This is a genomic window from Nocardiopsis sp. L17-MgMaSL7 (assembly GCF_003182025.1).
Classification (GTDB): Bacteria; Actinomycetota; Actinomycetes; order Streptosporangiales; family Streptosporangiaceae; genus Nocardiopsis; species Nocardiopsis prasina.
In genome coordinates this window covers 1-115343 of record NZ_QGTF01000006.1, presented here as the reverse complement: position 1 = coordinate 115343, position 115343 = coordinate 1, and the positions used below count along the sequence as shown (strand labels likewise).

Annotated in this window: 99 protein-coding genes and 2 tRNA genes (1 of these 101 running past the window's edge); 57 read left to right on the top strand and 44 right to left on the bottom strand. The window is 71.4% G+C overall.

The genetic code is table 11. From position 1 onward, the window contains the following. The 4 genes from BDW27_RS12250 to BDW27_RS12235 form a co-directional block, all read left to right on the top strand. Window positions 1–383: the 3' portion of an alpha/beta hydrolase gene (locus tag BDW27_RS12250; protein WP_110049383.1), read on the top strand. The gene continues 631 nt to the left of window position 1, outside the view; the window shows 383 of its 1014 coding nt (coding positions 632–1014); the start codon falls outside the window, past its left edge; its stop codon occupies window positions 381–383. A gap of 114 nt (window positions 384–497) precedes the next feature. Beyond that, entirely contained in the window at window positions 498–1097 is a 600-nt protein-coding gene (locus BDW27_RS12245; RefSeq protein ID WP_110049382.1) for a sulfite oxidase-like oxidoreductase, read from the top strand. Between the two features lie 3 nt (window positions 1098–1100). Further along, window positions 1101–1826 carry a ferredoxin reductase gene (locus BDW27_RS12240; protein ID WP_110049381.1) on the top strand — a complete coding sequence of 242 codons (726 nt, stop codon included), beginning with the start codon at window positions 1101–1103 and terminating at the stop codon, window positions 1824–1826. After that, the gene (locus BDW27_RS12235) at window positions 1823–2098 is read left to right on the top strand and encodes a DUF6510 family protein (RefSeq protein WP_017543943.1); all 276 of its coding nucleotides are present in this window, start codon (window positions 1823–1825) and stop codon (window positions 2096–2098) included. Before BDW27_RS12240 ends, BDW27_RS12235 begins: the two co-directional genes overlap by 4 nt. Here the strand turns inward: BDW27_RS12235 and BDW27_RS12230 are convergent. From BDW27_RS12230 to BDW27_RS12205, 6 genes are all read right to left on the bottom strand, one after another. Further along, window positions 2070–3083 carry an STM4011 family radical SAM protein gene (locus tag BDW27_RS12230; RefSeq protein WP_110049380.1) on the bottom strand — a complete coding sequence of 338 codons (1014 nt, stop codon included), beginning with the start codon at window positions 3081–3083 and terminating at the stop codon, window positions 2070–2072. The genes BDW27_RS12235 and BDW27_RS12230 overlap by 29 nt on opposite strands. Continuing rightward, window positions 3080–4414 carry an STM4012 family radical SAM protein gene (locus BDW27_RS12225; RefSeq protein WP_110049528.1) on the bottom strand — a complete coding sequence of 445 codons (1335 nt, stop codon included), beginning with the start codon at window positions 4412–4414 and terminating at the stop codon, window positions 3080–3082. The genes BDW27_RS12230 and BDW27_RS12225 overlap by 4 nt, the downstream gene beginning before the upstream one ends. A gap of 11 nt (window positions 4415–4425) precedes the next feature. After that, window positions 4426–5253 (bottom strand): STM4013/SEN3800 family hydrolase, encoded by an 828-nt coding sequence (locus BDW27_RS12220; protein WP_110049527.1) that lies wholly within the window; start codon window positions 5251–5253, stop codon window positions 4426–4428. Window positions 5254–5288: 35 nt separating this feature from the next. Then, window positions 5289–6455: an STM4014 family protein gene (locus tag BDW27_RS12215; RefSeq protein ID WP_110049379.1), complete on the bottom strand. Its 1167-nt coding sequence runs from the start codon at window positions 6453–6455 to the stop codon at window positions 5289–5291. Then, a complete protein-coding gene (locus BDW27_RS12210) occupies window positions 6452–7507 on the bottom strand; it encodes an STM4015 family protein (protein WP_110049378.1) in 1056 nt (351 codons plus the stop codon). Before BDW27_RS12210 ends, BDW27_RS12215 begins: the two co-directional genes overlap by 4 nt. A 112-nt stretch (window positions 7508–7619) precedes the next feature. Continuing rightward, on the bottom strand, window positions 7620–8690 hold the full coding sequence (locus tag BDW27_RS12205) for an STM4015 family protein (protein ID WP_199560635.1): 1071 nt from the start codon (window positions 8688–8690) through the stop codon (window positions 7620–7622). Window positions 8691–8980: 290 nt separating this feature from the next. Between BDW27_RS12205 and BDW27_RS12200 the strand changes: the two genes are divergently transcribed. Together BDW27_RS12200 and BDW27_RS12195 are read left to right on the top strand one after the other, a co-directional pair. Then, window positions 8981–9772 (top strand): bifunctional 2-polyprenyl-6-hydroxyphenol methylase/3-demethylubiquinol 3-O-methyltransferase UbiG, encoded by a 792-nt coding sequence (locus BDW27_RS12200; RefSeq protein WP_110049377.1) that lies wholly within the window; start codon window positions 8981–8983, stop codon window positions 9770–9772. 314 nt (window positions 9773–10086) lie between these two features. Continuing rightward, window positions 10087–11325 carry a phosphatidylserine/phosphatidylglycerophosphate/cardiolipin synthase family protein gene (locus tag BDW27_RS12195; RefSeq protein WP_110049376.1) on the top strand — a complete coding sequence of 413 codons (1239 nt, stop codon included), beginning with the start codon at window positions 10087–10089 and terminating at the stop codon, window positions 11323–11325. 41 nt (window positions 11326–11366) lie between these two features. Here the strand turns inward: BDW27_RS12195 and BDW27_RS12190 are convergent, their stop codons facing one another. Together BDW27_RS12190 and BDW27_RS12185 are read right to left on the bottom strand one after the other, a co-directional pair. Next, the gene (locus tag BDW27_RS12190) at window positions 11367–11576 is read right to left on the bottom strand and encodes a hypothetical protein (RefSeq protein WP_017543933.1); all 210 of its coding nucleotides are present in this window, start codon (window positions 11574–11576) and stop codon (window positions 11367–11369) included. Between the two features lie 237 nt (window positions 11577–11813). Further along, window positions 11814–11886 (bottom strand) — tRNA-Arg (locus BDW27_RS12185). 423 nt (window positions 11887–12309) lie between these two features. Between BDW27_RS12185 and BDW27_RS12180 the strand changes: the two genes are divergently transcribed. Then, entirely contained in the window at window positions 12310–13413 is a 1104-nt protein-coding gene (locus BDW27_RS12180) for a D-alanyl-D-alanine carboxypeptidase family protein (protein ID WP_110049375.1), read from the top strand. 110 nt (window positions 13414–13523) lie between these two features. Here the strand turns inward: BDW27_RS12180 and BDW27_RS12175 are convergent, their stop codons facing one another. From BDW27_RS12175 to BDW27_RS12160, 4 genes are all read right to left on the bottom strand, one after another. After that, the gene (locus BDW27_RS12175) at window positions 13524–13931 is read right to left on the bottom strand and encodes an MscL family protein (RefSeq protein WP_017543931.1); all 408 of its coding nucleotides are present in this window, start codon (window positions 13929–13931) and stop codon (window positions 13524–13526) included. Between the two features lie 81 nt (window positions 13932–14012). Further along, window positions 14013–14669 carry an SAF domain-containing protein gene (locus BDW27_RS12170; protein ID WP_110049374.1) on the bottom strand — a complete coding sequence of 219 codons (657 nt, stop codon included), beginning with the start codon at window positions 14667–14669 and terminating at the stop codon, window positions 14013–14015. Window positions 14670–14820: 151 nt separating this feature from the next. Further along, window positions 14821–15207 (bottom strand): FmdB family zinc ribbon protein, encoded by a 387-nt coding sequence (locus tag BDW27_RS12165; RefSeq protein WP_026129140.1) that lies wholly within the window; start codon window positions 15205–15207, stop codon window positions 14821–14823. Window positions 15208–15457: 250 nt separating this feature from the next. After that, window positions 15458–16102, bottom strand: coding sequence for a 5-formyltetrahydrofolate cyclo-ligase (locus tag BDW27_RS12160; RefSeq protein ID WP_110049373.1), 645 nt, complete (start codon window positions 16100–16102; stop codon window positions 15458–15460). Window positions 16103–16253: 151 nt separating this feature from the next. Here BDW27_RS12160 and galU point away from each other — a divergent pair, with 151 nt between their 5' ends. The 10 genes from galU (at window position 16254) to BDW27_RS12110 (ending at window position 24864) form a co-directional block, all read left to right on the top strand. Beyond that, entirely contained in the window at window positions 16254–17192 is a 939-nt protein-coding gene (gene galU / locus BDW27_RS12155; protein ID WP_017543927.1) for a UTP--glucose-1-phosphate uridylyltransferase GalU, read from the top strand. Window positions 17193–17304: 112 nt separating this feature from the next. Beyond that, window positions 17305–18531: a gephyrin-like molybdotransferase Glp gene (glp, locus tag BDW27_RS12150; RefSeq protein WP_017543926.1), complete on the top strand. Its 1227-nt coding sequence runs from the start codon at window positions 17305–17307 to the stop codon at window positions 18529–18531. 120 nt (window positions 18532–18651) lie between these two features. Continuing rightward, window positions 18652–19155 (top strand): cyclic pyranopterin monophosphate synthase MoaC, encoded by a 504-nt coding sequence (gene moaC / locus BDW27_RS12145; protein ID WP_017543925.1) that lies wholly within the window; start codon window positions 18652–18654, stop codon window positions 19153–19155. After that, window positions 19148–19657: a molybdenum cofactor biosynthesis protein B gene (locus tag BDW27_RS12140; protein ID WP_017543924.1), complete on the top strand. Its 510-nt coding sequence runs from the start codon at window positions 19148–19150 to the stop codon at window positions 19655–19657. The genes moaC and BDW27_RS12140 overlap by 8 nt, the downstream gene beginning before the upstream one ends. 252 nt (window positions 19658–19909) lie before the next feature. Then, on the top strand, window positions 19910–20629 hold the full coding sequence (locus BDW27_RS12135; RefSeq protein ID WP_110049372.1) for a GNAT family N-acetyltransferase: 720 nt from the start codon (window positions 19910–19912) through the stop codon (window positions 20627–20629). A 404-nt stretch (window positions 20630–21033) separates the two neighbouring features. Next, the gene (locus BDW27_RS12130) at window positions 21034–21702 is read left to right on the top strand and encodes a hypothetical protein (RefSeq protein ID WP_110049371.1); all 669 of its coding nucleotides are present in this window, start codon (window positions 21034–21036) and stop codon (window positions 21700–21702) included. Between the two features lie 58 nt (window positions 21703–21760). Further along, a tRNA-Ala gene (locus BDW27_RS12125) sits at window positions 21761–21834 on the top strand. Between the two features lie 568 nt (window positions 21835–22402). Then, window positions 22403–23020: a TetR/AcrR family transcriptional regulator gene (locus BDW27_RS12120; protein ID WP_110049370.1), complete on the top strand. Its 618-nt coding sequence runs from the start codon at window positions 22403–22405 to the stop codon at window positions 23018–23020. Between the two features lie 3 nt (window positions 23021–23023). After that, window positions 23024–23437 carry a hypothetical protein gene (locus BDW27_RS12115; RefSeq protein WP_110049369.1) on the top strand — a complete coding sequence of 138 codons (414 nt, stop codon included), beginning with the start codon at window positions 23024–23026 and terminating at the stop codon, window positions 23435–23437. A gap of 890 nt (window positions 23438–24327) precedes the next feature. Continuing rightward, entirely contained in the window at window positions 24328–24864 is a 537-nt protein-coding gene (locus BDW27_RS12110; protein ID WP_110049368.1) for a hypothetical protein, read from the top strand. 19 nt (window positions 24865–24883) lie between these two features. On the opposite strand, the gene BDW27_RS12105 is transcribed toward BDW27_RS12110, so the two are convergent. The 3 genes from BDW27_RS12105 to BDW27_RS12095 form a co-directional block, all read right to left on the bottom strand. Continuing rightward, window positions 24884–25195 carry a sec-independent translocase gene (locus BDW27_RS12105; protein WP_110049367.1) on the bottom strand — a complete coding sequence of 104 codons (312 nt, stop codon included), beginning with the start codon at window positions 25193–25195 and terminating at the stop codon, window positions 24884–24886. Window positions 25196–25397: 202 nt separating this feature from the next. After that, window positions 25398–25601, bottom strand: a complete 204-nt coding sequence (locus BDW27_RS12100) for a cold-shock protein (protein WP_017543917.1) — start codon at window positions 25599–25601, stop codon at window positions 25398–25400. A 318-nt stretch (window positions 25602–25919) separates the two neighbouring features. Then, window positions 25920–27557, bottom strand: coding sequence for a dolichyl-phosphate-mannose--protein mannosyltransferase (locus BDW27_RS12095; protein ID WP_017543916.1), 1638 nt, complete (start codon window positions 27555–27557; stop codon window positions 25920–25922). Window positions 27558–27668: 111 nt separating this feature from the next. Here BDW27_RS12095 and rsmI point away from each other — a divergent pair, with 111 nt between their 5' ends. Beyond that, entirely contained in the window at window positions 27669–28544 is an 876-nt protein-coding gene (gene rsmI / locus BDW27_RS12090; protein WP_110049366.1) for a 16S rRNA (cytidine(1402)-2'-O)-methyltransferase, read from the top strand. 81 nt (window positions 28545–28625) lie between these two features. After that, entirely contained in the window at window positions 28626–29285 is a 660-nt protein-coding gene (locus BDW27_RS12085) for an AIM24 family protein (RefSeq protein WP_017543914.1), read from the top strand. A gap of 82 nt (window positions 29286–29367) precedes the next feature. Here BDW27_RS12085 and secD read toward each other — a convergent pair whose 3' ends face one another. Both secD and BDW27_RS12075 read right to left on the bottom strand, forming a co-directional pair. Further along, entirely contained in the window at window positions 29368–32019 is a 2652-nt protein-coding gene (gene secD / locus BDW27_RS12080; RefSeq protein ID WP_110049365.1) for a protein translocase subunit SecD, read from the bottom strand. A 122-nt stretch (window positions 32020–32141) separates the two neighbouring features. Further along, window positions 32142–32606, bottom strand: a complete 465-nt coding sequence (locus BDW27_RS12075) for a hypothetical protein (RefSeq protein ID WP_233515738.1) — start codon at window positions 32604–32606, stop codon at window positions 32142–32144. Between the two features lie 196 nt (window positions 32607–32802). Here BDW27_RS12075 and metG point away from each other — a divergent pair, with 196 nt between their 5' ends. Further along, entirely contained in the window at window positions 32803–34617 is a 1815-nt protein-coding gene (gene metG / locus BDW27_RS12070) for a methionine--tRNA ligase (RefSeq protein WP_017543911.1), read from the top strand. Window positions 34618–34781: 164 nt separating this feature from the next. Beyond that, complete coding sequence (locus BDW27_RS12065; protein ID WP_110049363.1) at window positions 34782–35705, top strand: TatD family hydrolase; 924 nt, start codon at window positions 34782–34784, stop codon at window positions 35703–35705. A 49-nt stretch (window positions 35706–35754) separates the two neighbouring features. Here BDW27_RS12065 and rsgA read toward each other — a convergent pair whose 3' ends face one another. From rsgA to BDW27_RS12050, 3 genes are all read right to left on the bottom strand, one after another. Then, window positions 35755–36876, bottom strand: a complete 1122-nt coding sequence (gene rsgA / locus BDW27_RS12060) for a ribosome small subunit-dependent GTPase A (RefSeq protein WP_110049362.1) — start codon at window positions 36874–36876, stop codon at window positions 35755–35757. 196 nt (window positions 36877–37072) lie between these two features. After that, window positions 37073–37930, bottom strand: coding sequence for an MHYT domain-containing protein (locus BDW27_RS12055; protein ID WP_110049361.1), 858 nt, complete (start codon window positions 37928–37930; stop codon window positions 37073–37075). A gap of 145 nt (window positions 37931–38075) precedes the next feature. Further along, complete coding sequence (locus tag BDW27_RS12050; protein ID WP_026129138.1) at window positions 38076–38618, bottom strand: TetR/AcrR family transcriptional regulator; 543 nt, start codon at window positions 38616–38618, stop codon at window positions 38076–38078. 246 nt (window positions 38619–38864) lie between these two features. Here BDW27_RS12050 and paaN point away from each other — a divergent pair, with 246 nt between their 5' ends. From paaN to BDW27_RS12035, 3 genes are all read left to right on the top strand, one after another. Next, window positions 38865–40538, top strand: a complete 1674-nt coding sequence (paaN, locus tag BDW27_RS12045) for a phenylacetic acid degradation protein PaaN (RefSeq protein ID WP_110049360.1) — start codon at window positions 38865–38867, stop codon at window positions 40536–40538. Window positions 40539–40675: 137 nt separating this feature from the next. Continuing rightward, window positions 40676–41380 carry a carbonic anhydrase gene (locus BDW27_RS12040; RefSeq protein WP_110049359.1) on the top strand — a complete coding sequence of 235 codons (705 nt, stop codon included), beginning with the start codon at window positions 40676–40678 and terminating at the stop codon, window positions 41378–41380. A gap of 74 nt (window positions 41381–41454) precedes the next feature. Next, window positions 41455–41700, top strand: a complete 246-nt coding sequence (locus BDW27_RS12035) for a hypothetical protein (RefSeq protein ID WP_017543904.1) — start codon at window positions 41455–41457, stop codon at window positions 41698–41700. Between the two features lie 54 nt (window positions 41701–41754). Here the strand turns inward: BDW27_RS12035 and BDW27_RS12030 are convergent, their stop codons facing one another. From BDW27_RS12030 to BDW27_RS11980, 11 genes are all read right to left on the bottom strand, one after another. After that, entirely contained in the window at window positions 41755–42759 is a 1005-nt protein-coding gene (locus BDW27_RS12030; RefSeq protein ID WP_017543903.1) for a sugar phosphate isomerase/epimerase, read from the bottom strand. A 67-nt stretch (window positions 42760–42826) separates the two neighbouring features. Next, entirely contained in the window at window positions 42827–44218 is a 1392-nt protein-coding gene (locus BDW27_RS12025) for an alkaline phosphatase family protein (RefSeq protein WP_017543902.1), read from the bottom strand. Between the two features lie 38 nt (window positions 44219–44256). Further along, entirely contained in the window at window positions 44257–45420 is a 1164-nt protein-coding gene (gene eboE, locus BDW27_RS12020; RefSeq protein WP_017543901.1) for a metabolite traffic protein EboE, read from the bottom strand. Continuing rightward, window positions 45417–46328: a TatD family hydrolase gene (locus tag BDW27_RS12015; protein ID WP_017543900.1), complete on the bottom strand. Its 912-nt coding sequence runs from the start codon at window positions 46326–46328 to the stop codon at window positions 45417–45419. Before BDW27_RS12015 ends, eboE begins: the two co-directional genes overlap by 4 nt. A gap of 8 nt (window positions 46329–46336) precedes the next feature. After that, window positions 46337–47008 (bottom strand): EboA domain-containing protein, encoded by a 672-nt coding sequence (locus tag BDW27_RS12010; protein WP_233515737.1) that lies wholly within the window; start codon window positions 47006–47008, stop codon window positions 46337–46339. Window positions 47009–47046: 38 nt separating this feature from the next. Continuing rightward, window positions 47047–47916, bottom strand: coding sequence for a sugar phosphate isomerase/epimerase (locus BDW27_RS12005; RefSeq protein WP_199560633.1), 870 nt, complete (start codon window positions 47914–47916; stop codon window positions 47047–47049). Beyond that, window positions 47913–48794, bottom strand: a complete 882-nt coding sequence (locus BDW27_RS12000; protein WP_110049522.1) for an SCO3242 family prenyltransferase — start codon at window positions 48792–48794, stop codon at window positions 47913–47915. Before BDW27_RS12000 ends, BDW27_RS12005 begins: the two co-directional genes overlap by 4 nt. Continuing rightward, window positions 48791–49954: an inositol-3-phosphate synthase gene (locus BDW27_RS11995; protein WP_110049358.1), complete on the bottom strand. Its 1164-nt coding sequence runs from the start codon at window positions 49952–49954 to the stop codon at window positions 48791–48793. The genes BDW27_RS12000 and BDW27_RS11995 overlap by 4 nt, the downstream gene beginning before the upstream one ends. A gap of 46 nt (window positions 49955–50000) precedes the next feature. Further along, a complete protein-coding gene (locus tag BDW27_RS11990) occupies window positions 50001–50783 on the bottom strand; it encodes a hypothetical protein (RefSeq protein WP_199560632.1) in 783 nt (260 codons plus the stop codon). A gap of 129 nt (window positions 50784–50912) precedes the next feature. Beyond that, window positions 50913–55256 carry a ThuA domain-containing protein gene (locus tag BDW27_RS11985; protein WP_110049357.1) on the bottom strand — a complete coding sequence of 1448 codons (4344 nt, stop codon included), beginning with the start codon at window positions 55254–55256 and terminating at the stop codon, window positions 50913–50915. Between the two features lie 446 nt (window positions 55257–55702). After that, window positions 55703–56863, bottom strand: coding sequence for a Gfo/Idh/MocA family protein (locus BDW27_RS11980; protein WP_110049356.1), 1161 nt, complete (start codon window positions 56861–56863; stop codon window positions 55703–55705). A gap of 115 nt (window positions 56864–56978) precedes the next feature. Between BDW27_RS11980 and BDW27_RS11975 the strand changes: the two genes are divergently transcribed. After that, window positions 56979–58208 (top strand): ROK family transcriptional regulator, encoded by a 1230-nt coding sequence (locus tag BDW27_RS11975; protein ID WP_017543894.1) that lies wholly within the window; start codon window positions 56979–56981, stop codon window positions 58206–58208. Between the two features lie 10 nt (window positions 58209–58218). Here the strand turns inward: BDW27_RS11975 and BDW27_RS11970 are convergent, their stop codons facing one another. Together BDW27_RS11970 and BDW27_RS11965 are read right to left on the bottom strand one after the other, a co-directional pair. Further along, on the bottom strand, window positions 58219–59646 hold the full coding sequence (locus BDW27_RS11970; protein WP_110049355.1) for a DUF6177 family protein: 1428 nt from the start codon (window positions 59644–59646) through the stop codon (window positions 58219–58221). A 307-nt stretch (window positions 59647–59953) separates the two neighbouring features. After that, window positions 59954–60586, bottom strand: coding sequence for a DUF6069 family protein (locus BDW27_RS11965; protein WP_110049354.1), 633 nt, complete (start codon window positions 60584–60586; stop codon window positions 59954–59956). A gap of 90 nt (window positions 60587–60676) precedes the next feature. On the opposite strand from BDW27_RS11965, the gene alr reads away from it, so the two are divergent. The 8 genes from alr to BDW27_RS11925 all read left to right on the top strand — a co-directional run bounded on the left by alr (window position 60677) and on the right by BDW27_RS11925 (window position 68660). Further along, the gene (gene alr / locus BDW27_RS11960) at window positions 60677–61804 is read left to right on the top strand and encodes an alanine racemase (RefSeq protein WP_110049353.1); all 1128 of its coding nucleotides are present in this window, start codon (window positions 60677–60679) and stop codon (window positions 61802–61804) included. Between the two features lie 111 nt (window positions 61805–61915). Then, complete coding sequence (gene tsaE / locus BDW27_RS11955) at window positions 61916–62422, top strand: tRNA (adenosine(37)-N6)-threonylcarbamoyltransferase complex ATPase subunit type 1 TsaE (protein WP_110049352.1); 507 nt, start codon at window positions 61916–61918, stop codon at window positions 62420–62422. Window positions 62423–62434: 12 nt separating this feature from the next. After that, the gene (tsaB, locus tag BDW27_RS11950; RefSeq protein ID WP_110049351.1) at window positions 62435–63121 is read left to right on the top strand and encodes a tRNA (adenosine(37)-N6)-threonylcarbamoyltransferase complex dimerization subunit type 1 TsaB; all 687 of its coding nucleotides are present in this window, start codon (window positions 62435–62437) and stop codon (window positions 63119–63121) included. A 23-nt stretch (window positions 63122–63144) separates the two neighbouring features. Then, window positions 63145–63582, top strand: a complete 438-nt coding sequence (rimI, locus tag BDW27_RS11945; RefSeq protein ID WP_051061280.1) for a ribosomal protein S18-alanine N-acetyltransferase — start codon at window positions 63145–63147, stop codon at window positions 63580–63582. Next, a complete protein-coding gene (tsaD, locus tag BDW27_RS11940; RefSeq protein ID WP_026129131.1) occupies window positions 63575–64606 on the top strand; it encodes a tRNA (adenosine(37)-N6)-threonylcarbamoyltransferase complex transferase subunit TsaD in 1032 nt (343 codons plus the stop codon). Before rimI ends, tsaD begins: the two co-directional genes overlap by 8 nt. Before the next feature lie 129 nt (window positions 64607–64735). Beyond that, complete coding sequence (locus BDW27_RS11935; protein WP_017543885.1) at window positions 64736–65692, top strand: zinc-binding dehydrogenase; 957 nt, start codon at window positions 64736–64738, stop codon at window positions 65690–65692. A 119-nt stretch (window positions 65693–65811) separates the two neighbouring features. Further along, window positions 65812–66171 carry a hypothetical protein gene (locus BDW27_RS11930; protein ID WP_026129130.1) on the top strand — a complete coding sequence of 120 codons (360 nt, stop codon included), beginning with the start codon at window positions 65812–65814 and terminating at the stop codon, window positions 66169–66171. A 35-nt stretch (window positions 66172–66206) separates the two neighbouring features. Then, window positions 66207–68660: a hypothetical protein gene (locus BDW27_RS11925; protein WP_110049350.1), complete on the top strand. Its 2454-nt coding sequence runs from the start codon at window positions 66207–66209 to the stop codon at window positions 68658–68660. Window positions 68661–68744: 84 nt separating this feature from the next. Here BDW27_RS11925 and BDW27_RS11920 read toward each other — a convergent pair whose 3' ends face one another. Both BDW27_RS11920 and BDW27_RS11915 read right to left on the bottom strand, forming a co-directional pair. Then, window positions 68745–70871 carry a hypothetical protein gene (locus BDW27_RS11920; protein WP_110049349.1) on the bottom strand — a complete coding sequence of 709 codons (2127 nt, stop codon included), beginning with the start codon at window positions 70869–70871 and terminating at the stop codon, window positions 68745–68747. Between the two features lie 383 nt (window positions 70872–71254). Then, a complete protein-coding gene (locus BDW27_RS11915; RefSeq protein ID WP_110049348.1) occupies window positions 71255–72526 on the bottom strand; it encodes an SAM-dependent methyltransferase in 1272 nt (423 codons plus the stop codon). A 226-nt stretch (window positions 72527–72752) separates the two neighbouring features. Here BDW27_RS11915 and groES point away from each other — a divergent pair, with 226 nt between their 5' ends. The 9 genes from groES (at window position 72753) to BDW27_RS11870 (ending at window position 84279) form a co-directional block, all read left to right on the top strand. Continuing rightward, on the top strand, window positions 72753–73061 hold the full coding sequence (groES, locus tag BDW27_RS11910) for a co-chaperone GroES (protein WP_017543880.1): 309 nt from the start codon (window positions 72753–72755) through the stop codon (window positions 73059–73061). Between the two features lie 103 nt (window positions 73062–73164). Beyond that, window positions 73165–74769 (top strand): chaperonin GroEL, encoded by a 1605-nt coding sequence (gene groL / locus BDW27_RS11905; protein ID WP_110049347.1) that lies wholly within the window; start codon window positions 73165–73167, stop codon window positions 74767–74769. Between the two features lie 290 nt (window positions 74770–75059). Continuing rightward, complete coding sequence (locus tag BDW27_RS11900; RefSeq protein ID WP_017543878.1) at window positions 75060–75614, top strand: sigma-70 family RNA polymerase sigma factor; 555 nt, start codon at window positions 75060–75062, stop codon at window positions 75612–75614. A 414-nt stretch (window positions 75615–76028) separates the two neighbouring features. After that, the gene (guaB, locus tag BDW27_RS11895; RefSeq protein WP_017543877.1) at window positions 76029–77519 is read left to right on the top strand and encodes an IMP dehydrogenase; all 1491 of its coding nucleotides are present in this window, start codon (window positions 76029–76031) and stop codon (window positions 77517–77519) included. 120 nt (window positions 77520–77639) lie between these two features. After that, entirely contained in the window at window positions 77640–78746 is a 1107-nt protein-coding gene (locus BDW27_RS11890) for a GuaB3 family IMP dehydrogenase-related protein (protein WP_049569790.1), read from the top strand. Window positions 78747–78932: 186 nt separating this feature from the next. Beyond that, window positions 78933–79877, top strand: coding sequence for a lytic transglycosylase domain-containing protein (locus BDW27_RS11885; protein ID WP_233515736.1), 945 nt, complete (start codon window positions 78933–78935; stop codon window positions 79875–79877). Between the two features lie 285 nt (window positions 79878–80162). Beyond that, window positions 80163–81896 carry a glycerol-3-phosphate dehydrogenase/oxidase gene (locus tag BDW27_RS11880; protein WP_017542282.1) on the top strand — a complete coding sequence of 578 codons (1734 nt, stop codon included), beginning with the start codon at window positions 80163–80165 and terminating at the stop codon, window positions 81894–81896. Window positions 81897–82040: 144 nt separating this feature from the next. After that, window positions 82041–82745, top strand: coding sequence for a response regulator transcription factor (locus tag BDW27_RS11875; protein WP_110049346.1), 705 nt, complete (start codon window positions 82041–82043; stop codon window positions 82743–82745). A gap of 67 nt (window positions 82746–82812) precedes the next feature. Beyond that, window positions 82813–84279, top strand: coding sequence for a HAMP domain-containing sensor histidine kinase (locus BDW27_RS11870; RefSeq protein WP_017542280.1), 1467 nt, complete (start codon window positions 82813–82815; stop codon window positions 84277–84279). Window positions 84280–84472: 193 nt separating this feature from the next. Here the strand turns inward: BDW27_RS11870 and BDW27_RS11865 are convergent, their stop codons facing one another. Further along, the gene (locus BDW27_RS11865) at window positions 84473–85042 is read right to left on the bottom strand and encodes a TetR/AcrR family transcriptional regulator (RefSeq protein WP_110049345.1); all 570 of its coding nucleotides are present in this window, start codon (window positions 85040–85042) and stop codon (window positions 84473–84475) included. Between the two features lie 103 nt (window positions 85043–85145). Here BDW27_RS11865 and BDW27_RS11860 point away from each other — a divergent pair, with 103 nt between their 5' ends. Continuing rightward, entirely contained in the window at window positions 85146–86057 is a 912-nt protein-coding gene (locus tag BDW27_RS11860; protein ID WP_110049344.1) for an alpha/beta fold hydrolase, read from the top strand. A 188-nt stretch (window positions 86058–86245) separates the two neighbouring features. On the opposite strand, the gene BDW27_RS11855 is transcribed toward BDW27_RS11860, so the two are convergent. Continuing rightward, entirely contained in the window at window positions 86246–87328 is a 1083-nt protein-coding gene (locus BDW27_RS11855; protein ID WP_049578144.1) for a TAXI family TRAP transporter solute-binding subunit, read from the bottom strand. 237 nt (window positions 87329–87565) lie between these two features. Here BDW27_RS11855 and BDW27_RS11850 point away from each other — a divergent pair, with 237 nt between their 5' ends. The 8 genes from BDW27_RS11850 to BDW27_RS11815 all read left to right on the top strand — a co-directional run bounded on the left by BDW27_RS11850 (window position 87566) and on the right by BDW27_RS11815 (window position 100337). Next, the gene (locus BDW27_RS11850; RefSeq protein WP_026128854.1) at window positions 87566–88639 is read left to right on the top strand and encodes a TAXI family TRAP transporter solute-binding subunit; all 1074 of its coding nucleotides are present in this window, start codon (window positions 87566–87568) and stop codon (window positions 88637–88639) included. Between the two features lie 13 nt (window positions 88640–88652). After that, window positions 88653–89228: a DUF1850 domain-containing protein gene (locus tag BDW27_RS11845; RefSeq protein WP_110049343.1), complete on the top strand. Its 576-nt coding sequence runs from the start codon at window positions 88653–88655 to the stop codon at window positions 89226–89228. 105 nt (window positions 89229–89333) lie between these two features. Beyond that, window positions 89334–91622 carry a TRAP transporter fused permease subunit gene (locus BDW27_RS11840; protein ID WP_110049342.1) on the top strand — a complete coding sequence of 763 codons (2289 nt, stop codon included), beginning with the start codon at window positions 89334–89336 and terminating at the stop codon, window positions 91620–91622. Window positions 91623–91770: 148 nt separating this feature from the next. Further along, complete coding sequence (locus BDW27_RS11835) at window positions 91771–92823, top strand: hypothetical protein (RefSeq protein ID WP_110049341.1); 1053 nt, start codon at window positions 91771–91773, stop codon at window positions 92821–92823. Between the two features lie 43 nt (window positions 92824–92866). Continuing rightward, window positions 92867–93349 carry a hypothetical protein gene (locus tag BDW27_RS11830; protein ID WP_110049340.1) on the top strand — a complete coding sequence of 161 codons (483 nt, stop codon included), beginning with the start codon at window positions 92867–92869 and terminating at the stop codon, window positions 93347–93349. 204 nt (window positions 93350–93553) lie between these two features. Continuing rightward, window positions 93554–95092, top strand: a complete 1539-nt coding sequence (locus BDW27_RS11825) for a 3' terminal RNA ribose 2'-O-methyltransferase Hen1 (RefSeq protein ID WP_110049339.1) — start codon at window positions 93554–93556, stop codon at window positions 95090–95092. Window positions 95093–95145: 53 nt separating this feature from the next. Then, window positions 95146–97683 (top strand): polynucleotide kinase-phosphatase, encoded by a 2538-nt coding sequence (locus tag BDW27_RS11820; RefSeq protein ID WP_370446490.1) that lies wholly within the window; start codon window positions 95146–95148, stop codon window positions 97681–97683. A 197-nt stretch (window positions 97684–97880) separates the two neighbouring features. Beyond that, window positions 97881–100337, top strand: coding sequence for an endonuclease/exonuclease/phosphatase family protein (locus BDW27_RS11815; RefSeq protein ID WP_110049337.1), 2457 nt, complete (start codon window positions 97881–97883; stop codon window positions 100335–100337). Between the two features lie 92 nt (window positions 100338–100429). Here the strand turns inward: BDW27_RS11815 and BDW27_RS11810 are convergent, their stop codons facing one another. From BDW27_RS11810 to BDW27_RS11790, 5 genes are all read right to left on the bottom strand, one after another. After that, the gene (locus tag BDW27_RS11810) at window positions 100430–101176 is read right to left on the bottom strand and encodes an ABC transporter permease (RefSeq protein ID WP_110049336.1); all 747 of its coding nucleotides are present in this window, start codon (window positions 101174–101176) and stop codon (window positions 100430–100432) included. Further along, window positions 101173–101937, bottom strand: a complete 765-nt coding sequence (locus BDW27_RS11805) for an ABC transporter permease (protein WP_110049335.1) — start codon at window positions 101935–101937, stop codon at window positions 101173–101175. The genes BDW27_RS11810 and BDW27_RS11805 overlap by 4 nt, the downstream gene beginning before the upstream one ends. Continuing rightward, a complete protein-coding gene (locus BDW27_RS11800) occupies window positions 101934–102833 on the bottom strand; it encodes an ABC transporter ATP-binding protein (RefSeq protein WP_110049334.1) in 900 nt (299 codons plus the stop codon). Before BDW27_RS11800 ends, BDW27_RS11805 begins: the two co-directional genes overlap by 4 nt. Before the next feature lie 124 nt (window positions 102834–102957). Further along, the gene (locus BDW27_RS11795) at window positions 102958–103653 is read right to left on the bottom strand and encodes a response regulator transcription factor (RefSeq protein ID WP_110049333.1); all 696 of its coding nucleotides are present in this window, start codon (window positions 103651–103653) and stop codon (window positions 102958–102960) included. Next, window positions 103650–104873 (bottom strand): sensor histidine kinase, encoded by a 1224-nt coding sequence (locus BDW27_RS11790; protein ID WP_110049332.1) that lies wholly within the window; start codon window positions 104871–104873, stop codon window positions 103650–103652. The genes BDW27_RS11795 and BDW27_RS11790 overlap by 4 nt, the downstream gene beginning before the upstream one ends. A 147-nt stretch (window positions 104874–105020) precedes the next feature. On the opposite strand from BDW27_RS11790, the gene galE reads away from it, so the two are divergent. Together galE and guaA are read left to right on the top strand one after the other, a co-directional pair. Continuing rightward, a complete protein-coding gene (galE, locus tag BDW27_RS11785; protein WP_017542267.1) occupies window positions 105021–106034 on the top strand; it encodes a UDP-glucose 4-epimerase GalE in 1014 nt (337 codons plus the stop codon). A gap of 128 nt (window positions 106035–106162) precedes the next feature. Further along, the gene (gene guaA, locus BDW27_RS11780) at window positions 106163–107743 is read left to right on the top strand and encodes a glutamine-hydrolyzing GMP synthase (protein ID WP_017542266.1); all 1581 of its coding nucleotides are present in this window, start codon (window positions 106163–106165) and stop codon (window positions 107741–107743) included. Window positions 107744–107827: 84 nt separating this feature from the next. Here guaA and BDW27_RS11775 read toward each other — a convergent pair whose 3' ends face one another. After that, entirely contained in the window at window positions 107828–109699 is a 1872-nt protein-coding gene (locus tag BDW27_RS11775; protein WP_110049331.1) for a serine/threonine-protein kinase, read from the bottom strand. Window positions 109700–109958: 259 nt separating this feature from the next. Here BDW27_RS11775 and BDW27_RS11770 point away from each other — a divergent pair, with 259 nt between their 5' ends. The 3 genes from BDW27_RS11770 (at window position 109959) to BDW27_RS11760 (ending at window position 112616) form a co-directional block, all read left to right on the top strand. Further along, window positions 109959–110909 (top strand): 4-(cytidine 5'-diphospho)-2-C-methyl-D-erythritol kinase, encoded by a 951-nt coding sequence (locus tag BDW27_RS11770; RefSeq protein ID WP_083927416.1) that lies wholly within the window; start codon window positions 109959–109961, stop codon window positions 110907–110909. An 82-nt stretch (window positions 110910–110991) separates the two neighbouring features. Beyond that, the gene (locus BDW27_RS11765; protein ID WP_110049330.1) at window positions 110992–111702 is read left to right on the top strand and encodes a thiamine pyrophosphate-dependent enzyme; all 711 of its coding nucleotides are present in this window, start codon (window positions 110992–110994) and stop codon (window positions 111700–111702) included. A gap of 14 nt (window positions 111703–111716) precedes the next feature. Continuing rightward, window positions 111717–112616 (top strand): transketolase family protein, encoded by a 900-nt coding sequence (locus BDW27_RS11760; RefSeq protein WP_110049329.1) that lies wholly within the window; start codon window positions 111717–111719, stop codon window positions 112614–112616. A gap of 57 nt (window positions 112617–112673) precedes the next feature. Here the strand turns inward: BDW27_RS11760 and BDW27_RS11755 are convergent, their stop codons facing one another. Further along, a complete protein-coding gene (locus tag BDW27_RS11755; RefSeq protein WP_017542261.1) occupies window positions 112674–113183 on the bottom strand; it encodes a hypothetical protein in 510 nt (169 codons plus the stop codon). Between the two features lie 198 nt (window positions 113184–113381). Here BDW27_RS11755 and BDW27_RS11750 point away from each other — a divergent pair, with 198 nt between their 5' ends. Beyond that, on the top strand, window positions 113382–115160 hold the full coding sequence (locus BDW27_RS11750) for an ABC-F family ATP-binding cassette domain-containing protein (RefSeq protein ID WP_110049328.1): 1779 nt from the start codon (window positions 113382–113384) through the stop codon (window positions 115158–115160). The last annotated feature ends 183 nt before the right edge of the window (window positions 115161–115343 follow it).

Genomic DNA, 115343 nt, shown 5'->3' with positions numbered 1-115343 from the left:
ACAGGGACGGCATGATCTGGTTCTGGGACCAGTACGCCCCCGACCCCGCACAGCGCAGGGAGGTCTACGCCTCCCCGCTGCGGGCGTCGCTGGAGGAGCTGCGCGGCCTGCCGCCCGCGATCGTGCTCAACGGCGAGGCCGACGTTCTGCGTGACGAGGGCGAGGCCTACGCCCGCAGACTCCGCGAGGCCGGGGTGCCGGTGACCGCGGTCCGCTTCCAGGGCATGATCCACGACTTCATGATGGTGGACAGCATGCGCGACACCCACGCGAACCAGGCGGCCCTGCTGCTGGCCAGCGACTTCCTCAGCGACGTCCTCGGCATCCGCTCGTCGGTGCCCCGCCAGCAAGCCGCGCGGTCCACCGGCGCCGGGGCTCGCTAGGGCGTGCGTCGCGCGTCGGAGTTGTCCGACGAGGGTGGGCGCCCGCCGCCCACCCTCGTTCCCGGCGCGGCACGGTGCGCTCCGTTGGAACGTCTCACACGACAGGGGTCGAGCATGAACATGTTCACGCGCGGTTTCCAGGGTCGGCGCGGCGCCGAATCCGACCGCGTTCCGCCAGGGCAGTACCAGACCGACGACTTCCCGGTGCTGAGCGCGGGCCCCACGCCGCGCGTCGACACCGACGACTGGGCCTTCACCATCACCGCGGAGACCGGAGCCGCCCACAGCTGGACCTGGGACGAGTTCATGGGGCTGGCCCAGGAACGGCCGCACGTGGACATCCACTGCGTCACCCGCTGGTCCAAGCTCGACACCGACTGGGTGGGCGTCTCCCTGGACACGCTGCTGGCGGACGTGGAGAGCGCCGCCGATCACGCACTGGCCCACTCCTACGGCGGCTACACCACGAACCTGCCGCTGGAGGACCTCACCGACGGGCAGGCGTGGGTCGTGCACACCTTCGACGGGGAGCCGTTGGCCGCCGAGCACGGCGGTCCCGCCCGGCTGCTCGTTCCCCACCTGTACTTCTGGAAGTCCGCCAAGTGGGTGAGGGGCCTGACCCTGACCCACGAGGACGAGCCCGGGTTCTGGGAGCAGAGCGGCTACCACGACTACGGCGACCCCTGGCGTGAACAGCGCTACCGGGGAGACTGACCGGTGCCCTCATGGACGCCCGCGCTCCTGGAGTCCGACCGGTGGGAGACCCCCACCGCACGCACGCTGGTGCTCGCGGTGCCCGGCTGGTCCGGGCACCGTCCCGGACAGCACGTGGACGTACAGCTGCGAGCGGAGGACGGGTACACCGCCGAGCGCTCCTACTCCGTCGCGTCGGCCTCCGGGCCGGACCGCCTGGAACTCACCGTCCAGCTGGCACCCGACGGGGAGGTCTCCCCGTACCTGGTCCAGGACTTCCGGCCCGGGGACCGGGTGTGGGTGCGCGGTCCCCTGGGGGGCTGGTTCGTCTGGCGGACGGACGACACCGACCCCGTCGTGCTCATCGGCGGCGGCTCCGGCGTCGTCCCGCTCGCGTCGATGGTGCGCGAACGCCGACGCACCGGGAGCCGGGCCCTGTTCCGCGTCCTGTACTCGCTGCGATCGCCCGAGGACCGCTACTACGCCAAGGAGCTCGGGGCCGCCGCGGACCCGGGCGTCGACGTCTTCCTCGCCTACACGCGGGACGCCCCGCCGGGTTCGGTGCGCGGAGCCAAACGGTTGAGCGTGGCGGATCTGAACACCCACGGGTTCCCGGCCGAGTTCGCACCCCTGTGCTACGTGTGCGGGCCCACCGGGTTCGTCGAGACGGTCGCCGACGGGCTCGTCGCGCTGGGCCACGACCCGCGCAGGATTCGAACCGAGCGCTACGGCAGCGGAGGCGGGCGATGAACGGACCGACCCACCTGGACGGAAACGTGCTCGCCGGTCCGCTGTCGGAGGTCTTCAGTGTGGATCTGACGACCGCCGTGCGCCAATGCGCTGTCTGCGGCGACGAGGGCGTGTGTGCCCAGCTGCTGGTCTACGCGGACGGCCCCGGACTGGTCGCCCGCTGCCCGAACTGCGCGGTGCTGGTGCTCCGTCTGGTGCGCACCCCGCAGGGAGTGGTCCTGGACCTGGGCGGGACCGGCTGCGTCACCATCCCGCTCCCGGAAGCGCCCTGAGTTCGGATCGGCGGCCGGGCTCCGGGGAAATCGGTCGGTCCGGGGCGTCCGGAGGACTCCCGGAAGTGCGCGGGGGCGTGACCGCCGGAACGCGCTCGATCACCCCGCCACGGAACACGTCGTACAGGTCCAGGGTCTCCAGGTGCACGTATCCGATGTGGCAGTCGCAGCTGGTGAGCGGGCACGGGCTCGGTCCGAGGCCGTCGGCGAAGGACCCGTCGTAGAGGTTGCCGAGCGGGGTGTCCACGAAGTGGCAGCGGCGCACGTCGCCGTCCCCGTTGACGGACAGCACGGTGTCACCCGTACGACAGGGCGCCCCACGGCTCGGGTGCGGGTCGCGGCTGTAGTGGAAGAGGGGGTCGATCCCCTGCCAGACCTCGGCCTCGGCGTCCGTGTAGGTCAGTCCCTCAGCGGCGTTCACCCAGAGGTAGACGTCCTCGGGGAGGTCGTCGCGCATGCGGCGCGCGGCCGCCAGGTGCTCGGGCTGGCCCACCACCCCCACGCTGAACCGGACCCCGAGTTCGGTCAGCTCACTGGTCTTCTGGAGGAAGCGCTCGTGGTCGACCTCGCCCGGGTGGTAGGTGGCCCACAGGGCGACGGAGTCGCGATCGCAGTCGGCGAGCCAGGCCGTGCGGCCGCTGAGGTTGGTCTGGATCGCCGCCCGCTCCACGTGCGGCAGGTGACTCAGCCGGGTGATGGCGCGGCGGTACCAGGAACGGGTCAGCCCCTCGCCCCACGGCGTGAACAGCACCGAGAAGCGCGTGCCGGTCCGCTCGGCCACCCAGTCGGTGAACCGTTCCAGGGCGGCCCGGTCGGCGCGCAGCGTCTCGGGGCTGTCCCGGCGCTTGGCGAAGGGACAGTACGGGCAGTCGTAGTCGCAGCTGGCCAGCGGCCCCCGGTACAGGAGGGTGAGGTGGGCGGGCAGCGGCCGGTTCGTGGCGGGGCGGAGCAGTGTGGGTTCGGGGAGGTCCACGGGGGAGCTCATGACGCCTCGTACTCGGCGGTCAGGCGGTTGACCCGTGCGGAGAAGAAGTCCGGGCCGACGGAGTCGGAGTGCGCCAGCCCGTCCTCGGTGAGCCGGACCGTCGCGGCGTCCGCTGCTCCGTCCTCCAGCCAGCCTCGTGCGGTCAGGGCCGCGAACTCCTCGGGGAAGTCGCCCACCGGGTGCGCGCCGAACCTGGCCGTGTAGTCGGCCACCTCCAGCCCCTCCACACGCAGCAGCGACTGGAGCACGTGTCTGCGGCGCCGCTCGTCCGCGTCCAGGACGAACCCGACCTCGGCACGGGCGAAGTCGGCCCCGTCGCGCCCCACGTAGTCCGCGATGATCGACCGCACGCGGCCCACGCCCACCGCGTAGTCGAACGAGTAGTGCGTGGTGCCGGTGTAGGAACGGGCACCGCAGCCCAGGCCCACCATGCCGTCGGTCTGGCAGCTGTGGTCCGGGGCGGAGGCCAGGGGCTCGGGGGCGTCGGCCCGCCGGAACATGCGCATGGACACCTGCTCGTAGCCGCGCTCGCGCAGGTGGTCGCGGCCCTGCCGGTACAGCGCCAGCCGGTGGTCGTCCCATTCGCGGGCACGTCGGCCCAACCCGGTGAGGGGCCGGACGTACAGCGGGTAGAGGTAGACCTCCTCCGGTTCCCACGACAACGCCGTGTCCAGCGAGTACTCCCAGGTCCTCGCGGTCTGCCGGTCGATGCCGTAGATGAGGTCCACGTTGAGGTCTGCGCGGGCGTGCTTGCGGATGGCGGCCAGCGCCCGGTCCACCTCCGCGCGCTTCTGCGGGCGCCCGGCGGCGTGCGCCTCGGAGTCGATGAAGCTCTGCACGCCCATGCTGATCCGGGTCATCCCGCGCGCGTCCAGCACCTGGAGGCGGTCCGGGGTGGCGGTGGCCGGGGAGGTCTCCACGGAGACCGGGACCCCGCCCATGTCCAGCGGGAAGTGGCGTTCAAGAGTGTCGTAGACCCGGGCCAGCTCGTCGGCGGTCAGGTAGGTGGGAGTGCCTCCGCCCAGGGCGGCGCGGGCGAACAAGCTGTTCTCGGGCAGGCAGGCCGCGACCGTCTCGGCCTGGCGCTCGAAGGCGTCCAGGTAGGCGGTGACCTGTTCGGCCGGGGGCGTTGACCGGGTGAAGAGGTTGCAGAACCCGCAGCGCATCTCACAGAACGGGATGTGCGCGTACAGCGAGAGCGCGCTGGTGTTCTCGCGCAGCCACAGGTCGTACAGGTGGGGCCGTTCGGCGAAGGGGCGGTAGGCGCTCTTGTGCGGGTAGGCGTACACGTACGAGCGGTAGGGGGAGTCCGCGCGGACGGGTTCGGCCATCGGTGTGACGCTCACGCGGCGCTCTCCTCGGTGCCGTGGCCGTGGGGCAGGACGGCGTGGGTGTAGGGGACGGTCCAGACGGTCTCGTGGCCGATCCGGTGGCCGGTGTGGCCGTCCTCGCCGTAGGCGGTGCCGTGGTCCGAGCACACGATCGCGAAGCAGGGGCGGCGGGCGGACATCGCGGCCAGCAGCGGTGGCAGGTGCCGGTCCACGTACTCCAGGGCGGCCGCGTGGCTGGTCCGGGTGTCCCCGTCCTCCCGTGTCGCTCCGGGCAGGTGGAACCAGTTGGGCTGGTGCAGGGCGGCGACGTTGAGCAGCAGGAACAGGGGCTGTCCGGCGGGCACGGCGGCGCTCACCTCGACCGCGCGGGCCACCTGGTTCTCGAAGGAGTGCGGGTCGGCCACGCCGAACGACTCCTCCCAGTGGCTCTCGGCGAACAGGTTCGGCAGCACCGACCCCAGCTCGGACCTGCGGTTGAAGAAGCCGGTGCCGCCCACACAGGCCGTGTGATACCCCTCCTGGGCCAGGCCCGAGGCGAGGTCGGGCGTGTCGAAGGTCCAGGTCCCCGGCGCCGTGGAGACGCTGCCGGGGAACGCGGCGGCGAACAGGCGCGGATGCGGCCCCGGCGCTGCGGGGGTGGGCAGGAATCCGGCGAGCATGGCCAGGTGCGAGGCGTACGTGAAGCTCGCGGGCGAGTGCCGTTCCTCCCAGCCGCCCGGCGGCAGGAGCCGGGCCAGGTTCGGGGTGCGCCCGGTCTCGGCGAGCTCGACGGCCACGTCGTGGCGCAGGGTGTCGAGGGTGAGCAGCAGGATGTCGTGCGTGCCCACCACGGAGTTCATGTCCGGTGCCGGGAGGCCGGCGGAGGTGGTGGTGTTCATGGGCGTTCCCCGGAGAGTGCGTGTGCGGGTGTCGGGTGCGGGGCCGTGAGGGGGAACCGGCCGGTGGCGAGGGCGTGCAGCTGTTCGGCCTGGGTGCTGCGGCCCTCGTGGAGGACCCCGGGCAGGAGGTCGCCGAAGGCGTTGACCTCGCAGACCGTGAACCCGCGCCAGCCGGGCCGGACCAGCAGGTCCACGCCGGTGTGCAGGGTTCGGGGGAAGACCCCCGCCGCGGCCTCGGCCGTGGCCGTGGCCGCCCGCCAGGTGCGCGGTCCCATGCTCTCGCGCAGCGCCGCGAGGTCGCCCCGGGCGTTGCCCAGGTGCAGGTTGGTCATGGGGGAGTGCGACGAGCGCACCACCGCGTGCGTGGCCCGTCCGGCGACCACCAGGACGCGCAGGTCGATCACGCGCCCCTGGAAGCCCGCCTTGGGCACCCAGCGCTCCACGTGCAGGCCGTCGGGGGCGAGCGCGTCCACGATCGCGGCCACGTCGGCCTCGTTGGTGTAGGTGAACGGCCGCAGCGAGTTGTACAGCTCCACCGACCCGCCGTCGCGGACCAGGTGGGCGGAGGTGACCGCCCTGATCCGCCCGCCCGGGGCGGTGGCGAGAGCGACCACCCCGGAGGCCGAGGAGCCGTGCGCGGGCTTGACGAACACCCTCCGCCAGCCGAGCCCGGCCATCGTCGCGCGCAGGGAGTCGTAGCCGGTCACCGGCCCGGGCAGGGCCGGTGCGACGGGAACCCCGGCGGAGTCCAGTCGCGCGTGGCAACGGCGCTTGTCGCACAGGTCGGCCAGGTCGTCCACGTCCTGGAGGAGGTGCGCCCCGGGGGTGGCCGCCACCGCCCGGGACAGGCGTCCCAGGGCGCGGACGAACCCCCGGTGCTGGTCGGCGCCGCCCTCCACCCGGTGGAGGTCGGGGTCGTGCCGCCACCCGCGCAGCAGGCGGGCGGTGGGGGCGTCCTCGCCCGCGGAGTCCACGCGGACCAGCGCGCCCTCGGGCAGGGTGACCGGACCGGCCGCCGGGTCCGCGAGGTCGCGCCAGGGGAGCGGGACGGGGTCGGGCAGCCCGGCAGCCCGAGCCGCCTCGGTGAACAGCGCCAGGCGGCGGTTGCCCGGAACGCACACCACCACCAGGGGGCGGCCGAGGGCGGGCCGGTCCCGGCTCACTCGGATACCGCCGTGTAGTAGGAGAGGCCGCCCTCCGCGTAGGGGTTCTCCTCGGGCTCCTCCCGGTCGGAGAGGTCGTGCTCCACCCCCGAAGCGGTCAGGGCGGCGCGCAGCCGTCCCTCCATCTCCTCGGAGAGGTAGTGGTGGTGCAGGTCCAGGCGGCGCAGGCCGTGGAAGACGGGGGTGTCCAGGATGATCCGGGCGCCCCGGTCCGTCAGGATCCCGAGGGACAGGTCCAGCTCCGCCAGCGTCCCGGTGACCGGGGCCTCGGCCAGGGCCGCCACCCAGTCGTCGGCGCGGTCGGCGTTGCGCAGGCCCAGGGAGCGCAGCTTCGGGAAGGCGGTCCCGGACAGGACCGGGGCGAGGTCCTCACGGGTGGTGCGCCCACCGGCGTACTCCTCCACGCCCAGCCACAGCTCCAGGTGCTCCAGCTCGGGCAGGGACGCGGCGCACACGTCCCGGACGACCTCGGGGTGGAGTCCGCCGGACTGCACGGTCAGGCTCCGCAGCCCGTGGGGTTCGGTGACCCTCAGGCCGAGGTCGGCGCTGCCGCCGCGCACCGTGAAGGCCGTCAGTCGGGGGAGAGCGGCGAGCAGCGGGGTCAGGTCGCCGTGCTTGATCCAGGAGATCTCGTTCTCCTCCTGGAGGATGTCGCCGAAGAACAGCGAGCGCAGGCTCGTGTACCGGGACGCGCGCTCCAGCAGAGGTGCGAGGAAGTCGCCGTTCCCCTCCTGAAGCTCGGAGTGGCCCACCACCAGGGCGCGGACCGAGTCGTGCGGGACGAGCTGGTCGAACTCGCGCAGGTACTCGTCGATGGTCTGCCCGTCCCTGCCGTTGACCGACTCCTCCGTGCGCCACCGCCACGCCACTGAGCCGGGGTCGGCGAGCGCCGCGAAGAGCGGCTCGTAGGACGACGGCAGGTTGGGGTGGCGTTGCCTCCGGTTGCTCGCCCACGCCATGGCGAAGTGGAACTCGCGGCGGATGGTCTCCCACCCCGTGAACTCCACCACGGGCAGCCCCGCGTACTCGGTGAGATGGCTGCTGTTGGGCATGGGGCTCCTGCCAGGGGAGGGACCGGGGTGGCTTGGGGTGTCGGGCTGTCGGGCCGTTGGGCCCGTGGGGGACGGGCCGGGACCCGGGAGGTGCCGCGCGATGCGGCCGGACTCACTCGCCCACGGCCGGGTAGTAGTGGAGGTCGTCCGCGTCGTCGGACCCGCTCGGGGACTTCCTGGGGCCGTCGGAGAGGTCGACGCGCACCCCGGCCTCCGTGAACGCCGCCCGCACGCGTTCGGCGTCGTCCTCACCCAGGTAGTGATGGTGCAGGTCCAGGCTCTCCAGGTGGGCGAAGACCGGTACCGAGGCCAGCAGGTGCTCCACGTCGCTGTCGCGCAGGGTGCCCAGCGACAGGTCCGCCGAGGTCAGGCGAGCGGTGACCGGTGCCTCCGCCAGGGCCCTCAGCCAGCTGCCCGTGCGCTGGGAGTTGCGCAGGCCCAGGTGACGGAGCGCGGGCAGGGCGGTCCCGTGCAGCAGGGGTGCCAGGTCCTCGACCACGGTGTCGCCGCCGTAGTCCCCCACACCCAGCCACAGCTCCAGCCGCTCCAGCGCGGGCAGTTCGGCGGAGACGATCTCGCGCACCACCCGGCCGGGCAGGCCGCCGCTCTGGACGGTGAGCGAGCGCAGGGCGGCGTGCCCGCCGACCGCCAGGGAGAGCGTGTCCCCGCCGCCGTAGGTGTCGCCGACTCCCCGGACGGCCAGGTCCTCCAGCAGGGGATAGGCGTCCAGAAGGGGAGCGAGGTCGCACTGCTGGATCCAGGAGATCTCGTTCTCCTCGAAGGTGACGTCACCGACGAACAGGGAGCGCAGGGCGGGGAAGGCGTCGGCGTGCCCGATGAGGGCGTCCCGGAGTTCGCGGGACGAGATGTCGCCGCCGTCCTCGAACCCCCAGTCGCCGATCACCAGCGCCCTCACCCGGGAGGTGTCCACCTCCTCGACGAACCGGCTCAGGTAGGGCACGAACTCCTCGGAGTAGCTGGCGAGCCGCAGCCGCCACGACACGGAGCCGGGGTCCTTCTTGGCCTCCTCCATGAGCACGTGCTGCTTGGAGGGGGCCTGTGGCGCCTCCTCGGCCCGGCGCCGCCCGTGGCCGGAGTCGTGGAGGTAGTACTCGTTCGCCCCCTGGTCGAGGAACTCGACCACGGGGAGTCCGGCGTGGTCGGTGAGGTGTTCGCGGATCATGGAGGGGAGCCTTCCGTCCTGGCCAAGGGGTGTGCCACATGTTCTAGCAGCGGAGGGTGACAGACCGGGGTCGGACACCCGCCCGGAGCGGCACGCCGGGTGTCCGGGCGAAGGCCGCGAACGTTCCGAAGCGGGTGGTTTCCTCTTTCATAGCAGCTCACAGGGGCGCTTCCGGACTTGTGCACAGGTGTGGACGCGAACACGGCCGATCGGCGCGTCCGGCCCGCGGGATACCGGCCGGTACGGCGGTGCGGCAGGACAACGCGGGGCGGCGGTGTGAAAGTGGTCGCATGGCTACGCACAGTGAACTCCGTGACTTCTGGGAACACCGGCTCGAAGGCGACTGGACCGAGAGCGGCGTCGGCTACCGGGCCCTCGGGCGCCCCTTCAACACCTGGATGTACCGGGTCCGCGAGGAGGTCTTCCTCCGCGAGGTCGGCCAGCTGGGGCTCAAGGGCGCCAGCGTGCTCGACGCGGGCAGCGGCACGGGGTTCTACGTGAGCCAGTGGGAGCGCTTGGGCGCCGGTGACGTCACCGGCTGCGACATGACCGACGCCGCTGTGGAACGCCTGAACGGCCGCTTCCCGGACCACCGCTTCGTCCGCCAGGACGTGTCCGAGCTGGACGCCTTCGAGGACGCCAGCTTCGACGCGGCCTCCTGCATGGACGTGCTCTTCCACATCACCGACGACGACCGGTACGCGGCGGCCTTCCGGTCCCTTGGCCGGGTCGTGCGTCCCGGCGGCACCCTCGTGATCTCCGAGAACTGCCTCCAGCGCCCCGAACAGCGCGGAGAGCACCAGGTCAACCGGACCCTGGAGACGATCGCGTCGCTGGCGGACAAGTCCGGGTTCGACATCGTGCGCCGGGTGCCCATGCTGATGCTGATGAACGCGCAGGTCGACGCCGCACTGCCGTGGCGCAAGGTCTGGGGCGGGGTCCTGCGCGCCGCCACCGTCACCGCCCCGACGGGCTGGCTCGCCGGGGCCCTCCTGTACCGCGTGGACCGCAGGCTCGTGCGCGGTCGCAGGGAGAGCCCCACGACCGAACTCCTCGTGCTCCGGCGGCGCGAGGACACCTGACCCCGAGGCGGCTCGGGGGTCACGCGCGCCGGAGCCGGTTCGTTCCGGAAGGTCCGACCGGGTAGCCGGTCAGCACCGGGGACGCGCGGCCCCCGTACTCGACGAGGTGAGGGCGGCGGGCCGCCGCGCGTCCGGACCCCGTCCCGTCCGGGGGCCTGTTCGTCGCGGCCCCGGGCCCGGCGCCGAGTTCGCCCTGGTACGCGGTTCGTGTCCGGAACCGGAGTGGGCACCGGGTTACGGTGGTGCTCCACCTTGGTGCCGGGGTGGCCGCCGTTCCGGGGGCACGGCGGACGGCCTGTTCGGGAGGCGACCGCATGCTGAGACGCTCGACCATCACGACCTGGGTCAAACGGGGGCTGCTGGGGCTGCTGGCCACCCAGGTCGCCGTGGTCGCGACCCTCGTCGGGATCGACCACTGGCGCAAGAGGGTGCGGCCGCACCGGGCCAACTTCCCCCGCACCGACCCTGCCTCGCTGCCGGTGGGGGAGACCACCGCCACGGTCTACACCTACGGCGAGGACCTGTTCGAGGACATGCTCTCCGCGATCCGGGGCGCCCGCCACCGCGTCCTGTTCGAGTCCTTCATCTTCAAGTCCGACGCGGTCGGGCAGGAGTTCAAGGCGGCGCTGATCGAGGCGGCCGAGCGCGGTGTCGAGGTCTACGTCATCTACGACGGCTTCGCCAACCTCGTGGTGCCGCGGTCCTTCTTCCGCTTCCCGTCCTCGGTGCGGGTCATGCGCTACCCGGCGTTCCGCCCCGGAGTGCTCCTGCTCAACGTGCGCAAGTCCGGCCGCGACCACCGCAAGATCCTCACGGTGGACGGGGAGACGGGCTTCGTCGGCGGGTTCAACGTGGGTTCCACCTACGCCATCGAGTGGCGCGACACCCACCTCCGGGTCGTCGGACCGGTCGTGTGGGAGCTGGAGAACGCCTTCGCGGACTTCTGGAACACCAACCGGCGCGCGGACCAGCCCGAGTTGCGGGGGCTGGGCGACGCGGAGTGGGACTCGCGCATCCGCGTCCACCGGAACGTGCCCGAACTCCTCATCTACCCGATCCGGGCGATGTTCCTGGAGGCGGTGGACCGTGCCAAGGAGCGGGTGATCTTCACGCAGGCCTACTTCATCCCGGACCGGGAACTGGCCAACGTCCTGATCGAGGCGGCCGGACGGGGTGTGGACGTCAACGTGCTCGTGCCGGAGAACTCCAACCACGTCGTCGCCGACTGGATGGCCCGCGGCCGGTACTCGGAGCTGCTCCGGGGCGGGGTGCGGCTCTGGCTGTACGAGGACGCCATGGTGCACGCCAAGACCGCGACGGTGGACGGCAGGTGGAGCACGGTCGGCACGGCCAACGTGGACCGGCTCAGTCTCACCGGCAACTACGAGATCAACGTGGAGATCTTCGACGAGAGCGTGGCCCGGCACCTGGAGAAGGTCTTCGAGACGGATCTCACCAACGCACGCGAGCTGACCGAGGAGGAGTGGCGCGGGCGCCCGATCGCCGCCAAGTTCAGCGAGATCGTCCTGGCGCCGTGGCGCGGTTTCCTGTGAGTCCGCACCCCTGAGTGTGGGGCCCGGTCGAGGGGAGCGGTTCAGAGGTCCTTCGGAGACAGCCGGGGGAACTTCCTGGGGAAGAACCGGTCCGGATCCGCCCTGCGGGGCCTCGGGCCGCCCCAGTGCTGCGGGCCGGGCTGGGGGTCCTTCTTGAGCGCCCCGGAGATCGCCGAGGGCGATCCTCCCCGCTGGCGCCCCTTGGCGTCGTCCCCGAGTTCGGTCATGTCGTCCCGGTCCCCGTCCGCCATCCGGCCACCCCCGTCCGTGCGCGTGCACGCCTCCGACCTGGTCGTTCCTGCCCATGATGACTCGGAAGGGTGCGAGGGCCATCGCCCGACACGGACGGCGCCGCCAACTTTTCGCCGCACGGAGGGAAAGGTGCGCGAGAACTTGTGACGTCTTGACGGGGTTGGGACGGATTCCTGGTGAGGGAAAAGGACGAAGGGGCTCCCCTCTCGACCGAGAGGGGAGCCCCTTCGTTGATGCGGCCCCAGCAGGATTCGAACCTGCGACACCCGCTTTAGGAGAGCGGTGCTCTATCCCCTGAGCTATGGAGCCATGGGTGATGCCAGGGCCGGACGTTACCCGGCCACGGGGCCAAGCCTAACCCAGGATGGGTGTGCGTGGGGTGCCGATTGGTGTCGGGGCGGTGGGGCCGAGGCACTCTGCGTGCGCGGCACAGTACGCTGACCTACGATTGGTTGTCCTGGTTGCGGTGTGATGTTGTTCATTTCGCGTGTCGTGATGAGAGCCGCCAGCGCCCTTCGGTCACTCTGGGCGGGCGGGTGCGCTAGGTCACGGCACCCCGACGACCAGGCCTTCTTCCAGAGGCCGCGCGAGACGGCCGGAAGGACGGCGGGGAACCGTCCACGGGTTCGGCCGCCGGGCCGTTCGGTCCAGTGTGTCCGCATGTGGACATGTAGTACGTTGCCTTGCGGCCACGAGTAGGTGTTCGAGGAAAATGCAGCCGGAGGATCATTCGTGCCGTTCACTTCCGAGTCGGCGCGGCGTAGGTCCCGCGTACCGGGTAACGGGGTGCTGACCACCCTGGGGGCACACCACCGGGTCCGGATCGCGCAGGCGCTGACACTCATGCTGGTCACGTCCCTGTTCGTCGTTCCCGGGTCCGTGACAGTCGCCCCGCCAGCCCAAGCGAGCCTGGAGGACCTCCGCGAGCGCGCGGAGGCGGCCGCCGACGCCCTTGAGGAGGCGACCGACGAGTACGTCGAGCGCCAGGACGCCCTGGAGGAGGCCCAGGAGGACCTGATCTCCACCCTCCACGAGCTCCAGCAGATCGAGGGCGACCTCAACGAGATGCGCGAACCGCTCGCGCGGCTGGCCAGCACCATGTACCAGCAGCCCGACGCGGGTGTCCTCGGCATCCTCGCGGCGGGCGACCTCGACGACGACCTCCAGACGCAGTCCTACGCGGCCAAGCTGTCCGAGGACAACCAGGCGCTCATCCAGGACGCCACCGACCTCCGCGAGGAGCAGGTGGGGCTGGCAGGGGAGGCCCAGGAGCTCCAGACCTTCACCCAGCTCGAACAGGCCGAGCTGTCCGCGGAGGTCGACTCACTGCGCGAACAGTCCGAGACGAGCATGACCGAGCTCACCGACGAACTGGAGTCCCGGGGCCTGGACCCGGAGGCCTACATGGCGGCTGCCGACTGCGACCCGAGCGCGGCCTCGAACGCGGGCGGCTACCCCAACGGGCTGCTCCCGCAGGAGGCCCTCTGCTCGCTCTACGACGACAAGTTCCTGAGGGCCGACGCCGCCGTGGAGTTCCTCCAGCTGAACGTGGAGTACGTCGAGGAGTTCGGCGAGAACATGTGCATCACCAGCGCCTACCGCGACCTGCCCAACCAGCACCGCGTCTACGCCCAGGAGCCGCCCGGGTTCGCCGCGGTGCCCGGCACCAGTAACCACGGTCTGGGACAGGCGATCGACCTCGGCTGCGGTATCCAGAACTTCCGTTCGGAGCGGTGGAACTGGATGGAGGAGCACGGGGCCAAGTACAACTGGATCCACCCGGCCTGGGCGAAGTCCAGTCCCTTCGAGCCCTGGCACTGGGAGTACGAGGGCTAGGGCGGCCCGATCCGCGACCGGTTCCGACCGGCCGCCAAGCGCCCGGAGGGCGGCCCCGCGGGGCCGCCCTCCCGTGTGCCGGGACGGGTGCCGAAACGCCCCTGTGTGCCCTAGGAGGCGGTCTCGGGCGTGACCTCACTGGTGCAGTGGGCGCACTTGCTGGCCTTCTTGTTGATCTCCGAGAAGCAGTGGGGGCACTCGCGGGTGGTGGCCTCCTCGGCCTTGATGAACTTCTCCATCAGCTTGCCCATGGGCAGGACCACGAGGAAGTACAGGACCGCGGCGGTCATCAGGAACGAGATCATGGCGTCGACGAAGGCGCCGTACATGAACCGGCTGCCGTTGATCTCGAAGTAGAGGTCCGCGAAGGTCGGGACCCCGCCGAAGATGCCCAGGAGCGGGGTGATGAACCCTTCGGTGAACGCCGAGATGAGTCCGGCGAAGACGGAGCCGATGACGACCGCGACCGCCAGCTGCACCAGGTTTCCCTGGAGCAGGAACTTCTTGAAGCCTTCCATGGAACTGCCCTACGTGTTCGTAATTGATGGAGACGCGCCCGAAGTGGCGCCCGGACAGCTTTCACCACCCCTGGTCATCGGTCAACCGCGAATCGTCACAGACAGCCGCGAAGAGGTCGCGTGCCCCGCCAGGGCCCGGGCTTCCTCGCTGGTCGCGGCGATCAGGACCAGCGCACCGCCCTCCCCGCTCGGACCCTCCTCCGGAGGTACCGCGAGCACGGGCCGGTCACCGACCACCTCGACGGCGGGCCCGGGTCTGGTGGGCGGCCCGCCGAAGTCGTCCGCGCCCGTCGCGGCCAGCACGTCCACGCGGCTGCCGGGGGAGAGCAGACCGACCGCACCAGGGTCGGCCACCCGCACCGGCACGGCGACCATGTCCGCCCCGTAGGGGAGCGCGGGCGGGTCGCTCAGGCGGGCGTCGGTCAGCACCTCACCCCGGCGCACCGGTGCGTTCAGTGAGAGCCCGGCCGCCCGGTCCGCGGGTGAGAGCGCCCCGTCCGGAACGGAGCTCTCCGCCAGGAACAGGGGGGTGAGGTCGTCCTCGGACAGCGGCGCGGAGGCGTCGAGGTCCCGCGCGGCGACGAGCACCTCCGCCCGGGGCTGGGGCGGGGGCCGCATGACGAGGATCGCGCACACCACGGCCAGCGCGGTCAGGACGGCGGCGACGGTACGGCGGTGGCGGTCGAGCAGGCGGAGCGGGCCGCGCCGGAGCCGGAACGCGGGAGGGGAGGTGCTCATACCTTCAACGCTAGGCCGGGAGGGGCGTCTCCGGAGGGTTGTCCACAGGGCGGATTCCCAGCCGGTCCCCGTCACACGGGGAGCCCCCGGAGACAACAGAAGCGCCGCCGAGGGGTCTCGGCGGCGCGGCCACGGTCAACGGTGCGGTGGCTCAGCTGCTGGTGGTGGCGGCGGTGCTGCCGCTGGTGCTCTTACTGGTCGACTTGTCGCCGCCGCCCGTGCTGGGGGTGGAGGCGGCGGGGGTGGCGGTGGAGCCGGAGTCGGAGGAGGGCTTGGCGGAGTCGCCGGACTTGCCGCCGTTGCCCTCGGTGCCGCCGTCGGCGGTGTTGGAACCGGTCAGGGCGGAGCTGTTCGTGGTGGACTTGCCGCTGTCGGTGCGGTAGAAGCCCGAACCCTTGAAGACGATGCCGACCGCGGAGTACACCTTGCGCAGGCGCCCCTCGCACTCGGGGCAGACCGTCAGCGAGTCGTCGCTGAAGCTCTGCACGACCTCCATCTGGGCGTCACACTCGGTGCACGCGTACTGGTACGTAGGCACTGTTCCGGGTCCTCCTTGCTGGCACTCACACCCGTTGACTGCTAAATAGTACGCGTTCGCCGACCACAGCCGCGACAACCCCTCCCGCTGCGGCGCCGGGCGTGCCCGGGTCGGGCCGTACCCGGCCGGGGCCGCACGGGGTGCTCGAGTTCGGGGCGGGGTGCGGGACACGACCGCCAGCCATAACGCCGCGACCCGGTGCCTTAATCCCCGGGCCTTCCGGGGAGCGGCGCCCCGACCTCCGCACGACTCACACCGCCCGGCCGTGCGGGTTCCCTCCGGGCCAGACCGCCGAGTCCGGGTCGAACACGTGGAGCCCGCTGCCCGGGGTCACGACCCCGTCCACCGGCCGGTCGTGCTCCTCAACGGGCAGCGCGTCCACGAACTCCTCGTCATGGACCACGGCGATCGCGGGGGTGTGCGGGCCCCTGTGCGGCAGCGCGCGGTCGTAGCAGCCGGCGCCGCGCCCCATCCTCGTCCCGCGCCGGTCCACCGCCACAGCCGGGCAGACCACCGCGTCCGCGCGGCCGAGGACCTCGGGGCCGTACCGGTGTCCGGTCGGCTCCACCAGGCCGTGCCCGGCCGGTTCGAGGCCGTCCGGGCCCTCGTAGGCCGCCCAGTCGAGTGTCCCGTCGGGCAGGAAGATCGGCAGCAGCACGTACGTGCCCCGCTTCCACAGCGCGTTGACCAGCCTGTGTGTGCCGGGTTCTCCGCCCACGGAGTAGTAGCAGGCCACGGTCCCGCCCATCGCCAGCCAGGGCAGCTCCATGAACGTGTCGCGGACCGCCGAACCCACACGGTCGCGCTCCGGCGCGCTCCGCTCCCGCCGCGCGGCGAGCATGCGTGCGCGCAGTGCGTGCTTGGCGGTCCGGTCGTGGTCGTTCGAGGCACCCATGGGCCCCAGTGTGGCACCGGGCCCCGACTTCCTCCGGGGGGTGAACACGCGGTTGCGGTTTCCACGACTTCGCCCGAAACGACGGGGACTTCTCGGCCACGGGAAGTCATCGGTCCACGTAACGCGGGTTGTCTGTCCTAAAGTGCCGTTCATGAGCGCCGACACCGACCAGAAGCGACCCCGCACCGACGCCGCCGTGACCAAGGCGGTCGTTCCGGCCGCGGGCCTGGGCACCCGCTTCCTGCCCGCCACCAAGGCCACTCCCAAGGAGATGCTGCCGATCGTGGACAAACCCGCGATCCAGTACGTCGTGGAGGAGGCCGTCGAAGCCGGGCTCGGCGACGTCCTCATGATCACCGGGCGCAGCAAACGCTCCATCGAGGACCACTTCGACCGCGCCTACGAACTGGAGGAGGCGCTCGCGGCCAAGGGGGAGGACGACAAGCTCCGTTCCGTCCGCGAGTCCAGCGACCTCGCCCAGGTCCACTACGTCCGCCAGGGTGAGCCCCGGGGCCTGGGACACGCGGTGCTCTGCGCGGAGGCTCACGTGGGCGACAGCCCCTTCGCGGTCCTCCTCGGCGACGACCTCATCGAGTCGGCCGACCTGCTCCGCCGCATGATCGAGGTCCGCCAGAGCCATGGCGGCAGCGTCGTCGCGCTCATGGAGGTGGAGCCCGAACAGGTCTCCCTCTATGGCTGTGCGGCGGTGGAGACCACCGACGAGGACGACGTCGTCACCGTCACCGACCTGGTCGAGAAGCCCTCGCCCGAGCACGCGCCGAGTCGCTGGGCGATCATCGGCCGCTACGTGTGCGACCCCGCGGTCTTCCCCGTCCTGCACGACACCCCGCCCGGGCGCGGCGGCGAGATCCAGCTGACCGACGCCCTGAAGGAACTGGCCAGGACCAGCCCCGAGAAGGGCGGCGGCGTGCGTGGCGTCCTGCTGCGCGGCAACCGCTACGACACCGGGAACAAGGCCGAGTACATCCGTACCGTGGTCGAGTTCGCCTGCGGCCGCCCGGACCTGGCGGACGAGCTCCTGCCCTGGCTGAGGGAGTTCCTGGACCGCCAGGAGAAGCTCCGGGGCTGACCCGGGGGACCGGGTCCGGGACGTCGGCTTCGGAGATGGTCACAATGGGACCGGGGCCTCCCCCTGTGACGGGGGAGGTCCTCCCAGCGCGTTCACGACCCGGAAGGACCTCATGAAGAGCGTCGAACAGCACATCTCCGACCTTCTGGGGCTGGTCGCCGTACCCGGACCGACCGAGCTGGACCTGCTCCAGGCGCACGGGACGGTGCTCGCCGAGCCGGTCGTCTCCCCGGTGTCCCTCCCGGGCTTCGACAACTCCTCGATGGACGGCTACGCCGTGCACGCCGCCGACCTGGCCGAGGCCTCCGCCGAGCACCCGGTCCGGCTGCCGGTCGTGGCCGACATCCCCGCGGGTGACGCGGACCCCGCCGCGATCCGGCCCGGGCTGTGCGCCCGCATCATGACCGGCGCCCCCATGCCCGAGGGTGCCGACTCCGTGGTCCCGGTGGAGTGGACCGACGGCGGCACGGTGGAGGTGGCGATCGACCGCCCCGCGCGGGCGGGCGGCTTCGTCCGGCGCCGGGGCGAGGACGTGCTGGAGGGCGCCACGGTGCTGAGCGCAGGAGTGCGCGTCGGTGCGGGGGAGATGGGTGTCCTCGCGGCGGTCGGGTGTCGCTCGGTGTCAGTCCGCCCGCGGCCTCGCGTGGTGGTGCTCTCCACCGGTGAGGAGCTGGTCGAGCCCGGCCGCACCCTCGGCCCGGGGCAGATCTACGAGTCCAACAGCTACATGCTGGCCGCCGCCGCCCGGGACGAGGGCTGCGAGGTGTACCGCCACGGCTTCGTCGGCGACGACCCGGTCACCGTCTGGGACACGCTGGAGGACCTCCTGGTCCGCGCCGACGTGGTGGTCACCACCGGCGGTGTGAGCATGGGCGCCTACGACGTGGTGAAGGAGGTGCTCTCCACCAAGGGCACCGTGGAGTTCACCCAGGTGGCGATGCAGCCCGGCAAGCCCCAGGGGTTCGGCACGATCGGCCCGGACGACACCCCGATCATCACCCTCCCGGGCAACCCGGTGAGCGCCTTCGTCTCGTTCCACCTGTTCGTGCGGCCGGTCCTGCGCAGGCTGCGCGGTCTGCCTCCGAACCCCCTGCCGAGCGTGCGGGCGCGGCTGGCCACCTCGGTCGGATCGCCCCGGGACCGCCGCTCCTACCTGCGCGCTGTGCTGTCCGACCCCATCGCGCCGGACCCGGTACCCGCAGTCGCCCCTGCCGTGCGCCAGGGCTCCCACCAGCTGTCCGCGCTGGCCGGCGCCAACGGACTCCTGGTCGTCCCGGAGGAGGTCACCGAGCTGGCAGCCGGTGAGGTGGTCGAGGTCCTGGTCCTGCCGGAGCCCTGACCAACGGTCCGGCTGTCCCAGCGGAGGAGTACCGTCGTCCTGGGACGCGCGCCGCGTCCCCGTGGCTGACCGTTCCGGGCTGCCGCGTGTCCGTACGAGACGATGAGTGGCTCCACAGCGATGACCGACACCCCACGCCCGGAGGCGCACCCCTCCGGCCTCACGCACCTCGACGAGTCCGGCTCCGCGCGCATGGTGGACGTCTCCGCCAAGTCCGTCAGCGCCCGCACGGCCACGGCCACCGGCAGGGTCCTGCTCAACCCGGAGACGGTCGCGGCCCTGCGTGGCGGAGGGGTCCCCAAGGGCGACGCCCTCGCCGTCGCCCGGATCGCCGGTATCCAGGGGGCCAAGCGCACCCCGGACCTCGTCCCGCTGTGCCACCCGATCGCCGTGCACGGCGTGGACGTGGACCTGAAGGTGACGGACGACGGGGTGGACGTCAGCGCCACGGTGCGCACCGCTGACCGCACCGGAGTCGAGATGGAGGCGCTCACCTGCGTGATGACCGCCGCCCTCGGGCTGGTCGACATGGTCAAGGCGATCGACCCGGAGGCCGAGGTGACCCGGGTGCGGGTCGAGGAGAAGACCGGCGGGAAGAAGGGCCACTGGAGGCGCGGTGAGTGACGCCGTGCACCGGGTCGCGGTGGTGACCGCCTCCAACCGCGCGGCGTCCGGGGTCTACCCGGACCGCTCCGGGCCGGTGATCGCGGAACGGCTCCGGGACATGGGCTGCGCGGTGGTCGGGCCCTGGGTGGTTCCGGACGGCGCGCCGGTCGCCGAGGCGATCGAGCGTGCCCTGGACGAGGGCGTGGACGCCGTCCTGACCACCGGGGGCACCGGGCTCACGCCGCAGGACCTCACCCCGGAGGCGACGCGCCCGCTCCTGACGCGGGAGATCCCCGGGATCGCGGAGGCCCTCAGAGCGGCCGGCCGGGAGAAGGGTGTGCCCACCGCCATCCTCTCGCGCGGCCTGGCAGGGATCGCGGAACGTTCCGGACACCGGGCTGTCGTGGTGAACCTGCCCGGTTCCAGAGGCGGCGTGCGCGACGGGATGGACGTCCTGGAGCCGGTTCTGGGCCACGCGATCGACCAGCTCCGGGGTGGAGACCACCCTCGGCCCGAATGACACCCGAGAATGACCGGAATCACATCCGGGGCATTCCGGGAGCGGAGAATTGCTTGACCCGGTCCCGGTTTTCGGTGCTGGAGTGAATGGAGTTTGGAAACATCCGATTCTCGTGCAGTGAGGGTGACGCCCGCCACCTCACGCCCGCGGAGTGGAATACTGGAAGGCGTCACCGACACCGGGAGCTCCGCGAGCGCCGAGGGTCGGTGGCACGACCGCGCAGGGCGGTCCGGAGGGCTCGGAAGGACGGACGTGAACCGCAGACAGGGGTGGCCCGTCACCCTTCACGAAGGGCCGATCGCGCTTCGCCCTCTGCGCCTTCGCGACGCGCCCCTTCTCCGGGACACCCGGGCGCGCAACGCCGAGTGGTTGCGTCCCTGGGAGCCCACCTACCCCGAGATGCCGCTCCGCACCACCGGGCTGGCGCCCTACGTGGCCATGCTCCAGGCCATCCGCCGCGAAGCCAGGCAGGGCCTGTCGATGCCGTGGTCCATCACCTACGAGGGTCGCTTCGTGGGCCAGATCACGGTGGGCGCCATCGTGTGGGGCTCGGCCAGATCGGCGCAGGTCGGCTACTGGGTCGACAGCGCCTACGCGGGGCGCGGGATCACCCCGACCGCCGTCGCCCTGGCCGTCGACCACTCCTTCTTCACTGTCGGACTCCATCGGATCGAGGCCAACATCCGTCCCGAGAACCGCGCCAGCCGACGAGTGGTCACCAAGCTGGGATTCCGCGACGAGGGGGTGCGCAGACGCCAGCTCCACATCGACGGCGCCTGGCGGGACCACATCTGCTACGCCCTCACGGCGGAGGAGGTGCCCCGGGGCGTGCTGCGCCGCTGGTACGACGGGGCTCCTTCCGGTCCACCCGAGGAGGGGGGTTCCGGCCCCGGTTCCGCATTGGGGCCACAGGGCCCGAACGGTGCCGGCGATCCGTGGGATCCGGCGAGTCCGTACCCGGGATCGAACTGAACATGGCACGATCACGGATGCGTCCGGATCTTAAACCCCTCTTTAAGCACAATGATTCATTACTTTGCGTTGAATTGGCACTGCGCTCCGCAGTCATCGCCTGACCTGCTCTTTCGTTCGGGAGGGTGTGACGACCGAAACTGAGGGTCCACAATCTTGCGACACTCCGGTCGGAATGTGGCGCATTTATGGACACGGGGTCGTACCGTGCGGAACATAGACGCATTGACGATGCGGGCAACGCGTGGATATGGCACATGGGAATCGACCCCGGTCCGACGAGGGCCAGGAACGAAGTCCAGCCGGAGGACGTCTCTACTTCCGGGAGTACGTCCAGCCACACGCGGGGCGGTGTCGACGAAGTGTCGACCAACGTTCAGTGGCCGTCATCGTGAGGAGGGGTGATGAGCAGCTCTCCTCTGTACCTGGCCATCGTGGTGGTCTGGCTCATCGTCCTCGTCCCGATGCTGCTGCGGAAGGACTCGGTGGACACCGTCCACGAGGACACCCGCCGCGAGGACGAGGACGCCGAGGCGACCGAGGCCGACGAGGACTCCGAGCAGCGCGCTGAGGACGCCTCAGACGACGAGGCGGACCCGGACCTGACCGAGACCCAGGTGATCCACCGTCCTGTCTTCAGCGGCGACCAGGGCGCCGTGGGGGGTGCACCGGAGCGGAGCCGTCCAGTCGCCGAGGCGCGCACGCGTGTCGGGCACGAGCCCCGGTCCCGCGTCATCGCCCGTCGGCGCCGACGCACCACCGTGCTCACCCTGCTGAACCTCGGCACGATCATCGCGGTCGCCTTCGGTCTGGGTCCCTGGTGGGTGATCGCCCCCCCGGTCCTGCTGCTCTTCGGGCACATGGCCCTGCTGCGCGAGGCCGCCAAGGCCGACGCGGAGCGCCGCGAGGCGGCGGTCAGGGCGCGCCGCCAGGCGGTCCTGAGGGCTCGCCGAGCCGAGGTGGAGCAGGCCCGAGAGGCCGAGCGCGAGGCCGAGATCATCGCCTTCATCGAGCGCCGCAGCCAGGTCTACGACCAGTACGCGGACGCCCGACTGCGGGCCGCCGGAGACTGAGCCCGAAGATCCGGTTCGGACCACCCGCAATCTCCTGATAGTCTTTCAAACGTCTTCAGGGGCTATGGCGCAGTCCGGTAGCGCACCTCGTTCGCATCGAGGGGGTCTGGGGTTCAAATCCCCATAGCTCCACTTCACTCTGAAACGACCCTGTTCGGGGGCCTCTGGCCTCCTCACGGGGTCGTTTCGTCTTTTCCCCAAGGGGGGCGACCCCCTTGGACCCCCGGGGCTCTGAAGTGACCCTGTTCGGGGGCCTCTGGCCTCCTCGCGGGGTCGTTTCGTCTTTTCCCCAAGGGGGGCGACCCCCTTGGACCCCCGGGGCTCTGAAGTGACCCTGTTCGACTCTGAAACGACCCTGTTCGGGGGCCTCTGGCCTCCTCGCGGGGTCGTTTCGTCTTTCCCCGAGGGGAACCCAGGTTTTCCCAAGGGGAACCCAGACACGTCGAAGGGCCCGGTTCAGCGAACCGGGCTCTTCGACGTGTCCCTGGTCGTTCCGGACGGATGCTGCTGTTCCCTGTGGCGGGCGGTCGTCCGGACCGGAGCCCCGAGTGTCACCGGCGAAGCGTCTATTCCCTGAAGCGGGCGGACCGGTGTGCGTTCCACGATACCTCGGTGGTCCCGGATGTCCTATGGGTCAGGGCGTGCGGATCTTCGCAACCGAATCTATACGATGGAAACTTTCCGGTGTATAGTCGCCCGCATGACAGACGGATACCACCATGGGAACCTGCGGGCCGCCGTGCTCGCGCGGGCGGCGGAGGTCATCGAACGGGAGGGCCCCTACGCCTTCAGCCTGCGATCGCTCGCGGCCGACCTCGGAGTGAGCCACACGGCCCCGAGGTACCACTTCGGCAGCCGGGAGGGCGTCCTCAACGCCCTGGCCACCGAGGGCTTCACCGAGCTGGCCGACCGGTTGGGTGCCAACAGGGAAGCGGGCGGCGGATTCCTGGAGTCCGGGGTCGAGTACGTGCGCTTCGCCACGGAGCGCCCGGCCCACTTCCAGGTGATGTTCGCGCCGACCCTGCTCGACGAGGCCGACCCCGCGCTCTCCGCCGCTCGGGGCGCCGCCTTCGACGAACTCCGTTCGGGTGCGGCCTCGGTGTCCGACGAGGGGGACCGGGGCGACGACCCCGCCGCCGGGGTGGTGGCGGGATGGGCGATCGTGCACGGCATCGCCACGCTGGCGCTCACCGGGAACCTCGACAGCTCCGGGGTGCGGGCCCTGCTCGGGGACGCCGATCTGCTGACCATCACCCGCCGCAGCGCCGGGCTCCTCTTCGGCCCCTCCGGGCAACCCCCCTCACCAGCACAGGAGTGACCCATGTCAGCCGCGACACTCATCACGTCCGGTGCCGTTCTGCTCACCGTGGTCGGCATCGCCTACGGGGGCACGTTCCTGCTCCGGGTGGTCAACGGCGTCTTCCCCGCCAACGAACTCCAGCGCTCCTACTTCCGCGCGGGGCACGCGCACGCCGGGGTCCTGGTGATCCTCGGCCTGGTCGTCCGGCTCCTGTTGGACCAGCCGACCGTCCCGGACTGGGGGCGGCTGCTCGGGGACCTGGTTCTCCTGGCCGCCATCCTGATGCCCGCCGGGTTCTTCCTGTCGGTGGTCGGCCGCGATCCCCAGGCCCCCAACCGGCTGAGGGTGCTCATCCCGTTGGGGGCGGCGAGTCTGGTGACCGGCCTGGTCGCCGCAGGTGGCGCGCTCATCGTGGGTGGCCTGGCGATCGGCTGAGGCCCCACCTTTTCCGGTCGTGAACGGCCTCCGGCCCCGGTGCGGACGGGGGAGCCGTTCACGGCGTAAATCGGCGGAGAATACTGCCGTTAGTGAATGGCCGAAACCCGGTCCCGGCGCGTGGGGCGGGACCGTCTTCCATGGGGAGGCGCGTTCCGCTTCCAACACGAAGCGTGATCGTCCGTCTTCTGGTGATACGCCCTGGAAGCCATGTTCTGTGCTGTTTTCTTCCGGCTTGTCCCCCTACTGGTACGCGTTGCCGCGACGGGACCCGCCCCGACGTGGCCGATTGTGCGGTTTCCCAGCGTCGAAACCACAATAGCGATACCATCACACTCTGTTATGTTCACCCTCGGGGATTTTGCCCCGCGCCGGTCTTGTCTTTGCAGGTCATCGGGGAGGGTCCGTTTGGCATGGGGCAAAGGGAACTCGCCTGAACTGCGACGACAGTGACTTCGTCGGGCTTTCCTGTGCCGCTGCTGCAATCTTCGGTCGAGGGCTGACCACGGAATGACGATTATTCGAGCATGGGTCTTGTGAAGCCCGTCCGGATGGGACATCTTGGTTGCGGGATGGGCCGGAGACATCGATGGAAAGGTGGATGCCATGACCATGCACGCGAAGGCCTCTCGCAAGAGCAACGGCTGGAGCTGGTGGTAACCAGCAGACGCTGAAAGTTCTCTCGGGAACTCACGTGTACGGGGGCCTGTCCGACCGCGTCGGCTGGCCCCTTTCGCGTGCCCGGAACGGGTGCGTTCGCGGTGCGGGGCGGCCGCCCCGCGGGCGACCGACTCCGGAAGGGGGATTCGACCCCCGACCGCAACGGGTAGGAGCCCGGTACGACAACAGGACAGTCAGGTCCGGACCGACCGTGAAGGGGCGGAACCTCCGTGTCCGACTCCCCCCAGTACCCAGGCGGATACCAGCAGCCAGAGGAACCAGAACCGCAGGGCGGGTACGTCCGCCCCACCGAATCCGAACAGGCGCCGCGCCGAGCCGCGCCCCGGCCGGAACCGAGACCGGGGGAGCACGAACCACCGGTCGCCGCCGAACGGTTCCGGCGCACCACCCCGGCCAGGAGCAAGGTCATCCCGGTGGAACGGAGCCGGGGATTCTGGCGCCTGGCCACCGGCACCGTCTTCTACGTCATGATCGTCGGCGGCATGGCCGACTACGTCGATCCGGGGGTGCGCATCGCCGCCCACCTGGGCTTCTGGCTCCTGATCGGGCTGGCGTTCCTGGTCGCGACGGCCCGCGAGCGGCGTCACGACTGGGCGCCCCGACCCCGGTGGCCGTGGATCGCCGCAGCGCTGGGCGGTGCCGTGACGGCGGAGGTGCTGATCGTGGTCCTGGGCTCGCCCGCGATCATCATCGGGGGGGTGGTGCTGCTCGCCCTGGGATCGTTCTTCCTGATGCTCGTCGGCTGAGGGGCCGACGGCAGGAGCGCTACGTGGCCTCGTCGTCGAAGGGCGGGCGCTTGCCGTTGAGCTGGGAGGCGGGCCTGCGCTCCGCCTCCTCCTCTTCCTCCCAGAAGTGCTTCTGGATGAAGCGCTTGGGGTTGAGGTCCTGGACGTCGAAGTCCTTGTACTCCGGGCCGAGCCCCTCCTTGATGTCGTTGGAGGCGGAGTTGGCCATGGTACGGAGCTGGCGCAGGACCCGGCCGACCTGCTGGGCGGCCTTGGGGAGCTGGTCGGGGCCGAAGATCAGGAGAGCGAGCAGAAGGAGTAGGACGAACTCTCCCCCACTGATGCCGAACATGTTCAGTCCTCGCTCCTGGTGTACCTACCGGCTTCAAGCAGGTTAACCGGTATCGCCGGGCTTGGGTAACCGCGTACCCCCTTGTTGGGGATCGGCGCGGCGCGGACCTTCCGACCACCCGGCAGGCCCCCGGTCCGCCGCCCGAAAGCGGTCCAGCCCCCCGCTCACCGAGCGGAGGGCTGGGAAGACGCACGTGTGACGGTCAGACCGCGCGAACGTCCGCCGCCTGCGGGCCCTTCGGGCCCTGGATGATGTCGAACTCGACCTTCTGGTCCTCTTCCAGGTTCCGGAAGCCGGTACCCGCGATCGCCGAGTAGTGCACGAACACGTCGGGCTGACCACCCTCGACGGCGATGAACCCGAAACCCTTCTCAGAGTTGAACCACTTCACGGTGCCCTGAGCCATGTGCTCTCCCTTGGGGACTACGGCGGGACCGCACCCTGCTGGTCCCGGGTCGCCGGGCGCCAACCGACGAACGGTAATCCCGAATCGACGAGCGCCCACGTGCAGTTCCGCGAGGCGCCTCGGGCATCCATGGAAACAACAACAGCAACCAGTTGCAGACAGTACCAGGGGGAGTGGGGCTTTGCCGAGGCTTTTCCGGCGCGAATCCGCGATTCCGGAGTGTCCTCTTTCGGCAACTCGAAACTGTTGCTTTCCTGCCCTTCTGCCACTAATGGAGATGTGTTCCGGGGAACGGTTTTCACCGTTCCCCGGAGAGCGTCAGGAAGCGTCCCTGCCGTAGACCCACACGTCGAACCAGAGTCGGTCGCGCCAGGTCTCCTCAGGTATCGGATAGGCGGACAACACCGGATACAGATAGGCGAAGTGGGCGATGATCAGCAGGACCACCACACCGAAGACCACCCCGCCCAGCGCCCGCAGGTACGGGGCGAACCGGGGACTGTCCTCGCCAGCGCCCATCACGAGTCCCAGCGCCAGCACGATCGCCAGGATCAGGAAGGGCAGGATCGGCAGCGCGTAGAAGAGGAACATGGGGCGTTCGGGGTAGGCGAACCACGGCAGCCAGCCGGCGGCGACCGCGAGGAGCACCGCGCCCGCGCGCCAGTCCCGGAAGGTGATCCACCAGCCGAACATCACGGTCACGGCGATGATGCTGAGCCACCAGACGACCGGGGTGCCGATGGAGACCACCGAGGTCACGCAGTTCCCGGTGTCGCACCCCACGGCCTGGCCGTTGTAGTGGAACAGCACCGGGGTGCGCATGACCAGCCACTCCCACGGCGCCGAGATGTAGGAGTGGTCGCTGCTCAGGTTGGAGTGGAAGTTCATCATGCGGCCGTGGTAGTCCCACAGGCTCCACAGGGCCTCCAGCGGCGTGCGCAGGAACCCCGGAACCCAGCCGGGGACCAGGCCCTCCGCGAAGTCCCGGTTGTAGCCGCCCCGGGTGAGGAGCCAGCCCGACCACGAGACGAGGTAGACGACACCCGCCACCACCACGGTCTGCACGAACGCCGGGACGGCGTCGAAGCCGAACCACCGGCCCAGCGGACGCCGCTGACCGGCACTGCGCCGAGCCCCGTAGTCCCAGGCGACGGTGAGCAGGCCGAAGGCGGCCACGAAGAACAGAGCGGACCACTTGGTGCCGATCGCCAGGCCGAAGCACAGTCCCGCTGCCAGGCGCCACCAGCGCATCCCCAGCCAGCCCACCGCGGTGACGTCGGCACCGGCCTCCGCGATCCGGGCCAGCCGCTCCCGTGTCCGGTCCCGGTCGATCACCAGGCAGGCGAACCCGGCCAGGATCCACAGGGTGAGGAAGATGTCCACCATGGCGATGCGGCTGAGCGTGAAGTGCAGGCCGTCCAGCGCCATGATGAGCCCGGCCGTGCAGCCGAGCAGCACCGAGCGGGTCATCCGGGTGGCGAGCCGTACCAGGATGAGCACCGAGAGGACCCCGGCCACGGCCGAGGCCACCCGCCAGCCCTCGGGGGTCACGGCCGAGCCGAACGGCATGATCGAGTACAGCCAGTCACCGAGCGCGATCATCCACTTGCCGACCGGCGGATGGACGATGAAGTCGCCCCCGCCGGTCCAGATGTTCGCGTCCCCCTGGCTCAGCAGGTCGTCGGAGTGGTCCAGCGCGTCGTGCTCGTACCCGAACTCCCAGAGGGCGTGGGCGTCCGTGGCGTAGTAGGTCTCGTCGAAGTAGATGCGGTCGGGCTGGCCGAGGTTGAAGAACCTCAGCGCCCCCGCGAAGCCCGCGACGACGAGGGCGCCCAGCCACCCCAGCCACCACGGGCTGGGCAGGCGGGGCGAGAAACGGGAACGGAGCGTGGGCGGCTGGGCCGCGGCCGGGGGGTTCGAGGGCGGTACCTCGCTGTGAAGTGCGGTGCTGGTCATCTCGGCTCGTAGGTTGGGGTCAGAGATGGGGGTCCGTTGCGGACGGGCCGCGAAACCGGGTTTCGGGTGGCGCGATAGAGCCAACCGTAGCGCGACAGAACGGGGATCACAGTGGTTGAGGTCGTTGACGGGACGCGGCGAGTCGGGAGGCTCGTACTGGCGGGTCTTCCCATCGGAAACCAGGAGGACGCGCCGCCCCGACTCCTCCACGCGCTCGAGGAGGCACGCGTGATCGCGGCCGAGGACACCCGTCGCCTGAGGCAGTTCGCCTCCCGTACCGGTATTCGGTTGGGCGGGGCGACCGGTGCCCGGATCGTCTCCTACTACGACCAGAACGAGAGCCGCCGGGGCGAGGAACTCCTCGCCGACCTCCGCCGTGGAGAGGAGGTGCTGGTCGTCACCGACGCCGGGATGCCCGGGGTGTCCGACCCCGGATACCGCCTGGCAGCCGCCTGCGCCGACGAGGGGATTCCGGTCACCGCCATTCCGGGTCCGTCCGCGGTGACCACGGCCCTGGTGGTGTCCGGTCTGCCCACCGACCGATTCTGCTTCGAGGGCTTCCCGCCGCGCAAGGGCCTGAAGGGGTATCTCACTGAACTGGCCGAAGAGCGCCGCACGATGGTGTTCTTCGAGAGCCCGCACCGCATCGCCGCCACCCTGGAGGCGATGTCCGGGGCCTTCGGCGCGGACCGCCGCGCGGCGGTGTGCCGTGAGCTCACCAAGACCTACGAGGAGGTGCGCCGGGGTGGCCTCGGGGAGTTGGCCGCGTGGGCGGCGGAGGGGGTGCGGGGTGAGATCTCCGTGGTCGTGGAGGGCGCCCGGCCCCGGGCGGAGCGCACCAGCGACACCGACCTGGTGGAGGCCGTGGCGGCCCTGGAGGAGGAGGGTGTGCGCCGCAAGGAGGCGATCACCCGGGTCGCCAAGGAGACCGGCGTGCCCAAGCGCCGCGTGTACGACCTGGTCCACGGGGTCGTCGAGGCTGAGTGAGACCCGCGTCGCCTTCCGGAACCTTTTCGGGCGGGCGGCGTCGAACCTGGCAGTAACGGCGACAGGAACGAGGATCCGACCATGCGCAGCGAGCTCTTCCAGCAGGCCCAGGAGACCCAGCGTCCGGGCATGCACCTACAGAACCACAAGATGCTGAGGGTGGGCCTGAACGGCGAGTTCCTCGCCCGGCAGGGCTCCATGGTCGCCTACCAGGGCAACATCGACTTCGCCTACCAGGGCTCCGGCAGTGTCGGGAAGTTCTTCAAGAAGGCCTTCACCGGTGAGGGCCTGCCGCTGATGCGCGTCTCCGGGCAGGGCGACGTGTTCCTGGCCAGGGACGCATGGGACGTCCACCTGATCGACCTGGAGGGCGACTCCATCACGGTCAGCGGGGAGAACGTGCTCGCCTTCGAGCCGGGCCTCGAATGGGACATCCGCCGTGTCCAGGGCGCCGGAATGGCGGCCGGGGGCCTGTTCAACACCGTGTTCACCGGGCACGGCCGCGTGGCGGTCGCCTGCCACGGGACGCCCGTACTGCTCAACGTCGACCAACCCACCTTCGTCGACACCGACGCGGCCGTGGCGTGGTCGAGCACGCTCCGTGCCGGCATCCGGAGCACCGTCAGGGCGGGCGCCATCATCGGTCGCGGCAGCGGCGAGGCCTTCCAACTCTCCCTGGAGGGTCAGGGCTTCGTGCTGGTGCAGGCCTCCGAGGGCGCTCCCGCCCCCACGCAGGCCTGACGGAGCGCCCCCGGAAACGGGGAGGGGCCCCGGACCGCGCGGTGTGCGCGGACCGGGGCCCCTCCTCTGCCGGAGGCCGGGATCAGACGACGGCACCGTCGTCCGCGTCCCGGGCGGCCTTGGCGGCCACCTTCTCCTTGGCCTTGCGCTCCTTGAGCACGTGCGGCGCGGGCGTCCTGTCCCACTTCTGGAGCCAGATGGCGATCGGCACCGCGACGAACACCGTGGAGACCACACCGGTGGTGAGACCGACCAGCATCGCGATGGAGAAGTCCTGGAGCGAGGACCCACCGAGGAAGGTGAGGAAGCCCAGGATGATCCACGCGCCGACGGTCGTGTTGACCGTACGCGGCAGGGTGTTGAGCACCGCGCGGTTGGCGATCTCCTTGAACGAGGACTTCTCGTCCCTCGCCCATTCGTCTCGGACACGGTCGAACACCACCACCGTGTCGTTGACCGTGAAGCCGATGACACTCAGGATCGCGGCGAGGAAGACACCGTCGATCGGCTTGCCCAGCCAGATGAACAGCCCGATGACCAGCACCATGTTGAAGGCCAGCGACAGCATGGTGGACACACCGAAGGACCAGCGGAAACGCCAGGCCAGGTAGATCATCTGGAGGGCCAGGGCCGCGCCCAGGGCGATCAGGGCCCGGTTGCGCAGCTCGTCGCCCATGCTCGGGCCGATCAGCTCGTCGCTGACCATCTCCACGCCGCCGGTCTCCTCGGTGAGGGCGTCGGCGATGGTGGCGGCCTCGGCGTCGGAGATGTCGCCGGTACGCACGGCGATGTCGCCGTTACCGGACTCCTGCACCACGGCGGTGTCCGAACCCGGGAAGTTCAGCCCGGAGATGACCGAACGGGCCTCGTCGACCGAGAGGGTCTGGTCGCCGGTGATCTCGTACTCCAGGACCCGGCCGCCGGTGAACTCGACACCCAGGTTGGTGTCGCGGACCAGCGGGGCGGCGATCGCGACGAGCACGATCAGCGCCGCGACGATCAGACCGGTCCGGCGGTGGTCCATGAGCTGCGGGTTCTTCTCGACCAGCCAGGTGCGGACCGGGCCGACGCGGTCGAGACCGGTGATCGACGGGTGCTTCTTGATGACCGCGCGCCGCACGGCCCACTCGACGAACACGCGCGCGATGATCAGCGCGGAGATCATCGAGGCGATGGTGCCGATGCTCAGCGTGACGCCGAAGCCCTGCACGGTGCCGGAGGCGAAGAAGAACAGCAGACCGGCGGCGAGGAACGTGGTGACGTTGGTGTCGAGGACCGCGCTCCAGGCCTTCTGCGTGCCCTGGACGAACGCCTTCTCCAGGTTGGGCGCGATGGCCCGGCGGCGACGGCGAGCCAGTGCGCCGCTCTCCGCCTTGGCGACCTCGGAGTCAGCGTCCTTCATCCCCGCGGACTTGTTGGCCTCGTACGTCCGCTGTTGGCGTTGGTACTCCTCACGCGCGCGCTCGAAGATCAGCACGTTCGCGTCGATGGCCATACCGATCGCCAGCACGAAACCGGCCAGACCCGGGAGGGTCAACGTGGCCCCCAAGGCGACCAGCGCTCCGTAGGCGATCAGCGTGTAGAACGCCAACGCGATCGAGGCCAGGAAGCCCACGAGCCGGTACACCACCGTGATGTACAGGGCGGTGAAGGCGATGCCGAGGAGCGCGGCGATGGCGCTGGCCTCGATGGCGGCGGCACCGAGGGTCGGGCCCACGGTCTGGCGCTGGACCTCGGTGACCGGAAGCGGCAGCGAGCCGCCCTCGATCAGCACGGCCAGCTCTTCGGCGCTCTCGCTGGTGAAGTCGTTGCCGCTGATGGTGGTCTGACCGCCGGACATACCGGCTTCACAACCGATCTCCGGGGACACCTGCGGAGCGGAGATGATCTGGTCGTCCAGCACGATCGCCACGCGGCGGCGGGGGTCGCCCTCGTTGTAGCAGGCGGCCTTGCCGGTCAGTTCGCGCCACTGCTCGCGGCCCTCGCCACGGAAGCCGACGTTGACGACCCACTGGGCGCGGTTGGCGCTGTCCAGCGCGGCGTCGGCCGTGGAGACCCGGTCGCCCTGGATGAAGGTCTCACCCAGCTGGAGCATGGTGCCCTGCTCGTCGGGCAGGGTCTGCGCGACGTCCTCGGGGTTCTCCGCGGAGGGGCCCGCTGGGGCCTGGGGCATGCCGCCCTGGCCGCCGAGCATGTCCTCCAGGCCCTCCATGCCTTCGAGGCCCTCCATGCCCTCCGGCAGTTCGCCGCCGCCCTCGGGGGCGCCGTCCTGGCCGTCGGAGGGGGCGCGGGCCTCGTCCGCGGGCGGGTTGGCGAAGTCGCCGCCTCCGCCCGGGGCCTGCACGCCCTGGCCACCCTGGTCGCCGACGCCCAGGACCTCGTGGAAGGACAGCTGGGCGGTCTGGCCGACGATCTGCGCGGCCTCCGCCGGGTCCTGCACGCCCGGGAGCTCGACGATGATGCGGTTCTCACCGGAGCGGGACATGGTCGCCTCGGCCACACCGAGGCGGTCGATGCGCTGTCGCAGCACCTCGACGACCTTGTCGGTGTTCTCCGAGTTGGCCTGCGTGCCGTCGGTGCCGTCCTGGGTCTCCAGGACGATCTGCGTACCGCCGCTGAGGTCGAGCCCCAGGCGCGGTGGGATGAACCACGCCGCGCCGAACGCGACGAGGATGACGAGGAGGGAGATGAGCGCGCGCGTCCAGCGCGCCCCGGCTCCCGTTTGACTGGACAAGGGGTGAACCTCTCACTGCGGATGGTGGGTACCGGTCGCTTGCCCGGCGGCGCCGGGCAGGGGGGTGCGTGGGGCCGGTCCCGGTGCCGTCGAGGGCTCCGGGAAGCGGCCGACCGGGATGGTCAGACGAGGGTGTGCGCGGTGAGAGGCGGTGCCCGGGTGGGCGGCAGCTCCTCCGCGTCGACCTGTTCGGGAACGGGGTCGTGGTGCGGCAGGGGCAGCGGCCACCAGGGTTGGTCCCACACCGCCAGGCGCAGTGCGCACGTGGGGACGACATCGGGCAGGTCCCGCAGTACCGACCGCTGGTCGCAGACGGAGACGGGCGGCCCGAGGGAGACCGTCTGGGTGCCGCGGTAGGGATGCGCCTCCTCCGACGTCCCCGAGGGGTCGTCGGCGGCGGCGGCCTCCGCGGCGTCGCGCTCGGGGGCGCTCTGCCCTCCGTGCGCGGGCAGGGCGACGGTGTCCCTCTCCCCGGACAGGCCGGAGGCCACCGGGAAGGACAGGATGACCAGCAGGACCACGCTGGTGATCAGCGATCCGGTCCGCAGGGCAGGGCGGGGTAGGGCACGGGTAACCGTGGGGACCACCGCCTCAGAGCCGGGTTGGAGGGTCGTGCTGGCTTCGGCCGGTGCCCCGGGGCACACGGCTCCATCCAGCAGAGCATACGGGTAGGCACCCTTCGGGGGGAATCATGTGAGTCGCCCCTGTGGACGGGGCCCTCCCGGCCGGACACCGGGCGTCCTTTGGTGCTCGGACACCCCGGGCCACCTTTAGTCTTGAGTCATGTCGTCGAATCGCCACATCCTGACCGCGGTCGCCTGGCCCTACACCAACGGCCCGCGCCACATCGGCCACGTCTCCGGTTTCGGGGTCCCCTCCGACGTCTTCTCGCGCTTCCAGCGAATGTCGGGGAACAACGTGCTGATGGTCAGCGGCACCGACGAGCACGGCACCCCGATCCAGGTGCTGGCCGACCAGGAGGGCGTGAGCGCCCGGGAGCTGGCCGACCGCTACAACCGGATCATCGCCGAGGACCTGGTCGCGCTCGGACTGTCCTACGACCTGTTCACCCGCACCACCACCGGCAACCACTACTCCGTCGTCCAGCAGCTGTTCACCACGCTCTACGACAACGGCTACGTCTTCACGCGCACCACCAAGGGCGCGATCTCCCCGTCCACCGGCCGTACGCTGCCCGACCGCTACATCGAGGGCGTCTGCCCGATCTGCGGCTTCGACGGCGCGCGCGGCGACCAGTGCGACAACTGCGGGAACCAGCTCGACCCGATCGACCTGATCTCGCCCCGTTCGCGGATCAACGGCGAGACGCCGGAGTTCGTGGACACCGAGCACTTCATGCTCGACCTGCCCGCCTTCGCCGACGTCCTCACCGACTGGCTCAAGGGCAAGGAGGGCGAGTGGCGCCCCAACGTCCTCAAGTTCTCCCTGAACCTGGTGGAGGACCTCCAGCCGCGCGCGGTCACCCGTGACCTCACCTGGGGCGTGCCGATCCCGCTGGACGGGTGGAGCGACAACGCCGCCAAGCGGATCTACGTCTGGTTCGACGCGGTCATCGGCTACCTGTCGGCCTCCATCGAATGGGCCCGGCGCGTGGGCGAGCCCGAGGCCTGGCGCCGCTGGTGGCAGGGCGACGACAACGAGTCCTTCTACTTCATGGGCAAGGACAACATCGTCTTCCACTCGGTCATCTGGCCGTCCATCCTGCTCGGGGCGAGCGGGAAGGGCGACCGGGACGGGGACGTCGGCCCGCTCGGCGAGCTGAACGTGCCCACCGAGGTGGTCTCCAGCGAGTTCCTCACCATGGAGGGGCAGAAGTTCTCGTCCTCGCGCCGCGTGGTGATCTACGTGCGCGACTTCCTGGAGCGCTACTCCGCGGACGCGCTGCGCTACTACATCATGGCCGCGGGCCCGGAGAACCAGGACACCGACTTCACGTGGGCCGAGTTCGTCCGCCGCAACAACGACGAGCTGGTGGCGGCCTGGGGCAACCTGGTCAACCGCTCCATCTCCATGGCGGCCAAGAACCTCGGCGAGATCCCCGCCGCGGGTGAGCTCACCGACGAGGACCGGGCGGTCCTGGCCGCCTCCCGGGAGGCCTTCGCCACCGTGGGCGCCCGGCTGGAGAGGTCGCAGTTCAAGGCGGCGCTCCAGGAGGCCATGCGCACCGTCGCCGAGGCCAACAAGTACATCTCCGACCAGGCTCCGTGGGCGCTCAAGAAGACCGACCCGGAGCGGATGGCGACCGTCCTGCACGTCGCCCTCCAGCTGGTCAGCGACGCCAACACCCTGCTCACGCCGTTCCTTCCGGAGTCGGCGAACAAGGTGTACGCGATGCTCGGCGGCACCGGCACCTGGACGGGCATGCCGCGCATCGAGTCCGGCCACGACACCATCGGCGGCTCCGAGGAGAAGGTGGACTACCCGGTCATCACCGGTGACTACGCCGACAACGACGCCCGCTGGGAGTCGGTGCCGATCGTCGCGGGCACCCCGCTGGGCCGTCCCACCCCGCTGTTCACCAAGCTCGACCCGTCGGTGGTGGACGAGGAGCTGGCCCGCCTGTCCGGCGACGAGTAGCGCTCGACCCCGCGCCGAGGCGGGCACCGGACCCACGCGGACCGGTGCCCGCCTCCCGCGTTCGGGGCCGTTCGGGCCCCGTGGCGCCCATCGGTGCCGATCCGGGGGGCCGGGCCGCCTAGAATCACCACGGCGCACGCGGTACACGGTGATGGGGGCATGACATGGGCAGACGCAAGGGCAGTGCGGTCAGGGAGCGCAACGCGCAGACCCCGCCCCCCGCACCCGAGGCGCTGCGGGTGCCGGTGGCCGACAGCCACACCCACATGGACATGCAGACGCCCGAGGTCGAGGAGATCATCGCGGCCGCGGAGGCCGTGGGGGTCACCCCGCTCGTGCAGGTGGGGGTCGACCTGTCCTCCTCGCGTTGGGCGGCGGAGGTCGCGGCCGAGCACCCCGGGAAGGTGTGGGCCGCCGTGGCCCTGCACCCGAACGAGGCACCGCGCGTGGTGCACGGTGACGGCGCCGAGGGCGTGGAAGCCGACGACACCGACTGGACCGGGAAGGCCCGCCCCGCCGGGGGGATCGAGGCCCTGGAGGCCGAGCTCGCCGAGATCGACGCGCTGGCGGCGCTGCCGCAGGTGGTGGCGGTCGGTGAGACCGGCATGGACACCTTCCGGACCGGGCCCGAGGGCGCCCGCGCCCAGGAGGCGTCCTTCCGCCGCCACATCGCCATCGCCAAGAGGCACGGCAAGGCGCTCATGATCCACGACCGCGAGGCACACGAGGACGTCCTGCGGATCCTGGAGGAGGAGGGCGCGCCGGAGCGGGTGGTCTTCCACTGCTTCTCCGGTGACGCCGACATGGCCCGGGTGTGCGCCGAGCGGGGCTACTACATGAGTTTCGCGGGCAACGTCACCTTCGCCAGCGCCGAGCCCCTGCGCGAGGCCGCCAAGGTCGCCCCGCCCGAACTGGTGCTCGTGGAGACCGACGCGCCCTTCCTCACCCCCAAGCCCTACCGGGGCCGCCCCAACGCTCCCTATCTCATCCCGCTCACCCTGCGGGTGCTGGCCGAGACCAAGGGCCTGGGCGAGGAGGAGCTGGCCGGGATCGTCGCCGGCAACGCGCGGCGGGCCTTCGGGTTCTGAACGGCGGGTGCCGGGGCGGGTGAACCACCCGCCCCGGCACCGCACCGGGTCAGAGGCCGCGCTTGAGCCTGCCGGCCTCCCGGCCCTCGCGGGTGTTGCGCTTCCCTTGCCGGCGGCGCTCCGCACGCAGGCGGGCGTCGCCCCGGGACCGGTTCCACTCGGACTCGCGGTGCAGCCTGGACCAGCGTTCGAGGCGCCCGGAGTCCAGTTCGCCCTCGTCCACGGCGGCCCTGACCGCGCACCCGGGCTCGGCACCGTGGGAGCAGTCCCGGAACCGGCACCGTTCGGCCAGTTCGTTGACGTCCGCGAAGGTGCGGTCCACGCCGCTCCCGTCACCGGGCACGTCGATGCGGCGCACCCCCGGGATGTCCAGGAACAGCGTGCCCCCGGGCAGGGGGATCAGCTGGCGGTGGGTGGTGGTGTGGCGGCCGCGGCGGTCGTCGCGGATCGCCCCCGTCTCCATGACCGGCCGCCCGGCCAGCGCGTTGAGCAGGCTGGACTTCCCGGCGCCCGAGGTACCGAGCAGGACCCAGGTGGCCCCTGGGCGCAGGCGGGCGGACAGCTCGTCCAGACCGGCGCCCGTGTGCGCGCTGACGGTGTGCACCTCGGCGCCCGTGGTGACCGACTCGACCAGCTCGACCACCTCGGGGAGGCGGTCACCGGCGAGTTCGGCCTTGGTGACGGCCACGACCGGGGTGGCGCCGCTGGTCCAGGCGAGGCTGAGGAACCGTTCCAGCCGGCCCACGTTGGGGCCCTGGTCGGCGGCCTCACAGATCAGGACGGCGTCGACGTTGGCGGCCAGGACCTGGTCGTGGGAGTCCTTGGCCACGCCCTGGCGGACGAGGGTTCCCGAGCGTTCCAGGACCGCCTCGACCAGCCAGGTGTCGCCGGAGCGGCGGACGGCCACCCAGTCCCCGGTGGTGGGTGCGGTGAAGGGGTCGGCCTCCGCCGCCCTGCGCACCTCGGGTGAGAGCGCGGCGGTCTCGTGCCCGGGCAGACGGACGCCGACGGCGCCCCGTCGGGCCTCGGAGACCCGGGCGGGAAGCAGGGCGTGCGGCACGCCGCGGGCGACGGCGTCGAAGGCCGCCTCGACGCGGGCGTTCCAGCCCAGTGCCGAGAGCGGGTGGGCGGGGTGTTCTTCGGATGTGGTGCTCGTGCTGTGGTGACTCACGGTGCTCTCTCTGGGAGCGCGAGCCGCCGATCTGACGCGACCTACGGCTCGCTGACGACGGAAGTTCGGAAACCGGTGCCAGGCATGAGGTGGGCCATGGCGTGCTCCTCTCGTCAGCGGCCGGCGCGGACCGCACGGCACGCACCGACCCTAGGGCAGGGGGCGGGTGCGGTGCCAGTGGTTTTCCCGGCGCCGGTCAGCGGTGCCGGGTCCACACGTCGTCCCCGGGCCGGGGCTCCGCCGGGGCGCCGTGCCGGGGCGTGTAGGTCTCCTCGGAGCTGATCGTGTGCTCCGCCGCCCGGTGCGAGGAGCGGGAGTAGTCCCGCCGTTCGTTCTCGTCGTCGTCGCCGAGCAGAAGGAAGAGGCTACAGATGAGCAGGAGGACGAACAGCCCGGTGATCACCGGGAGCAGGAGGTCCCAGGCCTTGGCTCCGTCGGGTGGGCCGACGGGGGTGAAGTTCGGCGGGACCACGTGCGTCCCGGCCATGCTGGTGTAGTGCGTGGCGGTGACCGCGGCGGCCATCACCAGGGAGGCGAGGAGGGTCGCGGGCGGTCCCTGCACCTGGCGGGCGCACCACAGGGCGACGGTGGAGGCGACCACGGCGATCACGGCGGACAGGGCCGTGAGGAGCGGGTCGTGGTGCATGGTCCCGTGCACGTTCATGGCGACCACGCCGACGTGGTGCATGGCGATGATGCCGACGCCGACCAGGAGGCCGCTGGCCAGGAGCCGCATGGCGGTGGCCTCGCGCAGGATCAGGTGCAGGGCGAACACGGTGACCACTACCGGGATCACCCCGCTGACGGCGGTCAGGAGACCGTCGTAGCGCAGGGCGGTGCCGGGGACGCTGAACCCCAGCATGGCGACGAAGTGCATCGCCCAGATGGCCATGCCGCCGAGGGCGAGCGCGGCCAGGCCCTGCCACTGCCATCGGAAGAAGCCGGTCGCGTGGCGGGCCCTGGCGGCGAAGGAGAGCCCCAGGAACGAGCCGATGACCGAGATGGCGTAGGCGATCGAGGGTGTCATCCAGTCTTGGGGGAGGAGATCGGACACGGTCGCTCTGCTTTCCATGATGTGGGTCACAGACGTGACCCCCGTTCATGGAGCGTAGGGACGCTCGCCGCCGTTGACCAGGGCTTCCGCCGCCGATTCAGTGGCCTGATGTGGCCAGTGGTGATTCCTGGGGCCAGTGGGGCGATTAGTCCCGGCTGGACCGCAACCCTTCGAAGGCGATGCGGCACAGGGAGTCGGCGATCTCCTCGCAGGACATGCCCCGGTCCGGCTTGTACCACTCGACGATCGAGTTCACCATGCCGAAGAGCAGGCGGGAGGCGACCGCCGGGTCGACGTCGCTGCGGATGTCACCGTCGACCACGCCCTCGCGGACCAGGTCGGCGATGAGGTGGTCGAACCTGCGGCGCCGTTCCAGGGCGTGCTTCTCCACCTCGGTGTTGCCGCGCACCCGCAGCAGCAGGGTGACGTGGGGCAGTTCCTCGACGAGTACCCGGACGCTGCCGCGCATCACGTGTTCGAGTCGCGCGATGGCCGGGCCGGTGGTCGCACCCTCCTCGCGGGTGACCTCGAACAGGGCGTCCATGGCCAGGTCGAGCGACTGGCGCAGGAGTTCGGACTTGCCGGTGACGTGGTGGTAGATCGCGGACTTGGTCACGCCGAGGGCGCGGGCCAGGTCCTCCATGCTCGTTCCGTCGTACCCGCGTTCGTTGAACACGCGAGCGGCCACGCGGAGCACGGAGTCGGCGTCGTGCCCGGGGCGGCCGGAGCGGCGCCTGCCGGTCTGCCTCGGGGCGGCTGGTTCGGGTGCGGAAGATCGGGACACGGTTGTCGAATCTACCTCGTGACGGGGGCGAACGTGCGCGGGGTCGGTGGTCCGACCGCGTCGGCCGCCCGAGGGTTTGCTAACTTAACGAACGGTCGGTTGGTAACCCACCCTAGACCCCGCACCACCACCCGAGGAAGGGCGCGCGCCGTGTCGAAATCCCACCCGGACCTGCTGGAACGACACCGGACCACCCTCGACGACGCCGTGGCGGCGGTCCGCGGGCGGTACCACCACTCCGCCTTCCCGGAGTCGCCGAGCCGGTCGGTCTACGGCGAGGACGCCGCCGCCAGGGGGCGGGCCGCCTTCGAGGCGCTTCTCGACCGGGACTTCCCGCTGTCCGGACCGGGAGAGAGGGGCCGCGTGGCCACGGAACGCTCCCCCTACGGCCCGGAACTGGGCGTGGGCTACCCGCACGCCGACCCCGACGCGCTGCTGGCCTCCTCCCGCCGGGCCCTCGCCTCCTGGCGCCGCGTGCCCCTCGACGTGCGCACGGGTGTGTGTCTGGAGATCCTCGACCGTCTCAACCGGCGTTCCTTCGAGATGGCGCACGCGGTGCGGCACACCACCGGTCAGTCCTTCGTCATGGCCTTCCAGGCGGGCGGACCGCACGCCCAGGACCGGGGGCTGGAGGCGGTCGCCCTCGCCCACGACCTGATCACGCACTACGCGGGCGAGTCCCGGTGGGAGAAGCCCCGACGCCGGGGCGGCCCGATCACGATGGCCAAGCGGTACACCGCGCGGGGCCGGGGGGTCGGTCTGGTCATCGGCTGCAACACCTTCCCCACCTGGAACTCCTACCCCGCGCTCTTCGCCAACCTGGTCACCGGCAACACCTCGATCGTCAAGCCGCACCCGGGCGCGGTCCTGCCGTTGGCCATCACCGTGTCGGTCGCGCGCGACGTGCTCACGGAGCAGGGGCTGGACCCCGACACGGTCCTGCTGGCCGCCGAGGCCCCCGAGGACCGCCTCGCCGCCGACCTCGCCACGCGCCCCGAGACGCGGCTCGTGGACTTCACCGGCTCCACGGAGTTCGGGGACTGGCTGGAGGAGCACGCGCGGCAGGCCTTCGTCAGCACGGAGAAGGCCGGGACCAACACGGTGGTCGTGGACTCCACGGACGCGTACCGTCCGATGCTCGCCAACCTCGCCCACTCGCTGGCGCTGTACAGCGGCCAGATGTGCACCACCCCGCAGAACGTCTACGTCCCGGCCGGGGGCGTGGCCACCGACGAGGGGCACCGGAGCGCGGAGGAGTTCGCCGCCGACCTCGCGGCCGCGGTCTCGGAGGTCGCCGCCGACCCCGCCCGCCTCGTGGGCGTGCTGGGCGCCGTGGTCAACGACGGGGTGCGGGAGCGGGTGGACGCCGTGGCGGACCTGGGAGAGGTCCTGCTCGCCCCGACGGCGCCCGCGCACCCGGAGTTCCCGGAGGCCGTCGTCCGCACCCCGGCCCTGGTTCGACTGGGTGCGCGGGACCGCGACGTGTACGGGCGCGAGCACTTCGGCCCGGTCTCCTTCGTGATCACCACCGCCGACACCGACGAGTCCCTGCGCCTGTTCGGGGAGACCGTCGCCGAGCGCGGTGCCATCACCGCCTCCGTGTACTCCACCAGTGAGGACGTGCTGGAACGCGCGGAGGAGGCGGCCATGGAGGCGGGGGTCAACCTGTCCGCGAACCTGACGGGCGAGGTGTTCGTGAACCAGTCGGCGGCCTTCAGCGACCTCCACGGTTCGGGCGCCAATCCGGCGGCGACCTCGTCGCTCACCGACCCCCGTTTCGTGGCGGGCCGGTTCGACTTCGTGCAGGCCCGGAAGCACGTCTGATTCCCGCTTGGCTGAATGTGGCCATACGGCGTTAGGAACGCGTCAATCCCCTTGTGAGCGCTCTCGCGCCAGGAGTAGCTTTTACCCGCTTTGCTGGCAAAAGTCATTTTGTTCGTAAAACGGAAAAAGAGCCCCAAATGGCTATAACCCGTCGCGGCGCCTTCAAGGCGTCGCTTCTCGGCGGCGTCGGCGCCGCCGTCGCCACCACCATCCCCGCCTCCGTCGCCTGGGCCGACGCCGCCCCCGCGGCCCCCGCCGCCCGGAACGCCAGGGAGGCCCTGCGCCTGCTGAAGGAGGGAAACCGCCGCTGGTCGCGCTACGTCTCCAGACACCCGAACGAGGGCAGAGCCCGCCGTGCCCAGCTGGTCGAGGGTCAGGCACCCTTCGCGACCATCCTCGGCTGCGCCGACTCCCGTGTCCCCCCGGAACTCGTCTTCGACCAGGGGCTGGGCGACCTCTTCACCGTCCGTTCGGCCGGCCAGGTCCTGGACGGCTCCGTGCTCGGCAGCCTCACCTACGCCGTGGAGCACCTGCACACGCCGCTGATCGTGGTCATGGGTCACCAGAGCTGCGGCGCCGTCGACGCCGCAGTGGAGGCCCACCGCACCGGTGAGCTCCCGCACGGACACATCGGCGGTCTGGTCGCCGAGATCCTGGAGGTCGTCGAGTCCACCCCCGACGACGGCGAGGACTTCCTCGACGACTGCGTCCGGGCCAACGCGGAGCACATCGCGCGGCTCCTGCGCGAGGACAGCGAGCTCGGCGACTTCGTCTCCGACGGCAGGGTCGAGGTCGTCGCGGCCCGCTACGACCTGGAGGACTCCAAGGTCGCCTGGCTCTGACCCCCACTGGCCAGTCCGCCGAGTATGGGGGAGAATGCCGGTGACCATCCCCCAGCAGTGCAGGGAGACCCGGAATGTTCCGGATCGCGATCAGTCGGCTCACCGACGGCGGCCAGCGCATCACCCCCGAACACCGGGGAACGGCGCTGTCCGTCGACGAGGCGGTCCTCGCCCTCCGGGAGCACCTGCCCTCGGTGGACACCAGTGCCTTCGGCAGTGACGCCGTGCAGCGCTCGGTCAACCGGGTCAACGACTTCCGCCACGACGTGGCGACGTCCGACGGTGGACACTACCGGGTGGTCATCGCGCCGATGATGTGAGTCCGGTGCCACGGGGGCCGTGGCACCGGACGGTCCGCTCCGGCGTCGGGCCGGTCAGTCCGACCCGAAGGCGGAGTCGAAGGACGCCTCGGGCGCGTCGAAGGCGTTCGCCCTCACGAACCGCACCGCCTCGGCGGCCCCGGCCAGGCGGTCCATCCCGGCGTCCTCCCACTCCACGGAGATCGGCCCCTGGTAGCCGATCGAGTTGAGCACGCGGAAGCACGCCTCCCACGGAACGTCGCCGCGACCGGTGGACACGAAGTCCCAACCCCGGCGCGGGTCGCCCCACGGAAGGTGGGATCCGAGCCGCCCGTTGCGGCCGTTGCCCACGCGCTTGCGGGCGTCCTTGCAGTCCACGTGGTAGATCCGGTCGCGGAAGTCCCACAGGAAGCCGACCGGGTCGATGTCCTGCCACACCATGTGGCTGGGGTCCCAGTTCAGCCCGAACGCCTCCCGGTGTCCCACGGCCTCCAGCGCCGCCTGGGTCGACCAGTAGTCGTAGGCGATCTCCGACGGGTGCACCTCGTGCGCGAACCGCACGCCGACCTCGTCGAACACGTCCAGGATCGGGTTCCAGCGGTCGGCGAAGTCCCGGTAGCCCGCCTCGATCACGTCCGCGCCCACCGGCGGGAACATCGCCACGTACTTCCAGATCGCCGAGCCGGTGAAGCCCACCACCGTGGACACACCCAGTTTCGCGGCGGCCCGGGCGGTCAGCTTCATCTCCTCGGCCGCGCGCTGGCGGACCCCCTCGGGGTCGCCGTCGCCCCAGACGCGGGAGGGCAGGACGTCCTGGTGGCGGTGGTCGATGGGGTCGTCGCACACCGCCTGGCCGAGGAGGTGGTTCGAGATCGCCCACACTCCGAGGCCGTGCCGTTCGAGGATCTCCAGGCGCTCCCGGACGTAGGAGTCGTCCACGGCGGCGCGGGTGACGTCGAGGTGGTCGCCCCAGCAGGCGATCTCCAGGCCGTCGTAGCCCCAGGAGGAGGCGAGCGCGCACACCTCCTCGAAGGGCAGGTCGGCCCACTGGCCGGTGAAGAGGGTGACCGGTCGGGTCATCGGACTGCCTCCAGGGTGGTCGGGGGTGGGGCGGCGCCGGACGGCCCGCCCCGGATCGCCGGTGGATTCAGCGCGGGGTCGGCCCCGCCGGTGCCGGCACACCGACGAGGCCGAGCATGAGGTCGCGCACCTCGGTGGCGGCGACGCGTTCGCGGGCGAGCGCGGGTTCGGTGCACAGCACGAGGGGCCCGTCCCGGGGATCGTCGTGCGGGCGTCCGTGCGTGCCCCGGACACAGCCCGGGTCCAGGGGGACGACGTTCATCGTGTAGCGCAGGCCCGCCTTCTTGCGGACCAGGTTGGCCGCCGCCCGGGCCTTGACCAGGGGGTCGGCGGGGTCCAGGAAGAGTTCGGCCGGGTCGTAACCGGGCTTGCGGTGGATGTCCACACCGCGCGCGAAGTCGGGGGCCGACCCGTCGTCCAGCCAGTAGTAGTAGGTGAACCAGGCGCCGGGCCGGGCGAACAGGACCAGTTCCCCGGAGCGTTCGTGGTCCAGCCCGTACTCCGCCTGGGCTCCGCGGTCCAGGACGAGGTCGACCCCGTCCAGCCCCCGCAGGAGTTCGGTGACCTTCGCCAGGTCGTCGGAGTCGTGGACGTACACGTGAGCGCACTGGTGGTCGGCGACCGCGAAGGCCCGCGAGGCCCACGGATCGAGGTATTCCATGCCCTCCTGCGTGTACACCTCCAGGAAGCCCTCCCGGCGCAGCAGCCGGTTGACGTCCACCGGCTGGTCGGCGGGGGTGATCCCGTACTCACTGAGCACCAGGACGGCCGCTCCGGCCGCCTCGGCGTCGTCCAGCAGCGGGGCGAGCGCGGCGTCGAGGTCGCGCACCGCCTGCCGCGCCCGGTCGGAGTCGGGTCCGAACCGCTGGAGGTCGTAGTCCAGGTGGGGGACGTAACAGAGGGTGAGGTCGGCCCGGGGCAGCAGCTTGCGGGTGGCGGCGACGATCCATTCGGTGGAGCGGATCGAGGCGGTCGGTCCCCAGTAGTTGAACAGGGGGAAGGGGCCCAGGTCCGAGGTGAGTTCGTCATGCAGCCCGACCGGCCTCGTGTAGCAGTCGGGGGACTTGCGGCCGTCCGCGTGGTAGACCGGCCGGGGCGTGACGGTCCAGTCGGTGGTGGCGCCCATGGCGTACCACCAGCAGACGTTGGCCGTGCGGAAGTCCGGGCGGTGGCGGCGGGCGGTCTCCCACACCTTCTCGCCCTGGACCAGCCGGTTGTGCTGGCGCCACAGGTACACCTCGCCCAGATCCCGGAAGTACCAGCCGTTGGCGACGGCGCCGTGGTCGGCGGGCGCGGCCCCGGTCAGGAAGGTGGACTGCACGGTGCAGGTGACGGCGGGCAGGACGGTGTCCAGCGGCGCCCGCCACCCGCGCTCGGCCAGGCGGCGCAGTCGTGGGGCGTGTTCGAGCAGCCGGGGGGTGAGCCCGACCGCGTTGACGACGAGGAGGCGGCTGGTCATGGGTGGCGGTCCCTTCCTTGGTGGGCCGTGGTGGGCCGTCAGAGCGGGGTGAGCCCGAGCGCGGTGAGCCGGTCCCGGGCCCAGGCCAGTTCGGCGGCGATCCCGGCGATCAGCCCCTCCTCACCGACCGGGCGCCGGTCCTCGGGCAGCACCGTCCAGGTGTAGGTCTCCACCTCCACGTGGTCGGTGCGGGCGCCGTCGGGGCCGAACAGGCGGGACAGGGTCCGGTCGAGGTGGTCGGTGGTGCCGCGCAGGGGAGCGGCGGCCGGCGAGTGCAGGGGCGCGTGGAAGTGGGTGCGCCAGGGGCCCCCGCCTTCCAGGGGACGGGGACCGTCGAGGGCCTCGGGCAGGTCGTCCCGGGCCCGGGTGCGGTCGTCGTCCAGCTCGCGGGTCTGGTGCAGGAACCGGTCCTCGGCGAAGGCGGCGAGGGCGGCGCGCGTCCCCGGGGCGGTCGGGTCGGGCGCCTCCACGGCGGCCGACGCCTGGGTCTTGACCACCGGGAGTCCGGCCCGGTCCAGTCGGTCCAGCGCGGCGCCCGGCTCCTCGAACTCCACTGCGAGGTGGCAGGTGTCCAGGCACACGCCCACGTGCGGGGGCGGGTCGGCGAGGAGGCGGGCGGCGTCCCGCGTGGTCTCCACGGCGCAGCCGGGTTCGGGTTCCAGGCCCACCCGGACCGGGCGCCCCGCGTCGGCCAGACCGTCCAGCACGGCGGAGAGCTCGGTGAGGTGGCCCCGCGCGGCGGCCTGACGCCCGGCGTCCCAGGGTTCCCGCCACGCCAGGGGCAGAGTGGAGACGCTGCCCCTCGCGGCGTCGTCGGGCATGAGCCGGGCCAGCACCCGCGCGCAGTCCACGGTGTAGTCCAGGCGGGCGCGCTCGGTCCAGTCGGGGGAGTACACGGCGTGCTTGACGACGGGCGCGTGGAACCCCGTGTAGGGGAACGCGTTGAGGGTGACGGTCTCCAGCCCGGCGGCCGCGAGCCCCGTCCGCAGCCGGTCGGTGAGCGCGGGGGAGCGGGCCAGCTCGCGGGCCAGGGGCGCGGGCAGCCACAGGCCGAGCCCGAGCAGGTCGGTGTCCAGGGCAGCGCGGACCCCGCCGCCGAACACCCGGATCTGGCGCAGGACGCCGTCCAGGTCCTCGGCCGGGTGGACGTTGGTGCAGTACGCGAGGTGGACGACGGTGCCGTCGGGGTGCCGGAACCTCACTCGGCGCCCCCTCGCGGGTCCTCCGCCGCGCCCTCCGGCGGCCCCGCTTCCGGACGTTCGCCGCGCAGGATCGAGTTGCCCGAGTAGGTGGCCGCGGTCGCCGGTCCCGCGCCCTCCTCCAGCAGCAGACGGCCGCTGCGCCCGTAGAACTCCACGGGGTTGCGCCACAGCACGCGGTCCACGTCGTCCTCGGTGAACCCGGCCTCCAGCATCCGCTGACCCGTGTACAGCGTGGTCAGCGGGTCGCTGTGTCCCCAGTCGGCCGCCGAGTTCACCACCATGCGGTCCAGGCCCCACTCGGACAGCACGCGCACCATCCGCTCCGGGGACATCTTGGTGTCCGGGTAGATGGAGAAGCCCAGCACGCACCCGGAGTCGCGCACCATCTCCACGGTGGTCTCGTTGAGGTGGTCCACCAGGACCATCTCCGGGGCGATCCCCGACTCCTCGACCAGCCGCAGGGTGTGCCGGGTGCCCTCGACCTTGTCCCGGTGCGGGGTGTGCACCAGCACCGGCAGACCGAACTCCCGGGCCAGTTCCAGCTGGTGCCGGAAGGCCTTCTCCTCCTCGGAGGTCCGCGAGTCGAACCCCACCTCGCCCACGGCCACCACCCCGTCCTTGGCCAGGTAGCGGGGGAGGAGGTCGAGCACCCCGGCCAGGCGGGGGTCGTTGGCCTCCTTGGGGTTGAGCGCGATCGTGCAGTGGTGGCGGATACCGAACTGGGCGGCGCGGAAGCGCTCCCACCCGACCAGGCCGTCGAAGTAGTCGCGGAAGGAGCCCACGCTGGTGCGCGGTTGTCCCAACCAGAACGCGGGCTCCACGAGGGCGCGCACTCCGGCGTCGTGCATCGCCTGGTAGTCGGCGGTGGTCCGCGAGGTCATGTGGATGTGCGGGTCGAAGATACGCATGACGCCTCCTATGAGCGGGGGGTCGGGTCCTGTGGGCGGTCCGGGCCGGCGACCCGGGGGAAGCGCTCCAGAACCCGGTGGACGTCGGCGGGCACCGCGCGGCCCGCCCGCTCGCGTTCACGGGCGAAGTCCGCGCACATGCGGGCCAGCTCGGCGTCGGCGCGCTCGTCCACCCCCGCCACCAGACGCAGCGGCACCCCGACGAACAGGCACTTGAGCACGGTCTGGCGCCAGGCGTGGTCGTCCAGCAGGGCCTGGGTCCCGCTGGCCGCGGCCGCGGCGACCAGGCGGGTGTCGTTGGTGCGCAGGGCGTCCGCGAGCAGGCGTCGGGCGGTGGCGGCGACCTCGGGCTCCCGGGTGTCCAGGCGGTCCAGCCCGTGCAGGACGGCGCGACGTTCCTCGGCGTCCCCGTACTCGTAGAGGGCGTCCACCTCCCCGGCCAGGTCGCCCGGAGAGAGCGCCTGGGCCAGGACGCGCAGCAGGTCAGCGCGCACGAGGTCGTCGAGGGTCGGCCCCTCCGCCCCGGTGGGGTCGCCGGAGGGTCCGGCGCCGCGCGCGACCCGGCGCGCGGCGGCGGGGAAGAGCACCGCGACGCGCTCCGGATGCTCGGCCACCTCGGCGCGCAACGCGGCCAGCCGCGTACGCGCGTCCTCCTCCAACAGGTCACCGACGTCCGCCACGGTGCCTCCCCTCCCGGCTCGCTCTCCGCCCGCGCTGATCACTCCGTCTTCCCCCGTTCCTCCAGCACCCGGGACCAGGCCGCGTCCAGCGCCCGCTTGGAGCGCTCGGCGACCAGCGGGGCGGCGTGCCCGTGCCGGGGCAGCTCCACCGAGGCCAGCCCCGTGTACCCCACACGGTCAAGGGCGCCCAGCACCCCGGCCAGGTCGAGGTCGCCCTCACCGAACTCCAGGTGTTCGTGCACACGGGGGCGCATGTCGTCCAGCTGCACGTTGGCGATCAGGTCCCCGGCTCGGGCCACCGTTCCCTCGGGGCCGTCGGGTTCGTTGCACACGCCGTGCCCCACGTCCAGGGTCACTCGGAGCCGCGCGGGGTCGCCCAGCGCGCGTCGCAGCTCCAGGACGTCCTCCAGGCGTTCGGCGAACATGCCCGGCTCGGGCTCGAAGGCCAGGTCCACGCCGAGCTCCTCCGCCGTCACCAGGACCTTCTCCACACCGGAGAGGAGCCGTTCGCGCCCCTCCTCCCGCGTGGCCCCGGCGGGCAGGATGCCCGACCAGAAGGACACCGCCTCCGCGCCGAGGGTGTCGGCGATCCGCACCGCCCGGCGCAGCAGGTCGACCCGCACGTCGCGGTCCCGGTCGGAGACCAGGGTGGGTTCGTGCTTGCGGCGCGGGTCCAGCAGGTAGCGGGCGCCGGTCTCCACGACCACCGCCAGCCCCAGCTCGTCCAGCCTGCGGGCGACCGCCGCCACCCGGGCCTTCACGTCCAGGGAGAACGGGTCCAGGTGCGGGTGGTCCAGGGTGAGGCCGACCCCCTCGTAACCGAGGTCGGCGATGATCGCCAGGGCGTCGACCAGCCGGTGGTCCCAGAACCCGTTCGTCCCGTACCCCAGCCTCAGCTGTTCGCTCATGTCACCGACACCGCCCTCGCCGCCCGCGCGGTCACCGGTGCCCCGGCGGCCAACGCGCACGCGGTGCCCACCGCCCCGTACCGGGAGAGCAGCGCCGCCTGGAGCGGGATCATCCCCCGGATGCCGGTCCCGGTCGCCGCGCGCGCGTGGTCCGCACTGGGTTCGGCCAACGCGCGGGCCTGGGCCGTCCCCACGGTGGTCGCGAACGACCCCGCGAAGGCCCCGGCCGCCAGCTCGCCCAGCGAACCCCGCACGGTGGCGGGAGCCGTGCGCGCCGGGTACGCCGCCAAGGCGGCCCCGGCCAGGGTGCAGGACAGCGCCCCGGCGGCCACCTCCGACCGGGTTCCGTGGACCTCTCCCCGGCTCAGCGTCGTCACCCCGTAGGTGTGGACGGCCATGGCGGCCGCGGGCAGCGCGGCAGCGCCGGTCCGGTCACCGGCACCGAGCAGCACGTCCAGTCCCCGGTTGACCGCCATGCCCAGCGGGGCCAGCGGCGTGGGTTTGAGGACGAGGTCGTAGGTCCACACGGTGGTGGCCAGGGCGGTGGCCACCAGGGCGGACCGGCGGCCCCCGGCCAGCGCGGCGATCCCCACACCGGCCGCCGTGAGTCCGGTCGCCACGGCCAGGGCCTCGCCCGGGGCGACCTCACCGGAGGGGATGGGGCGTTCGGGGCGCTCGACCGCGTCCAGGTCGCGGTCCGCGTAGTCGTTGAGGGCCATCCCGGCCCAGTACAGGCACACCGAGGCGGCGGGGAGGGCCCACGTGCCGGGCCGGTCCAGCCGACCCGCGGCGGCCGCGCCGGTGAGGGAGTCGCCGAGCACGGTCAACGCGGCGGGCAGGCGCACCAGCCGGGCCAGGGACCTCAGCTTCCGGCTCATCCGCGCCCCGCCCCCTCGGCCGGTCCGGCGCACCAGGCGGTGAGTGCCTCCCACTGCGCCACCAGCCCGTGCACGTCGCTCCCGGCCGGGTCCTTGAAGAAGAAGCCCAGCTCCGGGACCGGGCCCGACCGGCCGGTCCGGTGGGCGTGGGCGGCCAGCCGGGCCAGGTCCAGGACCAGGGGCGCCGCCAGCGCCGAGTCGTAGCCGGACCAGGTGAACTGGAGGCTCATCCTGGTGCCCAGGAACCCCTCGAAGGACACGTGGTCCCAGGCGGTCTTCGCGTCACCCAGGTCGGGCACGTAGTCGATGTGCAGGGGCCCGTCCACCGGGTGCCCCAGCAGGTGCTCCAGGCCCCGGGCCTTGGAGGCGGTCTTGTTGTCGTTGCTGGCGGGGTCGGCGAGGGTCGCGCCGTCGCCGCCGCCCAGGAGGTTCATGGAGGACCACGAGCGCACGCGCAGCGCCCGGGCCGCGAACATCGGCGCGAGCACGCTCTTGACCAGGGTCTCCCCGGTCTTGCCGTCCGAGCCCGCCCACGGCAGCCCCAGTTCCCGTGCCAGGGCCGCCAGCGCGGGCGGGCGCGGCCCCGCGTTCGGGGTGAACTCCACGAAGGAGCACCCCGCCCGCAGGGCCGCGTAGGCGTACACCGAGCTGGCCGGGATCCGGGCGGTCCCCGCGTCCAGGGCCGCCTCCAGCAGTTCGGGTTCGTCCAGCTCGGGAACCCGCTCCGGGGCGGGCTCCGTGCTGGACAGGTCCACGACCACCACGCGCTCCACAGCCTCGCGTTCGGCGAACGCGCGCAGGTCCTGTTCCAGACGGTCCACATGACACCGGGCGAACCCCTCGGGGCGAGGCTCCACGCCCCGGCGGACGCGCCGGTCCACCGCGTCGAGCTCCTCCGCGAAGGCCTCGGGCAGGTGCGGCGGGATCACCCCGGACCTGGCCAGCGGCTCCGCGCTCTTGGACAGGTGGGTGTCCGAGAGGTCGTGGCCGCCGAAGACCAGGTCACCGAGGCCGGGCAGGCCCGCGTCGGCGAACTCGGGGCGTTCGGTCACACACCCCGTCCGCTCGGCGGCGCCCGCCCGCACTGCCAGCGCGCCCAGGACGGCCGTGGTGGCGACCGACCCGCGCGCCCCGACCAACCACACTCCGATGCGTGTCATGTGCTCCCCTGCTGGTTGTCGTGCTGGTGCTGCTGGAGGCCCCGGGTCAGTGGCCGTCGTGGGCGGGCGGCGGCCCGTCCCCGGTCGCGCCGTCGCCGTCCTCGGCCTCGTCGGGTTGGAGGGCGCCGCTGCCCGGTTCGGAGGGCAGGTACAGGTGGATGTGGCCGTGCCCGGCGTCGATGCTGACCATGTCGAGCTGGGTGGCCGCCACCGACCAGGCCGTCACGGCCTGGTCGCGCAGGTCGGCGGCCAGTTCCAGAAGCTCGGTCCGCTGGTCCCCGTCGGCCTGGGAGGCGGACTGGTAGGCGCTCACCGCCGAACCGAGCAGGTCCACGGAGCCGTCGAGCCCGGCGAGGGTGACGTTGAAGTCGGTCTGGCCGGAGTCGCCGAGGTCGAAGTGGGCCCCGGCGTCGCGGATGGTGCCGAGCCAGGCGTCGATCTCCTCGGAGTCCGGGAAGTCGTCGGAGGGTGCGGAGCCGTCGGCGGGCAGGACCCCGTTCAGGGACTCCAACGCCGGGACCAGCTCCTCGTGGGCGGCCCTGGTGTGGCCGATCAGGCTGGACACCTGGTCCACGTGGCGGGCGTCTGCGGAGGCCTCCAGCTCGGCCACCCGGGCCGGGTCCGGGGAGACCTGGTCGTCCCCGCCTCCGAAGAAGAGCACCACCGCGGCGACGACGGCGCCGACCAGCAGAACGGAGCCGCCGGTCAGCCACCAGGTGGTGGGATTGGAGTTCGCGGAGTGGACCCCCGCGGTCCGGTCCGGGGCGGCCCCGCCGCTCTCCGGGTCGGGGGTCTTCCCCTGCTTGGTGCTCAAGGGGTCGGTGCTCACGGGCACCTCCTGTCAGGTTGACACTGGCCTGGTGACGGGCGGCGCGTGCCGTGCGAACGACGCCGCGGGGGTGTGGCGGGGCCGGGGGACGGCCCCGCCACGGTTCGTCGCGTTACTGCTGATCCGGGACTACTCGGGTACTGCGGTCAGGTGTTCGAGGCCGTCGGCCAGGCGCCCCAGCTCCTCTCGGGTCTCGGGGTCGGCCACGGTCTCTGCGGTCGTCCGGAACCGGTCGAGCGAGCGTCCGGCCTGCGCGGGCCGGCCCACGCTCACGTTGTGCTCGGCCAGTTCCAGCTGGCGGGTGAGCCGGGTGGCCTCGGAGGCGGTCAGAGCGCCCGCCTCGGCCAGTTCCCCGACCCGTTCGTGGACCTCGGCGAAGGTGAACGTCTCCGTCTCGTCCTCCAGGTCGGTGACCTGCACGTCGCGGAACCACACGAGGTCGTTCGCGCCGTGGTTCTGGATCCCGACGTGCCCGGCCGAGAGGTCGCGGGCGGGGTCGGTGCTCTCGAACTCGTTGACCAGCTCGCCGTTGATCCACACGCGGATCATCGGGTCGTCGACCTCGATCTCCATCGTGTTCCACTCGCCCACGACCTCCGGGTGGGAGGTGGCCGCCTGGAAGGTGTAGATGGCCCCGGTCTGGGTGAGGGGGTCGCCCTCGGGGGCGCCGTACGGGTCGATCTGGATCTCGTAGCCCTCGTTGACCGCGACCCACGGGTCGTCGCCCGGGTCCGGGAAGCCGACGAAGACACCGGAGTTGTCGGACTCCTCGTGGGTGAGGTAGTCCAGCTTCAGGCGGTAGGAGCCGAGCTCGTTCTCGTGCCAGAGCAGGCCCATCCCGCCCTCAGTCTGGAGGACGCACCCGTCACCGTCGTCGACGATCTCGAAGCCGCCCGGACCGGCCATGTTCCAGCCGTCCAGGGACTCCCCGTCCCACAGGGCGCGGTAGCCGTCGTCGAGGTTGGGCGGCGCGCACTCCACGGGGGCGGGCTCGTCGCCGACCGTGATGGTGTGGGTGGCGGAGGTGCCGGTGCGGCCCTCGCCGTCCGTGGCCACCGCGCTGACCGCGTACTCGCCGTCGGGGACGTCGGACCAGGTGGCCTCGTAGGGGCCCTCGGTCACCGTGGCGACCGCCTGCCCGTCCACGAGGAACTCCACTTCCTCGATCCCGGCGTCACCGTGGTCGGTGACGTCGGCCGCGAGCGGGACGTCCTCGCCCGACCCGAAGGCCGCGCCGTCGTCCGGGCTGGTCAGCTCGGCCTCGGGCCCGTCACCGTGGCCGCCGTCGTGGTCCGCGTTCACGTCGAAGTAGTTGACGTTGAACAGCGCCTCGTCCCCGGCTTCGTCGTTGACGAAGACCAGGTGGAGGTCGATGGTGCCGCCGGGGTCGGTGACGTCCTCCATCGTGACGTCGGTCCACTCCTGCCAACCGCCGGTGGGCTCGACGTCGACCGAGCCGACCAGTTCGCCGTCGGGGGAGTCGGCGCGGGCCTCGATGGTGCCGCCCGCCCCTTCCGAGGCCACACGGAAGCCGATCTGCTCGACCCCGTGCAGGTTCACCGGGTCGTAGGCGACCCAGCTGCCGTGGTGGATGCCGCCGAGGTTGCGCAGGCCCCCGTTGGGGTCCTCGGTGGCGTCGGTGACCACTCCCTCGCTGCCGGTGAAGTACTGCGCCTGCATCCGCGACGGGTTGAGCTTGATCCCGTCGCTGCCGGTCAGGGACGGAACGCCGTCCCCGCCCTGGTCGGTGTACTCGGCCTGGAGGACCCAGAAGATGTTCATGTCGTGGCCGTGACCGCCGTCGGTCCCGGTGACGCTCACACCCTCACAGCCCTCGTACTGGGTCCAGGGGTGGGCATGGGTGTCGTGGCCCAGCGACGAGGTGACGTCCACCTCACCGCAGTCGATCCCGTCGCCGATCGACCCGTCCTCGGCGTCCTCCACGGTCACGTCGAACGGGATCTCGTCGCCCCAGTCGAAGAACTGACCGTCCCTGGGCGTGTCGAAGGCGACCTCGGGCGCGGTGTTGCCCGCGGTGATCGTCACCGTGGCCGTGCCCGTGCGCTCCTCGGTGTCGGTCACCGTGAGGCTGACGTTGTACCGGCCCGCCTCCTCGAAGGTGTGCGTGGGAGCGGGATCGGTCGAGGTCGTGCCGTCCCCGAAGTTCCACGCGTAGTCGAAGGCCAGGCCTCCGGGGTGGAAGGAGTTCTCGCCGGAGAACTCCACGGTCAGCGGCGCGGGGCCGGAGGTGGTGCTGCTGCTGATCCGGGCCACCGGGCTGTTGCCCGACCCGGAGTAGTCGATGCGGGAGATCGCCGAGTCCTCGGCCCCGCCGAACCAGCCGGAACCGTACTCCAGCACGTACAGGGCGCCGTCCGGGCCGAACTCCATGTCCATGGGGTTGGCCAGGTCGATGTCCGGGACGGTCTCGGTGATGTCGAGGACATCACCCTCGTCGTCCAGGTGCACCTGCTTGATCCACTGGCGGCTCCACTCGTACAGCAGCGGGACGCCGTCGTAGTACTCGGGCCACTTGTTGTCCGACTCCAGCTCCGGGTCGAAGCTGTACGCCGGTCCGCCCATCGGGGCGCCGCCGCCGGTGCCCAGGTGCGGGAACTCCTCGGACTCGTCGTAGCCGTACCAGATCGCCGCCGGAGTGACCGGGGGCAGCTCCGTCAGGCCGGTGTTGCGCGGCGACTCGTTGACCGGGGCGTCGCAGTCGAACGGCTCCCCGGACGTGCCGGATCCGAAGTCGTACTTGTTGTAGGCGGAGTTGTTCCCGATGCAGTACGGCCAGCCGATGTTGACCGGCTCGGTGATGTGGTGCCAGGTGACCGTGTTCTCGGGGCCGCGCTCGGGGTCGGCCACGGGGGAGTCCGGTCCGTAGTCGGCCAGGTAGACGCTGCCGTCGTTCTGGTCCACGGAGAACCGGAACGGGTTGCGCAGACCCATCGCGAGGATCTCGGGGCGGGTCAGGTCGGCGTCGGAGGTCTCCGGCGGGAACAGGTTGCCCTCGGGGATCTCGTAGCCGCCGTCCTCGTCGACCGCGATCCGGATCAGCTTGCCGCGCAGGTCGTTGGTGTTGGCCGAGCCGCGCTGGGCGTCGAAGGCCGGGTTGCGGCTCTCCCGCTCGTCGTGCGGGCTGAACCCGTCCGAACCGAAGGCGCTGGTGTCGTCGCCGGTGGAGAGCAGGAGGTTGCCGTCCGGGTCGAAGTCGATGTCGCCGCCGACGTGGCAGCACATGCCGCGGGTGGCCTCGACCTCCAGGATCACCTGCTCGCTCTCCAGGTCCAGGGACGGCTCGTCACCGTCCACGAACTGGAAGCGCGACAGGTTGTTGTGCGCCTCGAAGGGCTCGAAGTCCTCCGCCGTGCCGTTCTCCGGTGCGGCACCCGAGGGGACGCCGTCGATCACGGGCGCGTAGTACAGGTACACCCACCCGTTCTCCTCGAAGTCCGGGTCGAGCGCGATGCCCTGGAGCCCGTCCTCGTCGTGGTCGTAGACGGGCACGTCCGCGAGCGCGTTGGTGCTGTAGGTCTCGGGGGACCACATGGACACCTGGCCGTTGCGGGAGGTGTGCATGATCCGGCCGTCCGGGAGCACCGCCATGCCCATGGGCTCGCCGACGTTCTCCTCGCCCTGGGCGAGCGTGACCTTCTCGAAGTTGTCCCACTGGGTGGCGCCGCAGTCGCCCTCGACCTGTCCGGCGGCCCACTCGAGGCCTCCGAGGAGGTGGGCGGTGAACTCCGGCTCCGAGTACGACTCGACGGTGTGGCCGCCGCCGGTGTACCAGGACCTGCCGCCGTCGTACACCTGACACCAGGCGATCGGGTGGTCGAAGCCCATCTGTCCGGCGGGGTCGACGACGTCCTCGTAGGAGGCCTCGTTCAGGCCCGCCAGGACGTGGACGTCACCGCGCGGGCTGACGTCGTAGTCGTACCACTCGTCGTGCCGGTCCCAGCTGGCCGGGAGCATGGACGTGGAGGGGTGGGTGCGGTCGTTGACCATCACCTCGGCGTCCTGGGTGCCGGGCGGGTGGCTGGCGAAGTACGCCCCGACCAGGTCGCCGTACCACTCCCAGTCGTAGTGGGTGTCGGAGGCGGAGTGGACGCCGACGTAGCCGCCGCCGCCCTGCACGTACTCCTCGAACGCGGCCTGCTGGGTCTCGTCCAGGACGTCGCCGGTGGTGGAGAGCCAGATGACCGCGTCGAAGCGGGCCAGGTCCTCCGGGTTGAAGATGTCGGAGTCCTCGGAGTGCTCGGTCTCGAAGCCGTGCTCCTCGGCGAGCGCCTCGTAGAGGGCGACGCCGTAGGGGATGGAGTCGTGCCGGAAGCCGGTGGTCTTGGAGAAGATGAGCGCGGTGAACGGGTCCTGTTCGTCCGCGTCGGCTTGGGCCGGGACCGACGTCAGCCCGAGGGCCAACGCGACGCTCGCCGTCAGGGCGCCCAGCGTTCGTAGGGATCTTCTGATCACGGGAAACCTCACCTGGGGGTGGGGGGTCGATGAGTCCGTGCGGCGTGCCGGCGCCGACGGCAGGGACGGTGGCCGCGTTCGCGTGCACGGCGGAGGCCGTGCGGCGGGTGCGAACCGTCGGGGAGTACCTGCTATCGCGTTCGGAAGCGGGGGGTGGCCGCCTCATCGGTGTGATCAGGTCACGGCGGCTCCTTTCGTCGGGGGCAGGGACGAGCGTGGGCAGGACGGACGGCTCGCCGCGTTCGCGTGCACGGCGGGGGGCGCCGCACGGACGCGACCGTGGCGATGTCTGCATTGTCCGTCGTGGCGGTCACGATGAACAGGGGCCCTGAGTGACCTGTTGAGGCCCCTGGGTTCACGTTCCGTAACAGTTCCAGGTGAACGGGGGCGAGGGCGTGTCGGTCATTCGTACAAACCTGGACGAGGCCGACCCTTGGGGCGGCCATTCAGTGCCCCGTCCGGGACTCGACCGGGGGTACGTCGACCCAGCGGCGTTCCCGGGCGGACTCCAACACCGCCTCGGCGAGCACGGCGGCCCGAAGACCGTCCGCGAAGACGGGAAGACCCTCGGGATCCCCGCCCGCCACGGCGGCGCCGGTGTCCTTGACCAGGGCGTTGAAGCAGTCCTGGTAGCCCTGGGGGTGGCCCACCGGAAGGGTGACCAGACGGGCGGCGTCCGGGCTGAGGCCGGGGTCGTCGCGGGAGACGACCCCGGTGCGGTCGCGCCCGCCCGCCCAGAGGGTCTCGGGCCGTTCCTGGTCGAAGCGGAGCGACCCCTCGGTGCCGGAGACCTCCAGCACGAGCTGGTTCTTGCGGCCGGGGGAGACCTGGCTGATCACGGCGTTGCCGACGGCCCCGCCCGCTGTGGAGAACTGGAAGGTCACCAGGTCCTCCGTGGTGACCGCGCGGCCTCCGCCCTCGCCCCGGTGATCGTTGAACCGGGAGGTCTGGGCGCTGACGGCGGTGATGCGGTCGCCGGTGACGAACTCCAGCATGTCGCACCAGTGGGAGCCGATGTCGCCGAAGGCCCGGGAGGGGCCGCCGATCTCCGGGTCCACGCGCCAGTTGTCCTCCTGGGGGTAGAGGAGCCAGTCCTGGAGGTAGCCGCCGTGGGCGAGGCCGACCCGGCCGACGGCGCCCGCGGCCACCTGGGCACGGGCCTCGCGGGCCATGGGGTGGAAGCGGTAGACGAAGGGGACGACGGCCACGCGGTCGGCCTCGTGCGCGGCTTGAGTGAGGCTGCGGGCCGTCTCGGCGTCGGTGGCCAGGGGCTTCTCGCAGACCACGTGTTTTCCGGCTGCGAGGGCCGCCTGGCTCAGGGGGGCGTGCAGGTGGTTGGGGGTGCACACGTGCACCACGTCGACGTCGGATCGGTGGATGAGTTCGAGGGCGTCGGCGTGGGCTCGGGGGAGGCCGTGCGCGGCGCGGAAGTCCTCGGCTTTGCCGGGGGAGGATCCGGCCACCCCGACGACCTCGCCGCCTGAGGCGCGGACGGCGTGGGTGTGGACGCGTCCCATGAAGCCGGTGCCGATCACCGCTGCTCGATAGGCCGAGGGGGCTGTCAGTCCGGGCGTTGGCGAATCACCCAGACCTGTGACTTTTTTCACTGACATGTCCGAGACGTTACGTCTGACTTATGTCGAAGGTCAAGCATAAGTTGCCGGTTGTGGACAAAATAGATGAATGACGGCCACTCAATAGATCCTGTGCTTCACTGGTCCCATGACGGAAGACGCGCTGACAGCCCCAGGGGGACCGGGGGCGACACCTCTGCGAGCCCCGGCCGCCACAGCCGCGCCCGGTGCCGGGACCCTGCTCCGGCTGCTGCGCGACGGCCGCCCACGCACCCGCTCCGAACTGGCCGCCGTCACCGGCCTGGCCCGTTCCACGGTCACCCAGCGCGTGGACGCGCTCCTGGCCAGCGGACTCATCGGCCCTGCCGGGGAGGCCGTCTCCACCGGAGGACGGCCGCCGACGACCTTCTCGTTCCGCCCCGACGCGCGCGTGGTCCTCGCCGCCGACCTGGGCGCCACCCACGCCCGGCTCGCCCTCACCGACATGTCGGGGACCGTGCTCGCCGAGGACCGCGCCGACATCGACATCGCGCTGGGCCCCGAACCCGTCCTGGACTGGGTGCTGGACCACGGTCTGTCCCTGCTGGAGTCAGCCGGACGGGCGACCGGGGACCTGCTCGGCGTCGGGGTGGGCCTGCCCGGCCCCGTGCAGCACTCCACGGGACGCGCGGTCAACCCGCCCATCATGCCCGGCTGGGACGGCTTCGACGTGTCCGGCCACGTGCGCGGCCGCATCGACCGGCCCGTGCTGGTGGACAACGACGTCAACATCATGGCCATCGGCGAGCACCACGTCGCCTGGCCCGGCGCCAGCCACCTGCTGTTCGTGAAGGTGGCCACGGGCATCGGCTGCGGGATCGTCAGCGAGGGCAGCGTCTACCGGGGCGCCCAGGGGGCGGCCGGGGACATGGGGCACATCCACGTGCCCAACGGCGCCGACCGGCCGTGCCGCTGCGGCAACACCGGCTGCCTGGAGGCGGTGGCCAGCGGACACGCGATCGCCGAGACCCTCACCGCGGAGGGGGTCCCCGCCTCGGGAGCCCGCGACGTGGTGGAGCTGTCCCGCAACGGGTCCGTCCCGGCGCTGCGCGCCCTGCGCCAGGCCGGTCGCGACGTCGGCGAGGTCCTGGCCGCCTCGGTCAACATGTTCAACCCGTCGGTGATCGTCATCGGCGGCGCGCTCGCCACGGCCGGGGACCACCTGCTCGCGGGGGTGCGCGAGGTCATCTACCAGCGGTCGCTGCCGCTGGCCACGGAGAACCTCAGCATCGCCTCGTCGAAGGCCGGTGAGAGCGCGGGCGTGATCGGCGCGGCGGTCATGGTCATCGAGCACTGCCTGAGCCCCGAACACGCGGAGTCCCTCGTCATGGGCGCCTGACCCCCGGTACTCAGCGGCGGCGGTCCCGGCTGACGGGGCGCAGGTGCCGCATCAGGGCCTGGAACCTCTCCCAGCTGTCCGGTTCCACTCCGTCGCCGATCCGGTACCAGATCACCGGGGTCATGGGCGGGCCGAACGACGTGCCCTTCACCGGTCCGGCCAGGGCGTTCTCCCTGCCCACGGCGGTGATACCCTCCGCGCCCACGGCCAGGCCCACCGGCACGGGAACCCCGGCCCATCGCGGCGGCTGGAGCAGGTCGGCGCGGCCGTACGCCCGCTGCACGGTCATGGACCGCAGCCCGTCGCGATCGGACAGTGCGCGCACGAGCGGCCGAAGGGCGCCCAGATCCGGCTCCTCGCCCTCCTGGTAGCCGACGGTGAAGCGGACGTGCTCGCGGACCCCCGAATCGGTGCGCGCCACCCGAAGTCGCCCGGAGAAGGGCCGGACGCCCTCGTGGTCGGGGCCGCCGGGCTGCCCGCCGAACACCACGGTGGTCTCGCCCGGGGCCCTGTTGCGCGCCATGGCGGTGACGGCCGCCGGATCCCATTCGCGGGTCAGCGGCTCGGAGACACCCCACACCGAGGGCCGGGCGCCGCCCAGGCGCTCGGCCAGCAGCTCCACGACCCCGCCCAGCTCCAGGCCGTCGCTGGCCGGGTGGTCCATCTGGAGGTCCACGTGCAGCTGTGTGCCGGTCACGTGCTCCTCCCGGGCGCGGAAGTCCGGGTGCGGGCCGTCCTCGGTCACCGCGTGCGGGTCCGGGACGTAGCCCACCCCGTCCTGCCAGGCCAGGGGTAGGCCGTTGAACCCGTCGTAGTGGTGTCCGTCGGCGGTGCGCACCACCCACGTGGCGTTCGGGTTGCCCAGAAGCGAGCGCAGCGCCTGGGTGAGCACGCTCGTGGAGGGGGTGACCAACTGGATACCGAGGCCCTCGCGCCCGTACCGGGCCAGGGCGTCCACGGTCCAGCTGGACAGCGACACCACCGGCCGGTCCTGCACCAGCACGGCGTTCTTCGCTGTCAGAGCGCTCACCGCCGGGTGATCGGTGGCGCCGACCAGAGAGTCGTCCCGCTCCAACCGTGACGGGGGCTCCCAGACGACCCCGCCGTGCCGGTCGACCAGGTGTCCCACGAACCGCCGGGCCAGCTCCGCCGTGTCCGGGGTGACCAGGTCGGCGCCCCGGGCCTCCACCCACAGCGGCTGGGCGGGCAGCTCCTCGCTGACCCCGTCCTCCAACAGGCGGTCGGCCTCGGTGGCCACCGCCATGCGCTGCGCGGACTGCACGGCCAGGACGAGTCGGCCGGAGTCGTCTCGCAGCTCCACGACGGTCCCCTCCGCGACCAGGCGGATCCTCAGGTCGGGATCGGCCGCCACCATCGCGTCCAGGAGCGAACGGCGGCTGGGGCTCTCCGCGAGGAGGGCGATCACGTCACGGCTCAAGGGGGAGTCCTCCGGGAAACTGAACGGAACGGGGGTTTCGCGTCGTTCCCACGCTACTGGGAACCGCGCCCGCGTTCCGGCGTGCCCCCGCACACCGGGTGCGACTCCCGCTTCGACTCCTCGTTGACGACGTCGACGGCCTCCCACCTGACCAGACCGCATCATCAGGGGGAACGGGGATGAGCCCCTTCCGAATCCGCGAGTCATCGGCGAACGGCGTGCGGTCGCGGCGAGCACCGCGCATCCTGGCACGCGAAGGGGGCGGGGCCCTCTCGGGTCCCCGCCCCCGGCGGTGTCGCGTTCTCCGTCAGTCGTCGCGCGTGCCGTGACGGGCACGGTCCTCCTCCGCCCGCTGGGCCTCCGCGCGGCCGCGAGCGGCGTCGTAGTCGGCGTCCTCCTCCATCGCGCGGTAGCGCGTGGGGTCGTACTCCCGCTGTCCGACGTCGGGCAGGACGCCCTCGTGCCTCAGGGCCGGGCCCTCGTCACTCCTGGCCTGCCGGGGAACCCGGCTGACGACCGCGGTCCGCCCGACGCCGCGCAGCAGCGAGGCGATGGCGATACCGCAGACCAGGTTGATCAGACCCGTGGCGATCTGGCTGGAGATCTCGGCGCCCTGTGTGAAGGGCGTGACGGCCGCGATGGCCGTGGCCAGACCGACGATCCAGCCGAAGAACGAGAGCGCCCGGGGTGCGGACAGCAGCAGCAGGTGCAGCAGCGCGGTCGCCAGCAGGGCGACCACCCCCGCCAGGAGCGCGTAACCGACCGTCCCGGCGTCCCCGAGGTGTCCGGCCTCCTCCGGTGCGAGCACCGGAATGCCGAAGATCCCGCGAACCACCAGGGTCCCCGCGAAGATGACCAGTGCGGCGACCACCGCGGTGGCCAGTCCGCCGGACCAGAGCCGGGTCACGTTGACGGCTCGTTCACTTCCGATTTCGTTCATACCGATATCCCCAAAATAGGGCTCGAACTCGGTCGTAGGCCACATACCCGCAGCTCCGCAGCGGTAACCCACGCGTGGAACACTGTGGTCATGGCTCCTTTCGCGCACGCTCGCGTCGATCTCGACGCGATCACCTCCAACGCCCGGCTGCTCCGTGAATCGGCCGGGGGGACGCCCCTCATGGGGGTGGTCAAGGCCGACGGCTACGGCCACGGGATCCTTCCGGCCGCGCGTGCGCTGATCGCGGGCGGTGCCTCCTGGTTGGGGACCGCGCTCATCAAGGAGGGGCTGGAGCTGCGTGGGGCGGGCATCACCGTGCCGGTGATGTCCTGGATCATCCCCCCGGGGGAGCCCGTCGGTGAGGCGATCGAGGCCGACATCGACCTCGGGATCAGCGACCGCGCCGTCCTGGACACCGTGGTCTCCGAGGCCCGCCGCCTGGGCCGGGTCGCGCGGGTCCAGCTCAAGGCGGACACCGGCCTGAACCGGGGCGGTGTGACCCGGGGTGAGTGGGCGTCCGTGGTCGAGGCGGCCGCGCGCGCGGAGGAGGAGGGCGCCGTCCGGGTCACCGGTGTGTGGTCGCACTTCGCCTGCGCGGACGAGCCCGGCCACCCGTCGATCCAGGCACAGCTGGACGTCTTCCACGAGGCCCTCATGGTGGCGGACAAGGCGGGGCTGACCCCGGAGGTTCGGCACATCTCCAATTCGGCCGCGCTGCTGACCCTGCCCGAGGCGAGGTTCGATCTCGTCCGGGCCGGAATCGCGAGTTATGGTCTCAGCCCGATTCCGGGTTTTGGTGTGCCCGGATTGCGCCCCGCGATGACCTTCGAGTCGAGCATCGCGCTCACCAAGCGCGTCCCCGCAGGCAGCGGGGTCTCCTACGGACACCGTTACGTCACCAAGGACGAGACCACCCTGGCCCTGGTGCCGCTCGGCTACGCGGACGGCGTGCCCCGAGCGGCCACCAACCGGGGCCCCCTCCTCGTGGGCGGCGCCCGCCGCACCATCGCGGGAACAGTCTGCATGGACCAGTTCGTTGTGGATATGGGGGACGACCCGGTGAAGGCGGGCGACCTCGCGGTACTGTTCGGCGACCCGAGCGCGGATCGGGCCGTGCCCACCGCGCAGGACTGGGCCGACGTCCTGGACACCATCCCGTACGAGATCATCACGCGGATCGGCGCCAGGGTGCCCCGCGAGTACGTGGGCGGGGCCTGACGCACTCCCCGATATCGGTCACGAACCTTCCCCACCCGGCCTAACCTGGGTGAAGAGGGACCTTCGGCGCGCTCCGACGCTGACCACCACACGGACCAACCTGTGAGAGCGATGACAGACACCACAGCCACCACCGCGTCCCACGTCCACGCGGTCACCGCCGCGACGGACGAGGAGATGCGCGTTCTGGGCCGTGACCTCGCCGCCCTCTCCCGCCCCGGGGACCTGCTGATCCTCTCCGGGCCGCTGGGAGCGGGCAAGACCACCCTCACGCAGGGGCTCGGACAGGGCCTGGGCGTGCGAGGGTCGGTCACCTCGCCCACCTTCGTCATCTCCAGAATCCACCCGTCCCTGGTCGGCGGTCCCGCCCTCGTGCACGTGGACGCCTACCGGCTCGGCGGCCCCGACGAGGTCGACGACATCGACCTGGACATGACCCTCCCCGAGTCGGTCACCGTCGTCGAGTGGGGTGAGGGCGTGGCCGAGGGACTGGCCGACGACCGCCTGGAGATCCGGATCGAACGCCACCCCGACGACACCCGCACCGTCCACCTGCGCCCCGTCGGCGCCCGGTGGACCGACATCGACCTCCCCGGCACCGCCGCCGGGAACGGATAGGGCGGAACACCCGTGCTTCTCCTGGCCTTCGACACCGCCACCCCGGCGGTCACCGCCGCCATCGGGGAGACCACCCCCGACGGCTCCTTCCTGCTGCGCGCCAGCGCCAGCTCGGTGGACGCCCGCCGCCACGGCGAACTCCTCGCGCCCACCGTCCAGAACCTGCTCACCGAGGCCGGTCTGGTGCTGGGCGACCTCGACCACATCGCGGTCGGCATGGGCCCCGGCCCCTACACCGGTCTCCGGGTCGGTCTGGCCACCGCGTACGCCCTGGCCGACGCGCTGGACGTCCCCTGCCACGGGGTGACCACGCTGGACGCCCTGGCCTTCGCCACCCGGCGCACCGGGCCGTTCCTGGGCATGACCGACGCCCGCCGCAAGGAGGTGTTCTGGGCGCGTTACGACGACCACCTCACGCGGGTGGGGGAGGTCCACGTCGACCGGCCCGCCGAGATCGACACCGAGGGCCTGCCGCTGGTCGGCGACGGCGCCCGGATGTACGCCGAGGTGCTGGGCGCCGACCCCGAGGACGCCGCCGCCCTGGAACCGCTCCACCCGGACGCCGCCGCGATGGCCGAACTCGCCCTGCTGCGCCTGCACCGAGGCGAGAAGCTGCCCGAGCCCACCCCGCTCTACCTGCGCCGTCCCGACGCGGTCGAGCCCGGCGCCCCGAAGAAGGTCCGCCAGTGGGTGAGGTGACCGCGCCGGTGGGACTGCGCCGGATGACCGCCGCCGACGTCCCTGCCGTCCTGGAACTGGAACGCGCCCTGTTCCCGCTCGACGCGTGGAGCGAGGGCATGTTCCGCGACGAGCTGGGCGAGGCGTCCACCCGCCACTACGTGGTGGCCGAGGCCGAGTCCGGGATCGTCGGCTACGCCGGGCTGCGGTTCGTCCCGCCCGAGGGGGACGTCCAGACCATGGCCGTCGCGGAGGACGCGTGGGGCAGGGGGATCGGTCGGGCCCTGCTCACCGAACTCCTCGACCAGGCCGCCGCCCGGGGCGTCACCCACATGTTCCTGGAGGTGCGCTCGGACAACCCGCGCGCCCAGGACCTCTACACACGTTTCGGCTTCCAGGCGATCGGCGTGCGCCGGGGCTACTACAAGGGGGCGGACGCCATCGTCATGCGCCGCGTCGCGGAGAAGGGGAGCCATGAGTGAGCCGTTGATCCTGGGGATCGAGTCGTCCTGCGACGAGACCGGCGTGGCGCTGGTCCGGGGCTGCGAGCTGCTGGGCGAGTCGGTCGCCTCCAGCGTCGACCAGCACGTGCGGTTCGGCGGCGTGGTGCCCGAGGTGGCCAGCCGCGCCCACCTGGAGGCCATGACCCCGACCGTGCGCCGCGCCCTGGACTCCGCCGGTGTGAAGCTCTCCGACGTGGACGCCGTCGCGGTGACCGCCGGGCCCGGCCTGGCCGGTGCACTCCTGGTGGGTGTGTCCGCCGCCAAGGCCTACGCGATGGCGCTCGGCAAGCCGCTGTACGGGGTCAACCACCTGGTCGGCCACGTCGCCGTGGACCAGCTGGACCACGGACCCCTGCCCAAGCCGTCGATCGCCCTCCTGGTCTCCGGCGGCCACACGTCGCTGCTCCTGGTCAACGACCTCGCCACCGACGTGGTCTCGCTCGGCGACACCGTCGACGACGCCGCAGGGGAGGCCTACGACAAGGTCGCCCGTCTGCTGGAGCTGCCCTACCCCGGCGGCCCGCCCATCGACCAGGCCGCCCAGCGGGGCAACCCGAAGGCGATGCGCTTCCCGCGCGGCAAGTGGGGCGACGGGACGTACGACTTCTCCTTCTCCGGGTTGAAGACCGCCGTGGCCCGCCACGTGGAGGACGCCGACCGCCGGGGCGACCCGCTGGTCGTCGCCGACATCGCCGCCGCCTTCCAGGAGTCGGTGGTGGACGTGCTCACCCGCAAGGCCGTCGACGCCTGCGTCGAGCACGGCGTCAGCACCCTGGTGATCAGCGGAGGCGTGGCGGCCAACTCGGCGCTGCGCGCCCTGGCCGGACAGCGCTGCCAGGAGGCCGGGATCGAACTCCGCGTCCCGCGCCCCCGCCTGTGCACGGACAACGGAGCGATGATCGCGGCCCTGGGCGCCGAGGTGGTGGCGGCTGGCCTTCAGCCGTCGACCCTGGACCTGGCCACCGACACCTCCCTGCCGGTGGAGTCCTCAATGGCCCTGTAGCGACCCCTCCGAGCCCCTCCGAGCCCCGCCGAACCACCGGTCCGGCGGGGCTCGGACGTCTCCTGGCGTGCTCTGGTCCGCCGCACCCGGCAGGGAGCAGCGCCCGGGGCCTGTGGTTGGGTGCGGGGTATGTTCGCGATCACGGCAGCACGCATCTCGTTCGACGACCCCCTGTCCGGGCTGGAGGCGGGTGAGCGGCCCGACCCCGAGCCCCGAGAGGGGTGGACCACCGTCCGGGTCAGGGCGGCCGCGCTCAACCACCACGACCTCTGGAGCCTGCGCGGGGTCGCGCTGCGCGAGGAACACCTCCCGATGGTCCTCGGCGGCGACGCCGCGGGCATCGATGAGGACGGCAACGAGGTCATCGTGCACGGGGTGGTCGCCGAACCGCCCGAGCCGGGCCGCTCCCCGCGCTTCTCCCTGCTCTCGGAGATCCACGACGGAACCCTCGCGGAGAAGGTGCTCGTCCCCCGGGAGAACCTGGTCCCCAAGCCCCCGGAGCTGTCCTTCGAGGAAGCCGCCTGCCTGCCCACCGCCTGGCTGACCGCCTACAGCATGCTCTTCGGCAAGGCCGACCTGCGGCCCGGCTCCACGGTCCTCGTGCAGGGCGCCGGGGGAGGGGTCTCCGCCGCCCTCGTCGCGATGGCCGCGCAGGTCGGGCACCGCGTGTACGTCACGAGCAGGAGCGAGCACAAGCGCGCCCGCGCCCTCGAACTGGGCGCGCACACGGCGCTGCCCTCAGGAGAACGGCTTCCGGAGAAGGTGGACGTGGTCTTCGACTCCGTCGGCCAGGCCACCTGGAAGCACTCGATCCACTCGCTCAAGCCCGGTGGCGCCGTCGTCACCTGCGGCGCGACCAGCGGCGACGCCCCCTCCGCCGAGCTCACCCGGGTCTTCTTCCTCCAGCTTCGGGTGCTCGGCTCCACGATGGGCACCAAGGAGGAGCTGGTCGGCCTCACGGAGATGTGCGTGCGCACCGGGCTACGCCCCGTGATCGACCGGGTACTGCCGCTCAAGGACGCCCCGGAGGCCTTCCGGGCGCTGGCGGCAGGAGAGCAGTTCGGCAAGATCGTCCTCGTTCCCTAGCCGGTTCGGGACCGGAAGGCCCTGAACCATCGGGGCCTTCCGAGCGTCTACTGACTGACTGGGGAGTGCCACGGTCAGCCGGGAACGGTTCCCGGCGCGTGATGGAGGGGCGTGAGCACATGTCGGGCGAAGTGGCGGCCAACACCGGGGACGCCGACAGCGGGGGCGAGCAGTCGCAGAACGCCGCCTCCTACCTGCGGGAACTACCACGCGACTTCCAGGACGCCGTCGACGAGGCCAAGCGCCTGCTCAACCACGACCCGACGATCGGCGGCTGGGGCGGCTTCGGCGAGGAGCACGGCACCCACATGGAGCAGGTCCAGACGCACGCCGCGACGCTCGCGACGAACATCCGCGGCGGTGCCAGCCGGGTCAGCAGCACGGACCAGTCGGCCGAGGACGACTTCACGGGTGGCAGGGCGCAGGCTCCCATCGACGGATTCCAGCACCTCAACCCCAATATCCAGGTGAACCGGTAGACGGTCCGGTCCAGGAAGATTCGGGAGTCACAGACGTGTCTCTACTGAACTACACCGAATGTGAGTTCGACGCGGGGCAGATCGAGAAGGCCCGGGACGAGTTCCAGGCGTTGCACGCCAAGATCGCGGGAAGGTCCGAGGGGTACGAGTCGATCACGTCCCGAGTGGGCGGTGAGTTCAGCGACCTCATCGGTGACGGACTGAAGAGGCTCGCCACTGAGAACCAGGCGGCCTGGGGCAGCGCTCTCCTGGCCTGCCTGCACGGCTACGGCGTCCTCGACAAGACGGTCACGGACACCAATTGGTACAACGAGCAGATAGCGGACATCAAGTCCCGGCTCTCCATGGCCCTGAACGCCATTCCCCCTGTGGAGCAGGACAGTTTCAATCGTGTCGACTCCACAAGGAGGACCTTCGACGCTGAGGCGCGCGCTCTGTGGACGAAGTTCGAGGCACGCTGCGAGGAGACCGAGGACACGCTGAAGGAAGGCCCTACGCCGCTGCGCATCCGCCAGCTCGCTGAAGGGGGCCACTTCGGTGTCAACGAGCAGATCGGCTACCAGACCACCGGCGACATCAACTTCTATGTCGTCGAGACGGACTACAACACCGACGTGCTCACCGTCCACCTGTTCGACGCGGTGATCCATGGTTATGACGGCAGCATCCAGATGCTGGAGTCCGACCCGAAGACCCTCGCGCTCTTGGAGAACATGCTCCTGCGGGCGGAACAAGCCCGGGAGTCCGGCGAAGAGCTGAGCGACCGTGAGCTCGCCTACCTGGAGGCGGTCTACCAGACCCTCGGCAAGGACGGCAGGGGGCAGGAACCCGGTCTCCTGTGGTTCATGGACCAGGTGGCCGACAGCGATCACATCGACGATGACCTGCGCGAGAACATCCAGCGTCAGCTGGCCGGTGGCATGCTCGTCCTGTCCGACGAAGAGGTCGGCGGCGGCATGTCACGGCTCCCCGAGGACGTTCGCAGGACCGCAGTGGGGCCGGACCGGATCGAGCCCTCACGGGACGGCGACGACCCCGGCATCGACCTGATGGGTTACTCCGCGTGGTCGGACGACTGGACCAAGTTGAGTGGCTTCCTGAATCACGCCGACTCCGATCTCCAGGGGGGCACAGAGTTCTCCACCAACCTGTTGCGTACCGGCTCTGACATGCTCCTGCGCAGCACCGTCGACGGAGTCCCCAAGGTCGAGACCTTCCAGGACATCATCGAGGTGGCCACACGCAACAAGGAGGCCAACCACATCATCCTCACTGGGGAGGGGTCGGACGGCGAGGCGTACCCGACACACGCGAACCACGAGCACCTCACCCCGGAGCGGATGCTGGAGAACCTGTACACCGTGCCCTGGCCCGACGAGGGCGAGGCGGTCCGCGGGCTCACCGACTGGATCTCCGCGGACGCGGACTCCGACTCCCAGGAGGACCGCGACCGCGCCGGGAGGTCGGCGAGCGCGCTGATCGAGATCCTGACCACCACGGAGAACGAGGACGGCGACAACCCGTTCCTGGACACGGCGGTGGGCGGCAAGGACTACCAGCCCTCGGTCGCCGAGATCAACCCCGAGGTGCTCAAGAGCCTGGCGTCGGTGTACGGCGCCTACCTGGACGACATCTCCATCGACGCGAACGAGCGGGGCTACCGGGCGGCTGCGGGCGGCGATGACGACGAGGACGACCTCCACCTCTTTCACAGGGGCGGTGAGATGGCGCTTCACCTGCCGCAGGAGGAGCACGAGAAGTTCCTCCAGCTCCTGCTCTCCAATGAGGAGTACTCCGCGCCGATCGTCAGCCTGGTCGAACACCAGGAGCGCAGGATTCTCAACGCCTACCTCGACAAGGACACGCTCGGCGACAAGGTCGGCGGTGCCGGAGCCGCGGACCTGCGGTCCGCCATGTCCAACGCGCTCATCGCCGAGTACATGGATCGGCACGACGACGTCGAGACGGCCCGTGAGAAGGCCAACCAGATGGTGCAGACCGGGTACAACATCGTCATCGCCTCCACCGTGCAGTCAGCGGGTTCCAAGGCGACCCCGGCCGGTATCGCCGTGGAGACCCTGCTGCGCCTCATGGAACAGCCGGTCAAGGACTACTACAACGACAAGTACGAAGAAGGCATCGGCTTCACGTACATCAAGGACATGGACGAGCACCTCCTCAACAACTCGTCGAACATTCGGGACCACGCCAACCTCCAGGTCCTCCAGAGCATGTGGGACCGGGGCATGGTCGACGAGGAGACGCTGGAGGACAAGGGACTTCTGATCAGGCACGGCGACGAGAGGCGTCTGCCCACCAGCACGGTGGAGTGGGACAGCGCGGCCACGGGGTACGTGTCCAGGGTCGATGCCCTCATCAACGAGATCGACCCTGAGATGGGCGATCGGGCCGCGACCTACATCCAGCACTTCCAGGAGCGGTACGAGCAGGGGGCTGCCCCGGAGTGGGGCGGGAAGAAGAAGCACTGACCGCCGAGGCACTCCGCTCGGCCTCCTGACGAGATGAGGGGCCCGGGGCGGTCACCGCCCCGGGCCCCTCACGCTGACGTGGGGTTACTCGTCGTCGTCCTCGTCGCGGCGGCGCTTCTTCTTGCCGTCGCGGCCCGGGCGCAGTAGCGCCTCGGCCAGGGCGAGCACGGTCTCCTCCAGCGAGGAGAACCGCTTGGTGATGTCGTCGTGCGAGTTCTCGACCGCCTCGGTGACGGTCTCCTCCAGCTCGTGGCGGTCCGGGCGCTGCTTGAGCTCGCGGATGACCGGGTCCACCGCCGTGGTGACGTGGGAGTCGATTTCGTCGAGCCTGCCGGAGTGGTCCAGCAGCGGACGCTCCACCAGCTCGGTGAGGCGGCGGTGCAGCTCACTGACCTCAAGGGTCTGCGGCAGCTGGTTGAGGCGCTGGTTGAGCGCCTCCAGACGGTCGTCGATGGCCTCCATGCGGCCGTCGACGCCCTCGAAGTGACCGCTGACGCCCTCGAACTGGCCCTCGACGCCGTTGACCCGGCCGTCGATGCCGTCCAGGCGGCCGTTGAGGCCGTCCAGCCGTCCGTCGACCCGGTCGATCTTGCCTTCGACGCCCTCGAAGCTGCCCTCGAAGTGGCCCTCGAAGGTGTCGAAGCGGTCGGTGAGGCGGCCCAGCTCGTGGTCGACCTTGCCGGTGATCTGCGACAGGTGGTTGTCCACCTTGCCGTTGAGCCCCTCGCGGTGACGGTCCAGCCGCTCGTCGAGCGCGGTCCGGTGGGCGTCGGCCTGGTCGGTCAGCGCCTCGGTCAGCGTCTGGTGCCGGTCCTCGGCCTCCGAGGCCAGCTTGGCGTTGTCCTCCTGGACGAACGTGCGCAGCTCGGCGAGGTCCGCGGCGACCTTCGTGGCGTCCTCGGCGATCCGGGCGGCGAGGGAGTCGGTGCGCTTGGTCAGCGTCTCGCGCAGGCCTTCGGCGGTGCTCTCGGCGTGCTCGCGGGTCTCCGTGCGGCCCAGTTCGATCTGCTCGTCGAGCTCCGCCAGGCGCTGGCGCATGTGCGAACGCAGGTCGTTCAGGGACTTCTCGTGGTTCTCCCGCAGCTTGGCGAGCGAACCGGTGACGTCGGCGACGGCGGCGGTGGCCTCGGCGTGGTTCTCCTCGGCCTGGGTGTTGAGGTGCCCCACGCTCTCGGTGACCTTGCCGGTGAGCTCCTCGTGGCGCTTGAGCGACGCGGCGGCGTTGTCCTTGAGCTCCTGGGTGAGGGTCTCGTGGCGCTCGCCGGAGGCCGTGGCCAGGGCGCCCAGCTCCTCGGCGAGGGCGGTGGTGCGCTCGCCCAGTTCGCCGGTGTTCTCCTGGAGCTTGGAGAGCAGCGTCTCGTGCTGTTCGGCGGTGCGCTCCTCGACGAAGCCGCGCAGTTCGGCCGTGCGCTCCTCCAGGGAGGAGGTGAGGCCGGTGGTGACGCGCTCGCCGAGCTCGGTGGTGGCGGTCTCCAGGGCCTCGCGGTTCTCCTGACCGGCCGTTTCGAGGGCCTCGCGGCTCTCCTTCACGGCGGTCTCGATGGTCGCGCGGCTCTCGGTGACGGCCTCGGCCAGCTCGTCCCTGCTCTCGGCCAGGGTGGCGCGGACGGTGGCGGTCAGTTCCTCGTGGCGCTCGCCCAGGGTGGTGTCCAGGGCCGCCAGTGAGGCCTCGATCGCGTCCGCGCGGTTGCCGAGGTCGGCCAGAGCCTTGTCGAGGGAGTCCAGACGGGTGCCGACGGTCTCGCCCAGCTCGGTGACGCGCTCGCTGACCTCGGTGACCTGCTCGGCGGTCCGCGTGCCGGTCTCGGCCATGCGCTGGAGGCGGGTGAGCGCGGTGTCCAGGTGTCCGGCCACGCGCTGGGTGTCGGCCCGCAGGGACGACATCTCCGACAGCGGCTTGACCTGTCGGCCGACCACCTCTATGTGCTCGGCGAGGGCCTCGGCCCACTCCGGGGGACGGGCCAGGAAGTCGTCGATCCGACCGTCGACGGAGGTGATCGCCTCGGCGAGCGAGATGAGTTCCCGCTCGCGCAGCTCGCGGAGCAGCCACTCCATGCCCTCGAGGCGCTGGCGCATCTCCTCGCTGACCGCGCCCTGGGACTTCTGCTCGGAGACGTGCTCCTGGGCGGCCTGGGAGAGCAGGTCACGCATCCGGTCGGAGACTCCGGCCTGACCTCCCCCATTGAGGAAGTTGTGATTGGTCTGTTCCACCGAGGTGCTCCTTATGGTTCTGGCGCTCCCGTCCGCTTCGCCGCACGGTGGTCGCACGGACGGGTTCTCGATGGTCCCCGGGCGGACGTTGCTCCGCGCCAGTTGAGCCCCAACGTGATTGAAGTGTGACTGTGTGTATACACGGGGGGCGTGGGCCGAGTGCCGACCGAACCGCTGGGCGGATCAAACAGGCACGGCCTTCCGGGAGAACCCATGAGAAGGGAAGTGAATCTGCGGCGCCAGTTTAACGACTTCGCCCCGCGCGACCCCAGGGGTCCGCGAAAGATATGGGTGTGGGAGATAACGATATGGTCTGCGAGGCCTGTTCCGAATGTGGCGCGCGCCGCATCGGGAGGCCGGTGCGGCGGTGGTTTCCGCAGGCCCTACGCCGCCCCGGTTTCACGGCACAGCAGGTAGAACGGTTTCTCGCCGATTCTCGTCAGCACCACCGTCACGGATTCCGGCCCGGAGGCGCGAAGGTCGCGCCGGAGTTTCTCGGTGTCCACCGCCGAACCGCGTTTCTTGATCGTTACCGTTCCGGCCTTGTGCGCACGCACCGATGAGCGCAGCCGTTTCAGTGAGAACGGTGAGAACTCCAGCACCTCGAGCACCCGCCACAGCGGTGAGCGCTCGGCCCGGTCCGAGGTGAAGTACGCGATCCGCTCGTCCAGTAGTGCGCCGTCCACCCGGGCCGCCGCCTCCGCCACCAGGTGGGAGCGGACCACGGCCGGGTCCGGGTCGTAGAGGTAGCGCCGCGCGGGGGCGACCGGCGCGGGCCCCGGGTCCGGCTCCTCGTCCAGGTGCGCCACAGCGCCCTCGCTCGCCAGCAGGCCCTCGCGCTCGTGCAGCACCGTCGCGCGCCGTCGCGGCCCACCGGGACCGAAACCCAGGCCGCCGAACCACAGCGCGGTCTCCTTCAGTTCGCCGTCCACCGAGATCCACTCGGCCGAGGCGGCGGGGGAGAGGGCCTCGTGCGGGATGCCCGGGGCGGCCTTCAGGCAGGCGGCTTCCGCGCCCTCGGCCAGTCGGGTGGCCACGTCCCATGGCGGCGAGTACGCGGACGGGTCGAACACCCGCCCCCTGCCACCGCGCCGGGCCGGGTCGCAGAACAACAGGGGGTGGTCGCCCACTCCGACCGCGTTCACGTCACCCTCCCGGACCCGGGCGTACTCCGTGAGCCCCATCGCCTCGATGTTGGCGCGGGCCACCGCCACGGTCAGGGGGTCGGCGTCCACGCCCTCCACCGGCACGCCGTGCGCGGCCAGGGCCAGCAGGTCCGCGCCGATCCCGCAGCACAGGTCACCCGCGACGGCGTCCCCGCCCGCCGAGGAGGGCAGGTGTCGGGCGGTGCGCTCGGCCCGGTACTCGGCCACGGTCCGGCGCGTGGACTGCTCCAGGCCGTTCGGGGTGAAGAACATTCGCCCGGCGTTCTCCCCGAATTTGGCCCTGCCGCGCTCCCGCAGGCTTACCTGGGTCATCACGGCGTTGACCAGCTCGGACACCGGGAGGTCCGGGTCGAGCGCGGCCACCCTGGGATCGGTGCGCAGCTTGGAGGCGGTGGCGAGGGGGTCCCTGGCCGCCGCGGCGGGGTCGACCCCTCCGAGGACCTCCCGACCCGCGTCGGTGAGCAGCGCCGAGAACGCGGGCACGTGCATGGAACCTCCTGCTGTGGGCACGACGGTGTGGCGGGTCCGCCCTTCGGCCCGAGTCCCCGCCACATTTCCATTCTGGCACTCTCGGGGGTAGAGTGCTAAACGCGACGAGGCCGGTCTGGCACCCGCGACGACAGGCCGCCGCGGTCGCCCCTTTTACGTGGTTGGTCCGTGCTCACGCATGGGCCGACGTCAGATACACCGAGACTTTGAAGGGGGAGGTCACACCGTGTCGACCGCCACCAAGACCGTGCTGAAGCCGCTCGAGGACCGCGTCGTGGTCAGGACCCTGGAGGCTGAGCAGACCACCGCCTCCGGTCTGGTCATCCCGGACACCGCCAAGGAGAAGCCCCAGGAGGGCGAGATCCTGGCCGTGGGTCCCGGTCGCCTCGACGACAACGGCAAGCGTGTCGCCCTCGACGTGAACGTCGGCGACGTCGTCCTCTACAGCAAGTACGGCGGCACCGAGGTCAAGTACGACGGCCAGGAGTACCTGGTTCTCTCCGCCCGCGACCTCCTCGCGGTCGTCGAGAAGTAGCTCTCGGCGCAGAGCCTTCGAACATCCCGCACCGGTCGGCCTCCAAGCCGGGCGGGGCGGGATGTTCTTTTTCGACCCGAACCGTTAGAGGAAGTAGTCACACATGCCGAAGATCCTGGAGTTCGAGGACGACGCCCGCCGCGCCCTCGAGCGGGGCGTCGACCGCCTCGCCAACGCCGTCAAGGTGACGCTCGGCCCGCGCGGCCGCAACGTCGTCATCGACAAGAAGTTCGGTGCCCCCACCATCACGAACGACGGCGTGACCGTCGCCCGTGAGATCGAGCTGGACGAGCCCTACGAGAACCTGGGCGCCCAGCTGGTCAAGGAGGTCGCCACCAAGACCAACGACGCCGCCGGTGACGGCACCACCACCGCCACCGTGCTCGCGCAGGCGCTGGTCCGCGAGGGCCTGCGCAGCGTCGCCGCCGGCGCCTCCCCGATGTCCCTCAAGAAGGGCATCGACGCCGCGGCCGTCCGGGTCTCCGAGATCCTGCTCGAGCGCGCCGTGCCGATCAAGGAGCGCGCCGACATCGCCTACGTGGCGACCAACTCCGCGCAGGACGCCCAGATCGGCGACCTCATCGCCGAGGCCTTCGACAAGGTCGGCAAGGACGGCGTCATCACGGTGGAGGAGTCCCCGACCTTCGGTCTGGAGCTCGACTTCACCGAGGGCCTCCAGTTCGACAAGGGCTACATCTCGCCCTACTTCGTCACCGACGGGGACCGTCAGGAGGCCGTCCTCGAGGACGCGCAGATCCTGATCAGCCAGGGCAAGATCGGCAACCTGAACGAGCTGCTGCCGCTGCTCGAGCAGGTCGTCCAGAGCAAGAAGCCGCTGCTGATCATCGCCGAGGACGTCGAGGGCGACGCCCTGGGCGCCCTGGTGCTCAACCGCATGCGCGGCACCCTCAACGTGGCCGCGGTCAAGGCGCCCGGCTTCGGCGAGCGCCGCAAGGCCATGCTCCAGGACATCGCCGTGCTCACCGGCGGCCAGGTCATCTCCGAGGAGGTCGGCCTGTCCCTGGAGAACGCGGACCTGTCCGTGCTGGGCTCGGCCCGCCGCATCACCATCACCAAGGACACCACCACCGTCGTCGACGGCGGCGGCCAGCAGTCCGAGGTGGAGGACCGCGTTCGCCAGATCCGCAAGGAGATCGAGGCGAGCGACTCCGACTGGGACCGCGAGAAGCTCCAGGAGCGCCTGGCCAAGCTCGCGGGCGGCGTGTCCGTGCTGAGTGTCGGCGCGGCCACCGAGGTCGAGCTCAAGGAGAAGAAGCACCGCCTCGAGGACGCCATCTCGGCGACCCGCGCGGCCATCGAGGAGGGCATCGTCGCTGGTGGCGGCGCCTCCCTGGTGCACGCCTCCACGGCTCTGGACGACCTCGGCCTGACCGGCGACGAGGCCACGGGTGCGGCGATCGTCCGTCGCGCGCTGGTCGAGCCCGCCCGGTGGATCGCGGAGAACGCGGGCGCCGAGGGCTACGTGGTCACCCACCGCGTCTCCGAGATGGAGGTCGGTCACGGCTACAACGCCGCCACCGGCACCTACGGCGACCTGACCGCCGAGGGCATCCTCGACCCGGTCAAGGTCTCCCGCTCGGCCGTCCAGAACGCCGCGTCCATCGCGGGCATGCTGCTGACCACCGAGGTGCTGGTCGCGGACAAGCCCGAGGAGGACGAGGGCGACGGTCACGGCCACGCCCACTAGGACGTTGGTCGGTGTCCGGTAGGACCCGGTCCGGGGGTGGGGCGCTCCGTCGTCCCACCCCCGTCCACTACCACGAGAGAGCCGATTCACACTCGCTACTACGTACCGTTTTCGGGCTATTTTCCCAAAATGTAACCATTCTGTAGTTGCTGATTGGAGTGGTTGGGTCCCCAACTGCGGGCATCATTCCTAACGTGACGGATGCAGGCGCCCGAACGGGCGTTACCGCGCAGCGGCCAGGTACGCCCCCGGGGCACGACGAGGCGGACCCCGCTCCGCGCGACACGGGGTTGAACCGTCTGGGCACACTCGCCGTTCAGGGGGACGACGGGGCCCTGGACTCACTCCTGCGCGAGGTCAGACCCATGGTGGTCCGGTACTGCCGGACCCGCCTGGCCCGGGTGTCGGGGCTGGCTCACTACTCGGACGACGTGGCGCAGGAAGTGTGCATCGCGCTGCTCACGGCCATCCCGCGCTACCAGGACCGGGGGAGGCCCTTCGCCTCCTTCGTGTTCGGCATCGCCGCGCACAAGGTCGCGGACACCCTCCGCGTGGCCGGCCGGGTGGAGACGGTCCCCACCGACACCGTGCCCGAACAGCCGGACGACGACCCCGGACCCGAGGAGTCGGCGGTACGCGTGTCCGAGGCCCAGCGGGCCAGGGCGCTCCTCGACGAACTGCCCGAACAGCAGCGGACGCTGCTGGTCATGCGGGTGATCACAGGACTTACAGCAGACGAGACGGGACATCTCCTTGGCATGTCGGCAGGTGCGGTACGGGTTGCCCAGCACCGAGCTATTGCTCGGCTTCGGAAGGTGGCCCTGGCGAACCGCGTCCTCCCCTGAACACCGTCGCGCCGCCCGCCCCGGGCGGCGCCGGTGCCCCTCGCGCCTCCGTCAGCGCGGTTACTGCCGTTACCCGCGCTGAGCCGGGCCCGGTTCTCGACGACGCGCGGAAGCGGCGCCCGCCCGCTGGAGGACACCCGGCTCAGCAGGTCTGCTCCCCGCGACGCCGGGACGGCCCTCGCGAGGGTGCGGCCACCGTCCCCGCACTCACCCGCTCCCCAGTGTCGCGGGGCCGGGAGGAATGACCCGGCGTGGCCGACTTGCTGTCATGGGTGAGGGCGGTGGCCGATTCGTGACCGAGGTGACCGGGCGAACATCGCATTCCACCTGGCCGGTGTCGGACGACGACCTAGGATGAGACGACACGCGGGGGCGATCCGCGCAGTTGTTGCCGGGAACAGCGGAGGTTGTGTCATGAGCCAGGACTACAGCGACTACGGGACCAAACTGCTCCCGCCGGGGCTGACCTACGACGACGTCCTGCTGGTACCGGCCTACTCGGACCTCCAGCCGGGTGACGTGGACACCACCACCAAGCTCTCCCGCAACATCAGCCTCAGCATCCCGCTGCTCTCCGCCGCGATGGACACCGTCACCGAGGCCCGCATGGCCGTGGCGATGGCCCGCCAGGGCGGCGCCGGTGTACTGCACCGCAATCTCTCCGCCGAGGACCAGGCCGCCCAGATCGACCTCGTGAAGCGCTCCGAGGCGGGCATGGTCACCGACCCGGTCACCTGTCACCCGGAGGACGACCTCGCCGAGGTCGAGCGCCTGTGCGCCCACTACCGCATCTCCGGTGTCCCGGTCACCGACGCCCAGGGCTCCCTGGTCGGCATCGTCACCAACCGCGACATGCGCTTCGAGAACGACCGCTCCCGGCTGGTCCGCGACGTCATGACCACGGAGAACCTGGTCACCGCCCCCGTCGGCGTCAGCCGCGAACAGGCCTTCGAGCTGCTCCGCAAGCACAAGGTCGAGAAGCTGCCCCTGGTCGACGGCCAGAACCGCCTGCGCGGGCTCATCACCGTCAAGGACTTCATCAAGAGCGAGCAGTTCCCCGACGCCACCAAGGACTCCAACGGGCGTCTCGTGGTCGGCGGCGCCGTCGGCGTGGGCACCGAGGCGGAAGAGCGCGCCAAGCTGCTCATCGACGCCGGGGTCGACTTCATCGTGGTCGACACCGCGCACGGCCACTCCTCCGGGCTCGCCGACATGGTCGCCAAGCTCAAGGCCAACTCCCGCGCGGACATCGTCGCGGGCAACGTCGCCACCCGCGCGGGGGCCCAGCTGCTCATCGACGCCGGTGCGGACGCCGTCAAGGTCGGCGTGGGACCGGGCTCCATCTGCACCACCCGCGTCGTCGCCGGTGTGGGCGCCCCCCAGCTCACCGCCATCCTTGAGGCTGGCCTGGCCTGCGGCCCCGCCGGAGTCCCGCTGATCGCGGACGGCGGCCTCCAGTACTCGGGCGAGATCGCCAAGGCGATCGTCGCCGGTGCCAGCACCGTCATGCTCGGCAGCCTCCTCGCCGGTGTCGAGGAGAGCCCGGGCGAGCTCATCTTCATCAACGGCAAGCAGTTCAAGGCCTACCGGGGCATGGGTTCCCTGGGCGCCATGCGCGGCCGCTCCTTCTCCAAGGACCGCTACGCGCAGGCCGACGTCTCCTCCGAGGACAAGCTGGTCCCCGAGGGCATCGAGGGCCAGGTGCCGTTCCGCGGCCCGCTGTCCGCCGTGGCCCACCAGCTGGTCGGGGGTCTGCACCAGTCCATGTGGTACGCGGGCAGCCGCACCGTGCCGGAGCTGCGCGAGCGCGGCCAGCTCATGCGCATCACCAGCGCCGGGCTGCGCGAGAGCCACCCGCACGACATCAAGATGACCGTGGAAGCGCCGAACTACAACGCGCGCTAACCAGCACGGGGACGGTGCCGGAGCCGCGCCGACCACGGCCGGATAGACTCGCGTCCGCGGTCACGCGACGGTCGACCGACCGGCGCCGCACGTCAGAGGGGAATCGAACAGTTGGCTCAGGTGGAGATCGGGCTGGGCAAGAACGGGCGTCGCGCCTACGAGCTCGATGAGATCGGGATCGTGCCCGCACGACGGACCCGCGACCCGGAGGAGGTGTCGATCGCCTGGCAGATCGACGCCTACCGGTTCGAGACGCCCCTGGTCGTCAGCCCCATGGACAGTGTGGCCTCGCCCAGGACCGTCGTGGCCGTGGGTGAGCAGGGCGGCCTCGGCGTCCTGGACCTCGAGGGTCTGTGGACCCGTTACGAGGACCCGGAGCCCCTGCTCCAGGAGATCCGCGAGCTCGACGACGTCGCCGCGACCAAGCGTCTCCAGGAGATCTACGCGGCACCGATCCAGGAGGAGCTGATCGGCCGCCGGATCGAGGAGATCCGCGACGCCGGTCTGGTGACGGCCGCCCGGCTGTCGCCGCAGCGCACCGCCCAGTACCACAAGGCCGTCGTGGACGCCGGGGTCGACATCTTCGTGATCCGCGGCACCACGGTCTCGGCCGAGCACGTCTCGGGCCGCGCCGAACCGCTCAACCTCAAGCAGTTCATCTACGACCTCGACGTGCCCGTCGTGGTCGGCGGCTGCGCCACCTACACCGCCGCCCTGCACCTGATGCGCACCGGTGCGGCCGGTGTGCTGGTCGGGTTCGGCGGTGGCTCCGGCCACACCACCCGTTCGGTGCTGGGTGTCGCCGTCCCGATGGCCAGCGCCATCGGCGACGTCGCCGCCGCCCGCCGCGACTACCTCGACGAGTCCGGCGGCCGCTACGTGCACGTCATCGCCGACGGCGGCATGACCGGCAGCGGTGACATCGCCAAGGCCCTGGCCTGCGGCGCCGACGCCGTCATGGTGGGTTCCCCGCTGGCCCGCGCCACCGAGGCGCCCGGCGGCGGGTACCACTGGGGCAGTGAGGCGCACCACAGCGAGCTGCCGCGCGGCGAGCGGGTCGGGGTGGGCACCATCGGCGACCTCAAGTCGATCCTGCACGGCCCGGCCTCCACCAGCGACGGCTCCATGAACCTCATGGGCGCGCTGCGCCGGACCATGGCCACCTCGGGCTACACCGACCTCAAGGAGTTCCAGCGGGTCGAGGTCGTGGTGAACCCGCACCGTTAGGGAGCGGCCGTCGGGGAGCCTCCCACGTGCTGGAACCCGACGTGAGTGTGGTGAGGGGCGTCCCGGAGAACCGGGGCGCCCCTCACGCCGTCCCAACGGGGGTGCGTCAGGATGGCCGCAGTGTGTCACTATGGTGCCTGTTTTCCGGTCTCGTGATCTGATGGTGACTTTCTCTTGGAGGACTGCATGGGTGACAGCGTGTCCGGTGCCCCCGGGGCGCCCGGTTCCTCCGAGGAACCCCGCGCCAACGAGGGGTCCCGCGCGGCTGAAGCGGTCCGCCCCGGGCACCGTCGGCGCCGCCGGCGGGGACCGGCGATCGCGGTCAGCCTCGCGCTGGTCGTGTGCCTGCTGGTGACGGCGGGCGTCGTGGTCCTGGTCGGGCGGGTCTCCAGCGCCCTCAACGACTGGGAGGCTCCGATCGCCGAGGCCACCCCGGAGGTCGGCACCATCGAGACCCCTCCGCACGACCAGCTCACCGGGCCGCCCGCGCAGAGCGGGGTGACCGCCCGGGAGGGTGACGCCCCGGCCGAGGCGGACGCCGGGGCGGACGAGCGGTCCAGCCCGGCGGGACCGCAGCGCCCCAGCGACGAGTGGCTCGACGAGGTCTCGGAGAACACCGGCGTGCCCCGCCGCGCACTGGAGGGCTACGCCAGCGCCCAGCTGGTCCTCGACGCCGACCAGTCCTCGTGTCAGCTCTCCTGGCCCACGCTCGCGGGCATCGGGTACGTCGAGTCCCGCCACGGCACCTACGCGGGCGGCGAGCTCGGCCCGGACGGCAACACCACGGTGGACGTTATCGGCATCCCGCTGGACGGCACCAACAACACGCAGGCCATCCCGGACACCGACAACGGTGAACTGGACGGCGACACCGAGTGGGACCGGGCGATCGGTCCGATGCAGTTCATCCCCAGCACCTGGGCCCGGTGGGGCGAGTCACTGGAGGGCGGCACCCCCGACCCGCACAACATCGACGACGCGGCCCTGACCGCCGCCCGCTACCTGTGCGGCAACGGCCGCGACCTCACCTCCGCGAACGACTGGGAATCGGCGATCCTGGAGTACAACCGCTCCTCGGCCTACGTCAGCGACGTCCTGGCCTACGCGCACGCCTACGCCGACGCGGCCTGAGGCCCCGGGCGGGGCGGCCTCACCGGCCCGGGGACTGGCCGTCTCCGCCGACTCCTCCCGGGCAGTGCTGCCCGCCGTGGTGCTGCTCGGCGTGAGCGCGGGGACGCCTTACCCGCGCTCTTCGCCGCGATCGCCGCCGGGTTGCTTGTCCTGGCCGCGGCACGGAGGTAAACCGGCGGTATGGGGTGTGGCAACGCACAGCCCTGACGGCCTCCGGGTGGCTAGAGGCCCCACCACTGCGGGTATGCGCCTTGGTGGAACACCGATCGAAAGGGAGGACCATCCATGGCGACCACCTGGTTGGGGCCGAAGGGGCGCACTGAGGCGCTCGCGTCGATGGCCGACGAGGAGCTCGACGTCCTCGTGGTGGGCGGCGGGATCGTGGGCGCGGGCATCGCGTTGGACGCGGTCTCGCGCGGGCTCTCCACCGGTCTGATCGAGGCGCGGGACTTCGCCTCCGGGACCTCCAGCAGATCCAGCAAGCTGATCCACGGCGGGCTCCGCTACCTGGAGCAGTTCGACTTCGAGCTGGTGCGCGAGGCCCTGCACGAGCGCGGTCTGCTGCTCACCACCATCGCGCCGCACCTGGTCCGCCCGGTGCCGTTCCTCTTCCCGTTCGAGCACCACTGGGAACGCTTCTACATCGGTGCGGGCGTCACTCTCTACGACACCCTGGCGCTGACCTCCCGCAACAACCGCGGGCTGCCCTCGCACCGGCACCTGACCAGGTCCGGTGCGCTGCGGGTCTTCCCGGCGCTCAAGCGCAGCGCCCTGGCCGGGGCGGTCCAGTACTGGGACTGCCAGGTGGACGACGCCCGCCTCGTCACCACCGTCCTGCGCACCGCCGCCGGGCTCGGGGCGAAGATCGCCTCCCGGGTCCAGGCGGTCGAGTTCCTGCGCGAGGGCGAGCACGTGGTCGGCGCCACCGCCGCCGACCTGGAGACCGGCGAGCGGAAGCAGATCCGCGCCCGCCAGGTGGTGAACGCCGCAGGGGTGTGGACCGACGACATCCAGGAGATGGTGGGCGGTCGCGGGCAGATCCACGTGAGCGCGTCCAAGGGCGTGCACCTGGTGGTGCCCCGGGACCGCATCCAGGCCTCGTCGGGGATGATCCTCCAGACGGAGAAGAGCGTGCTCTTCGTGATCCCGTGGGGCCGCCACTGGATCATCGGCACCACCGACACCCCCTGGGACCTGGACAAGGAGAACCCGGCCGCGTCGAGGGCCGACATCGACTACGTCCTGGACCACGTCAACCAGGTGCTGCGCACGCCCCTGGGCAGGGACGACGTCGAGGGTGTCTACGCCGGACTGCGTCCGCTGCTGACGGGGGAGTCCGAGGAGACCTCGAAGCTGTCCCGTGAGCACACGGTGGCGCACCCGGTGCCGGGGCTCGTCCTCATCGCGGGCGGCAAGTACACCACCTACCGGGTCATGGCCAAGGACGCGGTGGACGCGGTCGCGCACGGGCTGGGCGGCGCCGTCCCGGCCTCGGTCACGGACAAGCTGCCGCTGGTCGGGGCGGACGGGTACGCGGCGCTGTACAACCAGCGGCACCGGCTGGCCCGTGACTCGGGGCTGCACGTCTCCCGGATCTCGCACCTGCTGCGGCGGCACGGCTCCGGCGTGCACGACGTCCTCGACCTGATCCGCGAGCGGCCCGACCTGCGCGAACCGCTCAAGGGCGGGGAGGACTACCTGCGGGCGGAGGTCGTCTACGCCGTGGAGGCCGAGGGCGCCCGCCACCTTGAGGACGTCCTGTCCCGGCGCACCCGCATCACCTTCGAGACCTGGGACCGGGGGATCGCGGCCGCCGAGGCGGCCGCAGAACTCATGGCCGAGCCCCTCGGGTGGACCAAGGAACAGGTCGAACGCGAGGTGGAGTACTACCGCAAGGGCATCGAGGCCGAGCGGGCCGCCCAGGAGCAGGACACCGACCAGGAGGCCGACGCGGTCCAGCACGGCGCCCCGGAGATCGTTCCGGACCTGCGGGTGGGCGGGCCGGGAGGCCGTTCCTGAGGGCGGTTCCGGGGCGCGGGAACCCTCGGCCGGGTTCGTATTGTTGCTGATCACTGATCCGGCCGTTGTGGTTTGTGACACATCGTGGGGTTAGGGTGCGTGGAGTTACCCCCGTAGCGTTCACTCGCCGAAGGACCCCCGCCCATGATCAAGGTGCTGCTTGTAGAGGACGACGTGCGCCTCGCCGACGCCCTCGCCGGCGCGCTTGAGACGTACGGCTACGAGGTCGACCAGGTGAGGACCGCGGGGGGCGCGCTCACAGCGCCCCCTGCCGACATCGTCCTGCTCGACCTCGGGCTGCCCGACATGGACGGCGTGGAGCTGTGCCAGCGCATCCGCGAGCGCCAGGACTTCGGGGACACCGCGATCATCATGGTCACCGCCCGGCGCCAGCAACGCGAGCGGATCCTCGGACTGCGCTCCGGCGCGGACGACTACGTGGTCAAGCCGCTGGCCATCGAGGAGCTGTGCGCCCGGATGGAGGCGGTCCTGCGCCGCACCGGCGGGCGGGTCGGCACCGTCCTGGAGACCGGGCCGCTGCGGGTGGAACTGTCCACCCGCTCCGTGGTGTGCTCGGGCCGCCCCGTGGAGCTGACCCGCAAGGAGTTCGACCTGCTCGTCGTCCTGCTCAGGGAGGCGGGCGGCGTCGTCTCCCGCGAACACCTCCTGCTCCGGGTCTGGCAGACCGCCTGGCCGGGCACCCTGCGCACCCTGGAGGTGCACATCGGGACACTGCGTTCGAAGCTGGGCTCTCCCGGGCTCATCCGGACCGTGCGCGGGGTCGGCTACCAGCTGGAGACCTCGGAGTACACGACCGCCGGGGCCGCGCCGGCTCCGGCCTCCCGGTGAGGGGTCCGCTCTGGCGCGGGTCGGAGCCTCGCGTCACGGAGGTCCCACGCGCGAAAGAGGGACGTTGATGCACCGCCGCGTGGTGACGGTCTACGTCTCCCTGCTCGTGGTCGCCTGTCTGGCGCTGGCCTTCCCCCTGTGCGGGAACATCGCCGCGCGGGGCACCTCCGACATGGTTCTCGACCGGATCAACGACACCGCTCGCTTCGCCGGTCTGGCCGAACCCGGGGTGCTGTCCGGGTCCGAGGGGGCCCTGTCCGGCCTGGTCAGCGAACTCACGGTCTACGAGCAGGTGTACGGGATCACGGCCGTGGTGGTGGACCGCGACGGGGAGGTCGTGGCCTCCTCGCGCCCCGGGCTCAGCCTCGCGGACCTGGACCCCGAGGGCTGGCCCGACAGTGAGGAGCCGCTGCCGGGGCCGGTCCGTGGAGCGCTGGCGGGCAACCGGAGGGCCACCGACAGCGTGGTCTGGCCGTGGCAGGAGGGGCCGCTCATCGTCGCCGAGCCCATCGGCAGTTCGGGCGAGGTGGTCGGGGCGGCCGTCACCGCGTCGCCGACGTCCGCGCTACGCCGCGCCACCCTCGGACAGTGGTTCGTGGCCTGGCTGGTGGTGACCGCCCTGATGGTGGCGGGTATCGCCGTCGCCGGTCCGCTCACCCGGTGGATCCTGCGGCCCATCGACGACCTCGACGAGGCCACCCGCGCGGTGAGCGGCGGCAGCCTGGACACCCGGGTCCGCACGGCGGCGGGGCCCGAGGAACTGCGCAGACTGGGGGAGTCCTTCAACCAGATGGCGGACACCATCACCTCCATGCTGGAGAGCCAGCGCACCTTCGTGGCCTACGCGGGGCACCAGGTACGCAATCCGCTGGCCGCGCTGCGTCTGCGCGTGGGCGGTCTGGCCCGGCACCTGGGGGACGAGGGCCTGCGGGAGCACGGGCTGGCCCTGGACGAGGTCGACCGGCTCACCCGGATCTGCGACAGCCTCCTCACCCTGGCGCAGGCCGAGGACGCCGAGCACTCCATGGTGTGGGAGGACGCCAGGGAGGTCGCGGAGCTGAGGATGGCCGCGTGGGGGCCCATCGCCGAGCGCGCGGGAGCGGTGCTGGAGTGCTCCGGCGCGGAGTCGGCCATGGTGCGGTGTGTGGAGGGGACCCTGGACCAGGCCCTGGACGCGCTCATCGACAACGCGCTGAAGTTCGGCGGGGCCGGGGTGCGGATCACCGTGCACGTGGGCGAACCGGTGGGGGAGGGGGAGGACGGTCACCTGGACGTGCACGTGGTGGACGACGGCCCGGGGCTCCCGGACGACCAGCTCGCCCAGGCGACCAGGGCGTTCTGGCGGGACGGCGGTGGAGGCGGATCCGGACTGGGGCTGTCCATCGTGGTCACGCTCCTGGAGCTCCAGGGGGCGAGCCTCACCCTGACCTCCCGCGAGCCGAACGGGATCGACGCCCGGCTGAGGCTCCGCCTGGCCGAGCACGGTGGGGATGAGCCCGAGACCGCGACCGGACGGGTCCCGGATGCTCCCTGAGCAGTGTGTCGCAAGGGGAGCCTGAGCGACGAACAGCCGCGGTCCGCGTGAGGCCCCGCTCCCACGGCGGACGCCGCTGCGCCTCGCCCCGGCCGATCACCGCGAGCGCCGCGCGGCCGCGTGTGGGACCAACCGCTCTCCGGCCGTACTTCTCAGATCGATGTCGCGCCCGGCGGGCGGCCGGGCCCGCTCGTCACACCGCGCGACGGCACCCGGCGAGGAGGATCGTGACCATGCGCTTGGCGTCGGCCTGGTCGTAGTCGGGGCCGGTGATGCAGAGGTTTCCGATGGCGCGCATGAGCGTGTAGGCGGCGATGCCGGGGCTGAGCTCGTCGTCGGCGACGCAGGCGTCGAGCAGCGTCGCGCAGGCCGGGAGCAGGGTGTCGAGCATGAGGGCGTGGAGGTTCTCCATCCCGGGGTCACCGGATCCCAGAGCGGCGCCGAGGCCGTGCTTGGTCACCAGGAAGTCCACGAACGCGTCCACCCAGCGGGTCAGGGCGGTGAACGGAGAGGCCGATTCCTCCAGGAGCTGGGGTGCGAGTGCGGCGCAGGTGTCGATCTGGTGCCGGTAGACGGCGGTGACCAGGTCCGCCCGAGTCGGGAAGTTCCGGTAGATCGTGCCGACGCCGACGCCGGCGCGTTCGGCGATGTCGCGGATGGGGGCCTGGACGCCCTGGTCCACGAAGGCCGCCGCCGCCGCGTCCAGCACGGCGCCGCGCGTGCGCAGTGCCTGTGCTTGGCGTAGTCCGACAGGTTCCGGCACGTGGGCCCTCCCTTGCTCGCGGAACAGTGTTCCGCTAAATTGGCGGAACGGTGCTCCGTCAAAGTATGGCAGGGCGCCCCCATGAAGAAAGCACAGGTTCCCCATGCCTTCTCACCACCTCGACCAGCGGATCGTCGCGGTCAAGCCCATCGTCGTTCCCGTGCCCGGCCGCGGCAGTGACCTCCAGGTGAAGGTCACTGCCCCACTGTCAGGCCGGAACCTTCCTGTCATCGTGTTCTCCCACGGCAACGCATGGTCCATGGACGGATACGAGCCCCTCGCCGACCGGTGGGCGGCCGCCGGATTCATCGTCGTGCAGCCCACCCACCTGGACTCCCGCCGGAACGGACTCACGTGGGACGACCCGCGTTTCGCCACCGTCTGGCGCGTTCGGATCGCCGACCTCCACGCGGTTCTCGACGGACTCGGCGACATCCTTCTCCAAGCGGGTGGTCTGGAAAAACGTGTCGACCGGGACCGCGTCGCCGTCGTCGGCCACTCCTGGGGCGCCCAGAGCGCCGGCGCGATCCTCGGCGCGCGGGTGCTCGACGCCGACGGGACTCCCGGGGAGGACTTCTCCCACGCCGGGGTCTCGGCCGGTGCGCTCATCGCCGCGACCGGAACGGGAGACACCCTCACTCCGTTCGCCCTCGAACATCTTCCGTTCATGAGGCCGGACTACTCCACCATGACCGCCCCGGCCCTGGTCGTCGCGGGCGGTAAGGACGATTCCCAGCTGTCCACCCGGGGGCCCGAGTGGTTCACCGACGCCTACCACCTCAGCCCCGCCCCGAAGAGCCTGCTCGACATCGCCGAGGGCGAGCACACTCTGGGCGGCCTCGCCGGTGAGAAGGTCGCCGAGACCACCGACGAGGACCCCGCCCGTGTCGCCCTCGTCGCCGACGCGGTCTCGGCCTACCTCCACGACGCCCTCAAGCTCGACGACGCCGCGTGGAACGCGCTCAACGACGCCGCCGCAGGTGGCGACGGCACGTGGAACATCATCAGTAAGTGACCCGGCCAGACCGCGCTGCGACCGGCCCGTGAGGGCGCAACCGCCGGATGCCCGGGTTCGGGGTTCCCGACGGGCCCACGGTCCGAGAGTTCCCTGATCAGGCAGCCGGTGGGTTGGTGTCGCCTCCCGGCCTCTGATCCGGGTTGGTGCCCGGGTGGCGGTGGGCGCGGACCGGGCTTGCCAGCGTCTCAGGGGCCCGTGACCGGCGACAGCTCGTTGGACGGTCCCATCTCCGCGGAGGGCTTCACGGCCTCGGGCGGTGGCCGGTCGTTGGCGTACTTCACCGACCGGTAATAGTCGACGGCACCCGGATGCAGGGGAACGGGCAGGGTCGAGATCGCCGAGCGCGGGTGCAGGTGCAGCGCGACCGGGTGGATCTCGACCAGGTCCGCCTGGAACTCGAAGAGCAACCGGGTGAACTCCTCGGCCTGGTACTCGGGCATCGCGGAGTTCACCACCAGCAGGCTCGGCACCCCGATCGTCCTCACCGCCGGAACGTTCGCGTAGGTCCCGGCCGGGACCGGCAGCTCCGTGAAGTACTCCCCGTACTGCTCGGTCAGCGCGGGCACGTGGCTGGCCAGATCCAGAAGACGGATGGGCAGGCGCTCGGCCAGTTCGCCGACCGCCTCGGTCGGTATCCCCCCGGACCAGACGAACGCGTCGACCCGTCCCTCCTCCAGTGCCCGGGCCGAATCACCGATGGACAGCTGGAGACGTTCCACCTCCCCGTCGGGACTGGGCACCTCCCCGATGGGCGACACCCTCAGCCCGGACAGCTCCAGCAGCCGGTCGGCCATCATCTCGGTACCCGAACCGGCCGAACCGACCGAGACCGACCCCCCGGCCAGATCCGCGATCTCCTCCACGGGAGAATCCGCGCGAACCACCACGTGCGTGTGGTTGTCGTACAGGCGGGCGATGGCGGAGATCGGCAGGGGCCGCTCGAACGGCTTCTTCCCTTCCACAGCCAGAGCGGCGACGTCGGAGAGGGTGAAGGCCACATCCAACGTTCCGTCGGCCACCCGCAGGTTGTTCTCCACGCTCGCCGCCGTGGTCAGCGCGGTGATCCAGGTGTCCTGCCGGGCCTCGGTGACCTGCGCGAGCCCGCTGCCGTACACGTGGTAGACCCCGCCCGCGCCGCCGGTACCGACGGACAACCGCAGGGGAGCCGAGTGCAGGGGAGAGGCCCAGGTGAGCGTGGTGACCACGACGGTACAGACGGCCAGGAACCGGGTGACGCTCCACAGACGCTGGGGGACGGACGACGTCATGGTCGAACGATACCAACGAGTGCGAAACCTCAGAAGAGGCTCAAATCCCTTCCCGGGGTTTTCGGATTTCGACGTGATGACGGTTACGTTTCTCCCGGTGGCGGGGCGGGGGCCACGACTGCGTCCCGAGGCCGCGTGCCGGAATCGGACGCGCGGTTCGGGCCCGGCCAGCGGGTATCCCCCCGGCACTCCCGCGCCCCCTGACTCACCAAGCATCCCGAGAGGACCCCCACAACCATGCGACGCTCCACACTGTCTTTGGTCGCCATCCCCGCCAGCGTGCTCATGCTGGCCGCCTGCTCGCAGCCCGCCGAGCAAGCCGCCGAGGACATCGAGCTCGGTGGCGGCGAAGTCCAGAACAACCTCAGCATCGTCACCGGCGGCACGACGGGTGTGTACTACCCGATCGGCGGCGCCCTGCGCGGCATCATCGGCGACAACCTCGAAGGCCAGTCCGCCTCCGTCGAGGCCACCGGCGCCTCCGTGGAGAACATCCGCCTCCTCGGCTCCGGCGAGAGCCACCTGGCCATCGTCCAGGGCGACGCCGCCGACCAGGGCTTCACCGGCACCGGCGACTTCGAGGGCGACCCCGTCGAGACCTACTCGCTCGCGGTCCTGTACCCGAACGTCTTCCACGCCGTGACGCTCCAGAGCATCGCCGAGCGCGAGGGCTTCGAGTGCTTCTCCGACATCATCGGCACCCGCTACTCGGTGGGTGACATCGGCAGCGGCAACGAGGCCACCACCAACCAGGTCTTCGACTCGCTGGAGATCGGCCCGAGCGAGGTCGAGATCCAGCAGCTGGGTTACGCGGAGACCGCCAACGCCCTGACCAACAACCAGCTCGACGCCGGATCCTGGGTCGTCGGCGAGGGCCACTCGGGCATCACCGAGCTCGGCACCACCGAGGACATCGCGCTCATCGAGATGTGCGACGACGAGCGGGACATGATCGTCAGCGGCTACGGCGGCTACACCGAGCACGTCGTCCCCGGCGGCACCTACCCGGGCATCGAGGACGACGTGTCGACCATCGCCGTCTGGAACGCCCTGGTCGTGCCCGGCACCTTCAACGAGGACCAGGCCTACGAGATCACCAAGGCGATGTTCGAGCACATCGACCAGGTGATCGGCGTCTACGCCCCGGGCGAGGAGTACCTGGTCCCGGAGACCATCGAGAACAGCCCCGTGCCGGTCCACCCGGGCGCCATCCGCTTCTACGAGGAGCAGGGCGTCGACATCCCGGCCGAACTGCGCCCCGAGGGCTCCGAGGCGGGCGACAGCGCCGCCGAGGACACCGACGAAGAGTAGGTCGCACGCACCGATGGAACCGACCGCGGTGGGACCGTCCGCGGACGCCGAGCCCCGGCGTCCGCGGATCTCCGCTCTCCGCCGAGCCGTTCTGCGGGTCGGCGCCGGACTGGGCGCGGCCCTGCTCGTCGGCGCGCTGGTGCCCGTGTGGCCCGCGCTGCGCCTGAGCGTGGACGGCGACCGCCTCGGACACCTGCCGCTGGCCGAGGGCGAACAGTTCACCGTCTCCTACGTGCACTCGATCGACCACCTGCCGATCGAGGAGAACCTCGAGGTCCGTGACGGCGAACTGGTCGCCGACTCCACCCGCCTGCGCCAGTTCGGCGCGGGCATGGGCCAGATCCCCGGACAGGGCACCGGCCGGGCCGACGGTGAGTGGTGGGTCATCGAGGACATGAACCGCCACGTCGGCCCGGAGCTCGCGATCCGCGTGGGCACGGCCTCCGTGGACCACCGGCTGCGCACGCCCGACGCCGAGGTACGGCTCTCCCCGTGCCTCACCTCCCGCAGGGTGGCCGTCGAACCCGCCCGGATCTCCACCCTCGTCCTGCTGGTCGGCCGCTCACCGCAGCCGGTCTGCGACGAGTAGCAGTCCCCCGAAGTCAGGTCCTCCCCCCGCCTGAAGCACCCTCCGCCGCGTGGTCACCGTGTTCTCACGCACCGCGCGGTCCATCTGTTGAACCCGAGGAAGAACATGGCTGAGAAACCGCAGGCGCGGGGTGAAGCGCCCCCGACTCCGGAGGAAACGGAGCGGGACGGCCGCGACGACACCGCCACCGCCACCGCCACCGCCGACGAGTCGGCCGAGGCGGCCTCCGGCAAGGGAGGCCGCACCGCCGGTACCTCCGCCGACGCCCTGCCGGACGTCGACGGGCTCAACGACGACGCCCCGCCGTTCTGGCGCAGGATCGCCGCCGAGCGCTGGGGCGAGGGCCGGTTCGGGCTGGCCATGGGCGGGATCATCCTCCTCCTGGGAATCGCCCTGACCGCCTTCCAGCTCTGGATCGCCCTGCGCTCCGGTCTGGACGCGCGTCAGCAGCGGCTCATGCACCTGATGCTGGTGATGCTGATGGTGTTCGTCATCATGCCGCCGTTCAAGAAGTCCACGGTGGAGGGGAACCCGGTCGCCCTCGTGGCGGGGGCGGTCCTCGACCTCGTCATGGTCGTCGCGACCGTGGTGGTCAGCTTCTACCCGATCGTCTACCAGGCGGAGCTGGCCCGACGGGCGGGCGCCTACACGGACCTGGACTGGATCATGGGCGTGGTCGCCATCGTGGTCCTGCTGGAGGCCACCCGGCGCTCCGTGGGCCTCGTCATGGTGCTGCTGGTGGCCGGGTTCATCTACTACGCCTGGATCGGCCCGCTGATCCCCGGCGACTTCGGCCACTCGGGCGTGACGATCCAGCGCATCTCCACCCACGCCTATCTGGGCAACGACGGCATCTACGGGCTCACACTCGGGGTCGTGGTCACCTTCGTGTTCGTCTTCATCCTGTTCGGTGCGCTGCTGTCCAAGACCGGCGGCGGCAACTTCTTCGTCGGCCTCGCCTACGTCCTCACCGGCCGCATGGTCGGCGGTCCGGCCAAGGGCGCCGTGCTCGGCAGCGCCCTGATGGGTTCGGTCTCCGGCAGCGCCATCGCCAACGTGGTCACCACCGGCCCCTTCACCATCCCGCTGATGAAGAAGGTCGGCTACAAGAAGCACGACGCGGCCGGGGTGGAGGCCGCGGCCTCCACCGGCGGGCAGATCCTGCCGCCCATCATGGGCGCGGGCGCGTTCCTCATGGCGGAGCGGTTGGGCATCCCCTACGCCGACATCGTCAAGGTCGCGATCATCCCCGCGATCATGTACTTCGCCCTGATGTTCCTGTTCGTGGACATCCTCGCCCGCAAGAACAACATCCGTCCTCTGGAGAAGAGCGAGGTCCCCACCTTCGCGATCGTGATGCGCGCGGGCTGGCACTTCATGGCCCCGCTGATCCTGCTGATCGTCCTGCTGCTCAACTACGTGCCGCCGACGCAGGCCGGTCTGGCCGCCTGCGGCGCCCTGCTCGTGGTGGCCATGCTCCGCGCCAGCAGCCGCCTCAGCCTCAAGGACTTCCTCGAGGTGTTCGTGATGGCGGCCCGCAGCACCCTGCCGGTCTCCGTGGCGTGCGCCGTGGCGGGCATCATCGTCGGCATGGTCGGACTCACCGGTCTGGGCCTGGTCTTCTCGGACGTCCTGGTCAACGCCTTCGCGGGTAACCTGTTCATGACCCTGGTGATGGTGGCCCTGGCCTCCCTGATCCTGGGCATCGGCCTGCCGGTGACCGCCTCCTACGTGGTGCTGGTGATCCTGGCCGGTCCGGCGCTGGAGCAGCTGGGTCTGGCGCTCATCGTCGCGCACATGATCGTGTACTGGCTCAGCCAGGACTCCAACGTCACCCCGCCGGTGGCCTTCGCGGCCTTCGCGGCGGCGGGTATCGCCAACTCCAGTCCGATGCGCTCGGGCGTTTCCTCCTGGAAGTTCGCCAAGGGTCTGTACCTGATCCCCCTCCTGATGGCCTACTCGGCGTTGATGGAGGTGGACGGTCCCGTCATCGACCTGGTGCTCGCGATCGCCACAGGATCGGTGGCCCTGGCCGCCGGTGCCATGGCGATCGAGGGCTTCTTCCTGCGCCGCACCCTGCTCGGCGAGCGCATCGCGCTGGGGCTCTCCGCAGCGCTGGTCCTGATCGCCCCCGAGTGGAGCGGCTGGACCGAGTCGCTGCTGTCCGTGCAGGTGTCCGAGGACTGGTTCGTCATCGCCGGTACGGTCGCGGGCGTCGTGCTCATCGCCCTCCAGGTGATCAACCACCGCCGTGACAAGGCGAAGGGCCTGGTCGCCCCGCTCGGTGAGGAGCAGCCGAAGGCCGGGCAGGTGGGGGCCGAGGAGCCCCAGGAGGCGTCGAAGGACGCTGAGGCCCGGGAGGCCTCGGAGGCCTCCGAGGCCACAAAGGCCTAGCGGTCACACACGGGACCCCGCGCGGGTTCCGGGACGGGGCGCGGTGGCGACTGCCACCGCGCCCCGTCGCGTTCCACCCGGTGCGCTTGGCGGACCCGGGAACCCGCGCTGTGCCGGTGTTGACGCCGCATGTCCTAACCTCGCTGACATGTGGCGATTCGGATGGAAACCGGGGCGGGGCCTCCAGGGCACCGACCTGGAGGCGGTGCTGGTGTCGGCCTCCTACGGAACGGACCCCCTGCTGCGCTCCGCCTGTGAGGCGGTGCGGGAGGGCGACGCGGAGGTGGGTGCGACCCTGCTCGTGGAGACCAGGGAGGACCCTGAGGTCCGTGCCTACCAGGCCGAGGCGTTGGGACGGGCCGCCGTGGACCGCCCCGACGAGATCGCGGAGCTGGTCCAGGAGGGCGCCGATCCCGCTGACGCGATGCTCTGGCTCGGCCATGCCCTGATCGCCCGCGCCGTGGCCCTGCCCTCCGGGGGAACCGACACCGCCCAGGCCGACCGCAAGGCCTTCGAGGCGGCCCTGCACGAGGCACGGGTCCCCCTCGCGGAGTCGGCCCGGCTCAACCCCGACGACGCCGCCCCCTGGTCCGCGCTCCAGACCGTGGCGATGGGGCTGGGGGAGCGCGAGGAACGGGAGGCGGCCTGGTCCGAGGTGGTGTCCAGGGCGCCGCACCTGTATCCGGCGCACGTGACGCGGGTACGTTCCCTGGCACCCGCCCGAGGGGGTTCGGCGGAGGAGATGTTCGCCGCCGCAGGGGCGGTGGCCGACACCGCGCCCGAGGGCAGTCCGCTGCCGTCCGTGCTCGCCCTGGCCCACGCCGAGTTCCTGCGCGGCGAACAGCGGCGGCTCGTGCGGGAGGGCAACAGCGCCTACATCACCTCCATGGCGATGGGACGCCTGCACGGCGACGCCGTCCGCGAGCTGTTCGAGCTGGCCCAGGGGTGGGCGTCGACGGCCGTCCCGCACGTGCGTGACGTACAGGCCCACCACCTGTTCGGCTGGGCCTTCCACCGGGCGGGGGAGCCGGACCTGGCCCGCTGGCACCTGGGCATGGTCGGGCGGTACGTCTGCGACGTGCCGTGGGCCTTCTTCGGGGCCGCGCGTGCCGAGGCGGCCCTGGCCATGTCCGAGCTGGGAGTGGACCCGCGCCACGCGCCGGACGTCCAGGGGCCGAGCGGGACCGGCGGGCCTGAGTAGGAGTACTCATGTGGTTCCGGCGGGCGCGGCGCAGACTCGCCCTATGACGAACACGCCCCCCGAAAAGATCGCCCCGGCGCGCGCCGCCCTCATCGGCCTCGCCGTGGGCGTCGGCGCCGCACTCCTGGCTGAGACCCTCGGCTGGCTGCTCAACGTCCTCCTCGTCTCTGTCCAGTCCGACGAGGTGGTCGGCGCCAACATCGGCGCAGGGATGGCCGCCGCGATCTTGGCCGCGCTCGCCGCTCCGGCCCTGGCTCTGCTCCTGCTGCGGCTGACGCGCGTGCCCCGCCCGCTCGCCGTCGTCCTGTACTCCCTGCCCCTCTACATCGTTCTGAGCATGGCCTCCTCCAGCGCGGGCACCTTCCTGGACCTCTGGCTGTGGGAGCGGTTCCCGGACTTCGCCACCGCCACCAGCCCGTGGGTGCCCTGGTACCTCATGACCGCGATCGCCCTCAGCGTCGCGATCGCCCTCTCGGCGCTGCTGGTCACCCGCTCCCACGGACGGCGCGATCCCGCTCACGTCTGACCTGCTCCCACGGACGGCGCGGCCCCGCTCACGCCTGACCCGCTCCCACGGACGGCGCGGCCCCGCCCGCGCCTGACCCGCTCCCACGCCTGACCCGCTCCCACGGACGGCGCGGCCCCGCCCGCGCCTGACCGGCGCCTGGCCCGCTCGGAACGCACCGAAAAAACACTGGTCGGCGGTGACCCGGTCGGAAACAATGCTCGGGTGCTACTGACGATCACCACCACCGCCCAGCCGGCGACGGACCTCGGACACCTGCTGCACAAGCACCCCGACAAGGCGCAGAGCTTCGAGCAGTCCTTCGGGACGGCGCACGTCTTCTACCCCGAGGCCACCGACGAACGCTGCACGGCGGCGCTGCTGCTGGAAGTGGATCCGCAGGCGCTGCTGCGCTCGCGAACGTCGGTGAGCTCCCCGGACTTCGCCCTCGCCCAGTACGTCAACGACCGCCCCTACGCCTCCTCCTCGCTGTTCACGGTGGCGCTCGGCAAGGTGCTGCGCTCCGCGATCCGGGGGGCGAGTGATCGCCGCCCGCAGCTGGCCCGCACCCCCATCCCCCTGGTCCTGCACCTGCCAGCGGTGCCCTGCCACCCCGGCCCCGAGAGGGCGCGCACTCTCTTCGAACCCCTCGGCTGGACGGTGGAGGCCGCCCCGGTCCCGCTCGACCCCGACCTGCCCGGCTGGGGCGACTCGCACTACCTGTCGCTCACCCTGACCGGCACGCTGCGGCTGTCCGAGGCGCTCAGCCACCTGTGCGTGCTGCTGCCCGCGATGGAGGGCGGCCACAAGCACTACTGGGTGGACTCCACCGAGATCGACAAGCTCCTGCGCGCGGGCGGCGCACCCGTCGACGGTGTGGTCGACGAGGACGGCGCGGGCTGGCTGGCCGGGCACCCCGAACGCGCCTGGATCACCCGCCGCTACCTCGTCCGCCGCGAGAAGTACGTACGCACCGCCCTGGCACGCCTGACCGAGGCCGAGGACGGCGCCTCGCGGCCCGACGACGGGAACGGCGGCGGGAACGGTGGTGAGGCCGCCGGAACCGCCGCCGTGGTGCCGAGCGACCCCGCCGTCGAGGAACGCGAGCCCTCGCTGGCCGACCAGCGCGCGGGCGCGATCACGGCGGTGCTGGGAGCCGAACGGGCCACCAGCGTCATCGACCTCGGCTGCGGCGGCGGCAGGCTGCTGGAGCGGCTGGTCCGCGACCGCTCCCTGGAGCGTGTCACCGGGGTGGACGTACACCTGGGCAGTCTGGAGACCGCTCACCGCAGGCTCTGCGAGGGCTGCCACCCGGACGGCCGCGGGCGCCACCGGTCCCTCTTCGCCGAGCCCGCCACCCGCAGCGAGGGTTCGTCGCACCGGCCCCGCCCGGAACTCCTGCTGGGCTCCGTGGTCTACCGGGACCGCCGCTTCCAGGGCCACGACGCGGCGGTGCTCATGGAGGTCGTCGAGCACCTCGACCCCTCCCGGCTCCCCGCCATGGAGCAGGTCGTCTTCGGCGACGCCGCCCCCAGGGTCGTCGTGGTGACCACACCGAACGTCGAGTACAACCGCCACTACGAGGGGCTGGCCGAGGGGGAGTTCCGGCACGCCGACCACCGCTTCGAGTGGACCCGCGCAGAGTTCGCCGCCTGGGCCGACCGGGTCGCCGACGAACACGGCTACACCGTCCGCCACCTGCCGGTCGGCCCCGAACACCCCGAGACCGGCGCACCGACCCAGATGGGAGTCTTCACCAAGTGAACGAGTCGAACGACGAGGCCGCCCGCGAGCCCCGAGTGCTCGGCGTGCCCCGGATGGGGCTCGTCCTGCTGGTCGGGGTCTCCGGATCGGGCAAGTCCACCTTCGCCGCCCGGCACTTCCAGCCGACCCAGGTGATCGGCTCCGACTTCTGCCGGGGCATGGTCAGCGACGACGAGAACGACCAGAGCGCCACCGCCGACGCCTTCGCCCTCCTCGGCACCGTCGTGGACATCCGGCTGCGGCGCGGGCTGCTGACCGTGGTGGACGCCACCAACGTCCAGCGCAAGGCGCGCGACCAGCTCGTCCGTATCGCGAAGGACAACGACGTCCTCACCACGGCGATCGTCCTCGACGTGCCCGAGGCGGTGGCCCGCGAACGCAACCGCCTCCGCCCCGACCGCGACTTCGGCGACCACGTGATCCGCCGTCAGCGCCGCGACCTCAAGGAGGGACTCAAGCGGATGTCCCGCGAGGGCATCCGGAGGACGTACGTCCTCAAGGGGCAGGAGGAGATCGACTCCGTCCGCGTCGAGCTGGAGCGCCCCTGGCCGGAGCGGACCGAACTCACCGGCCCCTTCGACATCGTCGGGGACGTCCACGGCTGCCGTTCCGAGCTGGAGAGCCTGCTGGAGGAACTCGGCTACGAACTCCGCCGCGACGACCTGCGCCGACCGGTCGGCGCCCGGCACCCCGAGGGCCGCACGGCGGTGTTCGTCGGCGACCTCGTGGACCGGGGCCCCGACAGCCCCGGGGTCCTGCGCCTGGTCATGGGCATGGTCGCCGACGGCGACGCCCTCTGCGTGCCCGGGAACCACGAGAACAAGCTGGTCCGGTACCTGAGCACCGGCAAGGGCGGGCTCACCCACGGCCTGGCCGAGACCGTCGAGCAGCTGGGCCGCGAGAGCGAGGAGTTCCGCAAGGAGGTCCTGGAGTTCTGCGACGGCCTGGTCAGCCACCTGGTGCTGGACGGCGGCGACCTCGTGGTGGCGCACGCCGGTCTCAAGGAGGAGTACCACAACCGCGCCTCGGGGCGGGTGCGCTCCTTCGCGCTGTACGGCGAGACCACCGGTGAGACCGACGAGTTCGGCCTCCCCGTCCGCCTGCCCTGGGCCCGCGACTACCGGGGGCGGGCCACGGTGGTCTACGGGCACGTCCCCACGCACCGGGCCGAGTGGATCAACCGCACGATCTGCCTGGACACCGGCTGCGTGTTCGGCGGCAGGCTCACCGCGCTGCGCTACCCCGAACGGGAGATCGTGGACGTGGACGCCGAGCGCACCTGGTACGAACCGGTCCGCCCCCTGGTGGAGGCCCCGCCCCGGCCCGAGGCGCGCGGCACCGGCCAGGTCATCGACATCAACGACGTCGGGGCGGCCGACCACCACGCCGGACTCATGGTCGAGACCGGGTATGGGACCGTGCGCGCCGACTCCGAGAGCGCCGTGGCCGCCCTGGAGGTGATGAGCCGGTTCTCCGTGGACCCCCGGTGGCTGCTGTACCTCCCGCCGACGATGGCCCCGGCGCCGACCGCCGCCGACCCCGGCCTGCTGGAACACCCCGACGAGGCCTTCGCCGCCTACCGGGGCTCCGGGGTGGGCGAGGTGGTCTGCCAGGAGAAGCACATGGGATCGCGGGCGGTGGCCGTCCTGTGCCGTGACGAGGCCGCCGCCGCGCGCCGCTTCGTCCCGGGCGAACCGGGCACCGTGTACACGCGCACCGGTCGCCCCTTCTTCCGCGACCCCGAGGTGCAGGCGGAGGTGGTCGACCGACTGCGGCGGGCGGTGACCGACGCCGGGCTCTGGGACCGGCTCGGCACCGACTGGCTGGCCCTGGACGGCGAGATGCTGCCCTGGTCCGCCAAAGCGCACGCCCTCATCCGGGAGCAGTACGCCTCAGTGGGGGCGGCCGCCCGGGCCTCCCTGCCCGCAGCCTCCGCCGCGCTGGCGGCGGCCGCGGACCGGGGCGTGGACGTCGGCGGGCTCGCCGCGACCATCGCCCGGCGCACCGAACAGACCGAGGCGTTCAGCGAGGTCTACCGCCGCTACACCTGGGACACCGAGGGCGCGGACGGGCTCCGCTTCGCCCCGTTCGCGCTCCTGGCCACCGAGGGCAGGGAGTACACCGAGGCCGACCACCTCTGGCACATGGGCGTGGCCGAGCAGCTCGCCGGAACTGGCGGGATGGTCCAGGCCACCCGCTACCGGGTGGTGGACACCACCGATCCGACCTCCTGCTCGGCGGCGGCCGCCTGGTGGCGCGAGATGGTCGACCGGGGCGGAGAGGGCATGGTGGTCAAGCCGCTGCTCGGAGCCCGGGCCAGGGGCCGCAAGGGGCTGGCCCCGCCGGGGCTGAAGGTGCGCGGCCCCGAGTACCTGCGGATCATCTACGGGGCCGACTACACCGACCCGGAGCGGATCGCGGTGCTCAAGGACCGCAAGCTCGGCCGCAAGAACGGACTGGCCATGCGCGAGCACAAGCTCGGGCTGGAGGCCCTGACCCGCCAGGCCGCGGGTGAGCCGCTGTGGCGGGTGCACGAACCGGTCTTCGCGGTGCTCGCACTGGAGACCGAGCCGGTCGACCCACGGCTGTAGCCGGACCGGACCAGTGGACGACGGCGGCCCTGGCCTTGGAGGATCACACCGGGGTCCGGGCCGCCGCTTGTCGTGTGATCACAACAATCGGACACCGGGACGCCTTCATTTCATGTGCACTCCTTCAAGCGGACATCCGTGACCGCGATGATGTGGCCCCACGGATCCCCCGATTCCCCCCAGAAACCGGAGCAGGCGTGTCCCCAACCCCCTCCAGACCCACGTTCCCGGCCCGCCGGAGAACCCTCGCCTCCGCCGCACTCGCCGCCGCGGCACTGGGCGCGAGCCTCGTCGCCCCGCTGCCCGCCCTCGCCTCGGCCGACACCCCCGTGATCAGCGAGGTCTACGGCGGTGGCGGAAACAGCGGAGCGCAGCTGCGCCACGACTTCGTCGAGCTGGGCAACCCCACCGCCGCCGACGTCGACCTGACCGGGTGGAGCGTGCAGTACCTGCCCGCGCGCCCCGGCCCGAACACCCAGGTCCAGGTGACGCCGCTCAGCGGCAGCGTCGCCTCCGGCGAGCACCACCTGGTCCGCCAGGCGGCCGGAACCGGCGGCACCACCGACCTCCCCGCCCCCGACGACACCGGCAACACCAACATGTCGGCCTCCGCCGGTGCCGTGCTCCTGGTGGAGGGCACCGCCCCCGTCGAGTGCCGCACCGCCGCGGCCTGCGCCGATGACGGGGCGGTCGTCGACGTCGTCGGCTACGGCGACGCCGTGATCCACGCGGGATCGCCCGCGAGCGGCACCGGCAACACAACCTCGGTGTCCCGGGACGGGGCCTTCACCCACTCCGGGAACAACTCCGCCGACTTCACCGTGGGCGAGCCGACCCCCACCAACGGTGCGGGTGAGACCGTCGAGGGCCCCGGCGGCGGTGAACCCGAGGAGCCCGTCGAACCCGGTGAGCTGCGCATCCACGACATCCAGGGCACCACCCGGACCTCCCCGTACGCGGGCGACCAGGTGACCGGACTGCCCGGCGTGGTCACCGCGGTCAACGCCTTCGGAAGCGGCCGCGGGTTCTGGTTCCAGGACACCGAGGGCGACGACGACCCGCGCACCAGCGAGGCGCTGTTCGTCTTCACCGGCTCCACCACACCCGACGTGGCGGTCGGCGACGAGGTCCTGGCGGCCGGGCAGGTCAGTGAGTACCGACCCCAGGCGGGCGCGCAGACCATCACCCAGCTGGAGAAGGCCCGCTGGACCACCCTCTCCCGGGGCAACGACCTCCCCGAGGCGGTCCTGCTCGACGCCGACGCCATCCCCGAGGACCACGCCCCGGACCACGGCGGCGACGTCACCGAGCTCGAACTCCAGCCCGACAAGTACGCCCTGGACTTCTGGGCGGCCCACGAACACATGACCGTCCGCGTGGAGGACGCCCCCGTCATCGCGGCCACGGACGGCTACGACGCCCTGTGGGTGACCACCCGCCCGGACGGGAACCGCACCCGCAACGGCGGCGTGCACTACGGCTCCTACGACGACCCCAACACCGGTCGTGTGAAGATCGAGTCTCTGCTCGACCGCGAGGTGCGCCCCTTCCCGGAGGCGAACGTCGGCGACACCCTGGCGGGCGTCACCGAGGGCCCCGTCTACTACAGCCGGTTCGGCGGCTACCTGGTCCGCGCCACCACCCTGGGCGAGCACGTCCCCGGTGACCTGGAGCGCGTCCCGGTCGGCGACACCGCGCGGCACGAGATCAGCGTGGCCACCTACAACGTCGAGAACCTCGGCGGCGCGGACGACCAGGCCGACTTCGACGCCCTCGCCGAGGGCTTCGCGGCCTACCTGGGCGCACCGGACATCGTCGGACTGGAGGAGATCCAGGACAACAGCAGCGAGACCGACGACGGCGTCGTGGCCGCCGACGTCACGCTGGACCGCCTCGTGGACGCCATCGCGGCGGCGGGCGGACCCGCCTACGAGTGGCGTGAGATCAGCCCTGAGGACAAGAAGGACGGCGGGGTCCCCGGCGGGAACATCCGCAACGCCTTCCTCTTCAACCCCGAGCGGGTCCAGTTCGTTGACGCCGAGGGCGGCGACGCCACCACCCCCGTCGAGGTCGTGGAGGGGGAACGCGGCGTCGAGCTGTCCGTCTCCCCGGGCCGGATCGCACCCCGGGACGAGGCCTGGAACTCCAGCCGCAAGCCGCTGGTCGGCCACTTCCGCGCGCTCAACCGCGACGTCTACGTGGTCACCAACCACTTCAACGCCAAGGGCGGCGACCAGCCCCTGCACGGCGTCAACCAGCCGCCGAGCCGGGTGACCGAGACCCAGCGCCACAAGCAGGCCACCCTGGTCCGCGAGTTCGCCGACGACCTCCTCGCCGCCGACCCGGACGCCAACCTGGTGGTGATGGGTGACCTGAACGACTTCCAGTTCTCGACGACCCTGGACATCCTCACCGGCGACGGCGCGCTCACCAACCCCATGGTGGACCTGCTGGACGAGGGCGAGGGCTACAACTACGTCTTCGACGGCAACTCGCAGGCGCTCGACCACATCCTGGTCAACGGCGCCCTGGCCGGACGGGTGGACTACGAGGTCGCCCGGATCAACTCCGAGTTCCACGACCAGGTCAGCGACCACGACCCGCAGGTCCTGCGAATCGACACCCGGCGCAGTACCTCGCCGGGCCGGAACTAGCGATCCCCCGATGTGAGTGACGTGACGTGACGAGACGGGGAGGGGCGGACGCCGCACACGGCGCCCGCCCCTCCCCGTCAGCGGAACCCTCCTCAGGGCACGTCCCGGCGGGACAGCACGAACGCGGACAACGCCCACAGTGCCGCGGTCAGGGCCAGCGCGGAGGAGACGATGGCGACCACTGCGGCAGGGTCGGGGCCCGTCGTGTCGGAGACGGCGCTGTTTCCCACGAACAGCGCCGAGGTGAGCACGGAGTGCGGGACCGTGTGGGACAGGACGCCGCCCTGGCCGCCGAGCAGGACCCCCGTCCCGATCGCGCATCCCAGCAGGCCCAGGGCGACGGGCGGGGTGAACGAGCCGAACAGCATCGACAGCAGGGACTGCGCGGCCACGACCGGCAGGGCGGCCACCACTCCCAGCAGCGCCACGAGGGCGTACTCCCAGGGCAGGGCGCCTTCCAGGCCCAGCATGAGTGACCCGGTCACGGCCACCAGGAGCAGCATCACCACCTGCATCACCCCCGTCACCAGGGCGAGGGACACGATCTTGGCGCCCGCGATCGCCGCAGGACGGACGGGGGCGGACATGAGCAGGTTCCAGTTGTTGCCCCTGTGCTCCATGCGCCAGGAAGCCGAGGCCAGAACCGCCACCCCCATCGCCATGAAGAACAGCCCGTGGAAGAGCACCGCCTGGGACCAGTAGGGGCCCCACCCGGAGGACAGTGTTCCCTGGTTGCTGGCGTAGTTCAGCGTCCCGGCGGCGACGGCGAGCACCGGCAGCACCACCGAGACGACCCACAGGGCCGAACGGCGCAGTTTGGCGAGTTCGGCGACGATCACGCGGGACCTCCCTCGCTGCGGTCGAAGCGCCGACAGGCAGCCCGGAACAGGGCCGCGGACGCGCACAGGAAGAGTGCGAACGGCCAGCCAGCGGGCGCCGCCGCGACCAGGAGGTCCCCCTCCATCGCCAGCGGCGAGATCGCCGCGTAGTACCCCCAGGGCAAGAAGTAGGCCGCGTGGACGGGCATGAGCAGGGAGGAGACCGCGTAGAACGCCCCCAGCAGCCCCACCCCCAACCCCACGAGCTGGTTGTCGACCCGGGCAGCGAGCCACAGGTGCAGGCACAGCACCGCCAGGTGCACCGACACCAGGCAGAGCCCGTACCGGGCCCACAGGTCCAGGGGAGGGGCGGTCCCTATCCCGGCGACCGCCCCGGCCGCGACGACCAGGACGCACTGGGCCGCCACCGTCACGGTCAGCGCGGCACCGACCACCACGGCCTTGGCCAGGCAGAGCAGCCCCGGGCCGAAACCGCTCACCCTGGCCAGCAGCCACCCCTGTCCCTGGTGCTCGATCTCCACCTGACGGCTCGCGAGCACCGCCACCAGGATCGGCGAGGTCATCGCCGTGATCAGGACCTGGTTGAGCAGCAGCTGCTCCCACGGCTGCGCGGCGGGATCGGTGAACCCGGCCCGCGCCGACTCCGACCCCAGGTTCATCGTGGTCAGGACGACGACCGCGACCACCATCACCAGGCACAGCGCCCACAGTCGAAGTCGGCGTGTCTTGCGCAGCTCCAGGCCCACGGCCGTGTGGATCACGAGAGCCCCTCGTGTCCGGTCAGGTCCATGAAGACCTCCTCCAGGGACCGGCGGACCCGGCGCACCCCGTGCACGGGGACGTCGTGGTGGACCAGGAGCCGGACCAGGTCGGCGGTGCCGTCGTCTCCCAGCCCGGTCAGGCGCAGGCCCTCGGGCACCCGAGCGGCCGACAGGCCGAGCGCCAGCGCCCGCTCGGGCTCCGAGGTGTCCACGATCAGGTCCGGGGTGCTGCGATCGAACAGCTCGCTCCTGGTCCCCTGGAAGACCAGCCGCCCCCTGCCGAGGATCCCCAGGACGGAAGCCATCCGGTCGACCTCGTCGAGCAGGTGGCTGGAGACCATGACGGTCACCCCCTCGTCGGCCAGCGACACCAGGAGGTCGCGGATCTCCTCGATCCCGGCCGGGTCCAACCCGTTGGTGGGTTCGTCCAGGACGAGCAGCCTGGGCTCGCGGGCGAGCGCCATGGCGATCCCCAGTCGCTGCTTCATGCCGAGTGAGTAGGCGCGGACCGGCCGGTCCATGTGATCGCCGAGCCGCACGGTCGCCACAGCGTGCTCCACCTGGCGGTCGGTGAGACCGACCATCCGGCGGACGATCGCCATGTTCTCGCGCCCCGTCAGGTGCCCGTAACCCGGAGGCGACTCGATCAGGGAACCGATCAGCGGCGCCACCTCGTGCCGGTTGCGGTGGTCGACCGGGCGCCCCAGGACGCTGATCCCGCCACGGCTGGGGCGTACCAGCGACAACAGCATCTTCATCGTGGTGGACTTGCCGGACCCGTTCGGTCCCAAGAACCCGTAGACACAGCCCTCGGGGACCCGCAGGTCCAGGGAGTCCACGACCGTACGCGATCCGTAGACCTTGGTCAGACCCTCGGTGGTGATGACATGACTCATGGAGCCTCCTTCCACCGAGGAGACTCCCTCGCCGGGCCCGTGCGGCGCATCGGACCTCGGTACCGGAAACCGCCCCGTCCCACGGTAGGAGGCGGCGGGCCCACCGGCCCGGAACGAGCCCCGCTCAGGCGCCCCGCAGCAGGTCCTCCCGGCCGACGAGCCCGGTCCGGAAGGCGAACAGCACCGCCTGGACCCGGTCCCGCGCGCCGGTCTTGGCCAGGACGCTGCCCACGTGCGTCTTGACCGTGGGCATGGACAGCACCAGGAGTTCGCAGATCTCCGTGTTCGTGTGCCCGCGCGCCACCGCCGTGAGGACCTCCCGTTCCCGGGGGGTCAGGGACTCCAGCGCCCGTAGGGAGGCCCGGGAGAGAGCCACCGAGGGGCCCGGAGGCCCGCCCAGCAGCGGGCGCACGTGCCCGATCAGCCGCCTCGTCGAACTCGCCGAGATCACGGAGTCGCCCCGGTGCACGGTGCGCAGCGCGGCCAACAGCTCCTCGGGGGGTGTGTTCTTGAGCAGGAATCCGGCGGCGCCCGCCTCGATCCCCTCGATCACATACTCGTCGGTGTCGAAGGTGGTGAGTACGACGATCCGGCACTTCGCGCCCGCGTCCACCAGGGCCCGGGTGGCGGTCAGGCCGTCCGTCCCCGGCATCTGGACGTCCATGAGCAGCAGGTCCACCGGATCGGAACGCTGCCGACCGACCGCCTCGGCCCCGTCAGCCGCCTCCCACCGCACGGCCATGTCGGGCTGGGAGTCGATGACCATCGCCACGCCCGCGGTGAAGAGCCGCTGGTCGTCCGCGAGCCCCACCCGGATCAAGCCTGCTCCCAGGGGACCACGGCCCGCATCCGCCACGTCCCGGACGCCGGGTCCACCCCCGCCTCCAGGCTGCCGCCGTGCAGTGCCACCCTCTCCCGCATCCCGACCAGACCGTGCCCGTGGGGACGTTCGCCGGGCCCGGGCGGAACGGTGCCGAGCGGGTTGGCCACGCTGACGGCGATCCTCCCCGGCGTCCGGACCAGGCCGACCCGTACGGCCACCGGCCCCGCGTGCTTGAGGACGTTGGCCAGCGATTCCTGCAGCAGCCGGTAGACCGTCAGCGAGACACTCGCGGGCGGGTCCTGCGCGTCGTCCCCCGGCCCGTCTCCCTCCCGGACCAGACGCACGCGCAGTCCCGCCTCCCGGTACTCGTCCACCAGTGGGACGAGCGCTTCGAGGCCGGGCGCGGGGCGGGGCGGGCGCGGGTCGTCCTCACGCAGTACCCCGAGGAGCCGGTGGACTTCACGGGAGGACTCGCGCCCCACCCGGCCGATCGTCGTCAATGCCGCCACCGCCCGTTCCGGTGCCGTGCTCGCCGCGTAGCGACCGCCGTCGGCCTGGGCGACGATGACGTTCAGCGAGTGCGCCAGGACGTCGTGCATCTCCCGGGCGATACGGGCGCGCTCGTCCAGCGCGGCCAGCCTCAGTTCCTGTTCGCGCTTGGTCTCCAGGAGCAGGGCGTGTTCCCTCAGACGGTCGACCTCCTCCCGGTTGTGCCGACGTACCGCACCGAGCAGCGCGAACATCAGCAGGGTCGTCCACCCGAACAGCAGGGACGCGACCCGAACGCCGAGATCCTCCGTGAAGACCGTGTGTGGAACGAACAGCACGGCGCCCGCCGTGCCCGTGAGCAGGGCCGCCAGGACGAGGCGGCGTCCGGCCGGGGCGAGCTCCGTCTGGGAGGTGTAGGAGGTGACCAGCGCACAGACCACCGACAGGGTGGTGAACTGGCCCATCCACCACACCTGGACGGCCAACAGGACCGCCAGGACCGCCATCGAGGGGAGCGGTCGCGCGCGGCGTGCTCCCAACGCCGCGCAGCACCCCGCGGCCAGGGCCAGGTGGACGGCGGTGTCGAAGGCCGAAGCGTTCGGGAACGGCCAGGTCGCGACCGTCAGGACGAACCAGAGCAGGGCCCAGGACAGGTCCGTCGTGAGCGGGTGTTCACGGGCCCAGGACCTCAGGCGGCCCGGTGCCGGGCGCGGGGGCGGAAGGGGCATGGGGCCACACGCTACCCAGCCCCGGGCCCCGCGTCCTCATACCGGGGTACGAACCCGGGTGACGGATCGTGGCGTGGACAACCCGATCGGGGCCCGGGCGGCCCATATCCTGGGATGGCCAGCACCGCCCATCCCAGGGAAGCGATGATGAACGTACTGCTCACCGGTGGCGCCGGGTACATCGGCACCCACACCGCGGTCGAACTCCTCCAGGCGGGGCACGGTGTCGTCGTCGTCGACTCCCTCGTCAACAGCCATGAGGAGGCCCTCCGGCGGGTCGAGCGGATCACCGGTCGCGAGGTCGCCTTTCACCGGGTCGACTGCACCGACGCCGAGGCGATGCGCGGCGTCTTCGAGCGGCACGACATCGACGCCGTCATCCACCTGGCCGGGTTCAAGGCCGTGGGCGAGTCCGTCGAGCAGCCCCTGCGCTACTACCGCAACAACCTCGACGCGCTGCTGACCCTCTGCGAGACCATGGACGGGGCCGGGGTGCGCGACCTCGTCCTCAGCTCCTCCGCCACCGTCTACGGCGACCCGAGGCGCGTACCCATCGTCGAGGACGCCGAGCTGTCGACCACCAACCCGTACGGCAACACCAAGCTGTTCGCCGAACGCATCCTGGACGACCTCGCGACCGCAGACCCGAGCTGGCGGATCATCTCCCTGCGCTACTTCAACCCGATCGGCGCCCACCCCAGCGGCCTGATCGGCGAGGACCCCCAGGGCGTCCCCAACAACCTCTTCCCCTACATCGCCCAGGTCGCGGCAGGACGCCGCGAGCGGCTGAGCGTGTACGGCGACGACTACGACACCCCGGACGGCACCGGGGTACGCGACTACCTGCACGTGGTGGACCTGGCCAACGGGCACTTGGCCGCGGTGGACCACCTCGCCGACGCCCCCGGCCACCGCGTCTACAACCTCGGCACCGGACAGGGCACCTCGGTGATGGAGGGCCTGCGCGCCTTCGAGCGCGCCACCGGATCGGCCCTGCCCTACACGGTCACCGCCCGTCGCCCCGGCGACATCGCCGTCTGCTACGCCGACCCCTCGGCCGCCTCCCGCGAGCTGGGCTGGAAGGCGGAGCTGACGGTGGACGACGCCTGCCGCGACGCCTGGCGCTGGCAGTCCGGGAACCCCGGAGGCTTCGCGGGTTGAACGCTCCGGACACCTGGTCCGGACACCCGGTCCGCGTGCCGGGCGGCACACCCACCGATGCGTCCCGACCACGGCCAACGCCCTAGACTGGACGGACATCCACATTTTTCTGCGGAAGGTCCTCCGTCGTGTCCGTTGGTGCTGACAGCACGTTCGACACCGTCCTCGTCGTCGACTTCGGTGCGCAGTACGCGCAGCTGATCGCCCGACGGGTCCGGGAATGCCACGTGCACAGCGAGATCGTGCCCTCGACCATGCCCGTCGAGGAGATGCTCGCCAAGAAACCCAAGGCCATCATCCTCTCCGGCGGCCCCTCCTCGGTGTACGCCGAGGGCGCCCCGAGCGTGGGCGCCGAGCTGTTCGAGACCGGGGTCGCGACCTTCGGTATCTGCTACGGCTTCCAGGCCATGACGCGCGCTCTGGGCGGGGTCGTGGACCGGACCGACCTGAGCGAGTTCGGCCGCACCGCACTGACCGCCAACTCCGACTCCGTGCTGTTCGAGGGCCTGCCCGAGGACCTGAGCGTGTGGATGTCGCACGGCGACTCCGTGGTCCAGGCCCCGTCCGGGTTCAAGAGCACCGCCAGCACCGCGGGCGCCCCCGTGGCCGCCTTCGAGGACACCGAGCGCCGCCTGTTCGGCGTCCAGTTCCACCCCGAGGTCATGCACACCGAGCACGGCCAGGACCTGCTGCGCCGCTTCCTCTACGAGGGCGCGGGCTGCCGCCCCACCTGGACGATGGTCAACATCGTCGAGGAGCAGCTGGAGCGCATCCGTGAGCAGATCGGCGACAAGCGCGTGATCTGCGCGCTCAGCGGCGGCGTCGACTCCGCCGTGGCCGGTGCCCTGGTGCAGCGCGCCGTGGGCGACCAGCTCACCTGCGTGTTCGTGGACCACGGACTGCTCCGCAAGGGCGAGGCCGACCAGGTCGAGAAGGACTTCGTCGCGATCACCGGCGCCAAGCTCAAGGTGGTCGACGCCGAGGAGCAGTTCCTGTCGGAGCTGGCCGGGGTCACCGACCCCGAGGAGAAGCGCAAGATCATCGGCCGCGAGTTCATCCGCGTCTTCGAGCAGGCGGCCCGCGAGGTCGTCGCCGAGAGCGGCGAGGACGACGCCGAGGTCGAGTTCCTCGTGCAGGGCACCCTGTACCCGGACGTCGTGGAATCCGGCGGCGGCACCGGCACCGCGAACATCAAGTCGCACCACAACGTGGGCGGACTGCCCGACGACCTCCAGTTCACCCTGGTGGAGCCGCTGCGCGAGCTGTTCAAGGACGAGGTGCGCAAGGTCGGCGAGGAGCTGGGCCTGCCGCCCGAGATGGTGTGGCGCCAGCCCTTCCCGGGCCCGGGCCTCGCCATCCGGATCATCGGCGAGGTGAACCGGGAGCGCCTGGAGATCCTGCGCGAGGCCGACGCGATCGCCCGCGAGGAGCTCTCCCGCGCCGGACTGGACCGCGACATCTGGCAGTGCCCCGTCGTACTGCTCGCCGACGTCCGCTCGGTGGGTGTCCAGGGCGACGGCCGCACCTACGGCCACCCCGTCGTGCTCCGCCCGGTCAGCAGCGAGGACGCGATGACGGCCGACTGGTCGCGCGTGCCCTACGACGTGCTCGCCCGCATCTCCAACCGCATCACCAACGAGGTGCGCGAGATCAACCGGGTGACGCTGGACGTGACCAGCAAGCCCCCGGGCACCATCGAGTGGGAGTAGCCGCGCGGCGCTCCACCTGACGTGATCGGGCCCGGCACACACGGTGTGCCGGGCCCGATGGTCGTCTGCGGTGACGCGGCGGGGTCAGTCCTGGCTGACGAACACGTTGATGGCGGTGTCCTCGGCGCCCTGGGCGTGCGTGAGGAGCAGGACGGAGGGTTCCTCGCCCGACCTCACGCTGAACACCAGCTCGCCGCCGGCCTCCGCACCCGGGGACACGGGCTCCCAGAGGGAACCCTTCTTCTCCTCGGAGGTGGGAGTCTCGGCGGTGATCCACCGGTTGCTGTCGGTGATCAGTCGCTGCTCGGCCGAGCTGAACACGATCTCGTCGCTCCCGAGGTTCTCCATGGCGAGGTCGGCCACGCAGTACACGCCGCCCTCGATGCTGGAACGCCCCGGGATCGAGTCGAGGCAGCGGAGTTCGACGCTGTACCGGACCGTGCCGTCCTCGGACACCGCGTTGCCGTCGGTGTTGGTGGGCTCGGGCACGTCCGGGTCCATGTTGCCGAGGCCGTCGTCGGGCACGTCGGGTTCCGGGGCGGAGTCGTCCGGCCCCTGGTTGGCGGGCGGCGGGGACCCCTGTTCGTCCGCGCCGTCGGGTCTGTTGAGGATCACCACGGCCACGATCACGAGCAGCAGCGCCAGGCCGATACCGGCGGCGAGCAGTCCCCAGAACAGGCCGCCCCTCCTGCCGGGCGCGGCGGGCTGGTGCGGGGGCGGCGGAACCGGAGGCACGTACGGCTGGGGACCCCGCTGCTGCTCGGCAGGCGGCGGCACCATGGGGATGGGGCCGGTGGCGGCGGGGTGCTGCGCCGGGGGAGGACCCGCCGGGGCGGGCCGTTGCTGGTTGTGGGGGACCGGGGGAGGAGGCCCGGCCGGGTGACCGGCCACGGGGTGTCCCGGGGGCGGCCCGTGCTGCTGGGACCGGGTGAAGTTGCCGGTCTGGTGCGCGGGCGGCGGCATCTGCGGCGGGGCCTGCTGGTAGTGGCCGGGCACCGGGTGGCGCATGCCCGCCATGGTGTGGTGCGCCGGATGCGGCATCCCCGGCGGCATCGGGGGCAGGTTGGGCCGCCAGGACTGGTGCAGGGCGTGCGACACCATGTCGTTGGGGTTGCTGGTGTCCTCGCCGCCCGCGAGCTCCAGCAGAAGGTCCTGGGCGGTGGGGCGGCGGCCCGGCTCCTTGGCCAGGGCGCGGGTCACCAGGCGGTCCAGCGGACTGTCCAGGTTGCCGATCTGCGGCTCCGCGAACAACACCCGCTTGCCCAGCGTCATCGCGTCGCCGTTGCCGAAGGGGTGCGTGCCGTTGCCCGCGAACGCCACCAGACAGCCCCAGGCGAAGATGTCCGCCGAGGTGGTGACCTTCTCCTCCAACAGCTGTTCGGGAGCCATCCAGCCGGGGCTGCCCATGACGATGCCGGTCTGCGTGTGGTTGGTCGCGGTGTTCATGGCCCGCGCGATGCCGAAGTCGATCACCCGGGGACCGGAGAGCGACAGCAGGACGTTGGCGGGCTTGAGGTCGCGGTGGACCAGCCCGGTGCGGTGGATGGCGGCGAGCGCCGCGGCCACACCGAGCGCGAAGCCGTGCAGGGTGGAGGAGTCCAGCGGCCCGTGCTCCGCGATGTGCTCGGCCAGCGCCGTGCCCGCGATGTACTCGGTGACCATGTAGGGGCGGTTCTCGAACGTCCCGTGGTCGAGCACCTTGGCGGTGCAGAAGGAGGCGACCTTGCGGGCGTTCTCCATCTCGTCGCGGAAGCGCGCCCGGGTCTGCTCGTCGAAGGCGAGCTCCGGACGGATGACCTTGATGGCTACCTGGTTGTTCTTCTCCGGCGTACTGCCCAGGTAGACGGTTCCCATGCCGCCACTACCCAGCTTCCCGGACAGCACGTAGGGACCGATGGTGGCCGGATCTCCGGCGGCCAGCGGTTCCAGGTTCTTCGGGAGCCCATCCGACGGCAAGCGACCCTCCCCGACGGTGTCCAAACCCCGCCTTGCCCCAAGGTAGCGGTGTTTGTGCCCTGATTCCCACTCACGGACCGGATTGGGTCGTTCGGGGGTTGGGCGGTAACTGACATGACAGTGGTGACGAACCCTGGATCGAGTGGCCCCGCCCTCCTGGACGCGGGTGTCCGCGCCGGTGGGAGGCGGTGAACACGGCGCACCCCGTGGAGGGGTCTGTGTTCACGCAAGGTGGGGGTTCCTTTACGATTGGGGACTCGTGACCGTTGATACCACCGTAACCGTGCGGGTCCCCGCGAAGGTGAACCTCCAGTTGGCGGTGGGGCCCAGACGCGAGGACGGTTTCCACGCCCTCGTGAACGTGTTCCACGCCGTCTCGCTGTTCGATGAGGTTACCGTCAAGGCGGCGTCTCCGCGTCGGCCGCGTGCCCTCACCGCGTTGACCGCCACCGGACAGTCCGAGTCCCACCTGGCCCGGGTGCCGCTGGACGAGAGCAACCTCGCGGCCCGCGCAGCGATCCTGCTGGCCGAGGAGACGGGTGCGGGCTTCCCCGTCGACATCCACCTCGACAAGCGCATCCCCGTGGCGGGCGGCATGGCGGGGGGCAGTGCGGACGCCGCCGCGGCCCTGGTCGCCTGCGACCGCCTGTGGGGCTGTGACCTGTCCCGGGAGCGACTCCTCGACCTCGCCGCCCGGCTCGGCAGCGACGTGGCCTTCGGGTTGGTCGGCGACACGGCGGTGGGGACCGGACGCGGTGAGGTCCTCGAACCCATGGCCAGCCCCGGTCGGTACCGCTGGGTGTTCGCGCTCTCCCCGCGCGGCCTGTCCACCGCCGAGGTGTTCGGTGAGTACGACCGCCTGCGCCCCGACGCCCCCGAGCCGCGCCCGGACGCCGCTCTGGAGAAGGCCCTGGCCAGCGGTGACGCCGTGGCCCTCGGCGCTTCCCTGAGCAACGACCTCCAGCCCGCCGCGCTCTCGCTGCTGCCGGAGCTGCGCCGGACCCTGGACGCGGGCCGCTCGGCCGGAGCGCTCGGTGCCCTGGTGTCGGGTTCGGGCCCCACGTGCGCCTTCCTGGTCGGGGGTGGGGGAGAGGACCGGGCCGCCGTCGCGGAGCGGGAGGCCGGGGTGGTGGCCGCCCTGCGGTCCACGGGTCTGTGCGAGCAGGTCATCGCGGCGGACGGCGACGTACCCGGAACCACCATCGTGTGACGTAAATCACTGAGTTGAGTGTCGTGATTCGGCGGACCTCGACCATTGACCTCAACCATGGTTGAGGAAGAACACTGGGCGCATGACGACGCCAGCCACCTTCTCCAGGTACGCCGACCTCCCGGCGCTGATCGGGCTCATGGAGGGTGACGAGAAGCACAACGCCGCCGCTCACTCCACCCTCGACGTTCTCTGGGTCCTCTACGACCGGGTCCTCGACGTCTCACCCACGACCGCCGAGGACCCGGCCCGGGACCGCTTCCTCCTCTCGAAGGGGCACGGCCCGGCCGCCTTCTACGCCGTGCTCGCCGCCAAGGGCTTCCTCGACGTGCCCACCCTGCGCGGCTGGACCTCCTTCGGCTCCCCGCTGGGCCACCACCCGGACCGTGTCCTGGTCCCCGGCGCGGAGATCGGCAGCGGCTCCCTCGGTCACGGCCTCCCGCTCGGCCTGGGCACCGCCCTCGGTCTGCGCGCCCAGGAAGTACGCCGCGCGGACGGCACCGAACCCCGAGTGGTGGTGCTGGTCGGCGACGGTGAACTCGACGAAGGCAGCAACCACGAGGCCATCGCCGCCGCCGCGCGCCTGGGCGCCGACAACCTGACCGTCGTGGTCATCGACAACGCCTCCGCCACCCACGGCTGGCCCGGCGGTGTCGGACGCAGGTTCGAGGTCGAGGGATGGGAGACCCGCGAGGTCGCGGGCCGCGACCACGACGCCCTCCACGACGCCTTCGCCCGCCCCGGCTCCGGACGGCCGCTGGCCGTCGTCGCCCGCGTCCGCAACGGAAACTGAAAGCGAGCCCGGACATGCGTGACACCTTCGCCGCCGCCACCCACGAGGCCCTCGACCGCGACCCCCGGACCGCGCTGGTCCTCGCCGCCATCTCCGCGGGCATGTTCCGCCGCGCCGCCGCCCGTCACCCCGGCCGGGTGATCGACCTCGGCATCCGCGAACAGGCGATGATCGGCGTCGCGGGAGGCCTGGCGCTCACCGGCATGCGCCCGATCGTGCACAGCTACGCGCCCTTCCTGGTCGAACGCCCCTTCGAGCAGCTCAAGATCTCCCTCGCTCACCAGGGCGTCGGAGCCGTTCTGGTGAGCATCGGCGCCTCCCACGACACCTCGGCCGAGGGCCGCACCCACCAGGCACCCGGGGACGTGGCGCTCCTGGACACGCTCCCCGGCTGGACCGTGCACGTGCCCGGGCACCCCGACGAGGCGCGGACCATGATGGAGCGGGCGGTGCCCGGCGACGACCTCGTCTACCTGCGCCTGTCCACCCACAGCAACAGGGTGGCCCTGCCCGTCGGACCCCGCCTCAACGTGGTGCGCACCGGTTCGTCCCGCTCCGCCGGGGTGGTGGTGGCGGTCGGACCGATGCTGGACCGGGTGCTGGAGGCCACCGCGGACCTCGATGTCACCGTGGCCCACACCTCCACCGTCCGTCCCTTCGACCACGAGGGGCTCAGCACTCTCGCCGGTGCTGCGGGCAACGCCGATGTGCTGATCGTGGAGCCCTACCTGAAGGGCACCTCGGCGCACGAGGTGGCCGAGGCCCTGGCCGACCGCCGCCACCGCCAGCTCTCCCTGGGCGTGTCACGCCGCAGCGAGGTGCGCGCCTACGGCACGGCCGCCGACCACGACCGCGTCCACGGTCTGGACGTCGAGGGAATCGCCAAGTCCGCCCGGGACTTCTTCCTGGTGTAGGGACCTTCCAGAGCCCGCCCGGGGCCTCGCGTGGTGCGGCCCCGGGCGTTCCCCCTCCTAGCAGCCGTACGTTCTGCCGTCCGCCGCCTTGCCCCAGTTGCAGCTGCTGATCGTGCCAGCGGCCTTGTTGTCGTCCTTGCTGCCCGGCTTCTTCAGCCGCAGGTCCGGGCTGCGCCCGGTGCCGTCGTTGGGCAGGACGTGGCGCGCGTAGCCCCGGTAGACGTGGTGCGTGCCCTTGGCGTCCCGGTGGTTCTTTCCAGTGCCGGTGTGCACGTGGACCACGCCCCCCGCCGGGAGGTTGTACGCGGGCAGGGCGCGGCCGTAGGTGTTCGAGGTGATGTCCGGGACGTGGCCCCTCAGGTTGACGGTCTTCTTCGTCACGTTCTTCACGACGAAGTACTCGCCGTTGAGGTTGGTCTGCTTGTTGTTCTTGACGTCGGCCCCGGCGGCGTTGGGCCGCACGTGGGTGATCATCAGGGCGCCCGTGGTGGAGGCCGCGTGCGCCGGGACGGGCGCGAGGAGGGCGGCGAGGAGGGCGGCCGCGACGGCGGCACGGATGGAGCGCATGGGCTCCCCTTTCGGTACGCGTCCGTCCTGCGGTGCGAGCCTCCAGGGGGCGGCTCCCAAGCGGGGGACCGAGGACAGGGCAGAAGAGTAGCCCTTCCGTGCGGCGATCGGTGGCGAAATGAGCCGACAAGCGAAAAGTGTCGTTCCTGGCGGTCAGTCGGTCCGCGCACCTTCGCGGGGGCAGCACAATGGGAGGTGATGACGAATCTGGTCAACCTTCAGGACGTGTCCCTGGCCTACGGGCCGCTCGTGCTCCTCGACGAGGTCTCCCTCGGCGTGGACGAGGGCGAACGCATCGGGGTGGTGGGCCGCAACGGCGGCGGCAAGTCGACGATGATCTCCGTGCTCGCGGGGCGGACCGAACCCGACTCCGGGCGGGTCGTGCACAACCGCGGGCTTCGGGTCGGCTTCCTTCACCAGCGCGACGACTTCCCCGACAGCACCGTCGGCGAGTTCGTGCTGGGCGGCCGGGCCGAGCACGAGTGGGCGGGGGACGCCCGCATCCGCGACATCCTCCGGGGCCTGCTCGGCGGCTGGGACCTCAACGTGCCCATGTCCGGGCTGTCCGGCGGTGAGCGCCGCCGCTCCGGGCTGGCCCGCCTGCTGGTGGACGACCACGACCTCATCATCCTGGACGAGCCCACCAACCACCTCGACATCGAGGGCATCGCCTGGCTGGCCGAGCACCTGCGCGGTCGTCCGGAGTCGCTCGTGGTCGTCACACACGACCGGTGGTTCCTGGACGCCGTGACCACCCGCACCTGGGAGGTCGGGCGCGGCACCGTCGAGAGGTACGAGGGCGGGTACGCCGCCTACGTGCTGGCCAAGGCCGAGCGGGACCGCCAGGCCGCCGCCGAGGAGGACCGCCGCCAGAACCTCATGCGCAAGGAGCTCGCGTGGCTGCGCAGGGGAGCGCCCGCGCGCACCTCCAAGCCCAAGTTCCGCATCGAGGCGGCCAACCAGCTCATCGCGAACGAGCCGCCGCCCCGCGACTCCGTGGAGCTGGTCCGCTTCGCCAGCTCGCGCCTGGGCAAGACCGTCATCGACCTCAAGAAGGTCTCGGTCGCCGTCCCCGACCGCACCCTGCTGGACGAACTCACCTGGCAGCTGGGCCCCGGCGACCGGGTGGGCCTGGTCGGCGTGAACGGCGCGGGCAAGTCGACCCTGCTGAAGATCCTCGCCGAGGAGCGCGAGCCCGACTCCGGGACGGTGCGCACCGGCCGGACCGTCAAGCTGGCGCACCTGTCCCAGAACGTCGTGGAGCTCGACCCCACCGCCCGCCCGCTCCAGGCCGTCATGGACGTGCGCGAACACATCACCATCGGCAAGCGGGACTACACCGCCAGCCAGATGCTGGAGAAGTTCGGCTTCCGGGGCGAGCGCCAGTGGACGCCGATCGGCGACCTGTCCGGCGGTGAGAAGCGCCGCCTCCAGCTGTTGCGCCTGCTCATGGACGAGCCCAACGTGCTGCTGCTGGACGAGCCCACCAACGACCTCGACATCGAGACCCTGACCGAGCTGGAGGACCTCCTCGACGGCTGGCCGGGGTCCCTCGTGCTGGTCAGTCACGACCGCTACTTCCTGGAGCGGATCACCGACCGCGTGCTCGCCCTGATGGGCGACGGCAGCCTCGCCTTCCTGCCCGGAGGGGTGGACGAGTACCTGGAGCGCCGGGAGGCCAGCGCCGACGAGGTCACCGTGCCCCTGGGCGCCTCCGAGACCGCCGCCGTGCAGACACCCGTCACCCCCGCCGTGTCCCAGGCGGAGCGCCGCGCCGCCCAGAAGGAGATGCAGCGCGTCGAACGGCGGATGGACAAGATCGCCAGGCGCGAGGAACAGCTCCACGAGCAGATGGCGGCCGCAGCGGAGGACTACACCAAGCTCGCCGAACTCGACGCCGAGGCCAGGACCCTCGCTTCAGAGAAGGAGGAGCTGGAGATGGTGTGGCTGGAGCAGGCCGAGCTGGTCGGCGACTGAAGCAGCAGCCCGACAGCTGCGTGACGACCAGCAGCCCGACAGCTGCGTGACGACCAGCAGCCCGACAGCTGCGTGACGACCAGCGGCCCCTAGATCGTTGATGGGAAAATGTGCCCTGGTCAGTGGTCGTAAGCGATCAACGACCGCTTGACCGGGGCACCGATCATCCAGTTGTGCCAGATC

What these genes read in the sequence shown, in the direction of transcription:
- BDW27_RS12245 (WP_110049382.1), top strand. Translation starts at nt 498, where the DNA reads ATGAACATGTTCACGCGCGGTTTCCAGGGTCGGCGCGGCGCCGAATCC.
- BDW27_RS12235 (WP_017543943.1), top strand. Translation starts at nt 1,823, where the DNA reads ATGAACGGACCGACCCACCTGGACGGAAACGTGCTCGCCGGTCCGCTG.
- BDW27_RS12230 (WP_110049380.1), bottom strand. Translation starts at nt 3,083, where the DNA reads ATGAGCTCCCCCGTGGACCTCCCCGAACCCACACTGCTCCGCCCCGCC.
- BDW27_RS12225 (WP_110049528.1), bottom strand. Translation starts at nt 4,414, where the DNA reads ATGGCCGAACCCGTCCGCGCGGACTCCCCCTACCGCTCGTACGTGTAC.
- BDW27_RS12220 (WP_110049527.1), bottom strand. Translation starts at nt 5,253, where the DNA reads ATGAACTCCGTGGTGGGCACGCACGACATCCTGCTGCTCACCCTCGAC.
- BDW27_RS12210 (WP_110049378.1), bottom strand. Translation starts at nt 7,507, where the DNA reads ATGCCCAACAGCAGCCATCTCACCGAGTACGCGGGGCTGCCCGTGGTG.
- BDW27_RS12205 (WP_199560635.1), bottom strand. Translation starts at nt 8,690, where the DNA reads ATGATCCGCGAACACCTCACCGACCACGCCGGACTCCCCGTGGTCGAG.
- BDW27_RS12200 (WP_110049377.1), top strand. Translation starts at nt 8,981, where the DNA reads ATGGCTACGCACAGTGAACTCCGTGACTTCTGGGAACACCGGCTCGAA.
- BDW27_RS12195 (WP_110049376.1), top strand. Translation starts at nt 10,087, where the DNA reads ATGCTGAGACGCTCGACCATCACGACCTGGGTCAAACGGGGGCTGCTG.
- BDW27_RS12190 (WP_017543933.1), bottom strand. Translation starts at nt 11,576, where the DNA reads ATGGCGGACGGGGACCGGGACGACATGACCGAACTCGGGGACGACGCC.
- BDW27_RS12175 (WP_017543931.1), bottom strand. Translation starts at nt 13,931, where the DNA reads ATGGAAGGCTTCAAGAAGTTCCTGCTCCAGGGAAACCTGGTGCAGCTG.
- BDW27_RS12170 (WP_110049374.1), bottom strand. Translation starts at nt 14,669, where the DNA reads ATGAGCACCTCCCCTCCCGCGTTCCGGCTCCGGCGCGGCCCGCTCCGC.
- BDW27_RS12160 (WP_110049373.1), bottom strand. Translation starts at nt 16,102, where the DNA reads ATGGGTGCCTCGAACGACCACGACCGGACCGCCAAGCACGCACTGCGC.
- galU (WP_017543927.1), top strand. Translation starts at nt 16,254, where the DNA reads ATGAGCGCCGACACCGACCAGAAGCGACCCCGCACCGACGCCGCCGTG.
- glp (WP_017543926.1), top strand. Translation starts at nt 17,305, where the DNA reads ATGAAGAGCGTCGAACAGCACATCTCCGACCTTCTGGGGCTGGTCGCC.
- moaC (WP_017543925.1), top strand. Translation starts at nt 18,652, where the DNA reads ATGACCGACACCCCACGCCCGGAGGCGCACCCCTCCGGCCTCACGCAC.
- BDW27_RS12130 (WP_110049371.1), top strand. Translation starts at nt 21,034, where the DNA reads ATGAGCAGCTCTCCTCTGTACCTGGCCATCGTGGTGGTCTGGCTCATC.
- BDW27_RS12120 (WP_110049370.1), top strand. Translation starts at nt 22,403, where the DNA reads ATGACAGACGGATACCACCATGGGAACCTGCGGGCCGCCGTGCTCGCG.
- BDW27_RS12115 (WP_110049369.1), top strand. Translation starts at nt 23,024, where the DNA reads ATGTCAGCCGCGACACTCATCACGTCCGGTGCCGTTCTGCTCACCGTG.
- BDW27_RS12105 (WP_110049367.1), bottom strand. Translation starts at nt 25,195, where the DNA reads ATGTTCGGCATCAGTGGGGGAGAGTTCGTCCTACTCCTTCTGCTCGCT.
- BDW27_RS12100 (WP_017543917.1), bottom strand. Translation starts at nt 25,601, where the DNA reads ATGGCTCAGGGCACCGTGAAGTGGTTCAACTCTGAGAAGGGTTTCGGG.
- BDW27_RS12095 (WP_017543916.1), bottom strand. Translation starts at nt 27,557, where the DNA reads ATGACCAGCACCGCACTTCACAGCGAGGTACCGCCCTCGAACCCCCCG.
- BDW27_RS12085 (WP_017543914.1), top strand. Translation starts at nt 28,626, where the DNA reads ATGCGCAGCGAGCTCTTCCAGCAGGCCCAGGAGACCCAGCGTCCGGGC.
- metG (WP_017543911.1), top strand. Translation starts at nt 32,803, where the DNA reads ATGTCGTCGAATCGCCACATCCTGACCGCGGTCGCCTGGCCCTACACC.
- BDW27_RS12065 (WP_110049363.1), top strand. Translation starts at nt 34,782, where the DNA reads ATGGGCAGACGCAAGGGCAGTGCGGTCAGGGAGCGCAACGCGCAGACC.
- BDW27_RS12040 (WP_110049359.1), top strand. Translation starts at nt 40,676, where the DNA reads ATGGCTATAACCCGTCGCGGCGCCTTCAAGGCGTCGCTTCTCGGCGGC.
- BDW27_RS12035 (WP_017543904.1), top strand. Translation starts at nt 41,455, where the DNA reads ATGTTCCGGATCGCGATCAGTCGGCTCACCGACGGCGGCCAGCGCATC.
- BDW27_RS12030 (WP_017543903.1), bottom strand. Translation starts at nt 42,759, where the DNA reads ATGACCCGACCGGTCACCCTCTTCACCGGCCAGTGGGCCGACCTGCCC.
- BDW27_RS12025 (WP_017543902.1), bottom strand. Translation starts at nt 44,218, where the DNA reads ATGACCAGCCGCCTCCTCGTCGTCAACGCGGTCGGGCTCACCCCCCGG.
- BDW27_RS12015 (WP_017543900.1), bottom strand. Translation starts at nt 46,328, where the DNA reads ATGCGTATCTTCGACCCGCACATCCACATGACCTCGCGGACCACCGCC.
- BDW27_RS12005 (WP_199560633.1), bottom strand. Translation starts at nt 47,916, where the DNA reads ATGAGCGAACAGCTGAGGCTGGGGTACGGGACGAACGGGTTCTGGGAC.
- BDW27_RS12000 (WP_110049522.1), bottom strand. Translation starts at nt 48,794, where the DNA reads ATGAGCCGGAAGCTGAGGTCCCTGGCCCGGCTGGTGCGCCTGCCCGCC.
- BDW27_RS11995 (WP_110049358.1), bottom strand. Translation starts at nt 49,954, where the DNA reads ATGACACGCATCGGAGTGTGGTTGGTCGGGGCGCGCGGGTCGGTCGCC.
- BDW27_RS11975 (WP_017543894.1), top strand. Translation starts at nt 56,979, where the DNA reads ATGACGGAAGACGCGCTGACAGCCCCAGGGGGACCGGGGGCGACACCT.
- BDW27_RS11965 (WP_110049354.1), bottom strand. Translation starts at nt 60,586, where the DNA reads ATGAACGAAATCGGAAGTGAACGAGCCGTCAACGTGACCCGGCTCTGG.
- alr (WP_110049353.1), top strand. Translation starts at nt 60,677, where the DNA reads ATGGCTCCTTTCGCGCACGCTCGCGTCGATCTCGACGCGATCACCTCC.
- tsaE (WP_110049352.1), top strand. Translation starts at nt 61,916, where the DNA reads ATGACAGACACCACAGCCACCACCGCGTCCCACGTCCACGCGGTCACC.
- rimI (WP_051061280.1), top strand. Translation starts at nt 63,145, where the DNA reads ATGACCGCCGCCGACGTCCCTGCCGTCCTGGAACTGGAACGCGCCCTG.
- tsaD (WP_026129131.1), top strand. Translation starts at nt 63,575, where the DNA reads ATGAGTGAGCCGTTGATCCTGGGGATCGAGTCGTCCTGCGACGAGACC.
- BDW27_RS11935 (WP_017543885.1), top strand. Translation starts at nt 64,736, where the DNA reads ATGTTCGCGATCACGGCAGCACGCATCTCGTTCGACGACCCCCTGTCC.
- BDW27_RS11930 (WP_026129130.1), top strand. Translation starts at nt 65,812, where the DNA reads ATGTCGGGCGAAGTGGCGGCCAACACCGGGGACGCCGACAGCGGGGGC.
- BDW27_RS11915 (WP_110049348.1), bottom strand. Translation starts at nt 72,526, where the DNA reads ATGCACGTGCCCGCGTTCTCGGCGCTGCTCACCGACGCGGGTCGGGAG.
- groL (WP_110049347.1), top strand. Translation starts at nt 73,165, where the DNA reads ATGCCGAAGATCCTGGAGTTCGAGGACGACGCCCGCCGCGCCCTCGAG.
- guaB (WP_017543877.1), top strand. Translation starts at nt 76,029, where the DNA reads ATGAGCCAGGACTACAGCGACTACGGGACCAAACTGCTCCCGCCGGGG.
- BDW27_RS11885 (WP_233515736.1), top strand. Translation starts at nt 78,933, where the DNA reads ATGGGTGACAGCGTGTCCGGTGCCCCCGGGGCGCCCGGTTCCTCCGAG.
- BDW27_RS11880 (WP_017542282.1), top strand. Translation starts at nt 80,163, where the DNA reads ATGGCGACCACCTGGTTGGGGCCGAAGGGGCGCACTGAGGCGCTCGCG.
- BDW27_RS11875 (WP_110049346.1), top strand. Translation starts at nt 82,041, where the DNA reads ATGATCAAGGTGCTGCTTGTAGAGGACGACGTGCGCCTCGCCGACGCC.
- BDW27_RS11870 (WP_017542280.1), top strand. Translation starts at nt 82,813, where the DNA reads ATGCACCGCCGCGTGGTGACGGTCTACGTCTCCCTGCTCGTGGTCGCC.
- BDW27_RS11860 (WP_110049344.1), top strand. Translation starts at nt 85,146, where the DNA reads ATGCCTTCTCACCACCTCGACCAGCGGATCGTCGCGGTCAAGCCCATC.
- BDW27_RS11855 (WP_049578144.1), bottom strand. Translation starts at nt 87,328, where the DNA reads ATGACGTCGTCCGTCCCCCAGCGTCTGTGGAGCGTCACCCGGTTCCTG.
- BDW27_RS11850 (WP_026128854.1), top strand. Translation starts at nt 87,566, where the DNA reads ATGCGACGCTCCACACTGTCTTTGGTCGCCATCCCCGCCAGCGTGCTC.
- BDW27_RS11845 (WP_110049343.1), top strand. Translation starts at nt 88,653, where the DNA reads ATGGAACCGACCGCGGTGGGACCGTCCGCGGACGCCGAGCCCCGGCGT.
- BDW27_RS11840 (WP_110049342.1), top strand. Translation starts at nt 89,334, where the DNA reads ATGGCTGAGAAACCGCAGGCGCGGGGTGAAGCGCCCCCGACTCCGGAG.
- BDW27_RS11835 (WP_110049341.1), top strand. Translation starts at nt 91,771, where the DNA reads ATGTGGCGATTCGGATGGAAACCGGGGCGGGGCCTCCAGGGCACCGAC.
- BDW27_RS11830 (WP_110049340.1), top strand. Translation starts at nt 92,867, where the DNA reads ATGACGAACACGCCCCCCGAAAAGATCGCCCCGGCGCGCGCCGCCCTC.
- BDW27_RS11820 (WP_370446490.1), top strand. Translation starts at nt 95,146, where the DNA reads ATGGGGCTCGTCCTGCTGGTCGGGGTCTCCGGATCGGGCAAGTCCACC.
- BDW27_RS11800 (WP_110049334.1), bottom strand. Translation starts at nt 102,833, where the DNA reads ATGAGTCATGTCATCACCACCGAGGGTCTGACCAAGGTCTACGGATCG.
- BDW27_RS11790 (WP_110049332.1), bottom strand. Translation starts at nt 104,873, where the DNA reads ATGCCCCTTCCGCCCCCGCGCCCGGCACCGGGCCGCCTGAGGTCCTGG.
- galE (WP_017542267.1), top strand. Translation starts at nt 105,021, where the DNA reads ATGAACGTACTGCTCACCGGTGGCGCCGGGTACATCGGCACCCACACC.
- BDW27_RS11765 (WP_110049330.1), top strand. Translation starts at nt 110,992, where the DNA reads ATGACGACGCCAGCCACCTTCTCCAGGTACGCCGACCTCCCGGCGCTG.
- BDW27_RS11760 (WP_110049329.1), top strand. Translation starts at nt 111,717, where the DNA reads ATGCGTGACACCTTCGCCGCCGCCACCCACGAGGCCCTCGACCGCGAC.
- BDW27_RS11755 (WP_017542261.1), bottom strand. Translation starts at nt 113,183, where the DNA reads ATGCGCTCCATCCGTGCCGCCGTCGCGGCCGCCCTCCTCGCCGCCCTC.
- BDW27_RS11750 (WP_110049328.1), top strand. Translation starts at nt 113,382, where the DNA reads ATGACGAATCTGGTCAACCTTCAGGACGTGTCCCTGGCCTACGGGCCG.